Source organism: Brevibacterium sp. LS14 (genome assembly GCF_012027885.1).
Taxonomy (GTDB): domain Bacteria; phylum Actinomycetota; class Actinomycetes; order Actinomycetales; family Brevibacteriaceae; genus Brevibacterium; species Brevibacterium casei.
The window spans coordinates 57,672-173,014 of sequence record NZ_SJXG01000060.1 but is presented as its reverse complement, the minus strand read 5'-3'; the positions used below and the strand labels follow the sequence as shown (position 1 = coordinate 173,014).

Sequence of the window (115,343 nt, the reverse complement as noted above, 5' to 3'; positions counted from 1 at the left end):
GACCAGAACCTCATCGACAATTTCCACAAGGGCTCGCGTCGCGGCCGTGCCGCCGGCCTCAACATGGTGCTCACGGAAACCGGTGCGGCGAAGGCTGTCGCGAAGGCTCTCCCGGAGCTCAAGGGGAAGCTCTCGGGCAACGCGATCCGCGTGCCCACCCCGAACGTGTCGATGGCGATCCTCAACCTCAACCTCGAGACGCCGACGACCGTCGACGAGCTCAACGCGTTCCTCCGTGAGACGTCGATGAACTCGCCGCTGCGCAACCAGGTCGACTACGTCGCCTCCCCCGAGCTCGTCTCGACCGACCTCGTCGGCTCGAAGCGTGCGGGTGTCGTCGACGGTCTCGCCACGATCGTCGACGAGGATCGCGTCGTCGTCTACGTCTGGTACGACAACGAGTTCGGCTACAGCTGCCAGGTCATCCGCTGCGTGGCGGAGATGGCCGATGTCGACACCCCGGCCTTCCCCGTCGTGGAGCAGGCCGAGGCCGTCGTCGAGACCGAGCCCGAGGTCGCCCCGGTCTGATCCGTTCGGTCGGTCCGGACTGAGTCCGGGACTCCGATGAGGCGCCCACGTTGCGAACGTGGGCGTCTCTGTCGTCTTCGTCGGCGACGGCTGTCCGGATCTTCCTGACCGCCGCCGAGGTGGTCAGGCCCTGCCCTCGCCCCGGCGCTCCCGCTCGAGGGCGTCGTGGAGCCAGATCGGGGTGAACGTGGCGAAGCGCCGGGAGAGTTCGTCGTCGCCGTCGAGGATGAGCGCGAACCTGTCATCGGCAGTCGAGAGCTCGTGCGCCCAGATCGGTCCGAGGCAGGCGAGGAGCAGGCACGCAAGGACGACGGCGGCACCGAGGATCGGCGTCTGCGGCCACAGGAGGATCCCGAGGAGCACGCCGAGGACGGCGAAGCCGATCGCGATCGCCATGCCGCCGGAGCGGGTCCGCGGGACACGGGGCGTCGCCGGTCGTCTCGCCGCCACCGAATCGAGCGGGTCCCGACCGAGCCTGGTCCACGCGACGATCGCACCGAGGGCGCAGACGATGCCGATCATGATGAGGCTGAAGGCGGAGAAGAGGAGCACCGCATCGATCCTCTCCCCCTGTGCCTGCAGTGCGGCGCCGAGCCCGGCGACGAGCATGGCGACGGCGAGGACGAGCATGCTCAGCAGCCGCGCACGCCTGATCGCCGTGAGCTCGGCGAGAACCCGGGCGAGATAGCTGCGTTCGGCGTCGCCGTCGATCGCGCTCATCGGACGAACCCTGCCTTCTTGTCGACGGTGTGGGGAAACGGAGTGCCCTGCCGGTGGAGGGCGAAGAGCTCGAGGAACTGATCCTCCAACCGCTGGCGCCACCCGTGGGTGTCTCCGGACATGTGCGGGCTGATGACGACGTTCTCGCACTCCCACAGCGGGTGGTCGGCCGGCAGCGGTTCGACGTCGACGACATCGAGGGCGGCACCGGCGATCGATCCCGCAGCGAGAGCGTCGACGAGGGCGGCGGTGTCGACGGTCGCGCCGCGGCCGACGTTGACGAAGAATGCGTGGGGATCCATCGCTGCGAACACGGAGGCGTCGAAGAGGCGCTCGGTGCGTTCGGTGAGCGGGGCGATGTCGATGATCCAGTCGAAGCCGGACACGTGGGCGGCGAGCTCGCCCGAATCGATGATCGTGCCGAAGTCGGGGTCACCGCCTCGCGCGTGACTGCCGGCTCCCACGACCTCGACGTCGAGCGCGCGGAGCACGCGCGCGATCTCGCGTCCGATCGCCCCGGTCCCGACCACGAGTGCCCGGGTGCCTGAGAGGTCGGAGGTCGACTGCCGGTTCCACGCCCGACGACGCTGGTCGGCGAGGACGGCCGCCAGCGACTTCGCGTGGAGGAGCAGGAAGCCGAGGACGAACTCGGCGATCGGGCGATCGAAGACGCCGCGGGCGTTCGTGACGACGACGTCGGAGTCGACCAGGTCGTCGAAGAGCAGCGAGTCGACTCCGGCGGCGGCCACGTGGACCCAGGCGAGGTCGTCGGCACGGTGGAACTGTCCGGCCAGCGCCGTGGAGAAGTAGTCCCAGAGCAGGAGCACATCGGTGCCCGGCAGAGCGTCGCCGAGCTCATCGGCACAGGCGGCGACGCGGACCTCGACGTCGTCGAGGTCCCCGAGGTCACGCAGGCGGTCGGGAACCCCGTCCTGGGGTGTCGTGAGAATCGTCAGTGTCGTCATCCGCGGAAGCTTTCGTGATCGTCGGCAGACTCAGACTATCCGATGCCGGGGTCGCTGCGGCAACCTCGGCGCCCTCAGGGACGAGGACGTGCTCACGGCTCGTCGTGTCCTTCTTCAGCGTCTTCGCCAACGGCGTGTTCGGCAGGAAGAGGAGGATGACGAAGCCGGCGAAGGCAAGCGGAGCCACCCAGAGGAAGAGGGGCACGAGTGCGTCGTTGTACGAGGTGATGATGAGGGTGTGCAGGGGTTCGGGCATCTGCGAGACGATCTGCGGGGTCAGACCCGTCGAGGAGACCTGAGGCGGCTGCGCGTCCGGTGAGGCGGCGGCGAGGTCGGTCATTCCGGCCTTGATGTTCTCAAGCAGACGCTGGGTGAACACCGAGCCGATGAACGCCATGCCCAGGGTCGCTCCGACCTGGCGGAAGTAGTTGTTCGCCGCCGTCGCGGTGCCGACCATCTCGACGGGGAAGGCATTCTGGACGACGAGCACGAGGATCTGCATGCTCAGGCCGAGGCCGAGGCCGAGGAGCGCGAGGCCGACCATCGGCTCCCACGCGGGGCTGTCGGCCTTGAGCGTCGAGAGGAGGACGAGGGAGGCGCCGATGAGGAGGATGCCGATGAGCGGGTAGCGCTTGTACCTTCCGGTCCGTGCGACGACGAAGCCGATGAGGGTCGAGGAGAGGAGCATCGTGCCCATCATCGGGACCATCATCAGTCCGGCCACGGTCGCGTCGATGCCGTGGACCATCTGCAGGTAGGTCGGCATGTAGGAGAGAACGCCGAACATACTCACACCGATGAAGAGGCCGGCGATCGTTGAGAGCAGGAAGTCGCGGTTGACGAAGAGCCTCAGCGGGATGACCGGCTCGCTCACCTTGGATTCGACGATGACGAAGGCGACGATTGCGAGGGCACCGACGATGATGAGTCCATTGATCTGCCAGGAGCCCCACTCGTAGTCGTGGCCGCCCCACGCGGAGACGAGGACGATGCAGGAGGTGACGATCGAGATGAGGGCCATGCCACCGACGTCGATCTTCGGGCGGGGGCCGTGCGTGTGCTTGGGGATCTTGAGGAAGACCGCTGCGGCGATGAGCGCGACGGCTCCGAGCGGGAAGTTGATCGCGAACGCCCAGCGCCAGCCGGGCCCTTCGGTGAGCCACCCGCCGATGAGGGGGCCGGCGACCGAGGAGACGGCGAACGCGGAGCCCATGATGCCCATGTACTTCCCGCGCTCGCGGGCCGGCACCACAGAGGCGATGATCGACTGCGAAAGGATCATCATTCCGCCGCCGCCGATGCCCTGGAGGACACGGCCGAGGATGAGCGTCGACATCTCGTTCGCGACGAGGGCGAAGACCGATCCGGCGAGGAAGCAGCAGATCGCGAACATGAACAGCGGCTTGCGGCCGAAGAGGTCGCCGACCTTGCCGTAGATGGGCATCATGATCGTCGAGGCGAGCATGAAGGCCGTCGACACCCAGAGCATCTGGTCGACTCCGTCGAGTTCGCCGACGATCGTCGGCAGCGCCGTGGCGAGCACGGTCTGGTTGAGGGAGAACATGAACATCGCGATCATCAGTCCCACGAAGAGGAGGATGATCGCCGAGGTGGTCATCGGCTGCGTGTCGTTGCTGTGGTTGCCCGGTGAGGTCGTCATGTCCCCGGTCCTCAGGTCGTTGTTGCTTCTCATCTCAGCTTTCATCTCAGTCGCTCGAGCACCTTGAGGAAGAGCCCCAAGGAGTCGTCGTAGACGTTCTTCGTGCCGTCGGGGGCGGCGGCGAGGTCGGGCGTGCGCTTGACCACCCGCGCAGCGTGCTGGAGTGGGACCATGCACAGTTGGGTGAGCATCCGCGCGCTGCGCCAGGCGGAGTCCTCGGACGAGAACTCCTGGCCGAGGTGCTTCAGCCGTGCGAGCACGTGCTCGGAGACGAGTTCCTCGAGCGCCTCGACCTGTTCGAACCGCTTGGTCACGAGCTCCGGATAGGCGGCGAAGAGCTGCCGCCTGCGCACCGAGAGCCGCGGGTCCGTGCCGACGAGGAGCGCTTCGCGCACGAAGTTCGCCGTGTCCTCGGCCAGGGACTCGATGCCGGTGTCGGATTCGACATAGTCGCGCACCAGCTGGGTGTCGATGGTCGAGACGTCGAGGCCGACGATCGCGTCCTCCTTCGTCTGGAAGTAGTTGAAGAAGGTCCGCGGAGACACCCCCGCGTCGGCGGCGATCATCGCCACCGTCACCGAGTCGAGTCCCTCGTCGAGGACACGGGTGATCGCCGCTTCGTGGAGCGCGGTGCGGGTCGCTCGCGCCTTCTTCGTCCGCAGCGATTCGTGGTCAGTCATGCCCTCAATTTTGCACCATCTGCAACTTTTCATCAACTGCAAAATTGCAACTGTGCAGTATTTCACGCCCGAACGCCGACGGGACGTTCAGGATTCGAGGATTCGGGAGTTCGCGGGCGGCCGCGAACGCGCGCTGGGTCGCTGCTCGAGTGAGCGATCGCGGGGTCGGGCGATCGCGGGTGACGGCGCTGCGGAGTCCTCCGCGGGATGTCGGAGCCTGGTGAGAGAGTCCGAGTCAGGCCATGAGTTCGCGCAGGCGCACCCGGTGCTGCTCGAGCACCTGGAGCTGGCGCAGCAGCGCGGTCTGCGCCTCGGCGTCCGTGGCGGACTGCCGCTGGAGGCGCGAGTGGAGTTCCTTCGCGATCCTCTCGAGGTCGTAGTCGAAGAGCTTCGCGACGATGCCCTGGGCGAACTTCTCGGCGCCCATCCCCTCGGACACGGGCAGCGGGGTGACGAGGAGCTGGGCGATGCCGGGCTTGAGGTCCTCATCGCTGGCGTCCATGACGGTCTCCACCCACCGCCCGGGGTCGGCGGCTCCCGCGCGCAGTCCTCCCGCCGCGCTGAGCACGGCTTGGACCCGGCGGTACCCGGGATGCTCGAATGCGTGGGCAGAGAGCGAGTCGAAGAGCTTCGCGTTGACGAACTCCGGATGCTGGAGAGCGACCATGAGCGCGCCCTTCTCCGTCTTCAGGCGCGTCGGGGTGATCGGAGCGGAGAGGTTGGAGACGTCGGGGCGCTCGTCGTAGACGTATTCGATGCCGTCCTCGCCCGGCGCCCCCGGCCTACCACCGCCGCCCGCGGAATCCCCCGGACCGCCGGCCCCGTTCGCACCGGAAGCGCTGCTCGGACCCGGACGGCCGGCGGTCCGAGCGTTCTCGGATCCCGACTGCCGACCCCGGTCCGATGCGGAGGCACGCGGGTGTCGGCGGGCGGTCTTGACGGCAGCCTCCACCTCGGCGATGTCGACGCCGATGCGACCGGCGACGAAACGGTGGTAGTGGCTGAGGCTGTTTCGGTCGCGGATCCCGGCAAGCACCTCGGCGCTGGCCCGGACGGCGGCGATGCGGCCCTCGACGGTGTCGAGGTCGTACTGGGCGATCGCGGTGGTGATGACGAACTCGAAGAGGGGTCTGCGGCCCTCGATGAGCTCTCGGATCGCGGCATCGCCCTTCTCCAGGCGCAGGTCGTTGGGGTCGAGGCCCGAGGGTTCGACGGCGACGAAGGTCTGCGCGGTGAACTCGGATTCGAACTCGAAGGCCTTGAGCGCCGCCTTCTGTCCAGCCTCGTCGCCATCGAAGGTGAAGACGACCTGCGCACTCGGATCATCCCCGATGAGGCGGCGGACGATCTTGACGTGCTCGGCGCCGAAGGCCGTGCCGCACGTCGCGACGGCCTGGGTGACACCGGCGAGATGGGCGGCCATGACATCGGTGTAGCCCTCGACGATGACGACGCGCTTGGTCTTCGCGATGTCGCGCTTGGCGAGGTCGAGGCCGTAGAGGACCTGGTTCTTGTGGTAGAGCGCGGTCTCCGGGGTGTTGAGGTACTTCGGCCCCTGATCGTCGTCGAAGAGCCGCCTGGCGCCGAAGCCGATCGTCCGACCCGTCATGTCCTTGATCGGCCACATCACCCGCCCGCGGAACCGGTCGTAGATGCCCCGGCTGCCTTCGCTCGCGAGCCCGGCCGCGAGGATCTCCTCATCGCTGAAGCCGGCCCGGCGCAGGTGGGAGGTGAGCGCATCCCAGGACTTCGGGGCGAAGCCGATGCCGAAGTGGGCGTTCTCCCCGGGAGGGAAGCCCTTCTCGGCGAGGAAGTCGCGGGCGATCTGCCCGGCGTCCTCACCCAGAGCGGTGGCGAAGAAGCGCTCGGCGACCTCGTGCATCTCGAGCAGACGCTGGCGTCTGCTCGCCTGCTCCCGGTCGGGGCCCTTGCCGTCCTCGTAGCGCAGGTGCATCCCGATCCGCCCGGCGAGCATCTCGACGGCCTCGACGAAGCTGAGCTGCTCGACCTTCTGGAGGAAGGTGAAGACGTCCCCGGATTCCCCGCAGCCGAAGCAGTGGTACATCCCGACCTGAGGGCGGACGGTGAACGAGGGAGTCTTCTCGTCGTGGAAGGGGCACAGGCCTTTGAGCGAGCCGATGCCCGCGGTCTTGAGCGTGACGAACTCGCCGACGACCTCGTCGAGGCGCGTGCGCGAGCGCAGCTCGTCGATGTCCTCGCGCTTGATGAGTCCGGCCATGGTCTAGAGACGATCCCCCGCCCCGGCTTGGATCCGGTGGTAGAGCGTCCACGCCGAATGGTCGGTCAGGGACGCGATCTGGTCGGCGATGACGCGCAGTCGGGCCGCATCGTCGGCGGCCTCCGCATGGTCGGCGGCGAACATCGGATCGAGCCCTCTCGGGTGCGCGTCATACCATTCGGCGAGCGTGGTGATGACGGTGTCCTGGATGTCGTGGAGGCGCAGCCGGTCCTCCGCGACCATGACCGTGAGCGTGGCCATCCCCTTGAGCACGGCGATCTCCACGGCCGTGGACTCGGGGACGACGAGGGAGGCCTGGTAGCGGTTGAGCGGCTCCCACCCGTACTCCTCGCGGGTCGCGGCCTCCGCGGCGCCGACGAAGCGGCCGATGAGCTGGCTCGTCATGTGCTTGAGGGCGGCCTGGGCGCGGCGGGAGCCGTCGAATTCGGTCTCCGGCCAGTACGCGGCGGCCTGGAGGCGGGTGAGCGCCTTGTCCATCTCCGCATCGTCGGTCTCGGGCAGGTACCACTGCCGGGTGATCGCGAAGAGCTCCGCGCGTCGGGCCTCATCGGTGAACTCGCTCAGGCGCAGGTGCCCGGCGACGACGGCGTCCTCGACGTCGTGGACCGAGTAGGAGATGTCGTCGGCGAGATCCATCACCTGGGCCTCGAGGCAGCGGCGACCGTTGACGACACCGGCCCGGTAGAAGTCGAAGACGGCGATGTCGTCGTCGTAGACGCCGAACTTCCGCACTCCCGAATCGCGTCGACCGGCCGAGGCCTCGGCCCGCGGCCACGGGTACTTCGTCAGGGCGTCAAGGCTGGCCCGGGTGAGGTTGAGCCCGGCGGGTCGGCCATCGGGGGCAAGCACCTTGGGTTCGATGCGGGTGACGAGGCGCAGGGTCTGCGCGTTGCCCTCGAAGCCGCCGATGTCGGCGCACAGCCGGTCGAGGATCGTCTCCCCGTGGTGGCCGAAGGGCGGGTGCCCGAGGTCGTGGCTCAGGCATGCGGTGTCGACGATGTCGGGATCGCAGCCGAGGTAGCGGGCGAGTTCGCGGCCGACCTGCGCGACTTCGAGGGAGTGGGTGAGCCGGGTGCGGACGAAGTCGTCGGTGCCGGGCGAGACGACCTGCGTCTTCGCGCCGAGGCGGCGCAGCCCCGAGGAGTGGAGCACACGGGCGCGGTCGCGCTGGAAGGCCGAACGACGCGGGTTCTTCGCCGGTTCGATGACCCAGCGCTCCTCGTCGCGGGCGGTGTAGTCCGCGACGTGCCCGGAGGCCTGGGCGATGCGTGCGGAGGTCTCGGTCGGCACGCTCAGCCTCCCGAGATGTCGAGTTCGGCTTCGGCGAGCAGCGCGGTGCCGCTGGCATCGAAGACGCGGGAGTCGAGCCAGCCCTCGGGCAGGTGGGGCCGTTTGGGGCGGGTCGTGCGTCCGCGCGAGCCCTCGGCGGCCTCCCCCGGGTAGGGGGCGTCGTCGAGTTCGGCGAGGAGGGCGTCGAGTTCGGCCAGGGATGAGACCATCGCGAGTCGGCTGCGCAGATCGCCGCCGACGGGGTAGCCCTTGAAGTACCACGCGATGTGCTTGCGCAGGTCGCGGACTCCGTAGAACTCCTCGCCGTAGTAGTCGACGAGGTATTCGCCGTGGAGGCGGACGGCACGGGCCACCTCGGCCAGTCCGGGACGGTGGCGCTCATCGCTGCCGTTGAGTGCGTTCGCGAGATCCCCGAAGAGCCACGGCCGTCCCTGACAGCCGCGGCCGATGACGACGCCGTCGCAGCCGGTGCGCGCCATCATCTCCAGCGCGTCCTCGGCGGAGAAGATGTCGCCGTTGCCGAGCACCGGGACGCTGTCGCCGAGGTGATCCTTGAGCCGGGCGATCGACTCCCAGTCCGCGGTTCCGGAGTAGAGGTCGGCGGTCGTGCGCCCGTGGAGGGCGATCGCCGCGACCCCGGCGTTGCGGGCGGTCTCCCCCGCGTCGAGGTAGGTGTGATGGTCGGCGTCGATGCCCTTGCGCATCTTCACCGTCAGCGGGATCCCGCCGCGGTCGGCTTCGCGCACCGCGGTGGTGACGATCGCGGTGAAGAGGTCCTGCTTCCACGGCAGGGCCGAGCCGCCGCCCTTCCGGGTGACCTTGGGCACCGGGCAGCCGAAGTTGAGGTCGATGTGGTCGGCGCGGTCCTCCTCGACGAGCATGCGCACGGCCTGCCCGATCGTCACCGGGTCGACGCCGTAGAGCTGGACCGAGCGCGGGGTCTCATACGGTTCGTGGTGGATGATGCGCATGCTCTTGGGGCTGCGTTCGACGAGCGCGCGTGAGGTGACCATCTCGGTGACGTAGAGTCCGGCACCGTATTCGCGGCAGAGCCGGCGGAACGCGGTGTTCGTGATCCCGGCCATGGGGGCGAGCACGACCGGGGAGGACAGCTCGATGGGGCCGATGCGCAGAGGCGCGACGGCCGGGGACGTGGATTCGCTCATGACACTCACCCGTCCATTATCCCAAAGGCAGGCAAATCGGACACCGCCCGGTCCGTTCCCTTACTCACAGTCGTCGACCGGTCGCCCTCGGCGGGTGCCTCCCGCAGTTCGCGAACGTCCCATTCGGTGACCGCGCCCAGTTCCTCGCCGAGGCGGTCGTCGTGGGTGACGAGCAGCATCGCTCCCCCGAATCCCTCGAGCGCCGAGGTGAGCGCCCGCTGGGAGGCGACGTCGAGGTTGTTGCCGGGTTCGTCGAGGAGGAGCAGCTGCGGGGCGGGGTCGGCGAGCAGGGCGGCGGCGAGCGCGACGCGGAAGCGCTCCCCTCCCGAGAGCGTCCCGCACAGCTGCTCGGTGCGCCCGGCACGCAGACCCATCGCTGCGAGCACCTCGTGGACGCGATGCTTCTCCAGTCCCGGGTTCGGGTCCCGGACGGCATCCATGACGCTCGAGTGCTCGGGCAGCCGGTACTGCTGGTCGAGGTGGGCGATGGGCACGTGGACGGCTGTGCTCAGCCCGGGGAAGAGCTCGACGACCGGCGCGGTCGCCGACCCACCGCGCAGGGCGGCGAGCAGGCTCGACTTGCCCGCGCCATTGGGTCCCGTCAGGCGGATCCGCTCCGCTCCGACGATCGTCCACGGACGCTCGAGCCCTGCGCTGTCGATCTCGAGCACCCGCTTGCCGGCATGGACCTCGGTCTCGGGCAGGTGGAGGGTGATCCACGGGTCGCGGCGGAGGGCGTCCTTCGCCCTCTGCACGTCCACTTCGGCTCGGGCTTCGTCGGCGGCTTTGTCTCCGCGACGTTTGGCTGCCGACTTCTGGGCAAAGTCGCTCAGTCCGTTCATGACGATCTTCGGGCGGCGCTTGTTCGCCGTGTCCGTGGCCGCCTTCCGGTCGGCGCGCGCCAGCGTCGTCTCGAGCTCGATGCGCTGGCGCTTCTCGATCGTCAGCGTCTTCTTCGCATCGGTGAGCCGAGACCGCTTGGCCTCCTCCTCGGCGGCGACCATCTCCTCGTAGGCGCTGTAGCCGCCGCCGTAGACACGCAGTTCGTCAGTCATCTCGACGATCGCGTCCATCGTCTCGAGCAGGTCTCGGTCGTGGGAGATGATGAGGCTCGGGCCGCTCCGCCGGTCGAGGAGCTCGCCGAGGAGTCTGCGCCCTGCGGCATCGAGGTTGTTGCTCGGCTCGTCGAGGATGAGCCATGCGGATCCGGCGAGAGCCGCACGGGCGAGGCCGATGCGCATGGCCTCCCCACCGGAGAAGGTCCGCAGCCGGCGGTCGAGGTCACGGGACTCGAGACGCAGCCCCACCTCGGCGAGGGCGGACAGGGCCCGCTCCTCGATGTCCCAGTCGTCGCCGATGACGGCGAAGTCCTCGTCCTCCCCGTGCCCGGCGAGGGTGCGGTGGAGAGCTGAGCGGACGGTTCCGATGCCGAGGACGGTCTCGACGGGGACATCGGTGTGCGGGAGCAGCTGGTCGATGTGGACGGCGCCTGCGGAGCCGGTGACAGTGCCCGTCGTCGGGGTGAGTTCGCCGGTGAGGAGACGGGCGAGGGTGGACTTTCCGATCCCGTTGTCACCGACGAGGCCGACGCGTCCGGTCGGGATGGTCGCGGTGAGGGAGTCGAGGATCTCGGTGTCGTCGCCGAGGCGGTAGCCGAGTCCGGAGATGGAGATGGCAGCAGTCATCTGTGACCTCATTTCGTGCACACGGGTGTGGTGCGGGGCCGTTTCGCCCGCGGGTGCGGAAATGAGTGGTCACTTCACTGGGGGTGGCTGCCTTCCGACGGGAATGGGACCCGTCAAGGATGCCCGAGTCCGGTGGGGCCCGTCAAGGGCGGACCGCCTCGGCGGGGGCGGTCTCAGACGATGATGAGGATGAGTTCGGCCGGACGGTCGCTGGGGTTGGCGACCTGGTGCGGGACGTCGCCGGGGGCCTGCGCGCAGTCGCCGGCGCGGAGCACGGTGCGACGGTCGATCGTGACGATCTCGACGATCCCGGCGAGCACGTAGAAGGTCTCCCGGGATCCGGAGCGGTGGGCGGCGATGGCGGAGGTCTCGCCGCGCGGATCGAGGGTGTAGTGGATGACCTCCATGTTCTCCATCGGGGAGGGGAGGTCGCGGCGGTGCGTGCCCGGACCGTAGCTCGTGAGCGCGAGGATGGCTTCACTGGGGGTGATGACGACCTCGGGTTCGGCGAGCAGTTCGCCGACGTCGACGCCGAGGGCGCGCGAGAGGCCCATGGCATTCGAGACGGAGGTGTCCTGTTCGCCGCGCTCGATCTTCGACAGGGCGGCGCGGGAGATCCCAGCACGGGCGGCGAGCTCGTTGAGCGTGAGGTTGCTGTGCCGCCGGCGGGACCGCACCCGCGCGCCGAACACCCGCGCTCCCGTGTCCTCTGACTTCGCCATGATCCCATCCTAGTGTATTCTCAGATAGTAGATTTCGATCCATGATGAGCGAAAATGCCCGGTGTCCTTGCGCTCTCCCCTCTTGCCCTCGTGATCGTCCTCCTCGCCGTCCGGGTTCCGACATGGATCTCGGCGGCGGCAGGACTCCTCGGGTCGGTCGTCTGTGCGCTCCTCGCATTCCCCACACCGCTTGCCGTCTTCGCCGCCGCCGGCACGGAGTACTTCCCGCTCGTCGTCGAAGTCGCCCTCATCCTCCTCTTCGGCATGATGCTCGCCGCGATCCTCGAGGCCAGCGGGGCCATGCGCGCACTCTCCGGCTGGGTCGAGGCGACCGTGCCGAGTCGATCGATCGGCGTCGCCCTCGTCGTCTTCGGGATCGTCCCCTTCGCCGAGTCCGTCACCGGCTTCGGCATCGGTGTGACGATCGGCGTGCCGGTGCTGCGCCACCTCGGCTGCTCGATCCGCCATTCCGCGCTCTTCGGCCTCCTCGGGCTCGTCGCCGTCCCCTGGGGTGCGCTCGGCCCGGGCACGACCGTCGCTGCCGCGCTCGCCGACCTCGACGTCGACGCGCTTGGCCTGACGACGGCCTGGATCAATGCGATCCCCATCGCCGTCGTCCTCGTCGCGATCATCGTCCTCGCTCGCCCGAAGCCCCTCAGCGCCCTCGGCATGGCAACTGCCGCCGGACTGCTCTGGGCCGGCATCCTGGCTTCGAACGCCCTGCTCGGCATGGCCCCGGCCGGCATCGTCGGCTCGCTCCTCGTCATCGCCGGCATCGGCCTGCCCCTGTCGATCCGCAGCCGCTTCGCCGGGATGGACCGCAGGCTCGGCCGCGCGGTGCTGCCGTATGCGACACTCACGGTCGGCATCCTCCTCGCCCGGGAGCTCTACGCGCTCGCTCCGTCGCCCCTCACCGACATCGTCTCCTCTCCCCCGTTCTGGCTCGCGGTCGCCTGCCTCGTCGCCGTCCTCGTCGCCCGGGGCCGGGGGCGAGCGCGCGGGGCGAGCGCCGGGCCGGCGGACGATGCGGGATCGGACGACGAGGCCGAAACGACTGGGGCTGCCAGACCGACGGACGCCGAGGCCGGCGAAACGGCGGACGCAGGCGACTCCGGCACCGACCCTGACCCAGCCGCCGCCTCGGCGAAGGAATCCCTGCGCCCGGTCGCGGCGTCCGCGGTCCGCGCATGGGTCCCCATCGGGGCGGCGACGGCGGCGTTCATGGTCATGGGCTGGGTGATGACGACGAGCGGGATGAGCGACGCGATCGGCGCACTCGTCCCCGCCGGCCTCCTCCTCGTCACTCCGTGGCTGACCACGGTCGGGGCGGTCCTCACCGGGTCGAACACGGGCAGCAACGCGATGTTCTCGGGCACCCTCGCCTCGGCGGCCGACGCGGCAGGGGCCCCGGCGATGACGGTCGTCGCCGCCGGAAATGTCGCAGGCTCCTTCGCCGCCCTGGCCGCGCCCCCGCGCGTCGCGATGTCCGTCCAGCTCTCCGGCGGCACCGGCGCGGATCCCCGCGACGGATCGTGGGTGCTCGGCCGCGCGGCGCTCATCGTCGCGATCAACGCGCTCGCCGTCGGCCTCTGGCTGCAGTTCCTCGGCTGACTTCCTTCGACGACATCACGCCGCGTCACAGTTCGCCCCCGCAGGCGCACGCCCTACCCGAAGCGGCACCTCCACCCCGCAACCGCACGTCCTCCCCGTGACAACACCCCCTCGTCGTCGGTTCACAGACAACCCTCCGCTCGGCACGTCATCCCCTCAGCGACGAAACCTCCCCGTGCACGCGTAGGAAATACCGCTCCGGGTGCCGGGTGCGTGCATCCCCGCCGAGGTGGTCGTCCCGTCCGGCGCCACCAACCCGCCGAGGTGGTTCGACAGATCGTCGCCCTCGCCGGTCCCATGCCGGCTCAGAGCCGGATGAGTTCGCGCGGGAAGTCCGTGAAGGTGTCGACACCGGAGTCGGTGACGAGGATCGACTCGGAGAGTTCATAGCCGTAGCCGTTCATCCACATCCCGCAGATGAGGTGGAAGGTCATGCCCGCCTCGAGGATCTGGTCGTCCTCCGTCCGGATCGAGATCGTCCGCTCACCCCAGTCCGGCGGATAGCCGATGCCGATCGAGTACCCCAGCCGACTCGGCTTCTCGAGCCCGCCACGCGCAAGCACCCGATTCCACGTCCGGGCGAGCTCGGCGGTCGGAACGCCTGGGGCGGCGACGTCGAGCACGGCCGCGAGCGCCTCGGCGACGACCCCCTCGAGGCGGACGAGCTCCTGCTTCGGACGCCCCACCACGGCAGTGCGCGCCAAGGGGACATGGTAGCGGCGGTGGACGCCGGCGAGTTCGATGCTCACCGACTCATCGGCGGCGAAGGTCCGATCCGTCCAGCTCAGGTGCGGAGTGTCAGCGCTCTCACCGGTGGGCATGAGCGGGACGATCGCCGGATAATCACCCCACGACGGCCCGCTCCCCCGCGCCTGCGCGGCGGAGATCGCGGCGGCGACCTCGTGCTGGCCGACCCCCTGCCCGACCGTGCCGAGGGCTGCGTCCATCGCCGCGCTCGTCACTTCGGCGGCCCGGTGCATGAGGGCGAGCTCGTCAGCGGACTTGATCGCCCGGATCCAGTTGACGAGCTCGAACGAGTCGACGAGACGCCACTCGGGCACACCGTTGACGAGCGCCCGAAAGGCGCGCGGGGAGAAGAAGTGCGAATCCATCTCGACCCCGACCGGCGAGGACGAGGCCCGGGCGACCTCCCACCGCTGACGGAGCGCGAAGGCGACCCAGTCGAAGGGGTGGATGTGCGGGCGCTGAACGTAGCGCTCGGGGTAGCCGACGATGTCCTCGGGCGGCAGCCACGAGGTGTGGGAGGCCCCGCGGGCGTCCATGTCGCGCAGGAAGAGCGTGAGCGGACCCGAGGAGGGGACGAAGAGCAGCTGCGGTGTGTAGAACGACCACGCGTTGTAGCCGGTGAGGTAGTAGATGTTGGCCGGATCGGTGACGATGAGCGCCGAGAGTCCCTGATCGCTCATCCGTCCGCGCACCGCGGCGATCCGGGCGAGGTACTCCTCCGGGGAGAACCCGAGGTTCTGCGCCCCGATCGTGTCGACCTCCCCCGGCGTCGGCTGCGGGCGCGAGCGCACCGCCTGCCCCGCACCGCCCTGCTCGGATCCCGGCCGCATTCCCTGGACGTCGGGACGGTCCGCCTCGCCGCCGGTGAACAGCTCGCCTTCATTCATGCCCTCAGTGTGGTGATCGCGCTCACACGGTGTCAATGACGGTCCGCGAGCGTGTCGACGGGCACCGCCTGCACCTCGGATCGCCACGCATTGACGGATACAGAATGAAATTTCAACACAATCAACTGAATCCGCACAGCGGACTACGCATTCCGACTGATTCAATGGTAGATTGATCTGAGACTCACATCACGGAGGTGAAGAATGGCCCACTCGCTGCCGAGCGGAAGCAGTCACCGCCTGGGCAACCTCGACGAGAAGTCCAAGGCGATCATCGTCGAACTCCAGCATGACGGACGCAAGTCCTACTCTGCCATCGGGAAGTCCGTCGGACTCTCCGAGGCGGCCGTGCGACAGAGGGTGTCGAGGCTCATCGACTCCGGCGTGATGGAGATCGTGGCCGTGACCGACCCGCTCAGTCTCGGCTTCGCCCGACAGGCCATGGTGGGAGTGAAGGTCCGCGGAGACATCTCGAAGGTCGCCGACAGGCTGCACGGGTACGACGAGATCGACTACCTCGTCGTCACCGCGGGGTCGTTCGACCTCCTTGTGGAGATCGTCTGCGAATCGGACCGACACCTCATCGATTTCGTCAACAGGGAGCTCCGGTCGATCGACGCGGTCGTCGACACAGAGCTCTTCATGTACCTCTCACTCGAAAAGCAAAAATACAATTGGGGGACACGATGACAGACAATGTCACCAGAGCCGGCACTCCGTATCAGGAAGCCGTGCGCAACAACGTGTGGATGCATATGGCTCCGCACCAGGCCCTGTTCAACGGCGGACAGGCACCGATCATCACCCGCGGCGAAGGCCACTACATCTTCGACGATCAGGGCAAGCGCTACATCGACGGCCTCGCCGGTCTCTTCACCGTCCAGGTCGGACACGGTCGCGAGGAGATCGCGAAGGCGATGTACGACCAGACCATGAAGCTGCCCTTCATGCCGCTGTGGTCCTTCGCCCACCCGCAGGCCATCGAGCTCTCCGAGCGCCTCGCCTCCTACGCCCCCGGCGACCTCAACCGCGTCTTCCTCACCTCCGGCGGCGGCGACTCCGTCGAGTCCGCGATGAAGCTTGCGAAGAACTACTTCAAGCTCACCGGCAAGCCCGGCAAGCACAAGATCATCTCCCGTGCCACCGCCTACCACGGCACCCCGCACGGCGCCCTGTCCGTGACCTCCCTGCCGGGCCTGCGGGAGCAGTTCGCCCCGCTCGTCCCCGGTGCCCACAAGGTCCCGAACACGAACTTCTACCGCGCGCCCGAACCGTACGCGCACGATGAGAAGGCCTTCGGCCGCTGGGCCGCCGACCGCATCGCCGAGGCGATCGAATTCGAGGGTGCCGACTCCGTCGCCGCCGTCTTCCTCGAGCCCGTGCAGAACTCCGGCGGCTGCTTCCCGCCGCCTCCCGGATACTTCGAGCGCGTGCGCGAGATCTGCGACGAGAACGATGTCCTCCTCGTCTCCGATGAGACGATCTGCGCCTACGGTCGCATCGGCGACATGTTCGCGTGCAACGACTTCGGCTACGTCCCCGACATCATTACCAGCGCCAAGGGCATCACCTCGGGCTATGCTCCGCTCGGTGCGATGATCGCCTCGGACCGCCTCTTCGAGCCCTTCGGTCCCGGCGGCGACGCGACCTACTACCACGGCTACACCTTCGGCGGTCACCCCGTCGCCTGTGCCGCTGCGATGGCGAACTTCGACGTCTTCGAGAACGAGAAGCTCAACGACCACGTGCACGAGAACGCCGGTGCGTTCAAGTTCACGCTCGAGAAGCTCAAGGACCTCCCGATCGTCGGCGACGTCCGCGGTGAGGGCTTCTTCTACGGCATCGAACTCGTCAAGGACAAGGACACGAAGGAGTCCTTCACCGAAGAGGAGTCGGAGCGGATCCTCAAGAACTTCGTCTCGGCGAAGATGTACGAGAACGGCCTCTACTGCCGTGCCGACGACCGTGGCGACCCGGTCATCCAGCTCTCGCCCCCGCTGACCGTCGGTCAGAAGGAGTTCGACGAGATGGAGCAGATCATCCGCGGCGTCCTCCAGGAAGCCTGGACGATGTTCTGATCGTCACTCGCACGACGACGGCCTCGGCACCTTGTGAAAGGTGGCGAGGCCGTCGTCGTCGGTGCCGGGGCAGGGCCGCTGTCAGGTTCTCGCCCCGCCGAGGCGGTCGCACGGCTGCGGCGGACCCTCCGTGCCGTGCGACCGTGGAGCTCAGGCCCCGCCGAGGTGGTCGGCGAGGTAGGACTCGACCTGATCGAGGCTCACGCGCTCCTGGCTCATGTCGTCGCGCTTGCGGATCGTCACCGCACCGTCGTCGAGGGAGTCGAAGTCGTACGTGATGCACAGCGGGGTGCCGATCTCGTCCTGGCGGCGGTAGCGGCGACCGATCGCCCCGGCGTCGTCGAAGTCGATGTTCCAGCGACTGCGCAGGCGGGCGGCCAGAGCCTTCGCTTCGGGAGTGAGCTTCTCGTTGCGGCTGAGCGGAAGCACGGCCGCCTTGACCGGGGCGAGGCGCGGATCGAGCTTGAGCACGATGCGGGTGTCGGTGCCGCCCTTGGTGTTCGGCGCCTCGTCCTCGGTGTAGGCGTCGATGAGGAAGGCCATCATCGACCGGGTGAGGCCGAACGCGGGCTCGATGACGTAGGGCGTGTAGCGGTCGCCGCTGGCCTGGTCGAAGTACTGCAGCTTCGCCCCCGACGCCTCGGTGTGGGTGCTCAGGTCGTAGTCGGTGCGGTTGGCCACCCCCATGAGCTCACCCCACTCCGAGCCCTGGAATCCGAAGCGGTACTCGATGTCGATGGTGCCTGCCGAGTAGTGGGCGCGCTCGTCCTCGGGGACGTCGAAGCGGCGCATGTTCTCTTCGCTCAGGCCCAGGCCGAGGAACCAGTTCCAGCAGTCCTCGACCCATTCGTCGAAGAGGGCGGGAGCGTCGTCGGGGTGGACGAAGTACTCGAGCTCCATCTGCTCGAACTCACGGGTGCGGAAGATGAAGTTGCCGGGCGTGATCTCGTTGCGGAAGGACTTGCCGATCTGCCCGATTCCGAACGGCGGCTTCTTCCTTGATGCGGTGAGCACGTTGTTGAAGTTGACGAAGATGCCCTGCGCGGTCTCCGGACGCAGGTAGTGCAGTCCGGCCTCGGACTCGACGGGGCCGAGGAACGTCTTGACGAGTCCCGAGAACTGCTGCGGCTCGGTCCACTGGCCGCGGGTGCCGCAGTCGGGGCACACGACGTCGGCCATCCCGTTCTCCGGAGCCTTTCCGTGCTTGGCCTCATAGGCCTCGATGAGGTGGTCCTCGCGGTGACGGTGATGGCAGTGGAGGCATTCGACGAGTGGGTCGACGAAGGTCTCGACGTGACCGGAGGCCTCCCACACGCGCTTGGGCAGGATGATCGACGAGTCGAGGCCGACGACGTCCTCGCGTCCGCGGACGAAGGTCTGCCACCACTGGGACTTGATGTTGTCCTTGAGTTCGACGCCGAGCGGGCCGTAGTCCCACGCCGAGCGGGAACCACCGTAGATCTCCCCTGCCTGGAAGACGAATCCTCTGCGCTTGGCCAGGGCGATGACGGCATCGAGCTTGGACTGTGCCACGGTTGACTCTCCTTGGTATCCGTTGCCGCCACGGCCGGCTGCCGTGGCGCACAGACTCCAGCCTATCGGGTCACGGCCGCCTCCAGGTGAAGCGCGGCAGGCGATGGAACTCACACCTCTTACGCAGGGTCGGGGCCGCCTCGGCGAGGATCGGCACGGTAGACTGGTCCCACACCCAAACCTTTCTCCGTACCGATGACTGTGCCCGCGCGCAGTCGGAAGGAAGCGTACGGTTCCGGCCCGGATTGCCAGTCATGATCGCACAAGCGGCCGCAGGGTAGATCGCCACTACAGTCATCTGCGATCAAGTGTGTGCCGACGTGAGAGAGAACCACTCATGACCGAAGAATCCACTCAAGAGACCACGCCGACGTTCGCCGAGCTCGGCCTCCATCCCGAGGTCCTGCGCGCCGTCGAAGCCCTCGGCTACGAATCGCCGTCCCCGATCCAGGCCGCGACGATCCCTGCGCTCGTCGCCGGTCGCGACGTCATCGGACTCGCGCAGACGGGTACGGGCAAGACCGCGGCGTTCGCGCTGCCGATCCTCTCCCACCTCGCCGAGGCGGGACGGGCATCGGACGGACCGTTCGCCCTCGTGCTCACCCCCACCCGTGAGCTCGCGCTCCAGGTCGCCGAGGCGTTCACCTCGTATGCGACGAACCTTGAGGACTTCTCGGTGCTCCCGATCTACGGCGGCCAGTCCTACGGTCCGCAGCTCGCCGGCCTCAAGCGCGGTGCGCAGGTCGTCGTCGGCACCCCCGGTCGCGTCATCGACCACCTCAAGCGGGGCTCGCTCAAGCTCGAGAACCTCCAGCACCTCGTCCTCGACGAGGCCGATGAGATGCTCAAGATGGGCTTCGCCGAGGACATCGAGGAGATCTTCAACGCCACCGGCGACTCGCGTCAGGTCGCTCTGTTCTCGGCCACGATGCCGACCTCGATCCACCGCCTGACCGGCAAGTACCTCAACGATCCCGAAGAGGTCCGGGTCGCGGCGAAGTCGCAGACCGGGTCGAACATCCGTCAGCGCTACCTCATGGTCCAGCACTCCCACAAGCTCGACGCGCTCACGCGCATCCTCGAGGTCGAGGAGTACGACGGCATTATCATGTTCGTCCGCACCAAGCAGGCGACCGAGGAGCTCGCGGAGAAGCTTCGGGCGCGCGGTTTCAAGGCCTCGGCGATCAACGGCGACATCCCGCAGCAGGCCCGTGAGCGCACGGTCGAGATGCTGCGCGAGGGCAAGATCGACATCCTCGTCGCCACCGACGTCGCCGCCCGTGGTCTCGACGTCGAGCGCATCTCGCTCGTCGTCAACTACGACATCCCCCACGACACGGAGTCCTACGTCCACCGCATCGGCCGCACCGGTCGCGCGGGACGCTCCGGTGAGGCGATCCTCTTCATCACCCCGCGTGAGCAGCGCCTGCTCGGCTCGATCGAGCGCGCGACGAAGCAGAAGGTCGAACCGCTCACTCTGCCCAGCGTCGAGGAGCTGACGAACACGCGCGTGGAGAAGTTCACCAAGCGCATCGACGACGCGCTCGCGACGACGGAGCTGAGCGAGCTCGCCACCGTCATCGAGCAGTACGAGCTCAGCCGCAACGTCCCCGCCACGGACATCGCCGCGGCACTGGCGTCGATGGTCCTCGAGTCGAACTCCCTCAAGGCCGAGCCGATGCCCGAGCCGACCCGCGGCAAGCAGGGCCGCGACCGTGACGGCAAGCCCGGCCGTGAGCGCGGCGGTCGCAGCCGCGAGGGCATGGTCACCTATCGTCTGGCCGTCGGCCGCAACGAGCGGGTGCAGCCCGGTTCGATCGTCGGAGCGATTGCGAACGAGGGCGGCATCACCTCGAAGCAGATCGGGCACATCGACATCCGCTCGAACCACACCCTCGTCGACCTGCCCGCGGATCTCGATCCGGGTGTGCTCAAGAAGCTTGCGAACACGGAGATCCAGGGCCGCCCGATCGACATCCGTCCCGACTCCGGTCGTCCGGGACGCCCGTTCAAGAAGCGCAACTTCGACAAGCAGCCCGGCGACAACCGCAACTTCCGCGGCGACCGCCGAGGCGGCGGGAAGAAGTTCGGCGGCCGCGACCGGGACCGCTCGCGCGACCGGTACTGATCTCGCGTCAGTAGCCGGCGCTCTCCGCTTGACGGTCGGCGCCTGGTATTGAGTCGGTGTTCTCAGCGTCAGGGTCGGCGCCCGGTACTGAGCCGGCACACAGCCAGAAGGGGCCCGCAGCATTCGTGCTGTGGGCCCCTCGCGCTGTGCGGAACGGCCTCTTCTGCTGAAGTTCCGCCCAGGACGGGGGCCGCCTCAGCAGAGAGAGCACTCTCCCGATGTCCACGTTTCGACTCTGAGTCACTTTTCGCCCGATCGGTCGGGGCATGCCCCGACCGATCGGGCGAAAAGTGACTCACACCGGCGACGCTCGGGCAGAACCCGATCGTCCCGGCGGAAAGTGACTCAGCCTGCGGTCTCCCCCGGCCGGTCGACGGCCCCGCCGAAGCGCCGGTCGCGGCGCGCGTACTCCTCGATCGCCGCCCACAGCGTGCGCCGGTCGACGTCAGGCCAGAGCACGTCCTGGAAGACCATCTCCGCATACGCGGACTGCCAGAGGAGGAAGTTCGAGGTCCGCTGCTCGCCGGAGGACCGGAGGAAGAGGTCGACGTCGGGCACCTGCGGCGCGTAGAGGCGGGAGCGGATCGTCTTCTCGCTCACCTTCCCGGGCTTGAGCTTTCCCGTCGCCACCTCGGCGGTGATGGCGTTGACGGCGTCGACGATCTCCGACCGACCGCCGTAGTTGACGCAGAACTGCAGGGTCAGACCTGTGTTGTGCTTGGTCATCTCGGCCGCGGTCTCGAGTTCATCGATGACGGACCGCCACAGGCGACCTCGCCGGCCGGCCCAGACGATGCGCACCCCGAGCGCGTTGAGCTCGTCCCGGCGGCGGCGGATGACGTCGCGGTTGAAGCCCATGAGGAAGCGGACCTCCTCGGGTGAGCGCTTCCAGTTCTCCGTCGAGAACGCGTACGCCGAGAGATAGTCGACGCCGATCTCGATCGCCCCGTGGATGACGTCGAGCAGGGACGCCTCTCCGGCCTTGTGGCCTTCGGTGCGCGGCAGCCCGCGTTCGTTGGCCCAGCGCCCGTTGCCGTCCATGACGACGGCGACGTGGGAGGGCACGAACTTCGGGTCGAGGCGCGGAGGTCTCGCCCCGCTCGGATGGGCGGGAGGGGCAGGGTAGGTCACGTGCGCTCCAGGACAGACAGTGATCGGATGTTGCGTTCGAGGTGCCACGACACCCAGTCCGAGACGAGCTTGGAGCCGTCGATCTGGTCGTGGAGGTCCGAGGCTTCGGCACTCTCCCAGTCCCCGGTGAGCAGGGCGGCGAGGTGGTCGAGCGCGTCGGTGTCGGGCAGGGCGGCCCCGCTCGGGCGGCATGCCGAGCACACGGCGCCGCCGAGCGCGGCCGAGAACGCTCGGTGTGGTCCCGGCGCCCCGCATTGGGCGCAGTCGAGCAGGCTCGGTGCCCAGCCGGCGACCGACATCGCCCGCAGCAGGTACGCGTCGAGGGCCAGCCTCGGCGGGTGCTCGCCCTTGCACAGGGAGCGGATCGCGGAGACGAGGAGGAGGAACTGGGCCCGGGAGACGGGTTCGGCCTCGGTGATGCTGCGGGCAGTCTCCGCCATCACCGAGGCGGCCGAATAGGCGTCGAAGTCCGCGCCGATGCCGCGGGCGAAGGGTTCGATGAGCTCGACCTGGGTGACGATGTCGAGGTTGCGTCCGATGTGGCACTGGACGTCGACGAGCATAAACGGCTCGAGGCGGGAGCCGAACCGCGACTTCGTGCGCCGGACTCCCTTCGCGACGGCACGGACGAGTCCGTGGCTGCGGGTGAGGACGGTGACGATGCGGTCCGCTTCGCCGAGCTTGTGGCCCGCGAGGACGATGCCTTCATCACGATAGCTGTGCACCGATCCATTATCGCAGAGCGCGGCAGGGAATGCCCTGCCGCGCCCTGTGAGTGTCGCCGCCCGGCTCACTCCTCGCGGTCGCGCACCGCTCGGTTGACCGCGGAGATGACCGCCTTGAGCGAGGCCTTCGTGATGTTCGGGTGGAGGCCCGCACCCCAGCGCACCCGGTCGTCGATGGCGAGTTCGACGTAGGCCGCGGCCGTCGTGTCCGCTCCTGATCCGATCGCGTGCTCCGTGTAGTCCTGGAGGCGCATGTCGAGGTCGAAGTTGTCGTTGAGCACGCGCACGAGGGCGTCGATCGGGCCCTTGCCCCGGCCTTCGTACGTCCGCTCCTGGCCGTCGACGATGAGGTCGACCTCGATCCGCTCGGAGGAGGTCGTGTCGTCGACGGCCCCGGACTCGGTGCGCAGCCCCACGATCTGGAAGCGGCCCCAGGTCTGGTCGGGGTTGTCGCTGGGCAGGTACTCGTGGTTGAAGATGCGCCGGATCTCCTCGGCGGTGAGCTCGCCTCCGGCCTCAGTGTGCTGCTGGACGGCCTTGGAGAACTCGACCTGCATCCGGCGCGGCAGATCGAGACCGTACTCGCTCTTGAGCAGGTAGGTCACGCCGCCTTTTCCCGACTGCGAGTTCACGCGGATGATCGCCTCGTACGAGCGGCCGAGATCCTTCGGGTCGACGGGCAGGTAGGGCATGTCCCATTCCATGAGGTCGACAGGGACCCCGTCGGCCTTCGCATTGCGCTCACGGTCGGCGAAGGCCTTGTTGATCGCATCCTGGTGCGAGCCGGAGAACGAGGTGAAGACGAGGTCGCCGCCGTAGGGGTGACGTTCGTGGACGCCGATCTGGTTGCATTCGGTGACCGTGTGGATGACCTCGTCGATGTCGGAGAAGTCGAGTTCGGGGTCGACGCCCTGCGTGTAGAGGTTGAGCGCGACGGTGACGAGGTCGAGGTTGCCGGTCCGCTCTCCGTTGCCGAACAGGCAGCCTTCGATCCGATCGGCGCCGGCCATGATGCCGAGCTCGGCCGCAGCGACCCCGGTCCCGCGGTCGTTGTGCGGGTGGAGGGAGACGGCCACCTCGTCGCGGTAGGGCATGTTCCGGCAGAACCATTCGATCTGGTCGGCGTACGTGTTCGGGGTGCCGCGTTCGACGGTGGCGGGCAGGTTGACGACGGTCTCGCGTCCGGCGGCGGGCTGCCACATGTCGAGGACGGAGCCGACGATGTCGAGAGCGAACTCGGGTTCGGTGTCGACGAAGATCTCCGGCGAGTACTGGTAGCCGAAGTCCGCGTCGCCGAGCAGCGTCTCGGCGTGCTTCATCACCGCCTGGGTTCCCTGCAGCGCGATGTCGCGGGTCTGGTCGAAGCCGTCGCCGTCGAAGCCGAAGACGACCTTGCGGAAGACCGGGGCGGTCGCATTGTAGAGGTGGACGGTGGGCATCTTCGCCCCGACGAGCGATTCGACGGTGCGTTCGATGAGGTCCTCGCGCGCCTGGGTGAGGACGGAGATCCGCACGTCGTCGGGGATCGCATCATCGTCGATGATCGAGCGGACGAAGTCGAAGTCGACCTGACTCGCCGCGGGGAACCCGACCTCGATCTCCTTGAACCCGAGTTTGACGAGGAGATCGAACATCCTCCGCTTGCGATCGGGGGTCATCGGGTCGATGAGCGCCTGGTTGCCGTCGCGCAGGTCGGTGCTCAGCCAGCGCGGGGCCTTCCGGATGACCTGGTCGGGCCAGGTGCGGTCGCGCATGTCGAGCGCGATCCGGTCCTGGAACGACTTGTACTTCTGGTACGGCATGGGGGTCGGCTGCTGCAGATTCATCATTCCTCGTCATCTCTCGTCGTGCGGATCAGCATGGAGGACTCCGCGACGAGGGCGCTGTCCGTTCAGGACTCGTCGCGGCACGGAAGGAGGATGAACCTGTGAGCCACGCCTCCACGGTAGACCGCCGACCCGCCGGGGCGAGCGCACTGTCCACATCTCAAGACACATGGCTCGTGATCCGACACCGTCCCCTGCCGCCGAGGCGGTCGACGGTCCCCGGGACCACCGCAGTCCCCGACGCCGCCGGGGCGGCCCTCAGTCCCCGAGGAAGTCGACCGAGGCTCGGCGAACCGTGAAGCCGACGCCGGTGGAGTCGGATGTGCACGTCATGCCGTCCTCGGCGGACGTGCATGTCATCCCCGAGGCCGAGATCGACTCTCCGTATCCGAGGACGCGCGCCGGCCCCGCGTTCTCCGGGGCCTCGACGCACGAGAACCCTGCGCCTTCGCCGTTGGCGACGACGACCGAGCCCCAGTTCTCCATCTGGCAGTCCTCGGGCCGTTCCGGAGGCGTGTAGTCGAAGGAGCTGATGACACAGCGAGCCCGCTCGGAGTCGATCGTGCACTCGATGTTGCCCGACGGCGAGGCGAAGGTCTCGACCGCGGCCGGTGGGCTCGACTTCTCAGGTCCCTCGGTCGGTTCGAGACTCGGGGCGGGGCTCGGACTCACCGGCCCCGAGGCGACGTCGTCCCTGCCCTGCATCGAATCCCAGACGATGTAGCCGACGATGCCGAGGGCGAGGACGAGAGCGATGGCCGCGAGGACCCACAGCCACGCCGGCACGCGCTTCGTCTCCGGCTCGCGCCGGTAGGGTCCCCCCGGACCGCTGCCGCCGCCGGCCCCCGTCGGACCCCCCGGACCGTAGCCGTCACCGCCGTAGCCGGCGGCGTACCCGGCACCTGCCGGAGGGACGGGAGTGCCGCCGCCCTGACCCTGCGACCCGTACCCTGCCCGACCCGGAGCGGCTGCCGCGCCGGAGGCCGCTGCCATGCCGGAGACCGCGGCGCCGAAGCCCTCGCCGCCGCGACCCGGACCTTCAGCTCCCCCGTTGTGCGGGGTTCCCTGCGGGTTCCATTGGCGCGGCGCCGAGGCGGCCTGCGCCTCGGCAATGTCTGATGCACTCGCCTTCCTCGGGGACGGTCCGGACTCCTCGGACTCCGGTCCCCCGGATCCTGCGCCCTCGGCGGCGAGCTGACGGAGTTCATCGAGGCTGAGGACCTCGGTGGCCTCAGTGCCGTCGGCGGAGACCATCGACCGCAGCCGTTGGATCTCCTCGGCCGACAGCGCCTGCGTCGATCCGTCGGCGTCGGCGGGCCTGTCCTGGCCGATGAAGAGCTGCGTGGTGATCGAATCCGGAGTCTCCTCGGCCGGTTTCCGGCGCCCGGGGCGCGGAGGATGGTTCGGCACGGGTGGAATGCTCATGGGAGCCATTTTCTCACAGACACGCACCCCGCCCGGGTCGCGCCCGTGAGAGGATGGCGTCATGGTCAGTGCTCGCACCCGCCTGTGCGCGGGCGTCGTCGGGCTCGCGTTCGTGCTCTCCTCGTGCGGGCCCGACGAGGAGCCCCCCGACACCGACCGGGGTCTCGCGGCTCCCGCTCAGCAGATGCGGACCGGCGACTTCGCCGTCCCCGCCCAGCTCGACCCCGGCGGTCAGGAGTCCGCCTCGGCGGCAGGACCGACGGTCCCGGGGCTCGGCCCTGAGACCTCGGCGCAGATCCCGGCCGGCACGACCCAGGTCATCGTCGTCAGCAGCCCCGACGTGCAGTCGGAGTCCGGTGAGCTCGCCTTCTACGAGCGCACGGACGAGACGTGGACGAAGCGGAAGACCTTCCCCACCCACAACGGCTCCAACGGCTGGCTCGCCGACCGCCGGGAAGGCGACAAGACGACCCCGAGCGGTGTCTTCACCCTCACCGATGCAGGCGGATACCGGAAGAACCCGGGAACGAAGCTGGACTACACGCGCGATGCCGGACTGCCCGCCTCGGCGACCGTCGCCTACGGGGAGGAGTACTCCCGCGTGTTCGACTACATCATCGCCATCGACTACAACCGCAAGCGCGGCACTCCGCCGACCGACCGGACGCGGCCCCTGGGCACGGAGAAGGGCGGCGGCATCTGGCTCCACCTCGACCACGACTCGGGCACGAACGGGTGCGTCACCCTCAAGGAGAAGGACCTCCTGTGGATCATGCGGACGATCGACCCGGAGGCGGACCCGCGCATCGCCATGGGTCCCGTGAGCGAACTGAGGGAATGATGCGCCGGATCACCATCGCCCTCGTCCAGACGATCAACGGCGCCTACGCCCACGACGGCTGGTCGACGGGGGTCTCGACGCCGACGGACTTCCGCTACTTCGTCGGACTGCGCAGGCGGGCGGGAGCGATCATCATCGACCGCCGTACCGCGCTCAACCCCCGGCTGCCGATGATCAACGCCCCCGGCAAAGCCCTCGAACACACCCCCGTCCACGTCCTCACGGAGTCCGACCCCGCTGAGCTCGCCCGGCAGCTCGCCGATCGGGGACTCGACTACCGTGCCGTGGGCTTCACCCCGAACTCCCTCGCCGAGGTGGTCGCCGGGCTCGCGTCGGACAGCGACGAGATCATGTGCGAATCCGGGCCCAACCTCGCCTATCGGATCCTCGAGCACTATCCGCACACGGAGCTGCATCTGAGCATCTCGCCGCGCTACCTCCGGGACGGTCTCACCCACTTCTCGGGGCTCGAGGCCGACATCCCCCTGCACGTGCGTGGGATCGAGCAGCTCGACGATCAGGTCGTCATCCGCTATGCGAAGGCGAAGCCCCCTCCTCAGTGAGCAGCGCGTCGGTCGGGGCGAGGTGGGTGATGACCTCGTCCGTGCCTGCAATGAGGATGCGCTCGGCGGCGCCGACGACGACGTCGATGCCGATCGTCTCGACCCCGCACTCGGTGTCGTTGCGCTCATCACCGTGGAGCGGAGCGAGGATGGTGAGCTCCCGGAACCGCACGGACGGGGACTCGGCGTCGGCGACGCGGATGAGCATCTGCTGGGCGGCCCCGAAGACGCTGATCGCCCCCGAGCCCACGCAGGCCTCGATGCTCGCGACGCCGTTGAACGCGAGGTGGGTGCCCACCCCGAGGTCTGCGGCGACCGCGCACGCGGAGAAGTGCGCGCGCAGGTACGAGTCGAAGTCGGCGTCGAAGGCGTCGATGCCGCGGCCGAGCATCGGCCCGTCGACGTACCAGCCGCCGACCGCAGCGATCTGCGCGTCGATGCTCAGTCCCACCTCGGCGAGCGCCTCCGTGACGGCGTGCGGTCGCTCGACCCAGTCGGGGACGACGAGTGGGGTGAAGTCCGCCGAGGCGGTCGGCGGAGTGCGGACGACGCCGACGACGTCATGGTCGCCGGACAGGCGTCGGGCCAGGCGGGAGCCCACCCAGCCGGAGGCGCCGAAGAGAAGGATGCGCATCAGCCCAGTCTAGGGGGCGGGCTCCCCCGGCGGACCCTGCCTCGCCTCTGACAGGATGCTCACCCGGCGAAGACCTTGACGCCCTCGCTCGCCGTGTACGTCATGTATCCCTTCTCGAAGTTCTGTCGGGTCTTGCCGTTCGAGGTGTACTCGCCGCTCGTCGGCAGGCCGAGGCTGCTGCGCTCCCAGCCGAGCGACTTCCACTTGCCGAGGAAACCGCCGCTGAGCGGCTGGCCCTTCGTCGTCGACGAGTACGTGATGATGCCGCCCGCGAAGTTCTGGTAGACCGCGTTCGAGCGGTACTTGAAGGTCACTTCGTCGCTCGTGGGGAACCCGAGCCTGCCCTTCTCGTAGCCGATCGCGCCGTACGCGGTCCTGATTCCGCCCTTGTTGAGGTGCGCCCCGCTCGCGCTCGACCAGTAGACCGTGCCCTTCGTGAAGTGCTGGTAGGCGCCGTCGGGATTCGACAGCGACCTCTCGGTGCCCGTCGGCTCCCCGGTCTGCGCCCGATGCGCACGGTAGTACACGCCGATCGCCCCCTTGGTGACGTAGCCGAGCGAGGACTGGAGGTTCGCCGCCGCGGTGCGGATCGACCCGAGCCGGTTGTAGAACGCCGTGCCCGGGCAGTCCGTATAGCTCGTGTCCCGGTGGCCGGAGACGGTCTTGAGCGTGACCGACTTCCCCTCCGGATACTTCGAGGTGCTCCCGCCGCCGGAGGTGAGCGTCATCGACCCTGTCGGTGAGAACGCGAACATGTTCGCCTTCCACGCGACGACCCGTTCGACGGCGCGCTGGGCGGCCGAGCTCGGGGCCGATCCGCTGTACGTCCCGAGGACGGCCACCCCGATCGTCCCCGAGTTGAAGCCCGAGGCGTGTGCCCCGGTGATCGCCTTGTCGATGCTGCCGGCACGGCCTTCGTAGATCGTGCCGAACCGGTCGACGAGGAAGTTGTAGCCGATGTCGCACCAGCCCCGGGACTGCGTGTGGAACGTGAGGTAGCCGCGGATGATGCCCGGTGCCTGGGCCTGCGTGTACGAATTCGACCCGGCCGTGTGGTGGAGGAAGACGCCCTTCGCGCTCGACGTCTGGTCCGACTGGCAGCGCACGAGGCTCTCATCCGCGCCCCACTCCTTGCGGGTGACGATGTTCGCCTTGAGTCCTTGGTCGTAGATCTGCGGGGACAGTCCCTGTGTCGGGTCCGGGGCCGGCGGCGGGTCGATCGCCTCATCCGCAACGGTGACCGGGGTCGAGACCGTCGTGATCTCGAGGTCCGTGGTCGCGGCCGAACCGTCGACGCTGCGCACCTCGACTCTCGAGGAGTCGAGGACGGGCACGGCCTCGGACTCACCGGAGACCGCTGCCGCCTGCTGCGCCTCGGCCGAGCCGTCGTCCGGCCCGCCTTCGTCCTCGACGCGAAGCTCCTCCCAGTCCGACCATGTCCCGGACTGCTTGTAGCGGATCTCGAGGCCCGGGTCGTCGCCGTTCCACGTCGCACCGAGGATGGTCACCTCGTCGGCGTCGAGGTCGATGCCCGTGACAGCGCCGGCACGGGCCGAATGCGTGGCGATCGCGGTGTCGCCGAGGTTCTTCGTCGCCGGTGGGTCCGAGGCGGCGCCTGAGCCGGAGCCGGAATCGGTCGCCGGTGGATCCGTCGGTTCGGAGCTCTCGGTGGGATCGGGGGTCGTCGCGGGTGCGGAGGTTCCCGGCGTGTCCTCGGGGCTGCCGAGTTCGGCGGCGAGCGCGGTCGTGCCGAGGGAGGCGGTGAGGGCGAGTGCAGTGGCGGCGGAGATGGTCAGTGACAGCGCTCGTGTGCGCATGATGCTTCCTCGCAGGTCGGTGACACCTGCGATGCTACCCGAGCTGTGAGCAGCTTGTGAAGAACCTCACGGTGCCGGGGGTCCCGCCGAGGCGCACCTCTGGCCTGGAACGATGACGGTAGTCTTGAGGCCTCCGACCGACCGCCGAAGGACCCCGATGACCTCTGACCGCGAGCTCACGCGGCTCGAACTCCTCCTCGATCGCTTCGCCAACCGCTGGCTGACCCGGGTGCCCACCGGAGTCCGGGAGTTCCTCGTCTTCGGGATCAAGCAGGCGTGGGCGTGCCTGTTCGGGGCGCTCATGCTCGCGGCCATCGTCGCCACGGCGTGGTGGTATCCCGACGGGGCGGCGCTCGACCGCAACGACCTTCTCGTCATCATCGCCGTGCTCATCCAGATCGGCATGCTCGCCTTCCGCCTCGAGACGGGTCGGGAGTTCCTCGTCATCGTCGTCTTCCACATCGTCGGCACGGGGATGGAGATCTTCAAGACCGCCGTCGGGTCGTGGAACTACGCCCCCGGCGGCGTCCTCCACATCGGCGCGGTCCCCCTGTTCACGGGATTCATGTACGCCGCCGTCGGGTCCTACATCGTCCGCGTCTACCGCCTCTTCGACCTCCGCTTCAGCCATTACCCGCCGAGGTGGATCACAGCGATCATCGCCGCCGCCATCTACCTCAACTTCTTCACCCACCATTGGCTGCCCGACATCCGTCTCGTCCTCGTCGCGGCCACGGTCATCGTCTACTTCCGCTGCACGATGCACTTCCGCGTCCACACCCGCACCCTGCGCATGCCGATCCTCCTCGCCTTCGTCCTCGTCGCCTTCTTCATCTGGATCGCGGAAAACATCGGCACAGCCGCGGGAGCCTGGCTCTACCCGTCCCAGGCCGGCGGCTGGGAGCTCGTGCCCGTGACAAAGCTCGTCGCGTGGTTCCTGCTCATGATGATCTCCGTCGTCCTCGTCACCTTCGTCTACCCGCCGCGGCCCCCGGAGGACCCGTCGGCCGGCGTCGATCCCGCCCGTTCCCGCCGGTGAGCACCTATACTCTGAGGTGACGCCGTCGAAGGAGACCCATGGCTGCCGCGGATGCTGACGTGCCGAGCCCGCTGGAATCCGCCATGCGCCCGCCCGACGGGACCCACCTGTCCCTGAGCATGAAGGCCGTCCTCCGCGTCGTCGCGGCCCTCGTCGTCCTCCTTCTCATCGCCGTCCTCCTCGGCATCGGCGTCGTCCGCCGCTCCTTCCCCACCACCGACGGAACGCTGAGCATCCCCGGCCTCGACTCCCAGGTCGTCGTCACCCGCGATGCCTCCGGCATCCCCCGCATCGAAGCGGACACGGCCCGCGACCTCTTCCTCGCCCAGGGGTTCGTCCACGCCCAGGACCGGTTCTGGGAGATGGACTTCCGTCGGCATGTCACCGCAGGCCGTCTCTCCGAGCTCTTCGGCGCCTCCCAGTACCGCACGGACGCGTTCATCCGCACGCTGGGCTGGCGGAGGGTCGCCGAGGAGGAGGTCGCCCGCCTCGACGCGACGACGCTCTCCTACTACCAGGCCTACGCCGACGGGGTCAACGCCTACCTCGCCGACCGCTCCCCCACCGAGGTGTCCCTCGAGTACGGCATCCTCGGCCTCCAGACGGGGCCGGTGACGATCGAGGAGTGGACGCCGGCCGACAGCGTCGCCTGGCTCAAGGCGATGGCATGGGACCTGCGCTCGAACCTCGAGGACGAGATCGATCGCGCGATCTCCGCGGGGTCCCTTGACGAGTCGCAGATGGCCGACATCTACCCCGACTACCCCTATGACGACCGCCCGACGATCGTCGGGGGCACCCCGGAGGCCGAGCCGGCGGCGGAACCAGGAACCGCCTCGGCGGACCCCTCGACATCGGGAACCGCCTCGGCGGGGGACGACCCGAACGCCGGAGGCACCGTCACCGACCCCCGGCCGGAGGACGCCCTGCCGGGCGACCTCACCGAACTCGACGAGCAGATCCGCAGGCTACCGGCGCTGCTGGGGATGAGCAGCCACGACCTCGGGTCGAACTCGTGGGTCGTCTCCGGGGAGCTCACGGCCACCGGGGCCCCGCTGCTGGCCAACGACCCGCACCTGTCGCCGGCGATGCCCTCGGTCTGGTATCAGGTGGGTCTGCGCTGTCGCACGGTCTCCCCCGCATGCCCCTTCGACGTCTCCGGTTTCTCCTTCTCCGGCATGCCCGGGGTCGTCATCGGCCACAACCAGTCCATCGCGTGGGGGATGACGAACCTCGGCCCCGACGTCACCGACCTTGTCGTCGAGAAGATCCGGGACGCCGACGTCCTCTCCGACGCAGGCGATGAGAGGGTCGAGACCCGGCAGGAGACGATCGAGATCGCCAAGGAGGAGCCGCGGACGATGACGGTGTGGGAGACGAAGCACGGACCGATCGTCTCCGACCTCGACAAGACCTACCGTCGCGTCCTCGACACGACGACCGGGGAGAAGTCCGCCACGGAGGGATTGGGCGGAGTGCGCTACCGGCTCGCCCTCGAATGGACGGCCCTGCAGCCCGGGCGCACGGCCACGGCGATCTTCGCGCTCAACAGGGCGACGAACTGGGAGGAGTTCCGTGACGCCGCCGAGCTCTTCGACGTCCCCTCCCAGAACCTCGTCTACGCCGACACCGAGGGCAACATCGGCTACCAGGCGCCCGGGAAGATCCCCCGCCGCGGCACGGCCGACGGAATGATGCCCCGCCAGGGCTGGGAGCCGGCCCAGGACTGGCAGGGGTGGATCGGCTTCGATGAGCTGCCGTCGCTGTTCAACCCCGAACGCGGCTGGATCGTCACCGCGAACAACCCCGTCACGCGTCCCGGGCAGTCCGTGCGGCTGTCCGGCGACTTCGACAGAGGCGACCGGGCCGAGCGGATCACCGATCTGCTCACCGAGGCGATCGCCGCCGGTCCCGTCACCGCTGACGACTTCTCCCGCATCCAGGGCGACGACCTCAATCCCATGGCCGACACGCTCCTGCCCCGCCTCCTCGCCGTCGACGCCCAGGGGGATGCCGACATCGAGGCGGGTCAGGAGCTGCTGCGGACGTGGGACGGACGCGACGCGGCGAACAGCGCCGGTGCGGCGTACTTCAACGTCGTCGTCTCCACCGTCCTCGACGAGGTGTTCGCCCCGAAGCTGCCCAAAGGGGTGCGCCCGAGCGGCGGCAGCCACTGGTACCTCGTCATCGACAACCTCCTCACCCAACCCGACTCCCCGTGGTGGCAGGAGGGCGAGGTCGAGAACCGCGACGAGGCCCTCGCCCGGGCGCTCGGCTCCGCGTGGAACCGGACGGAGGACCTCCTCGGCCCGGAGCCGGTGACATGGCGGTGGGGCACCCTGCACGAGCTGACGATCCGCAACGCGAGCCTCGGCGAATCCGGGATCACCGCGGTCGAGCGGCTCTTCAACCGCGGACCCTACGAGGTCTCGGGCGGCTCGGGAGTCGTCAATGCCACCGGCTGGGACGCCTCCGAGGGCTTCGCGACGAACTGGGTGCCCTCGATGCGCCAGATCATCGACCTCGCCGATTTCGACGACTCCCGCTGGATCAACCTCACCGGTGCCTCGGGGCACGCGTTCCATCCGAACTATGCCGACCAGACCGAGGACTGGGCGGCGAATCGGACCCGCCCGTGGGCGTATTCGCCGCAGGCCGTGCGGGAGAGCACCGTCGACACGCTCGTCCTCACACCGTGATCGGGTGGGTCCGAGATCCCGCGCCGAGGCGGGGCTCAGTCGTGCAGTCGCGCCTCAGTCGTGAGGGAGGACCTTCGTCTCGAGGAAATTCGCGACATCGTCCTCCCAGCGGACGGGGTCGATGTTCCATTCCTTCGTGTGTCGGGCCCTCTCATAGGCCGGCATCGTCACGAGGTCGCGCCGGACGGAGGCGAGCGCATGGGACGGTGAGGAGGGGACGAACTCGTCGTCGTCGGAGTGGATGAGGAGCACGGGAACATCGAGTTCCGCCGCCCGCGTCACCCAGTCCATCCGGCTGAGGTCGAGGGGCGTCTCGAGCCCGGTGATCGGGCGCGCCCACGGCTGGGTGATCATCTCGAGTGTGAGCTTCGCGACCGGGGTGGGCAGCATGTTCTTCCGTGCCTGCCCGTCGAGGACGTTGATCCAGTCGACGACGGGCCCGTCGAGGACGAGGGCGGCGACGTGCTCGCGGTTGCGTCCGCGGGAGGCGGCCTGGAAGGCGATCGCCCCTCCCATCGACCAGCCGAAGAGGACGACGTTGCGCGCGCCGTGCGCGAGGGCATAGTCGATCGCGGCGTCGACGTCGATCCATTCGGTGTCGCCGAGGCCGTAGCGGGACGAGGACTCGACCCGCACCTCGGCGTCGTTGCGGTAGGACATGGCGATCGCCGGGACGCCGAGGGTATTGAGGACGGGGGCGGCGCGCAGGCCCTCGGCGCGGGTGCTCGCCCGGCCGTGGATGAGGATCGCCCAGGTGTCCGAGGGCTCGGGGTGATCGGTGGGCAGGTACCACGCGGGCAGAACTCCGGCGTCGGATTCGAGTTCGATGTCCTCGAACTTCACGCCCGCTGCCAGCGGGTCGGGGTAGACCACGCCGGTCCACCGACCGTGGCGGGCCCGGCGGATGTCGCCCTTGGTCACGGAGAGGATCTCCCGGGACACCGTCTGGGACCTGGGGTCGTATTCGACGATGTCGCCGATGACGGCATGACCGGTGCCCTGGCTGAAGTAGAGTCCGTACGTGCCCGGGACCGTCGTCTCCTCATCGGCGGGCAGGTGGATGCGCATGTTCGGGGAGAAGCCGTCGATGTGGAGGATGTCGAGCTCTTCGGGTGCGTTCTCGGGAACGACGATGCGGCGGGCGAAGTACGCGGCGAGTCCCGACGACGCCACCGAGATCACGGCGCCGACACCGGCACCGACGCCGACGGCGGCGAGCAGCAGACGCGTCGGGAACTGTGAGTCGCGGACCATGTGAACCTCCTGATCTCATTCTCTCCCACGGAATGAGATCTCTCCAAACGCTGTTGAGCTGGTGGGAGGGTCTGTCAGGACCACCCTGCGGCTGGGATGATGGATGCGACCAGTCCCGCACGAGAGAGACCGGAGGTCATGATGAGTGAGACGAACGCCCGCACCGCAGCAGACGGCGAGGAGGTCCGCTGGCAGGACGTGCTCAGCCCCGAGGAGTTCGCCGTCCTCCGGCAGGGCGGCACGGAGAGGCCCTTCACCGGCGAGTACGTCGACACGACGACGGCGGGGATGTACCAGTGTCGGGCGTGCGGCGCCGACCTCTTCCCCTCGGACACGAAGTTCGCCTCCCACTGCGGCTGGCCGTCCTTCTACGCCCCGCTCGCCGAGGACCGCGTCCGCTACATCCGCGACACGTCGATGGGCATGGAGCGCATCGAGGTCCGCTGCGCGAACTGCGACTCGCACCTCGGCCACGTCTTCGAGGGTGAGGGGTACGACACTCCGACCGACCAGCGCTACTGCATCAACTCGATCTCGCTGCGGCTCAACGAGGACGCCTGAATGTCCGATCTCGTGCTCAAGCGCTTCGCGGAGCTGACGACGACCGAGCTCTACGGCATCCTCCAGCTGCGCTCGCAGGTCTTCGTCGTCGAACAGGACTGCGTGTTCCTCGATCTCGACGGCGTCGACACCCTCGAGGGCACGCTGCATGCGTTCTTCCCGGGACAGGGGCGGACGATGGCCGATACGCACGGTGCGGAGCTCGGGAAGAGCCTCATGCCGCTCGCCTACGCACGGGTGCTCCCACCCGACTTCGCCGACGGTCCGGCGGCGGAACCCGGGGCGCGCAGCATCGGCCGCGTCGTCACCGACCCGGCCGTCCGCGGCGGAGGCTGGGGCAGGCGGCTCGTCGCCGACCTCGTCGAGGCCTTCCCCGGCGAGCCGCTCACCCTCAACGCCCAGTCGCACCTCGAGCGCTTCTACTCAGGCTTCGGCTTCTCCCCCAACGGTCCCCGCTTCGACGAGGACGGGATCGAGCACACGCCGATGTCGCGGCCGGCCTCCGCACTCGTCGGCGATGCCGCCGGGACGCTGTGAGTCCGACCGCGTCGGCGTCCCCGCCTGTCACCGGGGCAGCGTTCGTCACCCGGCGGCCTTCTCCTCGGCGGCGTTCGAGGCGTCGACGGCGGCGATGAGGTCGGTCATCGTCGCGTGGAGTGCGCGCAGACCGGCTTCGTCCATGCCGAGCTTCTCCATCATCGCCGGGGGGATCGCCTCCGCCTCCGTGCGCAGCGCGGCCCCGGTCGGCGTGAGGTCGACCTCGACGATGCGCTCGTCGGCGGCGCTGCGGGTGCGGGTGACGTAGTCGAGGGCCTCGAGGCGTTTGACGAGCGGCGACACGGTCGCCGGTTCGAGCCGGAGCATCTCCGCGATCCGGCGCACCGGCAGGCGACCGTGCTGCCAGAGCGCGAGCATGACGAGGTACTGCGGATGGGTGAGGTGGAGCGGGTCGAGCACCGAGCGGTACGCTCCGATGACGCTGCGCGAGGCCACCGCGAGGGCGAAGCAGATCTGGCTTTCGAGATCGAGTGGGTCATGGTCGGTCATCGTGTTGTTCCCCCAATTAGTTAGTGCACTAACATTAAGTGTACTATTGAAATGTCGGAGCGTCCGTGCACACCGGGATCCACCCGGTCGGAGAGCCCGAGGAGGACTGCCCCCATGACTGAGAACCACGATCCCCAGCGCCGCGTGAAGTGGCTCAACCAATTCTTCCGCAGGATCGTCGGCCCCGCCCAGGTCGACGGCACACGCCCCGGAGGCTACTTCGAAGACGCGAACCGCAGCACCGAACAGCTTGAGGCGCTCGGACTCGAGATGCGCACGGATGCCGCCGGACACTCCTACGTCGTCAGGCGCGAATCGCCTGGCGAGTGAGAGCGTACTGATCTGAAGCGCAGCAGCGAACCGAAGGGGGCCGACGCCATGATGGCGTCGGCCCCCTCGTCGTCTCTGCCGTCGGCGGCCGGCGGGTCCGCCGCCGTGGGTCGATGCCACGGCGGCGGAGCGCTCAGCGCCAGTCGGAGATGATGTCGACGAGCTCGCGGCGCGGGCCCGTGTAGAACGGGATCTCCTCGCGCACGTGCAGGCGGGCCTGCGTGTTGCGCAGATCGCGCATGAGGTCGACGATGCGGTGGAGCTCCTCGGCCTCGAAGGCGAGCAGCCATTCGTAGTCGCCGAGCGCGAACGCGGAGATCGTGTTCGCCTTGATGTCCTTGTACGGGGCGGCGGCGATGCCGTGGTCGCGCAGCATCGTCGAGCGCTCCTCCGGGTCGAGGACGTACCAGTCGTAGGAGCGGACGAACGGGTACACGCAGATGTAGGAGCCGGGCTCGTCGTCGGTGAGCAGCGCGGGCAGGTGAGCCTTGTTGAACTCGGCGGGGCGGTGGAGGCCGACGACCGACCACACGGGTTCGAGGACTCCCCCGAGCAGGGTCCTGCGGATCGCGGAGTACGCGGCCTGGACGAGTTCGATCGTCGGCGCGTGGTACCAGAACATCACGTCGGCGTCGGCGCGCAGGGCGGAGACGTCATAGATGCCGCGGACGACGAGACCCTTCTCCCGCAGCGGGGCGAGCGCCTCGTCGAGCTCGGTGGCGAGCTCGGCGCGGTCGGCGTCGCCGAGTTCGGCGGCAGCGGCGAAGACCGAGTACGCGATGTAACGGGTCTCCTGGTTGGCGCGTTCGATCTGCTCCTCGGTGGGCTGGGTGTAGTCGCTCATTGATTCTCCTTCGTCTCATCTGGACTGTCAGTGGTCATCAGTCGGTCCGCGACGGTGTGGGCACGTCCGATGCAGGCGGGGATGCCCACACCCGAGTAGGCGGATCCGACGAGTTCGAGTCCCTCGATGCCCGCGATCTCCTCATCGAGGTCGTCGACGGCGTCGAGGTGGCCGGGCACGTACTGCGGCAGCGCCCGGTCCCAGCGCCTGACCTCCGCGGTGAGGATCCGGTCGCCGCTGCGTCCGGTGATGGCCTGCCAGTCGGCGAAGGCGCGGGCAGTGAGCTCGGCGTCGTCGAGGTCCTGCCAGGTGCCGGGCGCGTCGCCGAAGCGTCCCACGCTCATCCGCACGAGCGCGGTGCCGGCGGGGATCCGTCGCCGCATCCACGGCCATTTGTTCGACGCGAACGTCGAGGCTTTGATGAAGGCGTCCGCGGTGGGTGGGACGAGGAACCCGGACCCTTCGAGATCGTCGTCGCCGAGGTCGACGAGGGCGAGGACGAGCGCGGTCGAGGCGTAGGGCACGGCCGCAAGCGTCGTCGCGGGTCCCGGGGCCGCCTCGGCGAGGAGATCGGCGGTGACATAGGCGGGGGTGGCGAGGATGACCGTGTCGGACTCGATCGCGCCGTCGGGGGTCGCGACGCTCCAGCCCCTTCCGGCCCGGCTCAGGCCGGTCACCGGGGAGCCGGTGCGGATCTCTCCTCCGGCTGCAATGATCGCCTCGGCGAGGGCGGGGATGAGGGCTCCGATGCCTCCGGGGAGGCTGAGGAAGACGGGTGCGGGTTCTCCGCCGGGATCGGTGTGTGCGGTCTCTGCGCGGGCGGCGAGCAGGGTGGCCGCCCGGTCGAGGACGGAGGTTCCGTCGAGGGCGGCGGGGAGGAGGGCCGGGACGGTCGCGGCGAGCGAGAGGTCGCGGCAGCGCCCGGCGTAGACGCCGGCGAGGAGGGGGTCGACGAGCGTGTCGACGAGGTCGTCGCCGAGGCGGGCGGCGAGGAACTCCCCCACCGAGGTGTCCGTGCCCGCGATCGGGGCCGTGACCTCCTCGGCGGCCACCCTCGCGGTCGCCTCGGGCCCGAGCAGATCTGCCACGGTGTCCGGGTCGGCGGGCACGCCCATGATCGTCTCGCGCGGGATCGGCCGCAGCCCTCCTCGACTGAGCACCTGCGAACCGTGCTCCCGCGAGGGGTGGACCGGGTCGAGTCCGAGTTCGGCGATGAGCTCGCGCGTCTCGGGGCGGCGGTGGAGGCTCGCCTCGGCGCCGAGATCGATCCCCTCAGCCACCGTTCCCGACAGGGTCGTCGAGTCGAGGCAGCCGCCGAGGTGGTCGGTCGCCTCGAGCACGATGACCTCGTGCTCGGACGCGAGGCGGTGAGCGGCGGCAAGCCCGGAGATCCCGCCGCCGACGATCGTGATCCGGCTCATCGGGTCGCCGCCGCCTCCCCGAGGATCTCCGCGGACACCCGATGGACCTCAGCGACGACGCGGCCCGGCACCTCGGGGTCGGTGTCGGGCAGGACACCGTGACCGAGGTTGAAGACGAAGCCGGCGTCGTGGCTGAGCCCGGCGCGGACGATCTCACCGATGCGCGGGGCCAGCGCCTCCCACGGGGCGAAGAGCAGCGCCGGGTCGAGGTTGCCCTGGAGGGCCTGCCCGGGCTGGATGCGGGTGGCGGCGTCGGTGAGTGCGACGCGGAAGTCGACGCCCATCGCGGTCGACCCGGCCCGGGACATCGAACCGAGCAGCTCCCCGGTCTGGACGCCGAAGTGGATGCTCGGCACGTCATGGCCGGCGAGTGCGTCGAAGACCGCGGTCGAGTGCTCGAGGACGTGGTCGTCGTAGTCGCGGCGGTTGAGGTAGCCGGCCCACGAGTCGAAGAGCTGGAACGCCGACGCGCCGGCGGAGAGCTGCACATCGATGAACGTCGCGGAGATGCGCGCGAGCTTGGACAGGAGGAGGGAGAAGGTCTCGGGGTCGGCGACCATGAGCGACTTCGTCTTCTCGTGGTTCTTGCTCGGTCCGCCTTCGATGAGGTAGCTCGCCAGGGTGAACGGGGCCCCGGCGAAGCCGATGAGCGGGGTGTCGGAGCCGAGCTCGGCGGTGATGCGCCCGACCGATTCGGCGATGTCGGGAATCTGGTCGGGTTCGAGCTCGGGCAGGGCCTCGACGTCGGCGCGGGTGCGGATCGGTGCGGCGAGGACCGGTCCGCGGCCGCCGACGATCTCGACCTCGACACCGGCCGCCTGGAGGGGGACGACGATGTCGGAGAAGAAGATCGCGGCGTCGACTCCGTGACGGCGCACGGGCTGGAGGGTGATCTCGGTGACGAGTTCGGGGTCCCGGCAGGAGTCGAGCATCGAGGTGCCCTCGCGCAGTCTGCGGTACTCGGGCAGGGAGCGACCGGCCTGCCTCATGAACCAGACGGGGGTGTGATCGATCGGCTCTCCCTGCAGAGCAGGCAGCAAAGTTGAAGTCATGAGCCCATCCTCCCATTCCAGAGGCCCTGCCGCCCAACCGCGCACGGTTTCAAGACGCTGCGTCTTGCGCCCGGATCAGCTGCGGGACCCGGACCTTGAGCGGGCAGGTTCCGTCGGTGGGAAGCGATTCTCTCGGGCCGCCTCGGCGTGGATGATTCCGCACCGGTGCACGCTGTTCTATCGTGTCGAGTGTGGTCAACACCTCGCCTCTCAACCGCATACCGGCGGAGTTCAGCGCCGTGACGTCGGTGCTCCGTGAAGCCCGGGACACGAACAACGTCTCGATCTCGGAGATCCCGGCTCCCGCGAAGCTCGCGCCCTACTCCTATGCCCTCGGTGCCGAGGTCACGGCCGACGAGAACTTCATCACCGCCAGCGGTGAGTCGATCGAGGAGCTCGCGACCGGACGCATCGTCGTCCTCTTCGACCCCGAGGCCCCCGAGGAGTGGGAGGGCTCGTTCCGGATCGTCTCCTACATCCGGGCCGAACTCGAACACGAGCTCGGCAACGAGACGATGCTCGGCCACGTCGCCTGGTCGTGGCTCGAGGATGCCCTCGAGGCCAATGACTGCGAACTCGTCGCAGCCGGCGGGACGACGACCCGAGTGCTCTCGGAGAGCTTCGGGACGCTGGCGACGAGACCGGCGACGATAGACTTGGAGCTGCGCGCCTCGTGGACGCCGATCATCACCGAACCGGAGATGATCGGCGATCATCTCGAGGCCTGGATCGATCTGCTGTGCACCGTCGCGGGCCTCCCGCCCCTGCCTGAAGGAGTATCAGCCCTGCCCGGGCGACGTCGATGACTACCGAACCACCGCTTCTCTCCGTGCCCGAACACGGCGTCCCACCCGTCGTCGACACCTCAGAGGCCTTCGCCGAGGTGCGCGCCGGTCTCGCCGCAGGCTCCGGTCCCATCGCGATCGACGCCGAACGCGCCTCGGGCATCCGCTACGGTCAGCGCGCCTTCCTCGTCCAGCTGCGCCGCGCCGGTGCGGGCACCGTCCTCCTCGACTCCGAGGAGCTCGGGGACCTGTCGGCGCTCAACGCAGCCCTCAGCGGCGGCGAGTGGGTCATCCACTCCGTCACCCAGGACCTGCCGTGCCTGCAGGATCGCGGCATGGTCCCCACTGCGCTCTTCGACACCGAACTCGCCGCCCGACTCCTCGGGTGGGAGAAGTTCGGCCTCGCCGCGGTCGCCGAACGCACGCTCGGCGTCCGTCTGGCCAAGGAGCATTCGGCCGTCGACTGGTCGACCCGTCCCCTGCCGGAGGAGTGGCTCAACTACGCCGCCCTCGACGTCGAGGTGCTCCTGCCGATCCGCGACGCCCTTGCCGCAGAGCTCGTCGCGGCCGGCAAGTGGGAGTTCGCGGAGCAGGAGTTCGCCCACCTCCTCGACTTCCGTCCGAAGGTCCATGCGGAGCCGTGGCGACGAACGAGCGGGCTCGCGAAGCTCACCTCGCGCGCCGAGCTCGCGAAGGTCCGCGAACTGTGGCTGACCAGGGACGCGATGGCCTCCGAGGTCGACATCGCACCCTCGAAGGTGCTGCGCGACCGTGAGCTCATCGACATGGCGCGGTCGCGGGCCCGCTCGAGCGATGACCTGCTCGGACGCTGGTCCCGGCTCTCCCGTGCCGACGCGGCGAGGCTCTTCCGGGCCCTGCGCAGGGCCGCTCGCCTCACTCCCGACGAACTGCCTCCCAAACGTGAGCCGAGCCGACTCCCCCGGTCCCCATTCAGCCACACGGAGATCAAGGAGCGCACCGCCGCGCTCAAGGCCGCAGTCGCCGAGGTGGCCGAGGAGCACACGATTCCCCACGATGTCCTCCTCCAGCCCGCTCTCGTCAAGTCGCTCGCCGCCTCCGGGCGCGAGGACGTCGAGGCCTTCCTCACCGAGCACGGGGGCAGGCCGTGGCAGGTCGCACTCACGGCCCCGCCGCTCTCAGCGGCGCTCGATGAACTTCCTCGCGCATGAGCGAGCACGGTGAGGGAACGCACTGGCCGGGTGCAGCCGGTCAGAGTGCGGCCCGACTCGTCCGCCCACCCGAGCTCATCCTCATGGTCGGCCTCGCCGGCGCCGGGAAGTCGACCCGCGCCGCAGAGCTCGCCGCCTCGCTGCCCGCCGTCCGGCTCTCCCCCGACGAATGGATGCGCCCGCTCTTCGGCGACCCCGATCCGGACGGTCAGCGCCCGGTCCTCGAGGGCAGGCTCATCGCCACCGCGCTCGAGATCCTCCGCGCCGGCACCTCGGTGATCCTCGACTTCGGACTCTGGAGGAAGCAGGAGCGCGTCGCCCTGAGCTGGCTCGCCGCCCGAGTCGGAGCGGTGGCACGCACAGAGTATCTCCCGATCAGCAGGGAGATGCAGGCCGAACGGATCGCCGAGCGCCACCGCCGGTCCCCGGAGACGGAATGGCCCGTCACCCAGGCCGAACTCGATGAGTGGCGGGAGATGCTCGATGAGCCGGATTCCGCCGAGGCGGTCGGCGACTTCGGGGCCCGCGCCGCCGAGGACTGGAGCGGGTGGATCGCCGAGAAGTGGCCGACGGCGTTCGCCGAGACCTGAGGCTCTGGTCTGAGGCTGAGGTCTGAGGCTCAGACGGCGCGACGGCTGCCGTGTTCGGCCCGTCCCCGCACATCCGCGGGCAGGGCGTTGACGATCTCGGAGACCATCGTCGGCACGTCGAGGCCGATGTACTCGAGGATCTCGTCGCGGGTGCCCTGCGGGAGGAACTCGTCCGGGGCACCGAGTTCGACGACGCCGATGCGGGAGTCGGCGGCCCGCAGGTCGCTGCGGATGCGCGAACCGATGCCGCCGAGGCGGACCCCGTCCTCGATGACGGCGACGAGGCTGTGCTCGCTCGCGAACTCGATGACGCTGTCGGGCACCGGCAGCACCCACCGGGGGTCGACGATCGTCGCAGACAGACCTTTCGCGGCCAGCGCCTCGGCGACGTCCTGGGCCCGGGCGGCGAACGGTCCGACGGAGACGATGAGGACGTCCTTGGCCTGACCGGCAGGGATCTCGCGGATGACGTCGACGCCGTCGGCGGTGCGCGTGAGAGCGGGCACGTCCGCGCCGACGCTGCCGCGCGGGAAGCGGATGACGGTGGGGGCGTCGGAGATCGCGACGGCTTCGCGCAGCTCCTCGGTCAGGCGTGCCCCGTCGCGGGGGGCGGCGAGCTTGAGGCCGGGGACGATGCGCAGCATCGCCATGTCCCAGACGCCGTGGTGGCTGGCCCCGTCGGGGCCGGTGATGCCGGCGCGGTCGAGGACGAAGGTCACGCCCTGCCCGTGGAGGGCGACGTCCATGAGGATCTGGTCGAAGGCCCGGTTGAGGAAGGTCGCGTAGATGCACACGATCGGATGGAGTCCGCCGTAGGCGAGGCCGGCGGCTGAGGCGACGGCGTGCTGTTCGGCGATGCCGACGTCGAAGACGCGCTCGGGGTAGGCCTCGGCGAACTTCGCGAGCCCCACGGGCAGGAGCATCGCTGCGGTCACGGCGACGACGTCGTCGCGGTCGCGAGCGATCTCGAGCACCTCGTCGCCGAAGACCGAGGTCCACGACGCCTGCTTCGACGGAGTCGAACGGCCGGTGACCGGGTCGATGACGCCGACGGAGTGGAACTGGTCGGCGTCGTCGTTGACGGCAGGGTCGTAGCCCTGCCCCTTCTGGGTGATCATGTGGACGATGACGGGTCCGCCCTCGTACTGCTTGGCCCGGGCCAGAGCCTTCTCGACGCTCTCGAGGTCGTGGCCGTCGACAGGGCCGAGGTATTTGATGCCGAGTTCGTCGAACATGCCGGTCTGCTCGGCGCTGACCATGTCCTTGAGCCCCTTCTTCACCCCGTGGATCGCGCTGTACGCGGCACGGCCGGGGGCACCGGACTGCCGGAGCGTCGACTTGCCCCACGAGAGGAGCTTCTCGTAGCCGGAGGTCGTCCGCAGCTCGTCAAGGTGGGCGGCGAACCCGCCGACGGTCGGGGCGTAGGAGCGGCCGTTGTCGTTGACGACGATGACGAGTTTGCGCGGCGGGGTCGAGGTGTCGGCGGCGATGGTGTTGAGCGCCTCCCAGGCCATGCCGCCGGTGAGCGCACCGTCGCCGATGACGGCGACGACATGACGGTCGCTCTCGCCCTTGAGCTGGTGGGCCTTGGCGATGCCGTCGGCCCACGACAGGGACGCCGAGGCGTGGGAGTTCTCGATGACGTCATGGTCGCTCTCGGCGCGGCTGGGGTAGCCGGAGAGGCCGTGGCGCTGGCGCAGAGTGCCGAACTCGGCCATCCGCCCGGTGAGCAGCTTGTGGACGTAGGTCTGGTGGCCGACGTCGAAGAGGATCGTGTCGTGTGGGGAGTCGAAGACCCGGTGCAGTCCCATCGTCAGCTCGACCACGCCGAGGTTGGGGCCGAGATGCCCGCCCGTGCCCGCGACCGTCGTGACGAGGTAGTCGCGGATCTCCTTCGCGAGCACTTCGCACTCGGCCGAGTCGAGTCCGCGCAGGTCCTCAGGCGACTCGATCGACTCAAGGAATGTCATGCGGCCTCGCTTCTCGGATGGGACGGCGATCGACGATCGGTCGATCGCGATGGTGCAGGTGGTACCACTCGGAACATTTTAGCGCGTCGGCTACACGCAACCCAGCTTGCCTCGAAGATTCGTGTCGCCGGTCACGCTCGGCACGTCGCCCACGGGGTACGTCTCCCCGTGCCTTGAACCCATGCCCGCACCTCGGCGAAGTCTCCCACCCCGCACCCAACACCCTTGGCCGCGCTCCGCACCCGACACTGCACACCACACCGTCAGCCGCACAACGCACCTGTGGCACGACAACCTCGGCGGAGCTCCGCATCCCGCACCCGGAGCGCGAAAAACAACCGTTGCAGAGGTTGTGTGTGCGGCTGAGGGTGCGGGGTCCGCAGGAGCCCCACCTCGCCGAGGCGGTCGACCCGGGCCGTCCCCGCCGAGGCGGACGCACGCACCCCATCCCGCCGAGGCGGCCGAACGCGAACGTCCCCCGCCCCGACCCCATGAGGGCCGGAACGGGGGACGTCGTCCGAGCGGATCAGGCAGTCGCGAGCTGACGGAGCACGTACTGGAGGATGCCGCCGTTGCGGTAGTAGTCGGCCTCACCCGGGGTGTCGATGCGCACCACGGCGTCGAAGTCGACGGTCGTGCCGTCGTCCTTGGTCGCTGAGACCTTGACGGTCTTCGGGGTCGTGCCCTCGTTGAGCTCGGTGACACCGGTGATCGAGAAGGTCTCGGTGCCGTCGAGTCCGAGCGACTCGGCCGATTCGCCGACGGGGAACTGCAGCGGCAGGACGCCCATGCCGATGAGGTTCGAACGGTGGATGCGCTCGAAGCTCTCAGCGATGACCGCGCGGACGCCGAGCAGCTTCGTGCCCTTGGCCGCCCAGTCGCGCGAGGATCCCGAACCGTACTCCTTGCCGCCGAGGACGACGAGCGGGATGCCCGCGGCCTGGTAGTTCACGGACGCGTCGTAGATCGTCGTCTGCGGCGCACCCTCCTGCGTGAAGTCGCGGGTGAACCCGCCCTGGACTCCGTCGAGGAGCTGATTGGCCAGACGGATGTTCGCGAACGTGCCGCGGATCATCACCTCGTGGTTGCCGCGACGCGAACCGTAGGAGTTGAAGTCCTTGCGCTCGACGCCGTGCTCGACGAGGTACTTGCCGGCCGGGGTGTCGGCCTTGAAGGAGCCCGCGGGCGAGATGTGGTCGGTCGTCACCGAGTCGCCGAGCTTCGCGAGCACGCGGGCGCCCTCGATGTCGGTGACCGGGACGGTCTCGAGCGTCATGCCGTCGAAGTAGTTCGGCTTGCGCACGTAGGTCGAGTTCTCGTCCCACTCGAAGATCGCGCCTTCGGGGGTCTGCAGCGCCTGCCAGCGCTCGTCACCGTCGAAGATCCGACCGTACTCGGTGTCGAACATGTCGGTGGAGATCGAGGAGTCGATGACCGACTGGACCTCCTCAGGCGAGGGCCAGAGGTCCTTGAGGTAGACGTCGACGCCTTCGGAGTCCTTGCCCAGCGGCTGGTTCTCGAAGTCGAAGTCCATCGTTCCCGCCAGCGCGTAGGCGATGACCAGCGGAGGCGAGGCGAGGTAGTTCATCTTCACGTCGGGGCTGATGCGGCCCTCGAAGTTGCGGTTGCCCGAGAGCACTGCGGTCACGGCGAGGTCGTTGTCCTGGATGGACTCGGAGATCTCGGCGTCGAGGGGACCCGAGTTGCCGATGCAGGTCGTGCAGCCGTAGCCGACGACGAAGAAGTTGAGCGCCTCGAGATCCTCGATGAGCCCGGCCTTCGTGTAGTAGTCGGTGACGACCTTCGACCCCGGTGCGATCGAGGTCTTCACCCACGGCTTCGAGTTGAGTCCGCGCTTGCGCGCGTTGCGGGCGAGCAGACCTGCGGCGAGCATGACAGAGGGGTTCGAGGTGTTCGTGCACGAGGTGATCGAGGCGATCGCCACGGCGCCGTTGGCCAGCTCGAAGTTCCGTCCGTCACCGGTCGACACGGGTGCCGACTTCGACTCCTCGCCGGGAGCGGCGTAGTTGTGGATGTCCTTGGCGAACTGGCTCTTGGCATCGGAGAGCTCGATGCGGTCCTGCGGACGCTTCGGTCCCGAGATCGAGGGCACGACCGTGGAGAGGTCGAGCTCGAGGTACTCGGAGTAGGCGACCTCGTTCGCCGGATCGTGCCACAGCCCCTGGGTCTTCGCGTAGTCCTCGACGAGCTGGATCTGCTCGGGCGAGCGGCCCGTGAGCTTGAGGTAGTCGATGGTGACGTCGTCGATCGGGAAGATCGCGGCGGTCGAGCCGAACTCTGGGCTCATGTTGCCGATCGTCGCACGGTTGGCCAGCGGCACCGAGGCCACGCCCTCACCGTAGAACTCGACGAACTTGCCGACGACGCCGTGCTGGCGGAGCATGTCGGTGATCGTGAGGACGACGTCGGTGGCGGTCACGCCCGAGGGGATCTCCCCGGTGAGCTTGAAGCCGACGACGCGCGGGATGAGCATCGAGACGGGCTGGCCGAGCATCGCGGCCTCGGCCTCGATGCCGCCCACACCCCAGCCGAGGACGCCGAGGCCGTTGACCATCGTCGTGTGCGAGTCGGTGCCGACGAGCGTGTCGGGGTAGGCGCGGAGCACTCCGTCGACCTCACGCGGCATGACGACGCGGGCGAGGTATTCGATGTTGACCTGGTGGACGATGCCCATGCCGGGAGGCACGACCTTGAAGTCGTCGAACGCGGTCTGGCCCCAGCGGAGGAACTGGTAGCGCTCGCCGTTGCGCTCGTACTCGATGTCCATGTTGCGCTCGATCGCGTCGGCCGTGCCGAAGGCGTCGATCTGGACGGAGTGGTCGATGACGAGCTCGGCCGGGGCGAGCGGGTTGACCTTGTCCGGATCGCCGCCGAGCTCCGCGACCTTCTCACGCATCGTGGCGAGGTCGACGATGCAGGGCACGCCGGTGAAGTCCTGCATGACCACACGGGCCGGGGTGAACTGGATCTCCGTGCTCGGGTCGGCGCTGGGATCCCAGTTCGCGAGGGCCTTGATGTGCTCCTCGGTGATGTTGGCACCGTCTTCGGTGCGCAGCAGGTTCTCCAGCAGCACCTTGAGGCTGAAGGGAAGCTTCTCCGCCCCGGGGACCGCGTCGAGGCGATAGATCTCGTAGTCCGTATCGCCCACGGTCAGGGTGCTCTTCGATTCGAACGTATCGACGTTGCTCATCGTGATTCTCCTGTTTCATTCGACACTCATCCAAGAAACCGGGCCAGGCCCTGCGCGCGCACCGATTTACGCGACACAATTGTTTCCAAAAGTATCTTGACGTCAAGATAAATTCTAGCGCATTCCCCTGCCGATGACCACCTCGGCGAGTCGCCATTCGGACAGGGCAGGCTCGGGTTTTCCTCCCCACCTCGTCCGGTTCGCACCACGGCGCCGGCGGCCCGCCCGGTCCTAGTCTGGAGCGAGAACACAGCACTGTCCGCTCCGTCGACGGACCCCTGAATGAGGAGAGACCATGGATCCGTTCACCCTCGGCGCCGGCTTCGGCTTCGGCGCCCTGCTCGTCGGCATCATCTTCGCCGTCGTCTGCCAGACCGTCGCCAAGGAGAAGGGGCGCTCGGGCGGCTGGTGGGGCCTGTGGGGATTCCTCACGACGTTCCTCGCCCTCATCGTCCTCGTCCTCCTCCCCCGCAGGTCCGGCGTCCACTGAGTCAGTCCCTCGCCGAGGCGGCCGTCCGGTCCTGCCGAACCGTCCGGGGGCGCTCCCGTCCCCGGCCGAGGTGCCGGCTCAGCGCCGGAGGACCGTGACCGTCTCGATGTGTGCGGTGAGTGGGAAGAGGTCGAAGCCCTCGAGGCTCTCGATCGCGTAGCCGCCGGCGGTGAGGGCGGCGAGGTCGCGGGCGAGCGTGCCCGCATCGCAGGAGACGTAGACGATCGAGTCCGGACCCGATTCGACGAGGCGGTCGGTCACAGCCTTCCCCGCTCCCGCGCGGGGCGGGTCGAGGATGACGACGTCGGAGTCAGGCAGTGTGGCGGTGTCGACCCGTCCGGCGACGAACTCGGCGTCGAGACCGGCGGCATTGGTCCGCGCGTGCTCGATCGCCGGTCCCACTCCTTCGACGCCGTAGAGGCGCGCGCCCGTGGCCGCGGCCGCGCCGATGCCGAGCAGCCCGACCCCGCAGTAGAGGTCGACGATCTCACGGGCGTCGTCGGGCAGGGCTGCGACGACGCGGTCGCTGAGCAGCGCTGCCGCCTGCTCGTGGACCTGCCAGAAGCCGTCGGCGGAGACCGTGAAGTCGCGACCAGCCACGGTCTCCGTGAGGGTCTCAGTGCCCCGGTGAACCTGCAGAGGCCCAGTGGGCTCCCCCGCCGCAGAGCCCCCGTGGGAGCGGTGCGCACTGCCGCGGTGCCGGCCGCGGGCGCGGCGATCGTGTCCGCGGCGTGCCGTCTGCCGCGGCGGCGCTGCCGGTCCGGTGAGCAGCGACCAGTCCTCGGGCAGGGCCTCGGCGAAGTCGCGCAGCGCCGTGTCCTCGACCGCCCCGCGGACGATGACGGCACCGGTCTGCCCCGTCGCGGCGAACTCGACGCGCTCGGCACCGGGCAGGCGCACGGTGCCGAGGTCCACCTCGGCGATGGAGGTCACGGCGAGCGGTGCGCGACCCACGGCGACGACGTCGTGGCTGCGGGACCTGACCATGCCGAGCTCGCCGTGCCGGTCGACGGCGAGCTGAACACGGGTGCGCCAGTCCGTGCCCGTCGTCTCCCCGGGTGCGGCGGACACGGTGACCTCCCGGTCGAGTCCCCCGAGGCGCCGCAGCTGGTCGGTGACGATCTCCGCTTTGAGGTCACGGCTGTGGGCGAGGTCGACGTGGGCGAACTCCATGCCCCCGAACAGACCGCCGGCGCCCCGGTCGTCGGGACCGGCCGCCTCGGCGAGGTAATCGATCCGACGGTCGGGGACGCGATGCTCGGAGGCCTCGAGGACCTCGGTGACCTCGGCACGGAGCACCTTCCCCGGTCCCGGCACGGTGCGGGCGCGGACGAGCTCGCCGGGCAGGGCCCCGGAGACGAAGACGACGCGGCCGTCGTCGCGGGCGACGAACGAGCCGCCGGCGGCGGGACCCTCGATGCGCAGGACGAGGTCCTCGCCGTTCGGGTGTGCGGAGGCGGGGGTGTGGGGGCTCACGATCTCAGGCCTGTCCGTAGAGGGGAAGTTCGGCGTCGGGACCGTCGCCGCGATGCTGACGCGAATAGGAGCGCAGCCGCCACGGGACGGAGACGACGACGACATTGGGGACGAGGAGGAGTCTCGTGCGCAGTTTGAGGGCGACCTGGTTGTGGAGGATGTGCTCCCACCAGCGGCCGACGATGTACTGCGGGATGTAGACGATGACGAGGTCGCGCGGGGAGCGCCTGCGGATCGCGAGCACATGGGCGAGCAGGGGGCGGACGAGCTCACGGTAGGGCGAGGCGAGCACCGTCAGAGGCACCGGCAGCTCCATCTCGTTCCACCGTCGCTGCAGCCTCTCCGCGGCCTCCTCGTCGACGGCGACGGTGACGGCCTCGAGCTGGCTCGACCGGGCCACCCGGGCGTAGGCGAGTGCCCGCAGGGTGGGCTTGTTGATGTCGTTGACGACGACGATCGCGTGCGTGTTCGACGGGATCGTGCGCGAGTCGACCTCGGCGTCGGGGGCGAGTTCGCTCGCCACCCGTGAGTAGTGGCGGTGGATGGCGCCCATGACGAGGTAGAGCACGGCCATCGCGGCCACGGCGATCCAGGCGCCGGCGAGGAACTTCGAGACGATGACGACGATGAGCACGCCGGCGGCGATGACGCAGCCGACCCCGTTGATGAGCCGGTTGATGCGCATCCGCATCCGCGCCTTCGGGTCGATGACCAGGCGCAGGCGCTTGTTCCAGTGGAGCACCATGCCGAGCTGCCCGACGACGAAGCTCGCGAACACGCCGACGAGGTAGAGCTGGATGAGCGTCGTCGCCGAGGCGTTCGTCGCCACCACGAGGATGATCGCTGCGACGGCGAGGAGGAGGATGCCGTTGGAGAAGGTGAGCCGGTCGCCCTTGCTCGCGAGCTGGCGGGGCAGGAAGGCGTCCCTGGCCAGCCGCGATGCCAGTCCGGGGAAGCCCTCGACGGCGGTGTTCGCGGCGACGATGAGGACGAGCGCGGCGACGAGGACGACGATGTAGAACATGATCGGGGTGTCGGCGAAGATCGTGTGCGCGAGCTGACCGAGGACCGGTTCCTGTTCGTACTCGGCCGAGACGGGACTGCCGTCGGCGCGGACGAGATAGAGGTGCGGATCGTCGACGTACTTCACCCCGGTCACCGAGGCGAGGTAGGTCAGCCCCGTGAGCATGATCGCGGCGAGGAACCCGGAGAGGACGAGGGTGTTGCCGGCGTTCTTCCCGCGCGGCTTCGCGAACGCGGGAACCGCGGTGGCCACGGTCTGGACGCCGGCGAGCGCCACCGAACCCGAGGAGAAGGCGCGGAGCACGATGAGGACCGTCGCGAGTCCCAGGCTCGCCTGGTCGGCCAGCTCGTCGTGGACGATCGTGTAGTCCGCCGTCTCCGCCTGCGGGACGTCGCCTTGGGCGACCATGAGCAGGCCGACGATCATCGTGAGGAAGACGGCGCCGAGGAAGAGGTAGGTGGGGATCGCGAGCAGCACGGGCCGTGCCCGTGATCCGCGGAGGCCGAGGAGGGAGATGACGACGATGCCGACGATCGCCACCGGCACCCGGTAGGGCGCGAGCAGAGGGAAGGCCGTGGTGATGTAGGCGGCGAAGACCGTCATCGACACCGCGAGCGTGAGCACGTAGTCGACGAGGAGGGCGGCGGCGACGATGAGACCGGCCTTGGGGCCGAGGTTCTTCGACGCGACCTCGTAGTCGCCGCCGCCTGACGGGTAGGCGCGGACGTTGAGCCGGTAGCAGGCGACGATGACGAGGATGACGGCGCCGACGGCGACGCCGATCCACGGGGCCACGGTGATCGAGACGAGCGTCGTCAGTGAGAGCGCGAGGAGGATCTCGTCGGGGGCGTATGCGACCGAGGAGAGCATGTCCGAGGCGAAGACGGGCATAGCGATGCGCTTCTTGAGCGCGGGTGCGCGCCTGTCCTCACTGCGGAACGGCCGTCCAACGAGTAGTCTTTTGACGGCATCAGAAAAACTGCTGGCCACGAGCACCAATGGTAGAGCACGTGCCGAGAAGGGATACCATGCACTTCGTCATCATGGGCTGCGGCCGAGTCGGGGCAACGCTGGCCAAAGCACTCGATGCGAATGGCCACTCGGTTGCCGTCGTCGATCGTGACCCCGACGCCTTCCTCAAGCTCGGACCCGACTTCAAGGGTGCGACGATCACCGGCTTCGGATTCGACCGGGAGACCCTCACCCAGGCCCGCACCGCCGACGCGTTCGCCTTCGCCGCCGTCTCGAGCGGAGACAATTCCAACATCCTCGCCGCGCGTGTCGCCCGGGAGACCTTCGGCGTCCCGAACGTCGCCGCCCGGATCTACGACCCCGACCGCGCGCAGGTCTTCGAACGCCTCGGCATCCCCACGGTTCCCACGGTGCGCTGGACGGCGGAGCAGGTGATGCGCAAACTCGTCCCGCAGGGCTCGATCACCGAGTTCCGGGAGCCCTCAGGCAACCTCGTCCTCGCCGAGGTCCACCTCGACCCCGGGTGGGTGGCCAGACCCATCGCGGAGATCGAGGAGGCCACCGGCGCGCGGGTCGCCTACGTCACCCGACTCTCCGAGGGCATCGTCGCCACCGACGAACTGCTCATCCAGGACGGCGACCTCGTCCACCTCATGTGTCCGGTCGGTCGCCTCAGCGAGATCGAGCGCATCCTCGACAAGCCCGTGACCGCCAGGGAGGAAGAAGAATGAGAGTCGTCATCGCCGGCGCCGGATCCGTCGGCCGCTCCGTGGCCAGGGAGCTGCTCGACAAGCACCACTCCGTCCTCCTCATCGATCAGAGCAAGGAGGCGCTCGGGCACGAGAAGATCCCCGGCGCCGAATGGCTGCTCTCCGATGCGTGCGAGCTCTCCGGTCTCGGCGAGGCCCACCTCGAGGAGGCCGACGTCGTCGTCGCCGCGACCGGTGACGACAAGACCAACCTCGTCCTCTCCCTGCTTGCGAAGACGGAGTTCGGGGTGCCCAGGACGGTGTCCCGGGTGAACAACCCGAAGAACGAATGGCTCTTCGACGACAACTGGGGCGTCGATGTCGCCGTGTCGACGCCGAGGCTGATGACCGCGCTCGTCGAGGAGGCCGTCGAGGTCGGCGGCCTCGTCCATCTCATGAGCTTCGAACGGGGGCAGGCGGGGCTCATGGAGTTCACCGTCAACGAGACCTCGGAACTCGTCGCCTCCAGGATCGGGAACATCAGCTTCCCCGTCGACACGGTCCTCGTCGCGATCATCCGCAACGCACGGGCGTTCGCGCCGAGCCCGGACGACGTCATCGAGGCAGGAGACGAACTCTTCTTCCTCTCCTCCCCCGATCAGCAGGGGGCGCTGCTCAGCCTGCTCCAGGCCACAGCGAAGTGAGCGGACGCGAGCGCTGAGCACCCGTCGGAGGGTGCTCAGTCGTCGCGGGAGGCGACGAGCTCGTAGACGGGGTTGTGGGCGCGCAGGAGACCGTCGCGGTCGCAGAAGCGGCCTTCGAGGACGATGAGCGCACCGGGCCTGATGCCGCTGATCTCCCGGCGGCCGAGGAACTGTGCCTCGACTTCGCCGGTGCCGTCGGAGACGGTGATCGTCAGCCGCGGATTGTCACTGTTCGTCGACCGGGTCAGGGAGCTGACGACGCCGGCCACGCGCACCGTCGACCGGGACGGGACGGTGTCGATGCACGAGACGCCGGGGATCCGGCTGGCCAGCCGCAGGTCCTCGCGCGCGTCGTCGTCGCGAGACCCGAAGCCGTGGCTGAGGCGGGAGATGAGTCCGCGCATGGGATCAGCGGACCTCGGTGATCTCGGGTCCGCGGGCGAACGGGTTGATGTCCTCGGTCTCGTCCGTCTCCTCCTCGGCGGCCTCGACCTCGGGGGCGGTGAGCACGATGAGCTCTCGGGGAGCCATCGCCTCCTGCCCGCGGTCGACGACGACGCCGCGGACGAGGGCGCTGAGCTCGGCCCTCACCTCGGTGTCGGTGACGGCCTTGCCGGAGAACACGGCGCGGATGAACCAGCGGGGGCCGTCGATGCCGGCGAAGCGCATCGCGCGCCTGCTCGGGCGCCCGTCTTCGGACTTCGCGGGAACCTCGACGGCGAGCTCACGACCGAGGCCGGTGTGGAGTTCGGTGCACTCGCCGCCCTGCGCTTCGACGCTCGTCGCGAGCTGGCGGCGCACGGTGTTCCACAGGCCTTCGGAGCGCGGGGTCGCGAATGCCTGGAGCTGCACACCGCCGCCGTCGTGGATGAGGGTGACGGCGAGCACGCGCTCGGTCTCGTCGTCGGTGTCGAGTCGGATCTGCATGCCGTCGACGACGGGGACCTTGAGCGCCCCGAGGTCGAGGCGGTTGAGCTCGGGGTAGTCCTCGGCCGCGTCGAAAGGACCCTTCTCGGAGCGGTCGAAGGGAGCGGACTTCTCGAGCATCGCATCCTCGTCGAGGTCCTCGGTCTCCGCCTCCGTCTCGACGACGTCGTCGGAGGCGGATTCGTCGGAGGTGGACTCGTCGGAGGCATCCGCCTCGGCGACCTCCGTCTCGGAGTCCACGGCTGAGTCGGTCTCGTCCCGGTCGACGACCTCGGTGTCCGGGGTCTCGTCAGTCTCCGGTGACGACTTCTTGGAGAAACGTGAAAACAGTCCCATGATCCTTCACTCCACTGTATTGCCGAGGCCGGTGACGACTCCGCCGGTGGAGCCGAATCCGCCGGCGCCGCGGTCGCTGTCGTCGAGGCTGTCGACGACGCGGAAGTCGGCCTGCCGGACCTCTTGGATGATGAGCTGGGCGATGCGGTCTCCGCGGGAGATCCGCATCGGCACCTTCGGGTCGAGGTTGATGAGCGGCACCTTCACCTCACCGCGGTACCCGGAGTCGATCGTCCCGGGTGCGTTGACCACGGTCACCCCGTGCCGGCTCGAGAGTCCCGAGCGGGGATGGACGAAACCGGCGTGGCCGGCGGGGAGCGCGATCGCGATGCCCGTGGGCACCACTCTGCGCTCGAAGGGTTCGAGGGTGAAGTCGATCGCCGAGCACAGATCCGCGCCGGCGTCGGACGCGTGTGCGTAGGTCGGCGGGGCCATTCCCTCGTCGACGAGCGTGATGTCGATCTGCAAGCCTTCTGTCACAAGGAAGCACTCTAGTCCTCCAGGCTGAGCGCTTCAAAAACGTCCGCTGTGGGACAATGGGGGACATGGCTCAGACTCATACCGAACCGCACGTCGCCTTTCGGGAGAAGGTGCGCCCCTCGCCTGCGATGTGGGTGCTCTCCGCGATCGGCGCGGGCTCGACGGCGCTCATGGTCCTCCCCGTGTGGGCGCTCGGCGCCTTCGTCCTGCCCGTGATCACCTTCGCTCTCCTCGCCCTGTGGCTGCGTTCGCTGACCGTGACGATCATCGTCACCGACCAGAGGCTCTACGTCGGTGAAGCCCACATCGAACGGATCTTCATCTCTCGCGCCGAGGCGCTCGACGAGACCGCGACCGGCACCGCCCGCGGCGTCGGACTCGACGCGCGCGCCTTCCTCGTCACCCGCCCGTGGGTGAAGACCGCGGTGCGCGTCGACATCGACGACGCGGCCGACCCCACACCGTACTGGCTCGTCTCGACGCGCCGACCCCGCGAGCTCGCCGCCGCTCTCAACGGCTGAGCCCGCCCGGCAGAGCCGCACGGCACGGCTGAGCCCGGCCCGGCAGAGCCGCACGGCCCGGCTGTGCCCGGCGGCACTGCCGCTGAGCCCGCCCGGCTCGGCTGCGTCCCGGGAAAACGAAAACGCGCCCCGAATGGGGGCGCGTTGACGACGTCGACGAGGTGAGGCTCAGCCTGCGCAGTCCGTGCAGATGAGGATTCCGCCCTCATCGCTGGCCAGCTGCGAGCGGTGACGGACGAGGAAGCACTCCATGCACGTGAATTCGTCGTTCTGCTTCGGAAGCACGCGGACGGAGAGCTCTTCGTTCGACAGGTCGGCTCCCGGGAGTTCGAACCCTTCGGCGGCCGCCGTCTCGTCCTCGTCGATCTTGCTCGCCTGGGCCTGCGAGCGCTGCGCCTTGAGCTGCTCGATCGAGTCGCTCTTGATTTCGTCGTCGTGCTTGCGAGGTGCGTCGTAATCGGTTGCCATATGGCCTCATCGCTCTCTGTCGGGTGTGCTGAAATGGAGTTTCAGCCCCTGTCGCCTATCGTGTCCCCAGCATTGTGCACTGCATGGCACCCATTGGCAAGAGCAGATGATAACCTGTCACGGTGATTCTCGTCACCTTATGACGCTCACACATACGACTCTCGAAAAGCTCTGTCAGAATGCAGAGGACGATGCCGTGCGCGTGCGCCGGATTTCGACGAGCACCGAACACACGTCGGCGATGACTCCGCTCATCCCCGACCGACTATTCCCGGAAGGACGGATGCACGATGAGTGAATTCGCAGAGCAGCTGGACAGCAGGATCGACGATGTTCGTCACCGCTTGCAGGATGCCCGATCAGCCGGAGACGACTACCTCGTCGAGAACCTCATCGACGACCTCGAGAACCTCCTCGAACTCGCCGACCGCAACGACGTCGACACCGGGCCCATCGTCGAGGTCATCAAGGCCGAGACCGGTGCGCTGCCGGTGATCCCGGAGCCTGAAGAGCAGAGCTGAGTCCCACCACCGAGGCGGTGGAACGACGGAAGGCGGGTGCCCGAGGGCACCCGCCTTCCTGCGTACGCGCTGTCCGTGCGCATGCTCTGTCGAGCGCGAACCCGCGCTCGCTCAAGCCCGCCGTCACTTTTCGGACGTTCCTCGCCTCGCAAAGCGACGGCCGGCGTGAATGAGAGAGATCTCACCCGGCAGCAGGCGCCCAGTTCGGCAGCGTGGGCTTGTCGGCGCGGCCGCGGCAGCACGCGATGCTGCACGCGCCGCTGCCGGGGGACAGCGGCGTCGTGCCCGGCAGCGCGGGCGTCTCGACGGACTCCCCGCGCAGCTGTGCGAGCCGCTCCTCGACGAGGTCGACGAGCCCGGAGACGAAGCGCGGGTGGGTCCCGACGGTGGCGACGCGGGTGAACGCGAGCCCGAGGTCGGCGGCCGTCGCCTTCGCCTCGGTGTCGAGGTCGAAGGCGACCTCCATGTGGTCGGAGATGAACCCGATGGGCACGAGGACGACGCCGGTGACGCCCTCCGCGGCGAGTTCGGTCATCCGGTCGTTGACGTCGGGCTCGAGCCACGGCATCGAAGGCGGTCCCGACCGCGAGCAGTAGACGAGTTCGGCGGGCAGGCGCTGACCGGCCTCGAGCCCGTCGAGCAGCCACGCCATGAGCTCTTCGTGCTCAGCCCGGTAGCCGACGGTTTCGACCTCCGAGGCGGCCTGCATGACGTCGGGGATCGAATGCGTGACGAAGAGGATGCGGTGCCGCTGCGGGTCGAGCTCCCCGACCTGTCCGGCGAAGTCGGTCAGCCCCTCCCCGAGGAGCTCGGCGCAGGCCTCGGCGTAGCCGGGGTGGTTGTAGAACTGGCGGATCTTGTCGAAGCTCACCTCGACGCCCTCCGCGGCCAGCGTATCCACGGTGCCGGCGAAGTCCTCGCGGTACTGGCGGCACGAGGAGTAGGAGGAGTACGCCGAGGTGTCGATCGCGAGGAAGCGGCTGCGACCGGCCTTCGCCTCGTCGCGGGCGACGTCGGTGAGGTAGGGCGTCCAGTTCCGGTTGCCCCACACGATGGGAAGGTCGAGGTGACGGCGCCCGATCTCGTCCCGCAGCGCCGCGAGCAGCGCCTTGTTCTGGTCGTTGATCGGGGACTTCCCCCCGAATCCGTAGTAGTGCTCCCCCACCTCCTCGAGCCGCTCGTCGGGGATGCCGCGGCCTGCGGTGACGTTCTTGAGGAAGGGAACCACCTCCTCGGGAGCTTCCGGTCCGCCGAAGGACATGAGGACGATGGTGTCGATGGGAGCTGTCGTATTCACGACTGCGATTTTACAGGCTGCAGTCCTCCGCCGCCCGCTGTCCGCACCCTGAGCGGATCCGACTCACGAGGGCGCCGGATTTCGCGACTCGCGCGGAAATCTGCGGGCTTCGAGGGCTCGGACGTGACACGATGCAGGGTGAGAAGCGATGACAAGGAGCGAAGGCGAATGCGTGAACTGATCTTGCACGGGGTCGACGCCGACGGCACACATCTGCTCCTCGGCGATGACTCCGGGGCGCAGTACAGACTGGCACTCGACGAGTCGCTCTATGCGGCTGTGCGCAAGGACAGGGCCGTGGTGCGCTCCGATGCGCCCGTGCGCCCCCGCGACATCCAGGCGATGATCCGCGGCGGCATGAGCGCCGAGGAGGTCATCTCCGCCACCGGCGCCGATCCCGACCAGGTCCGCACGTACGAACGTCCGGCGCTCGCCGAACGCGCGCACATGGCGCACACCGCGAGCCGGCATCCCATCTACTCCGACCACGATCCCAACGGCGATCCGACCCCCCTCGTCGAGCTCGCCCAGACCCGCCTGGCGATGCGCGACGTCGACATCGAGACGATGGACTGGGACGCCTGGAAGCAGCAGGACGGCAACTGGTACGTCGAGCTCAGCTTCACCGCCGCCGACCGCAAGCGGACCGCCGGATGGAACTACTACCGGGGTTCGCTCACCGCCCTCGACGACGAGGCGAAGTGGCTCGCCGACTCCGGACCCACCGACACCGGACCGATCCCCGGCTACAGCTCGAACGGGGAGCGCCGCCGCACCACCGAGGAGATCGAGACTCCCCCCGCCGAGGCGGAGGTGGCATCACGCTCCCAGGAGCGTCCGGCCACACTGAGCGACCATCAGGCCGAGACGGGTCGGATCCTGGAGAACCTCCGCCGTCGCCGGACCCGGCATGACGACGACGAGGAGCCTCGGGGCCGTCTGCGCGCGGTGACCGAGGATCCCGAGACCCATCCGCAGGGCGCTCACACCGCCCCCGGCCGTCCCGCCGATGCCACCGATGACGAGGTCCTCGCGTTCGAGTCCCGCTCCCCCGCCGAGGCGGATCACGTCTCCGGTGAGGACGAGCAGGAGCCGACCCAGGAGGTCGGGACCTTCGACGACGACAATCAGCTCTCCCTGCTCAACGAGCCCGGTGTCAGCGACGGCGTGCCCTCCCCCAAGGAGCCCGAGTCCAAGGAGTCCGAGTCGCGGGCGAAGAAGAAGAGCAGCCGCGCCTCGATCCCCAGCTGGGACGAGATCATGTTCGGATCGAAGCGGGACTGACCTCCGTCCCCAGCTGCTCCACCCGGTCGCCCGCGGCCACCAGGCTGTGATCATGGGTGACCATGATGACCGTGTGATCGCTCAGGCTGGTACGCAGGTCGTCGATGAGGCGGTGCGCGGTTCCCTCGTCGAGGTGGGCCGTCGGTTCGTCGAGGACGATGACCTCGGCCCCGGTGAGCAGGGTGCGGGCGATCGCCAGCCGCTGCCGCTCGCCGCCGGAGATCTCTCCACCGTGGTCACCGACCCACCGGTCGAGACCGGCCGGGGTCGCCCAATGCCCGAGGCCTGCCGCACGCAGGGCTGAGAACATCGCCTCATCGTCGGGGACCCGTCGCGAGGCCAGGGCGAGGTTGCCGCGCACCGTCGACCTGAAGACGTGCGCCTCCTGCGGACACCACGCGATGCGCCCGGCGAGCTCCTCGGGACCGAGGGCGAGGACATCGATGCGCCCGCCGTCCCCCTCTTCGGCCGAGTAGGTGCCCGACCAGGGGTCGAGGAAGCGCAGGAGCACGCTCACCGTCGTCGTCTTCCCGCTGCCGCTCTCCCCGCACACGACGGTCCACGCGGTGGCATCTGCCGTGAGAGCGAGGTCCTCGAGCACGGGCACGCCGTCCCAGCCCACCGAGACGTCGGCGAGCTCGAGCTCGGTCAGGGGCGCACGATCCGGCTCCCAGGCCTCGGACTCTGTCCGGGCCGCCTCGGCGGGGTGGGCCTCGGTCTCCTCGGACTCGGCCGGATCCGCCTCGGCGAGCTCGGACTCAGCGGCGGCGGTGACGGGCGGGAGCCGGTCGAGGGCGATGCCGAGAGCGGGCATCTGCCGCCACGCCCCCAGGGCGGAGGCGAAGACGTCGGCGAGGCCGAAGGTGCTGAGGACGACGACGGCGAGGATCTCCGTGGGAGCGCCCGAGGTCAGTGCGATGACGATCGCCGCGAGCACGGTCGAGGCCTCGATCCACAGTTGAGCGGCGCCGAGGTGGCGCGCCGACCGCTTCTGCGCGGACTCGAGGTCGTCCTCGGCCTCGGCGAGTCGGTCGAGCACTGAGTCCTCAGCGCCGTTGGCTCGCAGGTCGGCCTTCGCACCGAGGGCACGGGTGAGGAGCGAGAGGACCATGGCCCGACCGACGTGGATGCGGTTCGCGAGCACGCCCTCGGCCCGGACGAAGACGAGTGGGACGACGATGACGTTGATGATGCCGAGGACGACGATGACGGGCACGGAGGCCGGGTCGAGGATCGCTGCGGCGATGATCACGGCGGTGACGACGAGGGCTGTGACGACGGGCGGGAAGAGCGTGCGGGGCACGAGGTCGCGGACTTCGTCGGCGTCGGCGACCATCGTCGCCAGCGCCGTGTCCGAGGAGAGCATCTTCCGGTCGCTCATCCCGGCCTGTGTGAAGTGCGTCCACAGCACCGAGCGCAGCCGTCCGAGCGCACCGAAGACCGCCGAGTGGAGGTGGAGCCGGCTCACGTAGAGCAGGACGGAGCGGCACAGACCGAAGAAGCGCACGCCGACGATCGCGACGAGCAGCGTCATGATCGGAGGACCGTACGAGGCCTCGACGATGAGCCACGCGGACACGGCGGTGAGCGAGATCGCCGCGAGGCTCGCCGCGCACGCGGTGAGCAGGGCGATGGCCATGGTGCCGGTGAACAGCGGCAGGGTCGCCCGCAGCGTCCTCCAGCGGGCGCGGAGGGTGCCGGGTCCTCCGTGGGTCCGCGACGACGCGTCGATCCGAGCCTGCGCGCTGCGCTGTGCCGTGCGCTCGGTGTCGGTCGCAGGCCCCGCCGGGCCGGCACCCGAGGGAGGCGGGCTCGCGACATCCGCTGACGTTCCGGTGTTCGGGCCGGCGGTGTGCGATGAGGCGGTCTTCGCTGCCCCCGAGGCGCTCGGGACTCCCGTGCGCCCCCTGTCCCCATCGGTCGCCGGTGCCGTCTCCGCCCGGCCGAGGACCGGGGTGATCGTGTCCGTGGCGAGGGCGAGGACCCGCGGGTCATGGCTGGCGAGGACGACCCGGGTGTGCTCGGCCGCCTCGGCGATCATGGCGATGATGATCTCCGCATTGTCGTCGTCGAGGTGGGCCGTGGGTTCGTCGAGGACGAGCAGATCGGCGTCCTCCCGCATCCGGGCGCGGAGGCGGACGAGGGCGAGCCGGCGCAGCTGACCGGGGCTGAGCGCCCCCGTCGCCTGGTCGCGGTCGACGGGCAGGCCCGCCTCTCGCAGGGCAGCGGTCGCGTCGTCACCTGAGAGCCCGAAGGTTGCGAGCTCCTCGCCGACGGTCGTGCCGAAGGTCCGCGGGCTCTGCGGAACGAGGGCGGCCGGCTGGGAGGCGATCGTCGTCTCCGCACCTTCGGGAAGGCTGCCCGTCAGCGCTGAGAGCACCGTCGTCTTCCCCGCCCCCGAGGGACCGAGCACGGCAGTGATCCCGGGTTCCGTCGGCATCGTGTCCGCCCAGGTGATCGTCGTGCCGTCGGCGTAGACGGCCCGGTGGCCGCCTCCCGTCGCCGAGGCGCCGGCGCGGTCGCCGGGGACGGCGTCCTCCCCCCTGCGGTCGGGGTCGTCGAGCAGGGTGTGGGCCCGGTCGAAGGCGTCCCGACCGTTCTCACTGGCGTGGAAGCCGGCCCCGAGGGCCCGCAGCGGCATGAAGCACTCGGGGGCGAGGAGGAGTGCGAGGAGTCCGTCACTGAGCTCCATCGACCCGGACACGAGTCGGACGCCGATGACGACGGCGACGAGGGCGACGGAGATCGTCGCGATGAGTTCGAGGGCGAGGCTGGAGAGGAAGGCGACGCGCAGCGTCGTCAGACTCGCCGCATGGTAGTCGTCGCTGAGACGTCGCAGGGTGCGCGCGTGCTCGCGGGAGCGGCCGAGGCCGATGAGGACGGGCAGTCCCTCGGCGAGCTCGGCGAGGTGGTCCGAGAGCCGTTCGAGGGCGCGGAGGCTCTGCTTCGTCGTCTCCTCGGTGTAGCGGCCGATGAGGATCATGAAGAACGGCACGAGCGGGAGGCAGAGGACGATGATGATCGCCGAGAGCACATCGGCGAAGACGATCCGCACGAGGAGGACGGCCGGGACGATCGCGGCCTGCGCGAGGGCGGGGACGACGGTGGTGAAGTAGTCGTCGAGGTCGTCGATGCCGCGGGTGACGGTGACCGCGGCCTTCGCGCGGGGCTGGCCGGGGCGGCGCAGCAGAGTCCCGAGGATCCGGGAGCGCAGCCCCCGCTTGGCAGCGGCGGACTGCGCGGTTCCCAGGCTGTGGTCGGCCCACAGGCTCGCCCCGCGCAGGGCCGCCCCGAGCACGCCGAGGACGACCCAGAGCGGGACGGGCCCGAGGTCGAGGATCGTGCGCACGAGCGCCTCGGCGATGAAGACGATGCCGACCGCGCGGACGGCGGCCGAGGTGAGAGCGAGGACGAGGGACCTCCTGCCCCCGGGCAGGGACAGGAGGATCCCGATCGGTGAGCTCACGAGCGGATCGCCGCCGGCACCCGGTGGGCGTCGGGGATGTGCGATTCGGCGATCCGGTTGAGGAAGTGCCGGTAGCTGTAGATCTGGTAGCCGATGACGATCGGCAGGAAGATCGCGGTGACGATGAGCATGACGCCGAGGGTGTAGTCCGACGACGAGGCAGTGCCCACGGTCAGCGAGAACGCCGGATCGAGCGTCGAGGGCAGGACGTTCGGGTAGACGCCGGTGAAGACGGCGGCCATGCCCGCGAGGAGGAAGAGCCCATGGAGGAAGAACGCCTTCTTCTCCGCCCCCGCGCGGATCGCAACGTATGCTGCGATGATCGCGACGACGGCGATGCCGACGGGCACGACGAGCCACGTGCGGTTGAGGATCGCGAGGACGAACCAGATGAGCATCGGCACGGAGCACACGAGCATCGACTTCGTCGCCCAGCGCCGGGCCTTCGCCCGCAGTTCGCCCTCGGTCTTGAGCGTGAGGAAGAGGAGGCCGTGGACGAAGCAGAAGGTCACCCCGGCGAGACCGCCGAGGACGGCAGGCCAGCCGAACCACGCGAAGGCTCCGCCGACGAGGTCGCCGTTCTCATTGAGCGGCAGACCTGTCGTCGTGGTCACGAGGAGGGCGCCGATGAGGAAGGCGGTGACCGTCGAGCCGATCGCCATCGCCCAGGTCCAGAACGTCAGCCACCGCTGGGTGTGGCCCTTGCCGCGGTACTCGATGGCCACGGCACGGAAGATCAGCCCGAGCAGGCAGAGCGTGAGCGGGATGTAGAGGGCGCTGAAGAGCGAGGCGTACCAATGCGGGAACGCCGCGAACATCGCCCCGCCGGCGGTGATCAGCCACACCTCGTTGCCGTCCCAGACGGGACCGATCGAATTGAGCAGGACGCGCTTGCCGCGCTCGTCCTTGGTGAAGATCGGCATGAGCATGCCGACGCCGAGATCGAACCCGTCGAGGAAGAGGTATCCGATCCACAGGACTGCGATGAGGACGAACCAGATCGTCGCAAGAATCTCCATCGGTCTTCTCCTCCTCAGTAGGCGAACGACAGAACGTCGTCGTCTTTGCCGGTGATGGTCGGTTTGTGATTGGACTCGGCGAGTTCGGGCATCGCCGAGGCGACCCCTCCCCTGATGTACTTCGTGAGCAGTTTGAGCTCGACGACCATCAGTCCGCCGTAGACGAGGGTGAGGCTGATCAGCGAGAACAGCAGCATCGCCGGCGTCACCTGGGGCGAGAGCGCGGCCTGGGTGAACATGTACACCCCGTCGAGCTGCGCCGGGTTCGGAGCGACGACGAAGGGCTGACGGCCCATCTCGGTGAAGATCCACCCGGCCGAGTTCGCGATGAACGGCGCGGCGATCGCCAGCAGCGCCCCGCGCATCAGCCAGGTCGAGGTCGGCACCGTCCCCTTGCGAGTCAGCCACAGTCCGACGACGCAGACACCGGCGGCGATGATGCCGAAGCCGATCATGGCGCGGAAGCCCCAGTACGTGACGATCATGATGGGCTGGTAGTTGATCGGCTCGCCCGCATGCTCGCCGTAGCGCGGATCGTCGGGGATCGTCGTGCCGTAGCGCTCCTGGTACTCCGGCAGCAGCGTCGTGACACCGTGGACGGGAGTCTCGAAGTCGCCATTGGCGAGGAACGAGAGCAGACCCGGGATCTCGAGGACGTTCTGGACCTCGGAGCACTTGTTCGAGGCGGGGTCGCCGATCGTGAGCACAGAGAACTCGGTGCCGTCGTGGCAGGCGCCCTCGGCCGAGGCCATCTTCATCGGCTGCTGCTCGAACATGAGCTTGGCCTGGATGTCGCCGGTGATCGAGACGCCGGCGAAGGCGATGATGCCGGTGATCGCTCCGATCCGCAGAGAGGTGATCCACACCTTGTAGTCGATCTTGTCGCGTCCGGGAACGTCCGCAGCGCTGCCGACGATGACCTTGCCGTCGGCTCCGACGGAGTCGATGCCGTCCTTGCGCCGACGGTAGAGGTGGTACCACGAGATGCCGACGAGGAAGCTGCCGCCGACGGCGAGGGCGCCGAAGAGGGTGTGGGTGTAGGCCGCGATCGCGGTGTTGTTGCCGAGCACCGCCCAGACATCGGTCATCACGGGCTTGCCGTCGACGAGTTCGACGCCGACGGGGTGCTGCATCCACGAGTTCGCGACGATGATGAAGAACGCTGAGATCCACGAGCCGATGACCGCGCACCACAGCGCGGTCAGGTGGAGCCAGCGCGGCAGTCGTCCCCAGCCGAAGATCCACATGCCGAGGAACGTCGATTCGAGGAAGAAGGCGAGCAGAGCCTCCATCGCCAGCGGGGCACCGAAGACGTCGCCGACGAAGCGGGAGTATTCGCTCCAGGCCATGCCGAACTGGAATTCCTGGACGAGACCGGTGGCCACGCCCATGATGAAGTTGATGAGGAAGAGCTTGCCGAAGAACTTCGTCGCCCGCAGGTAGACCTCGTTGCCCGTGCGGTGGTAGATGGTCTGGAGGATCGCGACGAGCATGCCGAGCCCGAGGGTGAGCGGAACCATCCAGAAGTGGTAGACCGTGGTGATGCCGAACTGCCAACGGCCGATGAGCACCGGATCCAGTTCCATGGGCTTCTCCAATCCTGTCGTCGAGGGAATCTTTCTACAACACGTAGAATTCTACGCCCGGTAGAAGTCGGTTGGACAACGTCTCACAGTGCGACTCATCACGTCCCGGAAACCGCATCGGCGTCGCGGCAGATTCCGCGGCACCAGGTCGAACCCACCGCGCACAGAGGCCGGCCTCACATGGAATTCGACATTGCGTAGAGGTAGAATGAGCGGACAAGGCGAATGGACTTCTCGAAGGACAAGGGAATCGTGGGAACACTGGGCGAACTCGAACGCAGCGTCATGGACGCCATCTGGGTCCACGACGACGGACTGAGCGCAGCCGAGCTGCGCGACGCCCTCGCTGATCGGGATCTCGCTCTGACGACGATCCACACCGTTCTCACCCGGCTGGAGAAGAAGGGTTTCGTCACCCGCGACCGCAGCGTCCGCCCGCACCGCTACATCGCGGTGTCGACGCGTGAGGACCACGTCGCCGAACTCATGACCGAGGTGCTCTCCCAGGCCCCGGATCGCCAGGCTGTCCTCGCCCGCTTCCTCGGCACCGTGACCGAGGCCGACGAGAACACCCTGCGCAACCTGCTCGGACGCAACCACTCCTCGCGTTCCTGACGGCCGGCCGAGTTCCACCATGATCCTCGTGGGATGCCTTCTGGCGATCCTCGCATTCCTGCTGGCGTGGCCCGTGCCTGCGCTGCTGCGGCGATTCCGCAGCGATCCGATCTCCGAGGTCATCCTCTGGCAGGCGGTCGGCCTCTCCGGCGGCCTCTCCCTCATCGGAGCGGCACTCGCCTTCGCCGTCGACCCTGCGTCCACCAGTCTGCCCCACGGCCTCTGGGATCTCGTGCGCGGCGAATCCCACGCGAAGCTCTCGATCTTCGCGTGGACGTTCCTCATCATCGCGCTCGTGCTGATCGGGCGCCTCCTCGGCTGCCTGGCGCTGACGTTCTACTCAGCGCGGAGGACTCGACTGCGTCATGCCGAGATATTACACCTGCTCAGCGAACCATCCCAGAACTATCCCGACACGCGCATCATCTCCTCCGACGAGGCCGTGGCGTACTGCCTTCCGCAGGGCCCGCGCAAGGGCACAGCCGTGCTCTCAACAGGGCTCCTTGAGGTCCTCAGCGAAGACGAGCGATCCGCGGTCATCGCCCACGAAAAGGCGCACCTCGATTTTCGTCACGATATCCTTGTCATTCCCTTCGCCGCCTGGCACCGGGCGCTGCCGTTCTTCTCGGCCACCGCGATCGGACTGAATTCGGTCAACCGGCTCATCGAGTTCATGGCCGACGACCAGGCCCGTGAGCGCATCGATCCGGCCGTGCTCGCCCGAGCCGTGTCGGCGGCGGCCCGCATCAGTCCCGAGCATCGGGAAGAGCTGAGCGCCGAGCGCATCGAGCGGCTCTGCCAACCCCGGCACCCGGCCCGGGCGATGGTGCGGCTGGTCTCGTGTCTGGCCGCCGCCGGTCTGCTGCTCATCCCGACGGTGCTCCTCTTCGTTCCCGTCCCCGCCCTCACCTGAGATCCGGGTCGGCTCCCCCGACGACGAGCCGACCGCGCCAGCCGCTCAGCTGTCGATGCGTTCGGCGTCGAGGATCGCGGCGCCGGAGACGATGAACTCCTTGCGGGGGCCCACCGACGAGCCCATGAGGAGCTCGAAGGTCCGCTCCGCCGCCTCGGCGTCGGCCATCGTCACCCGCCGCAGGGTGCGGTCGGCGGGGTCCATGGTCGTCTCCGCGAGCTGGTCGGCGTCCATCTCTCCGAGGCCCTTGTACCGCTGGATCGGCTCCTTGTACGTCTTCTTCGACTTGTCGAGCTTCTTGAGCAGCGCGTGGAGTTCGGCCTCGGAATACGTGTAGACGATCTCGTTGGGGGTGCCGCGCTTCGTGACGATCTCCACCCGGTGCAGCGGCGGAACGGCGGCGAAGACCCGACCCTCCTCGACGAGCGGCTTCATGTACCGGAAGAAGAGCGTGAGCAGCAGCGTCCTGATGTGGGCGCCGTCGACGTCGGCATCGGTCATGATGATGACCCGACCGTACCGAGCCGATTCGAGGTCGAAGCTGCGGCCCGAGCCGGCCCCGATGACCTGGATGAGTGCGGCGCACTCGACGTTGGCGAGCATATCGGACAGCGACGCCTTCTGAACGTTGAGGATCTTGCCGCGGATCGGGAAGAGCGCCTGGTAGTCGGAGTTGCGGGCGGCCTTCGCCGTGCCCATCGCCGAGTCGCCCTCGACGATGAAGAGCTCGGTGGTCTCGACTCCGCTGTCGCGGCAGTCGTAGAGCTTCGCCGGCAGCGATGAGGCCTCGAGCGCGGTCTTACGGCGCTGGTTCTCCTTGTGGGTGCGCGCGGAGATCCGCGACTTGAGCTCGGCGACGACCTTCTCCATGAGGACAGCGGCCTGCTGCTTCTCCGCACGCTTCGTCGAGGAGAGTACGGCTCCGAGCTGGGCTTCGACGGTCTTCGCGACGATCTGGCGGACCGCGGCGGTGCCGAGGACCTCCTTCGTCTGCCCCTCGAACTGGGGTTCGGCGAGCTGGACGGTGACGACGGCGGTGAGCCCGGCGAGGACGTCGTCCTTCTCCAGCCTGTCCTTGCCGAGCTTGAGCTTGCGGGCGTTGGCCTCGACCGCTTTGCGCATCGCCTTGAGCGTGGCCTGTTCGAAGCCGGCGAGGTGGGTGCCGCCGTGCGGAGTGGCGACGACGTTGACGAAGCTCTTGATCTTCGTGTCGTAGCCGGTTCCCCAGCGCAGCGCCACGTCGACGCCGACCTCACGTTCGACCTCCTTCGACACGAGGTGGCCGGAGGAGTCGAGGACCGGCACGGTCTCCTTGAACGATCCCGTCGACTGCATCCGCCACGTGTCGGTGATCGGGGGGTCGATCGAGAGGTGGTCGACGAATTCGGTGATCCCGCCGTCGAAGCGGAAGTCCTCGACGCGTTCGGCGATGACCTCACCGGTCTCGTCACGGGCGACACCCCGGCGGTCGACGATCGTGAGCTCGAGGCCGGGGACGAGGAACGCCGTCTGGCGGGCGCGTTCGACGAGGTGCTGGTAGTCGAACTGGGCGCTGCCGAGGAAGATCTGCGGATCGGCCCAGTAGTGGACCTTCGTGCCGGTGACCCCGCGCTTGGCCTTGCCGACGATCTCGAGGCCGGTCGCCTCGTGGAACTCCTCGAAGGGGCTGTCCGGGCTCGGGGCGCCCCCCGAGTCGTCGAAACGACCGGGGACGCCTCGGCGGAACGACATCTTGTGGACCTTCGACCCGCGGGTGACCTCGACGTCGAGACGCGAGGACAGGGCGTTGACGACGGAGGCGCCGACACCGTGGAGACCGCCCGAGGCGGCGTAGGAGGAGCCGCCGAACTTGCCGCCGGCGTGGAGTTTGGTCATGACGACCTCGACCCCGGTCAGCCCCGTCTTCGGTTCGATGTCGACGGGAATGCCGCGACCGTGGTCGGTCACCGCGACGGAGCCGTCGGGTTCGAGCTCGATGAGGATGGACGAACCGAACCCGCCGAGGGCTTCGTCGACGGCGTTGTCGATGATCTCCCACAAGCAGTGCATGAGCCCGCGGGAGTCGGTCGTTCCGATGTACATGCCCGGTCGCTTCCGCACGGCCTCGAGGCCGGACAGCACGGACAGATGGCGGGCGCCGTAGCTTTCCTCTTCCACACTCTTCCTCTCGTTCGATTGAATTCTAATCGTCCGACTCCCGGGCGGCGGGCTGCGGGGGCACCGTGTCGGCTCCGAATGCTGGGACAATGGACTCATGACAACTCTGCGCCGCACCTCGCACCCGCCCCGCGGCACGCTCGCCTGGGCGAGCACCCTCGTCGCGGCGGCGATGCTCACCGGCTGCGCGCAGGGACCCTCTCCCGCCGCCGACCCGCCCTCGGTCGCTCCGGAGCCGTTGGCCACATCCGCCTCGGCGGCGGAGACTCCTGCGGCCGACGAGCTGACGGGGCGGACCATCGCGCTCGACCCCGGGCACAACGGCGGCAATGCCGCGAACCCCGATGAGATCGCGCGGCGGGTCCCCGACGGTCGCGGCGGGACGAAGGCGTGCAACACGACGGGCACCGCCACCGACGACGGATACGCGGAATCCGCTTTCGCGTGGGCAGTGGCCCAGCTGCTCGCCGACGACCTCGAGGCCAAGGGAGCGAGAGTGATCATGAGCCGCGAGAACGATGACGGGGTCGGTCCGTGCGTCGACGAGCGCGGCACCTTCGCCGACGATGCCGACGTGCTCGTGAGCATCCACGCCAACGGCAGCGAGTCGACGAGGACGAAGGGCTACCACGTCATCGTCGCCGACCCCGGGACGAGTCCCGAACTCGAGGAGCAGTCGAGCGCGCTCGCGTTGTCCGTGAGCACGGCGATGGCCGAGTCGTTCACCCCGAATCAGGCCTACGGAGAGGATGCGATCAGTCCGCGCCCCGACCTCGCCGGGCTCAACAACGCCTCGGTGCCCGCGGTCATCGTCGAATGCGGGGAGATGCGCAACCCCGACGAGGCCGAGGTGATGGAATCCGAGGACGGGCGGCGGCGCTACGCCGAGGCGATCGCTGCGGGCATCGTCGACTGGCTCTGAGTCCCCCGTCCGCCGCGCAGGGACCCCTGGAGACGCGACGACGTCGGGCACGGCACCAGAAAGTGCCGTGCCCGACGTCGTCGCAGCTGTGACCGCGATCAGTCCAGGTAGTCGCGCAGGACCTGCGAGCGCGACGGATGGCGCAGCTTCGCCATCGTCTTCGATTCGATCTGGCGGATCCGCTCACGGGTGACCCCGTAGACCTTGCCGATCTCGTCGAGGGTCTTCGGCTGCCCGTCGTTGAGGCCGAAGCGCATCGAGACGACGCCGGCCTCACGCTCGGAGAGCGTGTCGAGGACCGAGTGGAGCTGCTCCTGGAGCAGGGTGAAGCTCACGGAGTCCGAGGGCACGACGGCCTCTGAGTCCTCGATGAGGTCACCGAACTCGGAGTCGCCGTCCTCGCCGAGGGGCGTGTGCAGGGAGATCGGCTCGCGGCCGTACTTCTGCACTTCGACGACGCGCTCGGGCGTCATGTCGAGCTCCTTCGCGAGCTCTTCGGTGCTCGGTTCGCGGCCGAGGTCCTGGAGCATCTGGCGCTGGACGCGGGCGAGCTTGTTGATGACCTCGACCATGTGGACCGGAATGCGGATCGTGCGCGCCTGGTCGGCCATGGCGCGGGTGATCGCCTGCCGGATCCACCACGTCGCGTACGTCGAGAACTTGAAGCCCTTCGTGTAGTCGAACTTCTCCACGGCGCGGATGAGACCGAGGTTGCCCTCCTGGATGAGGTCGAGGAAGAGCATGCCGCGGCCCGTGTAGCGCTTGGCGAGGGAGACGACGAGACGGAGGTTCGCTTCGAGGAGGTGGTTCTTCGCGATCCGCCCGTCGTGGATGATCCACTTGTAGTCCATCGTCAGGCGCGGGTCGCTCACCTCGCCCTCCTCGAGGAGGTGCTCGGCGTACATTCCGGCCTCGATGCGCTTGGCGAGGTCGACCTCCTCAGCGGCGTTGAGCAGCGCGACCTTGCCGATCTGCTTGAGGTAGTCCTTGACCGGGTCGGCGGTCGCACCGGCGGAGACGACCTGCTGGGCAGGGGCGTCGTCCTCGTCGGCGTCGGAGACGATGAAGCCGCCGGCCTCGGTGACCGCGGCGTTCTTCTCCTTCTCCTCGGAGTTCTTCGTCTCCGTCGACTCGGAGGGGCTGAGCTCGGTGGCGAGCGCATCCGCGGTCGGCTCGACCTCGTCGGTCGACTCGAGGTCCGCGTCGGACTTCTTCTTCGTGGTCGTCTCTTCGCTCGGCTCAGTGGACTTCTTCGCGGCCGTCGTCTTCTTCGCCGTTGCGGTCTTCTTCGCGGCGGTCTTCTTCGCCGGTGCCTTCTTCGTCGCCTCGGTCGTCGCCGAATCGGTGTCGCCGGCGGGGGCCTTCTCCGCCGCCTTCTTGGCCGTGGTCCTCTTCGCCGTCGTCGACTTCGCGGTCGTCTTCTTCTCGGCCGTCGACTTCTTCGCCGCCGTCGTCTTCGCTCGCGTGGTCGTCGACGTCTTCGTCGCCTTCTTCCCCTTCGCCGCTGTGGTCGTGGAGCCGCCCGTGGACGCCGTCGCGGACGTGGCCTCGGACTCCTCAGTCACCGTTTTCCTGTCGACTGTCGGCACGTGTACACCTTTCGCGAGCGTTCATACTTCCCGATTGCACCAGGACACTACTAAGACCCTTGTCAAGAGGGCGCAGAGTTCGTGCCCGCGGGGACGATCGCAGAACTGTCCCACTATGCAATGACAGGGTCAACGCACAATCCTCGCACGTTATTCCGTGTCCTGTCCATTCCGCGGCCGGTTCCTGCCGGCGCGGCGTCCCGCCGCGTCAGAGGTCGCGTGCTCCCCGCGGTTCGGGCATGAGCCACTGCGGGAGGAACCCCTGACCGATCGCCGAGACGAGGAGTTCGGCCAGCGAATGGTGCGGGTCGTGGTCGAGCGCGGCGAACGCGTACTGCTCGGCCAGGGTCGATCCGCCGAGCGACCAGTGGAACCACGCGATCACTCCGTAGGCGGTCGCGAGCGTCTCGGGACCGGACCAGTGGACGTACGCCTCGCACAGGTCGATGGCGAGCAGGATGTCGCGGGGCTGCGGGGCGCGCGCGGACAGGCCGATCATCTGCTCGGCGGCCAGCCGCGAGGCCCCGGCGCGGCGGGCCGCGCGGGCGAGCTCGGCCGGGGCGAGGCGGCACATCCGCTTGGGGAGGAAGTCGGGGTGGTCGAAGCTGAGGATCATCTCGAGGGCGTCGCGCGACCACTTCGCCGCGAGCAGGCGGTCGAAGGCGCAGACCACGTCGGGGGTCATGAGCGCCTCGAGTCGCTCCCGGTCGAAGGCCTCGGTCCCCGCCCGCATCTCGAGCAGGGTCGGATAGATCTCGCCGAGGCGGCCGAAGCTCTCCTCGACGCTCGGGCGGGGATCGGCGGCGCCGCTGCGGTACTCGGCAGCCGCCTCGGCGTCCACCGGTCGGACGACGAGGTCCGCGGGCCCGGCGGCCGGGGCGGATCCGGTCGAGACGAGCTCGGTCGCGCACGCCGAGGACTGGGCGAGGGCGATGTCGGTGCCGGGATCCTCGCCGTCGTCGATGCGACCGAAGCGTCCGCCGCTCACCCACCACGCGCTCAGGGTCGCGATGCCCGCATCGCCGAGCGCCGTCGCCATCTCATCGGTCGCGGCGCGCACGAGTCCGCGGTGCAGTCCCGCATAGTCCTCATCGAACCAGTCCTCGTCGGCATCGTCGTCGCAGACGCTGTCCCCGCCGGCACCGTCCCCGAACCCGACACGATCGCCGACCCCGTCCCCGTGCCCACGGGTCGGCCCGAAGCGCTCGGGGACGGCACCGGCGGGGATGTAGTCGTCGTCGTAGAGGATGAGGAAGACCCCGCTCGGCGCACACGCCCGGCACACGAGATCGCGCAACCACTCACCTCCCTCCGCGAGCGTCATCGCAGCCGTCTCGAGGTCGAAGTCGACGCGCATCGTCGTCCCGCACGACTGCACGCCGTCGCCGTCGGTGACGACGAGGATGGCGACGAGGCTGCTCGCCGGGGTGTATCCAAGGGTGTGCGGCACGATCCCGATGAGATCCTCGGCCGTCTTCGCTGGCGTGTCCATGCCCACAGTCGACTCCCCCGTCCCGGCCGTGCGCCAGAGCCGCGGTCCCGGCTGTGGACGGAGCCTGGCCGTGCACAGGCCGAGCGCACACGAGTCGGCGTCGCCGTCCACACGCGCCCGGGCGGCGAATTGCCCTCGGCGGCGAACTGGCATAGAAGTGAGGGGTGGCGAAGAGACGGATATTCACAGCCCCGAGCACACAGGTCGTTCCGATCGCAACCGGGGAGGCCCGGCTGGAGAAGGTCGACGGAGAACCCGACAGCTACGTCCTCCACGTCAACGGCGTGCCGTCGTCGTCGATCACGCTCAGCGATCCCGCCAGGCTCGACTTCGAATACCTCGACTGGATGTCACGGATCATCGAGGCCGCCCTTCCCGACGGCTCGCTGCGGGCGATCCACCTCGGTGCCGCAGGCTGCGCGCTGGCCCGCGCGCTCGATGCCCGCCGACCCGGCTCACGACAGACGGCGATCGACATCGACCCCGTGCTCATCGAGCATGTCCGGACCTGGTTCGCCCTTCCCCGCTCCCCCGCCCTGGCGCTGCGCGCCGGGGACGCCGCCGAGGAGATCGCGGCCTTCCGCGACGACACCGCCGACGTCATCGTCCGTGACGCGTTCTCCCACGACTCCGTTCCCGAGAGCCTGCAGACCCCGGGGTTCTATGCCGAATGCGCTCGCGTCCTGCGCCCCGCAGGCCTCTTCCTCGCCAATGTTCCCGATTCCGGCGACCATCGGGTGCTGCGGGCCGAGCTCGAAGCCGCCGGCTCGGCGTTCTCCCATGTCGCCGCCGCCTCCGAGTCCGGGGTCCTCAAAGGCAGGCGCCGCGGCAACGTCGTCGTCGCCGCGGCACAGGAGCCGTTGCCGGATTCGGCGCTCGACCGTTCGCTGCGCACGGCGGCGACGATGGCGCGGTGGCTGAGCGCAGAGGAGCTGCGCGCCCGATTCGGCAGGTGAGCACCTCAGTGACGGCGAACACACCGTCCAGGTGACGGCCCGACTACTCCCGTCGCCCAAAGTTCGGCATAATTGAATGCCGATTGGAAGGTGAGATGAGCGAGACTTCAGAAATCCGCGTCGAACAGAGCAAGCTCGACGAACTCTACGCACGACTCGACGAGCTGCGCGATGAGACCACCGCCCGTCTGGGGACCGTCCGGATCTCCGAGGTCGGGGGAAACCACCAGCACCGCAGCGAACGCGACGCCTTCGCCACCCTGTACGAGGACCAGCTCATCCGCCTCAACAGCGCTGAGGACGGACTGTGCTTCGGTCGCCTCGACTTCAGGGACTCGGACGAACCGAGCTACATCGGGCGCATCGGACTCACCGACGCCGACCGCAAGCAGATCCTCATCGACTGGCGCGCTCCCGCATCCGAGCCCTTCTACCAGTCGACCGCGGCGAACCCGGAAGGCGTCGTGCGCCGCCGCCACCTCGTGACGAAGAACCGCCGGGTCACCGATGTCGAGGACGACGTCCTCGACATCGACGCGCTCGACGACTCCCAGCGCTCGGCGCTCCAGGGTGAGGGCGCCCTCATCGCCGCACTCACCACGCATCGGACGGGCCGGATGGGTGACATCGTCGCGACCATCCAGGCCGAGCAGGATGCGATCATCCGCCAGCCCCTCCAGGGCGTCCTCGTCGTCCAGGGAGGACCGGGCACCGGCAAGACCGCCGTCGCCCTCCACCGCGCCGCGTACCTCCTCTATCGGCACCGCGAGCGGATCGCGAAGTCCGGCGTCCTCCTCGTCGGCCCCTCTCCGGTGTTCCTCAAGTACATCGAGAAGGTCCTGCCCAGCCTCGGCGAGACCGGTGCGCTGCTGCTCACCCCCGGACAGCTCTACCCGGGTCTCGACACCGAGATCTCCGACGATCCCGTCGTCGCCGAGATCAAGGGACGCTCCGCGATGGCGAGAGTGCTCGCCCACCACATCGCCAACTACGAGCGGGTGCCCGAGCACGACGAACGGCTCCGGGTGGGAGCCCACACGGTGCTCCTGCGCCGCAAGGACGTGCGCTCGGCCAGGGAGCGCGCCCGCCGCAGCGGGGACCCCCACAACGCAGCGCGCACCGGCTTCGTCTCGGGCCTGCTCAAGACCCTCGCCGAGGACCTCGCCGTGCAGATGGGACTCGACGGCGCGGGCGAGCGGCTGCCGGAGCTCCTCGACGAGCTGCGCTCCGCCGTCGACGTCCGCCGCGCGCTCAATCTCGCGTGGTTCCCCATCAGCCCCGGCGATGCCCTCCGCGCGCTGCTGACCAAACCCCACAAACTCGAGGCTGCTGCGGCAGGCGTGCTCACCCCGGACGAGCAGGCAGAGCTCATCCGCCCGGTCGACGCGCCGCTGACGATCGAGGACGCTCCCCTCCTCGACGAGCTCGCGGAGCTGCTCGGCTCGACCCCGCAGCAGACCGCGGCCCGGGACGAATCCGCCCGGGAGTACGCCGAGGCCGTCGTCGACATGACCGAGACCTCGTCGATCGTCAGCGCCGAGACCCTCGCCGCGCGGTGGGCCGAGGAGGGACCGGCGACGACGCTCGCCGAACGCGCGATCGAGGACCGGGAATGGACGTACGGCCACCTCGTCGTCGACGAGGCCCAGGAGCTCTCGCCGATGCAGTGGCGGGTCCTCTTCCGCCGCGTGCCCTCGAAGTCGGCGACCCTCGTCGGCGACCTCGCGCAGGCCTCGCACAGCGACAGCTCCCGGACCTGGGGATCGATCCTCTCCGAGTTCGTCGGCGACCGCTTCGCCCTCGAGGTCCTCACCGTCTCCTACCGCACCCCGCAGGCGGTGATGGATCTCGCCAACTCCTACCTCCACCGCCACTTCCCGCAGCTCGAGCTCGTCGAGTCCGTGCGTCAGGGCGGGCACCCGCCGAGGCTGGTGTCCTATCCCGACACCGCGGCCGTCATCGCGGGCCTCCCCGAGGCGACCGCGGAGGAGGTCGATGCCGTCGCGGGTGGGAAGATCGCCGTCATCGCCCCCGAGGTCCTTCTCGATTCCGTCGCCGAGGTGCTCGCGGGCTTCGACGTCGGGCGCTCGGCGGCCGGGCTCGACCATCAGATCGCGGTGATCACCCCGCAGCAGGCCAAGGGCCTCGAGTTCGATTCGGTGCTCATCGTCGAGCCGGGGCTCATCGCGCCCGTGGGCGGCGACGAGGGTGTCGGCGCGCTCTACGTCGCGCTCACCCGCACGACGGACCGCCTCGGCGTGCTCGCCGCCGCACCGACGGAGCTCGCCGAACTCGGTCTCGACTGACACGAAGTCCCCACGCGACGACCATGGTCGTTGCGTGGGGACTTCTTCTGCTCTCACCAGCACGAACGGCCGGAATCGCCGCTCACTGCCCGGGAACGTAGAAGGCCGCTTGACGGTTCGGCTTCCCCTCCGAACCGCAAGCGGCCACGCACCATAGGCGCGCACTGACAATGGTACACAACTATGGACGTGATCGCGGAATCCCGGGCGAGATTTTCCGAAGAATCTTCAGTCCTCGAAGTCCTCGGGCACCGCTTGACGTGAATCGCCGGAGCGCAGGGCCGCATCGGCGCGCAGCGAATCGATCGCCGCTTCGAAGTCCTCGAGCGAATCGAAGCCCTGATAGACGCTCGCGAAGCGCAGGTAGGCGACCTGGTCGAGTTCGCGCAGCGGTTCGAGGATGCTCAGCCCGACCTCGTCCGCGTCGATCTCCGCGATCCCCTTCGAGCGGATGTCCTCCTCGACCTTCTGGGCGAGCTTCGCAAGGTCGTCGTCGCCGACCGGGCGGCCCTGGCAGGCCTTGCGGACGCCGGACATGATCTTCTGGCGGGAGAACTCCTCGGTCACGCCGGAGCGCTTGATCACCGACAGGCTCGTCGCCTCCATCGTCGTGAAGCGGCGTCCGCAATGGCGGCACTGCCTCCGACGGCGGATCGCCGCCCCGTCCTCGCTCGTCCGCGAATCGACCACCCGGGAATCGGACTCCCGGCAGAATGGACAGCGCATATCACTCCTCGAAGCGGATGGCCACGGCACGTCCGTGGGCCGGAAGGTTCTCGGTCCGCGCGAGCGCCACGACATGGTCCCTGACCTCGCCGAGCGCCGGACGCGAATAGTCGATGACCTGGCTGACCTTGAGGAACGAATGGACGCCGAGACCCGAACCGTGGGCGGCGGTGCCCATGGTCGGGAGCACGTGGTTCGATCCTGCACAGTAGTCGCCGAGCGAGACCGGAGCGTACGGGCCGACGAAGACCGCTCCCCCGTTGACGATCCGTGCGGCCACGGCGCGGTCGTCGGCGGTGTGGATCTCGACGTGCTCACCGGCGTAGGCGTTGACGACGGTGATCGCGTCGTCGAGGTCGTCGACGAGGACGAGGGCGGACTGGCTGCCGGCCAGGGCCGTGCGGATCCGCTCGGCATGGGCGGCCTCCGGGACCTGCCGCTCGAGCTCGGCCTCCACCGCCTCGAGCAGGGGCTGCGAGTCGGTGACGAGCACGGAAGCGGCGAGTTCGTCGTGCTCGGCCTGGCTGATGAGGTCGGCTGCGACGAAGGCCGGATCGGCCGTGGCATCGGCGAGGACGATGATCTCGGTCGGCCCGGCCACGGCGTCGATGCCCACGTGCGAGCGTACGAGCGACTTCGCCGCGGCGACGTAGGCGTTGCCGGGGCCGGTGATGAGGTCGACCGGTTCGAGCACCTCGGCGTCGTCGAAGCCGTAGGCCAGCGCCCCGATCGCCTGCGCTCCGCCCATCGCCCACACCTCGTCGACGCCGAGCATGTGGGCGGTGGCGAGGACCACCGGGTGCGGGAGGCCGTCGGCCTGGGGAGGGCTGGCGATCGCCAGCGACTGGGCACCTGCGGCCTGCGCGGGGACGACGTTCATGACGACCGTCGACGGGTAGACGGCGAGTCCGCCGGGGACATAGAGGCCGACGCGTTCGATGGGCAGGCTGCGGGTGGTCACCTCGGCTCCGGGACCGAGTTCGGTCCGGACGTCGGTGGGCACCTGGTCGGCAGCGACGCGGCGGGTGCGCTCGATCGTCTCCTCAAGCGCGGCCCTGACCTCGGGGTCGAGGTCGGCCGCCGCCTGCGCGAGCGCCTCGGCGGGCACCCGCAGCGTCTCCGGACGGACTCCGTCGAAGCGTTCGGTGAGGTCGGCGACGACACTCGAGCCGCCGACTGCGACGGAGTCGAGGAGCTCGGCGACCCGCCGTTCGACGTCGGCATGGGTCTCCGCCGCCCGAGGCAGTCGCTGCCGGAGGAATCGTCGGCTCAGGGTCTCACCGCGGAAGTCGAGAATGTTCACCAGACCATTCTAGTCCCGCGGTCGCGGGCTCCCGACGCCGCATCAGGCGCTGAGGCAGCGGGAGCCGAGGAGTGCCTTGAGGTCGCCGTAGAGGCTCGGGTTCGGGTCGACGCGGATCGACCGGTCGAGACGCATGACGGTCTGCCGGCCGGGCTGGGTGAGGACGAGGTGGACGTCCGTGTGGCCCTTGTTCGCTTCGAGGATGCGCCGCAGCTTCTCGGCCATCTCCTCGGTCGCCTTCTCCATCGGCACGATGAGGTTGAGCGGCCGGTCGCCGGGATCCGTGATGTCGGGGATCGTCATCGACATCGCCATGAGCGAGGTCGGCCGGTCGTCGGACTGACGGATCCGCCCGGTCAGGGAGATGACGAGGTCGGTGGCGAGCAGGCTCGCGACCGGTTCGTACGTGTCTCCGAAGAACATCACCTCGACCTCGGCGTCGAGGTCCTCGAGCGTGACGATCGCGTACGGCTTGCCGGAGTTCTTCGACACCTTCCTCGTGACCTGGGTGATCATCCCGCAGACCTTGATCTGCGAACCGTCGGGGCGGTGCGATTCGGGGTCGACCACCTCGGCGATGGAGGCATCGGACTCTGCGGCGAGCACCCCTTCGAGGCCGTTGAGGGGATGGTCGGAGACGTAGAGGCCGATCATGTCGCGTTCGAACGCGAGCTTCTCCTTCTTCTCCCACTCGGGGCGGTCGGGGATCGCGACGGAGAAGCTCGGCCCGTCGTCGCCGCCGTCGAGGCCGGCGAAGAGGTCGAACTCGCCGATCGCCTCCTTGCGCTTGACGCCGATGACCGAGTCGACGGCCTCCTCATGGACCTCGACGAGGGAGCGGCGGGTGTGTCCGAGCGAATCGAAGCCTCCGGCCTTGATGAGCGATTCGATCGTGCGCTTGTTGCACACGTGGCTCGGGACCTTGTCGAGGAAGTCGGTGAACGAGGTGTACGAGCCCTTCTCCTCACGCGCGGCGACGATGCCGTCGACGACGTTGCCGCCGACGTTGCGCACCGCGCCCATGCCGAAGCGGATGTCCTCGCCGACCGGGGTGAAGTGGAGTGCGGACTCGTTGACATCGGGCGGGAGCACCGTGATCCCGAGGCGGCGGCACTCGTTGAGGTAGATCGCGAGCTTGTCCTTGTTGTCGCCCACCGAGGTGAGCAGGGCCGCCATGTATTCGGCCGTGTAGTGCGCCTTGAGGTAGGCCGTCCAGTAGGAGACGACTCCGTAGGCCGCGGAGTGGGCCTTGTTGAACGCGTAGTCGGAGAAGGGCAGGAGGATGTCCCAGAGCGCCTGCGCGGCGGCCTCGGAGTATCCGCGCTCCTTCATGCCCCCGAAGAAGCCGACCTGCTGCTTGTCGAGCTCGGCCTTCTTCTTCTTGCCCATCGCGCGCCGGAGGATGTCGGCCTGACCGAGCGAGTAGCCGGCGACCTTCTGCGCGATCGCCATCACCTGCTCCTGGTAGATGATGAGGCCGAAGGTCGTGTCGAGGATCTCCTTGAGCGGTTCGGCGAGCTCCGGATGGATCGGGGTGACCTCCTGGAGGCCGTTCTTGCGCAGGGCGTAGTTCGTGTGCGAGTCCGCACCCATCGGGCCTGGACGGTAGAGGGCCAGCGTCGCCGAGATGTCCTCGAAGTTGTCGGGCTTCATCATCCGCAGCAGCGCGCGCAGGCCGCCGCCGTCGAGCTGGAAGACGCCGAGCGTGTCCCCGCGGGTGAGGAGTTCGTAGGCGCCCCGGTCGTCGAGCTCCAGGTGTTCGAGATCGAGGTCGAAGTCCCGGTTGGCTTTGATGTTCTCGACGGCGTCGGAGATGATCGTGAGGTTCCGCAGACCGAGGAAGTCCATCTTGATCAGCCCGAGGCCCTCTGAGGTCGGGTAGTCGAACTGGGTGATGACCTGGCCGTCCTGGAAGCGGCGCATGATCGGGATGACGTCGATGATCGGGTCCGAGGACATGATGACGCCGGCCGCGTGGACGCCCCACTGGCGCTTGAGTCCCTCGAGGCCCTTCGCCGTCTCGAACGTCTCCTTCGCCTCGGGGTCGGTGGCGACGAATTCGCGGAACTCCCCGGCCTCCTTGTACCGCTTCGACTCGGGGTTCTCGATGTCGGCGAGCGGAATGTCCTTGGCCATCTCCGCCGGCGGCAGGGCCTTCGTCAGCCTCTCGCCGAGGGAGAACGGCTTGCCGAGCACCCGGGCGGAGTCCTTGAGCGCCTGCTTCGTCTTGATCGTGCCGTAGGTGACGATCATCGCCACCCTCTCGTCGCCGTACTTCCGGGTGACGTACTCGATGACCTCCCCGCGGCGACGATCGTCGAAGTCGACGTCGAAGTCGGGCATGGACACACGGTCCGGGTTGAGGAAGCGCTCGAAGAAGAGTCCGTGCTGGAGCGGGTCGAGATCGGTGATGCGCATCGCGTAGGCGACCATCGATCCGGCACCCGAGCCACGGCCTGGCCCGACCCGGATGCCGTTGTCCTTCGACCAGTTGATGAAGTCGGCGACGACGAGGAAGTAGCCGGGGAAGCCCATCGAGATGATGATGTCGAGCTCGTAGTCCGCCTGCTTGCGCACGTCGTCGGGGATGCCGTCGGGGTACCGGTATTCGAGGCCCTTCTCGACCTCCTTGATCAGCCACGACGTCTCGTCCTCGCCGGGAGGGCACGGGAACTTCGGCATGTAGTTCGCCGAGGTGTCGAAGGAGACCTCGCACTTCTCCGCGATCTCCAGGGTGTTGTCGCAGGCTTCGGGCATCTCGCGGAAGAGCGCCCGCATCTCCGCCGGCGTCTTGAGGTAGTAGCCGGAACCGGAGAAGGCGAAGCGGGACCCGCCCTGGTCGTAGGTGGGTTCGATGAGCTTCGAACCCGACTGGATGGCGAGCAGCGCCTCGTGCGCCTTCGCATCGGATTCGTGGGTGTAGTGGAGGTCGTTCGTGGCCACGAGCGGGATGTCCATCTCTCCGGCAAGGCGGAGCAGATCCTTGGTCACCCGCTTCTCGATCGAGAGCCCGTGGTCCATGAGTTCGCAGTAGTAGTTCTCGGCCCCGAAGATCTCCCGGTACTTGCCCGCCGCGGCCTTCGCCTCGTCGTACTGGCCCAGGCGCAGTCGGGTCTGGATCTCGCCCGAGGGGCAGCCGGTGGTGGCGATGAGGCCCTGGGAGTAGTTCTGCAGGAGGTCGAGGTCGAGACGGGGCCATTTCGCGGTGACGGAGTCGAGGGAGGCATGCGAGGAGGCCTTGAAGAGGTTGCGCATGCCCGTGTTGTCCTTCGACAGCAGGGTCATGTGCGTGTAGAGGCCGCCGCCGGAGAGGTCGTCGGACTTCTGCGATTCGTCGGTGCGCCACTTCACCCGGGTCTTGTCGGTCCGGTCGGTGCCGGGAGTGACGTAGGCTTCGACGCCGATGATCGGCTTGATGTCGGCCTTGGTCGCCTGCGACCAGAAGTCGAAGGCTCCGAAGAGGTAGCCGTGGTCGGTCGTCGCGATGGCCGACATCCCCGAGGCCTTCGTCGCCGCCATGAGGTCGCCGAGGCGGGCCGCCCCGTCGAGCATCGAGTACTCGGTGTGGACGTGGAGATGGACGAAATCGTCGTTCGGCACGGGCTGCCTTCCCTCGGATGCGGGCCTGTCTGCCCACCCAGCTTAGACCATGCCGGGGACACGGCTGAGGTGATCTCGGCGACCCCGAAGGACACCGGTCGGGGCCCCGTCCGGGCGTGTCTCAGCCCTGGCGGATCGTGTCGAGAGCGTGCTGGAGATCGTCGGGGTATTCGCTCTCGAATTCGACCCACTCCCCCGACTCCGGGTGGTGGAAGCCGAGGCCCACGGCGTGCAGCCACTGCCGCTGCAGCCCGAGGTCCTTCGCGAGCACGGGATCGGCCCCGTAGGGCAGGTCCCCGGCGCACGGGTGCTTGAGAGCGGAGAAGTGGACGCGGATCTGGTGCGTCCGCCCGGTCTCGAGGTGGATCTCGAGGAGTGCCGCCCGCCGGTGGGCTTCGATGACCTCGTAGTGGGTGATCGCGTGCTTGCCCTCGCTGTGGACCGCGTAGAGCCCGTCGTGGCGCGGATGTCGGGCGATGGGGGCGTCGATGGTTCCGAGCACGGGGTCGGGCAGGCCTTGGACGAGCGCGTGGTAGGTCTTCGACACGGTCCGATCCTTGAAGGCGCGTTTGAGCACGCTGTAGGCGTATTCGCTCTTCGCGACGACCATGAGTCCCGAGGTGCCGACGTCGAGGCGCTGGACGATGCCCTGCCTCTCCGATGCGCCGGAGGTCGCGATCCTGAAGCCGGCCGCCGCGAGGCCGCCGACGACCGTGGGCCCGGTCCACCCGATCGCGGGATGGGCGGCGACCCCGACCGGCTTGTCGACGACGACGAACGAGTCGTCGTCGTGGACGATGCGCATCCCCGGCACGGGGTCGGCGACGACCTCGAGCGGGCGCTTGGGTTCGGGCAGCGTGACGTCGAGGCGGGCGCCGGAGGTGACACGGTCGGACTTGCCGACGGGACTCCCGTCGAGTTCGACCCCGCCGTCGGCGCAGATGTCGGCGGCGGCCGTGCGGGAGAGTCCCAGCAGCTTCGACAGGGCCGAGTCGACCCGCTGCCCGTCGAGGCCCTCGGGGACGAGGATCGAGCGCTCAGTCATGGAGGTCCTCCTTGGTCCTCTCCTCGCTGCGCCGATGCGAGCCGTCGAGTTCGATCCCGCGGATGCTCGCGATGACGAGGGTGACCGCTGCCGCGGAGATCGCGATGTCGGCGAAGTTGCAGATGAAGAGCGAGAGGTCGATGTAGTCGACGACGGCGCCGCGGAGGAAGCCGGGCTGACGGAAGAGCCGGTCGACGAGGTTGCCGAAGAGTCCGCCGAGCAGCATCCCCAGACCGATCGCCCAGACGCGGGAGCCGAGCTTGCGCGACATCACGAGGATCGCAGCGAAGACGGCGATGGCGATGAGCGGGAAGATCCACGTCACTCCGGAGCCGAGTCCGAGTGCGGCGCCGGGATTGCGGTAGAAGGTGAATCCGGCGAGTGAGCCGATGACGGGGATCGGCGGCTGGCCCTCGAGGAAGGTCACGGCGAGGAATTTGAGCACCTGGTCGATGACGAGGATTCCCGCGGCCAGGCCGAAGAGGATGACGAGCAGCCGCCGTCGCGGCTCCGGGCGGTGATCGTTCATTCGGATCATTCTAGCCGACCCGACCGACCGGAATGTGCCGCCGCGGCACCGGACGAATGTGCACCGGCTGAGAGTTCCGCGGACTCCCTGAGACCGCGGTCTGCGCGGAGACGACGCTGGGGCCGGACGACATCGGTCGTCCGGCCCCAGCGAGGCGCTCGGAGATCAGAGCTTGTGGTTCGAGGAACCGAACGAGTTGCCGTCGAGGGTCTCGGGAGCGAGGCTCGTCGAGTTCTCGAGGTCACGCAGCTGATCGTTGAGGTAGCTCTTCAGACGCGTGCGGTACTGGCGCTCGAAGTTCGACAGCTGGTCGATCGAACGCTCGAGCTGGGACTTCTGCGTCTCGAGGCTCGACAGGGTCTCGTCGCGCTTCGCCTCGGCCTTGCCGACGATGTCCTGTGCTTCCTTCTCCGCACCCTTGATGAGTTCGGCGCGCTTGCGCTCACCTTCGGCGACGTGCTCGTCGTGGACCCGCTGGGCCAGCGCGATGAGTCCGTGCGAGTCGTTGCCGCCCGCGGCGGCGGCACCGGCACCGGCGCCCGCTGCACCAGCGGCGGCGGCCGGGGCCGCGGCGGAGACGGCGGGAGCGGAGTCGTTCGTCTTCGGAGCCGGGGCGGCTTCCTTGACGACCGGGGCCTTGGGTTCGTCGGCGGCGGGAGCAGACGGAGCCTCGGGAGCCTTCTCGGCCTTCGGGGCGGGAGCGTCCTTGGACGAGTCCGGCGCAGGAACGGCGGCGGGCATGGCCTGAGTGGCGTCGATGTCACCCGCGGGCGCGGCCTTGGCGGAGCCGCCACCGGCTTCGAGCTCCTTGACGCGCTGTTCGGCGGCCGAGAGCTTCTGACGCAGTTCGTCGTTCTCCTGGTAGAGACGGCGGAGCTCGACGACGACCTCGTCGAGGAAATCGTCGACCTCGTCCTGGTCGTATCCGTCGCGGAACTTCACATGCTGGAACCGCTTGTTTACTACGTCTTCAGGCGTGAGCGCCATGAGGTCACCTTTGGTCGATCTGCATTCATTTCACTGCCGCCCACATGGGACGGCTTCAACGTCACATTAGCGTAACACCTGCCGCTTTGTCGTGCAGAAATGCTCCGCCACGCCGAACTGGGCGAACTTCTCCGCCCGTCAGGTCCCCTGCCGCAGTCTCACACGCCCGAGCGCGAGAGCCCGAAGAGGAACGAGGCGATGATCTGGATGCCGATGAGGAGGACGATGAACCCGAGATCGAGCGAGATCTGCCCCAGGCGCAGCGGAGGGATGACCTTCCGCAGGAGCTTGAGCGGCGGATCCGTGAGCGTGTAGACGATCTCGGCGAGGACGAGGAAGAAGCCCTGCGGCTTCCAGTCGCGGGAGAAGACCTGCACGAGATCGAGCACGACTCGGGCGAGCAGCACGTACACGTAGAGGCTGAGTGCCGTGCCGAGGATGTAGAAGATGATGGCCACGTGGGATCCTCGTGCCTTTCGTCGGTGCGGATCTGTCGTCGACCAGACTATACGGTCGACCTGAGGATCTGCTCAGACCGGCTCAGCTCTGGTTGAAGAAGCTCGCCTGCGTGTCCGCGTCGGATTCGCTCTCTCCGCTGACCTCGATGTTCTCCGGGGTGAGGAGGAACACCTTGTTCGTCACCCTCTCGATCGAGCCGTGGAGGCCGAAGATGAGGCCGGCGGAGAAGTCGACGAGGCGCTTCGAGTTGTTCTCGTCCATCTCCGAGAGGTTCATGATCACCGGGGTGCCGTCGCGGAAGGCCGCGCCGATGACCATGGCGTCGTTGTAGCTGCGGGGATGGATGGTCTTGATGCGATTCATGGAGGTTCCTGGCGCCGGAGTGTCAACGGGACGAATCGGTGTCGGGTGGATCGGCGTCACCTGCGCGGGCGGACGCTCGTCGACCGGGGCGGGCTCCTTCGCACGCTCGGGCTCGTCGTAGCTCTCGACGACCTCGCGGTTCCGTCGCTCGGGAGTCTGGGTCTCGTCGTCCTCTTCGACGAATCCCAGGTACTCGAGAGTCTTCTTGATTGCTGACATACCTAACGCTCCTCTGGCCTGCGGCACTTCGACATCTGCGGCCAAACTATCGCACTCTCCGCTTCCGCAGGCGGTGCCGTCGCGGTGTGTCGTGCGGAAAAATCCTCACATCCCTCGAGGCGACGGGGTCACTGCAGCCAAACGACGCCGGCGAAGCGGCCCGTCCGCCGGCTGCGACGGTACGAGTAGAGGTCCTCGGACTCGCGCGAGCACGTGCGGGAGAAGTGGTCGATGACCGCACCCTCGCGGCGCAGCTGCTCGGCCACGGCCCCGGCGACGTCGAGGGCGGGGGTGCCGGAGACCGAGACCGAGGCGGCGACGGGTTCGACCGCGGCGACCTCGTCGCGCAGGGACGCCGGGACCTCGTAGCAGCGCGGACACACGGAGGGGCCGATCACGGCATGGATCTCACGAGCCCCGAGGTCGCGCATGGCCGCCAGGGTCTCGGGGACGATGCCTGCGGCCATTCCCGGCCGCCCGGCGTGGACGGCACCGATGACTCCCGCCTCGGTGTCGGCGAGGAGGATCGGCGTGCAGTCGGCGACCATGATCACCAGGCCGACCCCGGCAAGCGCACTCACCTGGGCGTCGGCTTCGGCGCCGGCACGGACGTCGGCGGTGTCGGTGACGTGGTGGACGGCCGTGCCGTGGACCTGGGAGACGAAGCTGAGACGCTCCGCACTCAGCCCGAGGACCTGGGCGAGGGCGGAGCGGTTGGCGGCGACGAGCTCCTCATCGTCGCCGACGTGGCGGGCGAGGTTGAACGAGGAGAAGTCGCCGCTCGAGTACCCGCCGTGCCGGTCGGTGAACGCGACGTGCGCGGTCGACCGACCGGGGACGACGAATCTCGAGTGCAGCATGGTGCCGGATGCTACTTGAGGAAGTCGGGGATGTCGAGATCGTTGTCGAGGCTCGACGTGCTCCGCTCATTGGGCAGCGAGGTCGGGATCTGGTGCTCCTCACGGCGCGGCTCCGGTTCGGAGGTCTCGGGCTCGGAGCTCTCATAGGTCTCGGCCTCCGATTCGACGACGGCGGGACCCGACGATGCGCCGACGCCAGCCGGCACGGCCTCGACGACGTTCGACTCCTGTCCGGCGACGGTGCTGTCGAATCCGGCGGCGATGACGGTGACCCGGCATTCGTCACCGATGTTGTCGTCGATGACGGCGCCGAAGATGATGTTCGCCTCTGGGTGGGCGGCCTCCTGGACGAGGCGGGCGGCTTCGTTGACCTCGAAGAGGCCGAGGTCGGCCCCGCCCTGGATGCAGAAGAGCACTCCGTGGGCGCCGTCGATGCTCGCTTCGAGCAGCGGGGAGGCGATCGCGGACTCCGCGGCCTGGACGGCGCGGTCGTCGCCGGTGGCCGCGCCGATGCCCATGAGCGCGGTGCCTGCGTCCTGCATGACGGACTTGACGTCGGCGAAGTCGAGGTTGATCAGGCCCGGCACGGAGATGAGGTCCGTGATGCCCTGGACGCCGGAGCGCAGCACCTCATCGGCCGAGCGGAACGCCTCGACGACGGAGACGCTGCGATCGGAGATCGAGAGCAGGCGGTCGTTGGGGATGACGATGAGGGTGTCGACCTCTTCGCGCAGCGCGGCGATGCCGGCTTCGGCCTGCGCCGAACGGCGGCGGCCCTCGAACGTGAAGGGGCGGGTGACGACTCCGATCGTCAGGGCGCCGAGCGACCGGGCGACGCGGGCGACGACGGGTGCCGCACCGGTGCCGGTGCCGCCGCCCTCGCCGGCGGTGACGAAGACCATGTCCGCGCCTTCGAGGGCGTCGCGGATGGCGTCCTCGCTCGACTCGGCGGCCTTGCGGCCGATCTCCGGGTCGGCGCCGGCGCCGAGGCCGCGCGTCTGGTCGCGGCCGATCTCGAGCTTGACGTCGGCGTCGGAGAGCACGAGCGCCTGCGCGTCGGTGTTGATGGCGATGAACTCCACGCCCCGCAGGCCGACGTCGATCATCCTCTGCACAGCGTTGACACCACCGCCGCCGGTACCGGCAACCTTGATATCCGCTCCGGATTGTGGGAATTCAGCCAAGTCGGTTCCTCGTCTCACGTGCATCGTCCACGCTGTCTCAAGCGTGCATTGTTCGAAGTCTCTGCCCTGAGGCTATTGGCCTGGGCGATACCACTGCAACCATTCTCCCCGGAGTGTCGGACATCGGCCAGTCTCAGCCTCGGTGTGTCGGAGCCAATCGCGGCACGTCGTCCGGGTCGGGTCAGCCTGTGACGGGCACCGAGGGCACGGACACGTCGATCTCCGTGCGGGCGTCCGCGGCGAGCTGGAGTGCCGTCTGCATCTTCTGGCTCGCGTTCTCCGCGTCGCCGAAGACCACGGAGGCCGTCGTCTCCCCCGTCACGATCGTGCCGGCCAGTCCCTCGCTGCCCTTCGCCTCGACCGTGCTCAGCTGCGACCGCAGCTCGGGGCTGAGCGAGGACATGAAGCGGATGACCGCGGCGATCGTCTCCTCGTTCGGCGAGGCCGACTCGAGGACCGTGAGCCCCTGCGGCGCCTTGTCGACGGTGCCGAGGTCGACCGCCTCGGCGTCGTAGAGGGTGAAGCCGCTGCCGGCGGCGATCGCGATGACCGGGGTGCGGTCGGTGATGGCGATCGAGATCGAGCGCGGGCCCGAGTAGCGGACGTCGGCCGCCTCGGCGCGGGGGAACCGCTCGAGGACCTCGGCTTCGATCCGGGACATCCGCAGCTGCGGCAGCGGGGTGCCGCCGTGCTCCGCCTCGACGAAGTCGGCGACCTTGCCGCCGGCCACGAGCCGGGATCCGTCGACGGAGACCGACCCGAGGGCGAGCAGCGGGGAGAACCAGGCGACGGCCGCGAGCGCGAGGACGGCAGCGATGCTGCCGAGGACGGTCAGCCGCTTGGCCCAGATCTCGCGGCGGCGGGCCCGGATGATCCCGGTGAGGTCCGCCGTCGACTCGTCGCCGACGCGTGGGGGCTGCAGGGGCACCAGTCTCACTTCTCCAGGGCGGCGAGGATCTCCGGACCGAGGATCGTCACGTCGCCGGCGCCGATGGTGAGGACGAGGTCGCCGGGGCGCACGCGCTCGGCGACGTACGGCACGGCATCGCCGAACGAGGAGAGGAACGTCACGTGGGAGTGCGGTACGCGTTCGGCGATGAGGTTGCCGGTGACCCCGGGAACGGGATCCTCGCGGGCCGGGAAGACGTCGAGGACGACGACCTCGTCGGCGAGTCCGAGGGCCTGACCGAACTCCGCCTTGAACTCCGCCGTCCGCGAGTAGAGGTGCGGCTGGAAGATCGCCCACACGCGGCCTTCGTCGGCGACGACGCCGCGGGCGGCGGAGAGGACCGCGCGGACCTCGGTGGGGTGGTGGGCGTAGTCGTCGATGACGCGCACGCCTGCGGCGAGACCGCGTTCCTCGAAGCGCCGCCGCGTCCCCCCGTACCCGGCGAGACCGGCAGCCGCCCGTTCGACGTCGGCGCCGAGGCTGTGGGCGACCGCGATCGCAGCCGTGGCGTTGCGGGCGTTGTGGGCTCCGGGCTGGCGCAGCGCCACCGGCAGCGGTGCGCTGCGTCCGGGCACGAGGAGGGAGAACTCCGAGCCGAGGCCGGAGACGAGGTCGAGGATCCGGATGTCGGCGTCCTCGGCGGTGCCGTAGAGGAGGACTGTCGTCCCGGTCTCGCGCGCATGCTCGGCGACGTCCCGGGAGCCGGGGTCGTCGGCGCAGGCGATGACCGTGCCGCCGCGCCGGCCGATCCCGTCGCAGAAGTCGATGAAGGCCTGCCGGACGTTCTCCGCGGTCCCGTAGTGGTCGAGGTGGTCGGCTTCGACGTTGGTGAGGATGCCGATCGCGGGCTCGTAGAGGAGGAAGGAGCCGTCGGACTCGTCCGCCTCGGCGACGAAGACGTCCCCGGTGCCGAGGTGGGCGTTCGTTCCCGTCGTCGAGAGCACCCCGCCGATGACGAACGAGGGGTCGAGTCCGCAGGCCTGGAGCGCGACCGTCGTCATCGACGTCGTCGTCGTCTTCCCGTGGGTGCCTGCCACGGCGACGGCCCTCGAGTCGGCCATGAGCGAGGCGAGTGCCCCGGAGCGGTGGAGGATCCGCAGCCCCTTCGCGCGCGCGGCGACGAGTTCCGGGTTGTCCTCGCGGATCGCCGAGGAGACGACGAGGGTGTCGGCCTCGCCGAGGTGGTCGGCGGAGTGGCCGATCTCCACGCGGGCGCCGAGCGCCCGGAGGATGTCGACGACGGCGGACTCCTTCGCGTCCGATCCCGACACGCTCACCCCGTTCATCGCCATGATCCGGGCGATCCCGGACATGCCCGAGCCCCCGATGCCGATGAAGTGGACGGCTCCGAGTTCGGTGACGGGGACGATCTCAGCTGTGCTCATGGTCAACCTCTCAGAGCGGAAGTGGTGATCTGGGCCATCGTGGCCGCCGCATCGGTCGGGTAGTCGAGCGCGCGGGCGGCCCTGCTCATCCCCCGCAGGCGGTCGGGGTCGGCGAGCAGGGGCAGGACGACGTCGGTGACGGTCGCCTCGGTGAACGCCTGGTTGTCGATGATCTGCGATGCCCCGGCCTCGGCGCTGCCGGCGGCGTTGAGACGCTGCTCGCCGTTGCCGATCGGCAGAGGGACGTAGATCGCGGGCACCCCGGCGACGGTGGTCTCGGCGACGGTGGCGGCCCCGGACCTCGCGACGAGGAGGTCGGCGGCCGCGTAGACCCGGTCCATCCCGTCGACGTAGTCGACGACATGGTAGTCGGGAAGCTCGGCGGTCGTCTGCCGCAGGGCCTCGCCCTTGCCGGCACCAGTGAGGTGGAGGACCTGGACGCCCGCGGCCTGGCACGCGGCGGCGGCGCCTTCGAAGGCCTCGTTGATCCGCTGCGCGCCGGAGGATCCGCCGGTGACGACGAGGACGGGCCGGGAATCGGTGAGCCCGAGGGCGGCCCGGGCGGCCGCGCGCACGGACGGGTCGTCACGGTCGAGGTCGGTGATCGCGGCGGGCATCGGCATCCCGACGAGCTCAGCACCGCGCAGCTTCGTCCCCGGGAAGGTCACTCCGACCCGTCCGGGACGGGTGAGGGCCGCACCGAGGCGGTTGGCCATGCCCGGCTTCGCATTCGCCTCGTGGATGACGATGGGGATCCTCGCCTGCTTCGCGGCGAGGTAGGCGGGCGGGCAGACGTATCCCCCGACGCCGACGACGGCCGCGACGTCCCGGTCGGCGATGATCGCCCGGACCGCTGCGATGTTGTCGGAGAAGCGCTTCGGGAACCTCAGCAGCCCGGCCGAGAGCGACCGCGGCATGGGGACCTTCTCGATCGTCAGCAGCTCGAAGCCGGCCGCCGGCACGACCCTGGTCTCGAGGCCGTCGTCGGTTCCGAGCGCGAAGACGTCGGCCTCGGGCAGGGACTCCCGCAGCTGCCGTCCGATCGCCAGCATCGGCGAGATGTGCCCGGTGGTGCCGCCACCGGCCAGGAGAATGCTCGTCACGTCATTTCCTCACTTTCTTCGCGAGTACGCCGAAGGAGGACCGCACACGGTCCTTGTGGGCACGGATCGCCTCGGCGGCTCCCTCTTCGGTGCGGGCGAAGGAGAGGAGGACGCCGACGGCGAGCAGGGAGGCGATGATCGACGATCCACCGTAGGAGACGAAGGGCAGCGGGAGGCCGATGACGGGCAGGAGGCCGGCGACGACGCCGATGTTGATGGCCGCCTGGCCGATGAGCCATGCGAAGAGGCCCGCGGTGGTGATCGTGACGAACAGGCTCGTCGAGCGCACCATCACCCGGATGAGTCCGAAGGCGAGCATCGCGAAGACGAGGATGACGGCGAGCGTTCCGGCCAGACCGAGCTCCTCGCCGATGATGGCGAAGATGAAGTCGTTGTGCGCCTCCGGCAGCCACGACCACTTCTCGCGACTCGCTCCGAGCCCGACGCCGAACCATCCTCCCGAGGCCAGGGAGAAGAGTCCGTGGTTGGACTGCCAGGCCTGACCGGTGACGTCGATCGCCGACTGGTCGGAGTGACCGGTGATCACCGTGGTCAGCCGGTTGAGACGGTTCTCGCTGCTGAAGACGAAGAAGGCAGTGACCGCGCCGAGTCCGAGGGCGAGCAGGGCGAAGTACTTCCCGGGGAAGGCGCCGATGAAGAGGCAGGCCAGGGCCATCGCCATGAGGACGAGCGCGGTGCCCAGGTCGTTGCCCGCGACGACGAGGCCGACGGCGGCGCCGATGCCGGGCACGACGGGGATCATCGCATGGCTGAAGGTCGTCATCTTCCCGAACTTGTTCGCGAGCACGCAGCCGAGCCACACCGCGAGGGCGATCTTGAGGAACTCCGAGGGCTGGAGCTGGAAGCCGCCGATCTGGATCCAGTTCGCATTGCCCTTCGTCGCCTTGCCGAGCCCGGGGACGAAGACGGCGGCCTGCATGAGAACACCGAGGCCCATCGCCCACCACGCCAGGCGCTTCCACATGGTCAGTGGGACGAAAGAGGCGGCGATGAGGAGCGCGAAGCCGACGCCGGCGAAGCCCGCCTGCTTGTTGAAGTAGGCGAACGAGGAGCCCTCTCCCCCGTCGTACGAGGTGATCGAGGACGCCGAGAGCACCATGACGAGGCCGAGGCAGGTGAGGGCGACGACGGAGATGAGGATGATGTAGTAGGTCGTGAGCGGGTGGGCCGACACCCGGGAGTACTCGGCGCCGATCGCCCGCAGCAGTCCGCGACCGGGGAAGGGCCTGCGAGTCCGGCCAGCCGTCGCTGTCGCCGAAGCGGTCCTCGCCGAGGCGGTCGCCGGCTTCGTGCGCTTCGGTTTCGCGGACTTCGCCGGCTTCGGCTTCGCCTTCGCTGTTCCTGCCGCCTTCGCGGGCGCTGCCGCCTTCGCGGGCGCTGCCGCGGAGCTCGTCGGTCGGCGTGCTCCCGGTTTCGCGGTGCTCTGCCGTCCCATGTCAGGCCTCCGTGCGGGCGTGGACGGCGCGGGCGAAGAGGTCGCCCCGGGTGGTGTAGTCGAGGAACTGGTCCATGCTCGCGGCGGCCGGGGCGAGGAGCACGGTGTCCCCGGCCGAGGCGATGTCGACTGCCGCGGCGACCGCGGCGTCCATGACCGCAGCTCCCCGCTCACGGGGGGCGACGGTGGGATCGTTCGGGTCGTCGGCGAGATTCGGGTCGATGCGCACGATCTCGAGGTCGGGGACCGCCGCGATCGCCGCCTGGCGCAGCGCGGTGTCGTCGGCGCCGATGAGGACGAGGGACTTGAGCCGCTGGCCGTGCCGGGAGAGCAGATCGGTGAAGTCGGCGCCCTTCGGCAGGCCGCCGGCGATCCAGACGATCGACTCGAGGCTGGACAGCGAGGCGTCGGCGGCGTGGGTGTTCGTCGCCTTCGAGTCGTCGACCCAGCTCACCCCGTCGGCCTCCGCGACGGTGACCATCCGGTGGGCGCCCGGGGCGTGATCGCGCAGCCCCTGCGCGATCGCCTGACCGGGCACGTCGATGCTGCGGGCAAGGGCCGCTGCGGCCAGGGCGTTGGCGATCTGGTGATCGGCGGGTCGTCTGCCCGGGGTGCCGGCGGCCTGCGCGACGTCGCTGAGCGAGGCGAGTTCGGCCGCGGCGGTGTAGCGCTGCGGGATGAAGGCCCGGTCGACGAGGAGCTCGTCGACGACGCCGAGCTCACCGGCGCGGGGGATCTCCGTGGTGAAGCCGATCGCCCGGGCCCCGGCGACGACGTCGGCGTCCTCGACCATGCGCAGGGTCGCCTCGTCGGCGACGTTGTAGACGCACGCGGTGGACACGTCGTGGTAGATCTTCGCCTTGTCGGCGGCGTACGCCTCGGCGCTGCCGTGCCAGTCGATGTGGTCGGGGGCGAGGTTGAGGACGACGGCGGAGGTCGCCGACATCGAGAACTCCCAGTGGAGCTGGAAGCTCGAGAGTTCGATCGCGAGCACCTCGAGTCCGGGTTCGAGGACGGCTTCGAGCAGCGGCGTGCCGATGTTGCCGCAGGCCCGGGCGCGCAGCCCGGCGGCGAGCAGCATCGATTCGAGCATCGTCGTCGTGGTCGTCTTGCCGTTCGTGCCGGTGATCGCGAGCCATTTCGCGTCGTTGGTCCCGCGGATGCGCCAGGCGAGCTCGACCTCACCGATGACGGGGATCCCTGCGGCGATCGCCGCGGCGAGCACGGGCTGCTCGGGCTTCCAGCCCGGTGAGGTGACGACGAGGTCGAACCGTCCCTCGGGCAGGTCCGCCACTGCCGCCGGTCCGCGTCGGATGTCGACGTCGAAGACCTCGAGGATCTCGGTCTTCTCGCTGAGGTCGCGGGTCGTGTCGCCGTCGATGACGACGACCTCGGCACCGCGTTCGCCGAGGTGGACGGCGGCGGGAAAGCCGGTGACGCCGAGTCCGGTGACGAGGATCCGCAGTCCGGCCAGGGACGAACTCGGTCCGGACAGGGCCGCGGGGACCCGGTCGGCGAGCGGATAGTTCAGGTCGGGGTCAGTGGCCAACGCGGGCGACCCATTCGGCGTAGAAGAGGCAGATGCCGGCGATGACGAAGAGTGCGGCGATGATCCAGAAGCGGACGACGATCGTCACCTCGGCCCAGCCCTTGAGTTCGAAGTGGTGCTGCAGCGGGGCCATCCGGAAGACGCGCTTGCCTGTCGTCTTGAACGAGGCGACCTGGATGATCACCGAGAGCGTGATGATGACGAAGAGTCCGCCGATGACGAGGAGGAGCAGCTCGGTGCGCGACATGATCGCCAGACCCGCGATCGCGCCGCCGATCGCCAGCGATCCGGTGTCGCCCATGAAGATCTTCGCCGGTGAGGTGTTCCACCACAGGAAGCCGAAGCACGCGGCGGCCATGGCGCCGGCGACCATGGCGAGGTCGCGGGGGTCGCGCATGTAGTAGCACGCGTTCGTCGCCTCGGACATGAGGTTGCAGTTCTGCGTCGACTGCCACGTGCCGATGACGACGTAGGCGGCGAAGACGACCGCCGAGGCGCCCGCGGCGAGACCGTCGAGTCCGTCGGTGAGGTTGACGGCGTTCGAGACGGCCGTGACGATGAGGTTCGCCCAGATGACGAAGAGGATGAGGCCGAGGACGCCGCCGGCGAAGGCGAGGTCGAGGTTGGTGTCGCGGATGAAGGAGATCTTCGTCGACGCCGGGGTCTCTTCGAAGGCGTTGGGGAACTGGAGGGCGAGGACGGCGAAGGAGATGCCGACGAAGGCCTGCCCGAGCAGCTTCGGCACCGGCCGCAGACCGAGCGAGCGCTGCTTCTTGATCTTGATGAAGTCGTCGAGGAAGCCGACGACGCCGAGGCCCGCGGCGAGCCAGAGGACGAGGAGTCCCGAGGCGGTGGGCACCGAGCCGGTGAGGAGGTGGCCGAGCAGGTAGGCGATGATCGCGGCGCCGATGATGACGACGCCGCCCATCGTCGGGGTGCCGCGCTTCGTCGCATGCGTGGTCGGACCGTCATCGCGGACGAACTGCCCGTAGCCGCGCTTGACGAGGACCCGGATGAACAGCGGGGTGCCGACGAGCGCGAGGAAGAGGCTGACACAGGCTGCGAGCAGAACCGCGATCATTGGGCCCCCGAGACGCCGGCGATGTCGTCCCCGAGGTACCGCAGACCGGCGTCGCGGGAGGACTTGAACAGGACGATGTCACCAGGGGCGAGTTCGGCGCCGAGCAGGTCCTTGGCCTCGGCGACGGTGGCGACCCAGGTCGCCTCGTTGCCCCACGAGCCTTCGAGGTTGGCGGCGTTGAAGATCGGCTTCGCCCCCTCGCCGACGACGATGGTGCGGGTGATGTTGAGCCGGACGACGAGTTCGCCGATGTCGGAGTGCGCGGACACGCTCTCGTCGCCGAGTTCGAGCATCTCGCCGAGCACGGCGAAGGTCCGGCGGGGGCGGCTGTCCTCGTCGCCGCGGCCCATCGCCGCGAGCGTCTTGAGCGAGGCGCGCATCGACTCCGGGTTGGCGTTGTAGGCGTCGTTGAGCACGGTCACGCCCGAGGGCGAGTCGATGAGCTCCATCCGCCAGCGGCTCGCCGCCGAGGAGGTCGCGAGCGTGGTGACGATCGACTTCACCCCGACTCCGCAGGCGAAGGCCACGGCGGCCGCGGCCAGGGCGTTGCCGACGTGGTGCTCGCCGACGAGCGCGAGACGCACCTCCTGCGGCTCCTCGCCGGGCAGATGGAGGGCGAACGAGGGGTGGCCGGAGGAGTCGGTGGAGATCCCGGTCGCGCGGACGATGCGGTCGTCGGCACCGACCCATTCGGGCAGGGATTCCCGCTGGGAGAACCACAGCGTCTCGACGTCTGCGGCGAGCACCTCGCGCATCGCCGCGACGCGGGAGTCGTCGGCGTTGAGCACCGCCGTCGAGCCCGCGACGAGCGATTCGACGAGTTCGGCCTTCGCCCGGGCCGTGTTGTCGATCGAACCGAACACGCCCGAGTGGGCGGTGCCCACGGCGAGTTCGACGGCGATGTCGGGCCGGATGAGGCTCGTGAGGTAGGCGAGGTTGCCGATCGAGCGAGCGCCCATCTCGAGGACGAGGAACTGCGTCTCCTCGTCGGCGCGCAACGCGGTGAGCGGGACGCCGACCTCGTTGTTGTACGAGTTCGGGGGCCACACCGTCGGGCCGGCACCGGCGAGGAGATCGGCGGTGAGGTCCTTGACGGTGGTCTTGCCGACCGAGCCGGTGATGGCGATGACGCGCAGCTCCCCGGTCTCACGCAGCGCTTCGACGCTGCGGCGGGCGAGCTGCCCGAGCGCCTCGGTGGCGTCGGCGACGAGGACCGTCGGCAGCGGGCTGTCGTCGACGGTGGGGACGGATTCGCCGATGACGAGCGCGGCACCGGCCTCCACGGCGGCGGCGGCGAACTCGATGCCGTCGAAGTTCTCTCCGCGGCGGGCGACGTAGATGTCACCGGGGCCGACTTCGCGGGAGTCGGTGACGACTCCGGCGCTCAACAGGGATTCGGGGTCGATGCCGTACAACTCGCCGTTGACGGCGGTTGCGATCTCGGCTGCACTCAGTCGCTTCATATCAACTGTGAACTTTACCTGTTTCGGGGCGCCCGAGTCGCGCGGTCAGCGCTGAGCGTGTCCTCGAGCGGTCGTCGAATTCGGTGACGACGCCGCCCGCCGACTGGCCCGTCTCATGGCCCTTGCCCGCGATGAGCACTGTGGTCGCGGGGCTCGCGGAGGCGATCGCCTTGTCGATGGCCTCGCCGCGATCGCCGATTTCGATGACCTTCTTCACACGCGCGCCTCCCGCAGCGATCTCGGCATCGATTCCCGCCCTGACGGCGGCCCGGATGGCCGCGGGGTCCTCGCTGCGCGGGTTGTCGTCGGTGAGAACGATCACATCGGCCCCGCGTGCCGCGGCCGCACCCATTCCGTGGCGCTTGCCGGGGTCGCGATCGCCGCCGGCGCCGACGACGATGACGAGCTCGTCGCTGTCGGCGTCGAGCGAGGCGAGGGCCTTCGCGATCGCATCGGGCGTGTGGGAGTAGTCGACGATCGCCCGCGGAAGCTCGTGCGCTGCGTCCTCGGCGATGCCGATGACCTCCATGCGTCCGGGGACGGCGGCGGTGAACGTCCGCCCGATCGCGCTCAGCTCGGTCGCCGGGATCCCGGATTCGACGAGCATCGCGGCCGCGAGTGCGGTGTTCGTGACGTTGAAGTCCCCCGGCAGCGGTGAGCGCAGCGGAATGGTCTCTCCCTCGCCGAGGCGGAGGCTGAAGTCGGATTCGCCGGGTGTGTGGTCGATCCGCAGCCGGCTGCGGTCGTCGCGGCCGAGGGTGGTCACGGGGATCTGCGCGGCCGCGGCCATCCGCTCGCCCCATTCGTCCTCGATGACGATGACGGCCCGGTCGGCGAAGGCGCGGGTGAAGAGCGCGGCCTTGGCCGCGAAGTACTCGTCCATCGAATGGTGGAAGTCGAGGTGGTCCTGGGAGAGGTTCGTGAACCCGGCGACGGCGAAGTGGGCGCCGTCGACGCGGTGCTGGCTCAGCGCGTGCGAGGAGACCTCCATCGCGCACGTGTCGACGTCGGCGGCGCGCATCTTCGCGAACAGGGCGTGGAGCTCAGGTGCCTCGGGAGTGGTGCGCACGGCCGGCACGGCGGTGCCGTCGATGAGGGTCGCCACGGTGCCGATGACGCCGGTGCGCCGTCCGAGGGCCTCGAGCATGCCCGCGAGCAGGTAGGTCGTCGTCGTCTTCCCGTTGGTCCCGGTGACGCCGAGGAGCTCGGGGCGGACGTCGGTGCCGTAGACGGCGGCGGAGACGAAGCCGAGCACGGCCCGGGGGTCGTCGACGACGAGGCCGGTGACCGCGGCGAGGGCGTCCGGGTCGACCGCCTCGGCGATGAGCCGCCAGCCGACCGGATCGGTGAGGATCGCGCTCACGCCTGCGGCGATGAGGTCGGGGGCGAAGCGGGCGCCGTGGACGTTCGACCCCGGCAGGGCGGCGTAGAGCTGCCCCGGGGCGACCGTGCGCGAGTCGTGGGAGACGCCCGAGACCTCACGGTCGGGGTCTCCGTGGATCGTGCCGGGGGCCGCGGGGAGCAGCTGGGAGATGCGCATCATTTCCATTCTCGAGCAGGCAGGTTCGGGTCCGTCGACGACGGGGGGATCTTGTAGTGCCGCATCACGAAGCCGGCGACATCGGAGAACACGGGCGCGGCGGCGGTACCACCGTAGTAGCCCTTCCGCGGGCGCTGCAACGTCACGGAGATCGCGAACTGGGGGTCCTCGGCGGGGATGACTCCGACGAAGGACGCGGTGTAGCCGTCGTAGCCGCCGCCTTCGGCGGACGGGGCCTGCGCGGTGCCCGTCTTGCCGGCGACGCGGTAGCCGGAGACCTGCGCGGACTGTCCGGTGCCCTCGGCGACGACGCCCTCGAGCATCGCCAGCGTCTGGTCGGCGGCCTTCTCACTGACCACCCGTCTCGGTTCGTCGGCGGGGAGAGGGATCGTCCTGCCCGATGGAGAGATCGTGCCGTCGACGAGGCGGGAGGGCACGTCGACTCCTCCGTTGGCGATCGTCGCGATGACATCGGTGGTCTGGATCGCGTTCGCCGCCATGCCCTGTCCGAACATCACCGTGTACTTCGTCCGCCCGTCCCAGTCCTGATAGGGGTGGAGGATGCCGCCGGTCTCGGCAGGGAAGCCGATGCCCGATGCCGATCCGAAGCCGAAGCGCTTCATGTACTCATACCGCTGCGCCTCGGTGAGCGCCTGACCGGCGAGGATCGTTCCGGTGTTCGAGGATTCGGCGAGGATGCCGGCGAACGTGAGCTTCTGGTCGGGGTGGGGTGAGGAATCGCGGAACTCCTCGCCGTTGGGTGCCTTCCACGTGTCGGGGACCGTGAACTCCTGGTCCGGGGTGACGAGGCCCTGGTCGAGCAGCGCTGCGGCGGTGACCATCTTCGCCGTCGACCCGGGCTCGAAGACGTCGGTGAAGATGCGCGACCCGCGGTCGGCGCCGTCGACCTTGCCCGGATTGTTCGGGTCGACGCTCGGGGCATCGGCGGCGGTGAGGATCTTGCCGGTCTTGATCTCCTTGATGACGACCGATCCCGACTCGGCCTTGTGCTTCTTCACCTGTTCGGCGATCGCCTGCTGCGCGTAGTACTGGACGGACGGGTTGATCGTCGTGCGGATGCCGTCGCCGTCCTTGGCCGCGCGGATGTTGTTGTCGCCGAGGGGGATGATGTCCCCGCGCGCGCCGCGTTCGTACTGCTGCTGCCCGTCACGGCCCGAGAGCTGCTCGTCGTAGGCGAGTTCGAGGCCGGCCTGGGCCGGGCCGTCGGAGCTGAGGAAGCCGACGAGGTTGCCGGCGACCCCGCCGGAGGGATAGGAGCGGACCGCGTACTCCTCGGCGGAGATGCCGAGGATGTCAAGGGCCTCGATCTCCCGCCAGGTCTCCGAGGTCAGGCCCTTGGCCACCGGGTTCCACCGCTTGTCGCCGACGAGTTCGGGGTAGAGCAGGCCCGGGTCGGTGTTGAGCGGTCCGGCGAGCGCCTCGGCGGCCCCCCACGCTCCGAGCAGCTTGCCGTCCCGTTTGTACTGGGCGACGTTCTTCTGGTCGACGACGAGCTGATAGCGGGAGACGCTGTCGGCGAGCACCGTGCCGTCGGCGGCGACGATCTGTCCCCGGTCGGCGGGCAGGGTGCGGGTGACGAGGCGGTTGGCCAGTGCCTTCTCCGCGAGCTTCATCGAGTCCATGCCCTGGATGGAGACGAGGCGGACGCCGGTGACGACGAGGACGATCACGGAGAGGATCGCGACGACGGCGATCCGACGGCGCAGGTTGGGTGCCTTCGCCTTGCGCGCTCGTGGGGCCATGCCTCGTCCTTACCTCGTGGCTCGTCTCTGTCTCCGGGCGCCGGCCCGGCTGCGGGGCTCCCCCGCCCCGAGCGGGCGAGGATCAGTTCGGGGACTTCTGTGCGGGGGGTGCGATGTCCTTGCCCGGGCTTCCGCCGACGACGGGAAGCTTCTCATCCGATCGTAGATTGGGTCGGAGGTCCTCCCTGGTATCGGCGCGCGGGCCGGGGACGACTGTCGGCTTCTTCTCACCGGACTCGTCGATCGGCGGGGCGTCGATGACCTTGCCCGTCTTCGCGTCGAGGAACTCCGGGGAGGTGTCGCGGACGAGGCCGAGCTCCTCGGCGGCCTTGGCGATGTTCTGCGGGGACTCGCGGTAGGAGTTGTCCTCGACGAGGCGGTCCTTCTCCTCGGCGAGTTTCTCCTTCTCCGCTCCCAGCCGCTCGATCTCATACGAGGTGTTCGAGATGAAGATGTTGAGGAGGAGGACGGCGACGAGGGTGGCGACGAGGATCCCGATGCAGAGCAGCGAGAACGGCAGCTTCGACTTCGGCAGCTCGAACTTGAGCAGGCGCAGCCGCGGAGACGATGCGGGGGTCTCCTGCCTGCGGCGCTGAGGTGCTCCGGCGACGGCGTGTGCGTGGCTCACTGCTGGTCCTCCCTGATCTTGACAACGGCGCGCAGCCTCACGCTCTTCGCGCGAGGGTTGGTCTCGGCTTCCTCGTCGTCGGCGACTTCGGCTCCGCGCACGATCTCGCGCAGCCACGGCTGCAGGTGCTCGGGCACAACGGGCAGGTCCGGCGGCGCCTGGCTGACGGTGCCGGCTCGGAAGATCCGCTTGACGATCGTGTCCTCGAGCGACTGATAGGACTCGATGACGGCCACTCCCCCGACGTGGAGCGCTTCCAGCGCGGCCGGCAGGGCAGTGCGGAGCACGCCGAGTTCGTCATTGACCTCGATCCGCAGCGCCTGGAACGTCCGCTTCGCCGGGTGGGAGCGCTTCTTGCCCTCGGGCAGGACGCGGGCGAGCATCGCCGCGAGCTGATCGGAGGTCTCCCACGGGGTCGTCTCACGGTCGGTGACGATGATCTTCGCGATCTTCCCGGCCATCTTCTCCTCGCCGTACTCGCGCAGGATGCGCCGCAGTTCGGCTTCGGGATAGGTCGCGAGCACCTCGGCGGCGGTCCTCCCCCGGCTCTGGTCCATGCGCATGTCCAGCGGGGCGGGACGGGAGTAGGAGAAGCCGCGGTCGTCCTCGTCGAGCTGGAGGGAGGAGACGCCGAGGTCGAGGAGGATGCCGCTGATCGCCTCGATGCCGAGGTCGGCGAGGACGCGCGGCAGTTCGTCGTCGACGGCGTGGACGATGTCGGTGCGCTCGGCGAAGGGGGCCAGCCGCTTCGTCGCGATGGCGATGGCCTCGAGGTCGCGGTCGATGCCGACGAGGTGGACGTCGGGGAAGGCCCGGAGCACCGCCTCGGCGTGGCCGCCCATGCCCAGGGTGCCGTCGACGATGACGGGGGTGCGCCCCTGGTCGCGGGCGGCGGCGACGCCGACGCCGAGGAGCTCGACCACGCGCTCGAGGAGCACTGGCACATGCTGTGCGTTCATGGTGGAGTCCTTCGTGCGTGGTCGTCTCTGGTCTCGGTGCCCTGCTGGAGTCGGAACCTTGTCCGCCGCGGCCCTGGCACCGGGGAAGTGTGTCAGGACGGGTGAGCTTCGGAACCGGGGAAGTGCCCCGAATCTCAGCACACGGCGGGCAAGGATCGAACCCGAGCAGGATCAGATCACTCCGGGGATCACCTCGTTCTCGCGTTCGGCGAAGGCCTGCTGCGCTCCCACGAGGTACTCCTCCCACGTCGGTGCGTCCCAGATCTCGACTCGGTTGCCCATGCCGATCACTGCGACCTCCCGATCGAGCGATGCGTACTGCCGCAGTATGTGCGGGACGGTGATGCGCCCCTGCTTGTCCGGCTGATCCGCAAAGGCCGCCGACAGGAACACGCGCTGGTAGTCGCGTGCCTCCTTGTTCGTCTTCGGCGCGTTCTGGATCCGCTCGTGCTCGGCCTCGAACTCCGTGGTGGGGAACAGGGTGAGGCAGTTCTCCTGGCCACGGGTGAGAACGAGTCCTGGCGAGAGCTCGTCACGGAACTTTGCGGGCAGGATGAGGCGACCCTTGTCGTCGAGCTTCTGCATATGAGTGCCCAAGAACATGTCGTCTCACCCCTTTCGAAACCAATCGGCTCCGATAGCAACCACCCTACTCCACTTCCCTCCACATCATCCAGCACATTCCCCCCACTTCCTCTCCAGAGCCAATGAAATCCCAGGTCAGACCGGTGGAGGAAAGTGGAGAAAATTTCCCATCGGCGCGTTCGACGGTGCTCGTCTCCCGGTGGGATGGGCCGCCTCGGCGGGGGTGTCAGGGTCCGTGATCCCCGGATTTCCGGGGTTGACCGCCGAGGTGGAGGGCAGTGGGGAGGAAAGTGGGGCGGTCGGTGGAGCGAAGTGGGGCGGGCGGTAGAGGAAGGTGGGGAGGGAAGTGGAGACCCGCCGGGAGGCGTGTGGGCAGGGCCGGGGAGCGGAGTGGGGCGAGGTCGACGGCGACCGCAGAGTTCCTGAGAGGCGCCCGAATGGATGCCGGGGGCGGGATAGGGAAGAATGGACGCATGTCGACCAGCCAGGAAGCCACGCAGACCAACTCCGTCATCGGCACCGAGCACATCGAATGGGTTCAGCAGCTGACGTCCCGCGCCCGCACGGCGATGAACTCCGTGCTCGAGGGCAAGGACGAAGCCGTCGGCCTCTCCCTCATCGCCCTCCTCGCCGGCGGCCATGTCCTCCTCGAGGACGTGCCCGGCGTCGGCAAGACGCTCCTGGCCCGTGCGATGGGCAAGGTCGTCGACGGTTCGGTCCGCCGCATCCAGTTCACGCCCGACCTTCTGCCCACCGACGTCGTCGGGGTCAACCTGTTCAATCAGGAGACCCGCCACTTCGAGTTCCGGCGCGGCCCGGTCTTCGCGAACATCGTCATCGCCGACGAGATCAACCGCGCCTCCCCCAAGACCCAGTCGGCGATGCTCGAGTGCATGGCCGAGGGTCAGGCGACGATCGACGGGGAGACGCACAGGATGCCGTCGCCGTTCATCGTCGTCGCCACGCAGAACCCCATCGACATGGAGGGCACCTACGCCCTGCCCGAGGCCCAGCGCGACCGCTTCATGACCCGACTCTCGCTCGGCTACCCGGCGACGGCCGACGAGGTCGATCTGCTCGACAATCAGATCGAGCACGACCCGCTCGCCGCGGCACAGGCGGTCACGAGCCTCGAACAGGTCGGACAGGCCCGCGACATCGTCCGTCACGTCGGTGCCAGCCGCGAGCTGCGCGAGTACATCGTCGCGATCCTCCAGGCCAGCCGCAACGACCAGGCGATCCTGCTCGGCTCATCGCCCCGCGGCGGCGTCCACCTGCTCCGTGCGGCGAAGGCGCGCGCAGCACTGTCGGGCCGCACCTTCGTCACCCCCGACGACATCCAGGCACTCGCGCCGTACATCCTCGCCCACCGCATCATCCCCCGCGACGGCGACGACTCCGAGCTCGCGGCCGAGCTCATCGGCCGTGTCCTCCAGCGGGTCCCCGTCTCTGCGAATCAGTGACGGCATGCGACTGAGCACCTCGGGAATCATCTTCATCATCGCCGGTGCCGCGCTCATCGTCGGCGCCTACCGGTTCGCCCTGCCCGGTCTGCTCCCCGCCGGCCTGCTCCTCCTCGCCCTCGTGCTCCTCTCCGCGGCGCTCATCGGGTGGGGCACCCGGCGGATCTCGGTGAGCCTGCGCACCCCCCTGCCCGAGGTCCGGCTCCGGCCCGGCGGCGACCGGTACCCCCTGGCGCCCGAAGGCAAGGAGGTCGAACTCGACGCGGTGGTGACGAACACCGGCCACCTCGCGGTGCCGTCCTCGACGATCGACTTCATCGCCGCCGACGGATTCGGCGATTCCACCGTCGGGGAGGTCCCGCCGCTGGCCGGCGGTCGCTCGCAGACCGTGCTCACCTCCTTCACCCCCGGACGACGCGGGGTCAGCGGCATCGAGTCGGTGCTCATCACCGTCGCCGGGCCCTTCGGGCTCGTCACGGCGAAGAAGAAGGTCCTCGGGTCGTTCCCCATCGCCGTGGCTGTGCCGACGCTCGGCGCGCGCATCCCCCGCGAATCGGCGAACCGGCCCGCCCGCCTCGACGAGGGGAAGATCCGCTCCGGGCACACCACCCGCGACTTCCACACCCGGGAGTACGTGCCCGGCGACGACCTCCGGCACGTGCACTGGCCGACGACCGCGAAGTCCGGGGAGCTCATGGTCCGCCACGAGGCCGAGGAGGAGACGCTCCACGCGCTCATCGTCATCGACCTCGATCGTCCGGAGCAGGCGCCCGACGAGCTCGAGACCGAGTTCCTCATCGCCGCCGCGGCAGCCGCCGGGGTCGCCTTCCTCCGCGCCGACTACGAGGTCTGCGTCGTCGCTCCGGGACACGAGATCAGGTTCCGCGGGCAGAAGGACGTCGACCGACTGCGCCTGCTCACCGCGCTCATCGAACCCGGGCGGGCCGAGCTGCCCGCCCATGACGATCCCAACCACGTCGTCATCTGCGCCGCCGACGACTCCCGCGCCGAGGCGATGGCCGCGCACTTCTCCCGGCGGATCCCCATCACGGTCCGCAGCCTCTCCGAGATCGACGACATGACGATGCTCGGCCTCAGCGAGGACCTTCCGGAATCGTGGACGACCTTCGAGACGAAACGGGTGATCCGATGACCGCCGACCTCGCCCAGACCACCGAGGCGAAGTCCTCGACCTGGTTCGAGTCCCTCGCCGTGTTCGTCGCCATGGTGCTCACGGCGATCGGTCTCTCCGCGGTCTTCTCCGACCTGGGCTGGCTGCCGCCGGTCCTCGTCGCCGTCGCCCTCATCGTCGCCGTCGGCGCGATCTTCCGCAGCATCGCCGGACTGCGGGCCACCGGCACCGCCGTCATCGCCCAGTGCGTCGCCGGCGTCTACGCCGTCCTCATCCTCTGCGTGCCCGACACGATGCTCTTCGGGGTCATCCCCACCGGTGATTCGTTCGTCGCCGTCATCGACCTGCTCTCCTCCGGGGTGAGCGACCTCTACGCCTCGACGCCGCCGGCGGCGAGCACACCCGGCTTCACCGCGATGCTCACGATCGCCTTCACACTCATCACGATCCTCATCGACGGCCTCGTCTCCGACCTGCGCGCGCCCAAGGTCTCCGGTGTGCTCCTGCTCGTGCTGTGGATGATCCCCGTCTTCTTCGCCCCCGCCGAGGTCCGCTGGTGGCACATCGCCGCAGTGCTCGCGGCCTTCCTCCTCCTCATCCTCAGTCCGTACTTCCCGGCGGCGAAGTGGCGGGGCGGACTCACCGCGCTCGTCGCCGGAGCGGTCGCCGTCATCCTCGGCATCGGTCTGCCCACGATCCTGCCGACGGTCCCCACCCTGCCGGACCGGGCCTCGAACAACCAGGGCGACCTCACGGTGACGAATCCGTTCCTCGACCTGCGCTCCGACCTCGGTGACCGGGACGACTCGACGCTGTTCTCCTACACGACGACGGCGGAGGAGCCGGAGCCGATCCGGCTGACCTCGGTCAACTCGTTCGACGGACAGACGTGGGCCCCGACGCCGTTCGGCCTCGACCAGTTCGCGATCGCCTCGGAAGGGCTGCCGTGGCCGGAGGGGCTGCCGCGCAACAACGGCTACACCGAAGAGCGCATCGACGTCACGATCGGCGACTACGACCAGCAGTACCTGCCGACTCCCTATGCGCCGCAGCAGCCCCAGGGACTCAACCGCCGGTGGATCTACGACGAGGAGTCGCTGACGATCGTCGGCAACGGTGAGCGCTCAGCAGGTCAGCAGTACTCGATGGAGTACCTCTCGATCACCCCCAACGTCGAGGATCTGAGGACGGCGACTCCGGTGAACTCGAGCCAGTTCGAGACCGAGCTCGAAGTGCCCGCGAGCCTGCCCCCGAGCGTGCAGCAGACCGCGGAGGACGTCACAGCCGGGGCGAGCAACCAGTGGGAGGCGGCTGTGCTCCTCCAGGCGTACTTCCGCAGCGGTGAGTTCGAGTACTCGCTCGACGCTCCCGAACAGGCCAGCGGCGATGCGATCTCCGACTTCCTCACCGAGAAGAAGGGCTACTGCGTCCAGTTCTCCTCGGCGATGACGATCATGGCGCGGACCATGGGGATCCCCGCCCGGATCGGCGTCGGCTTCGCCGGAGGCACCGAATCCGGCGACGGGTACGAAGTGTCCATGCAGGATTCGCACGCGTGGCCCGAGCTCTACTTCGAGGGCGCCGGCTGGGTCCGCTTCGAACCGACGCCCGGCGGACCGGCCGGCGCCCCGCCGGCGTGGACGCTCGCCGACGGCAGCAGTGAGAGCACCGACGAGGAGACCGAGGAGTCGGCCTCGCCGACAGAGGAGCCGACGGAGTCGGCTGCCGAGACGGCTCCGGCCGAGACCGAGGAGCCGACGACCGAGGAGACCGACGCGGCCGCCCAGCCGGCGTCGGCGGACTACTCGACGATCGTCTGGGCCCTGGTCATCGCCGCGCTCGTCCTCCTCCTGCTCGCGATCCCCGCGATCTGGCGGATGCTTCTGCGCAGCCGCCGCACCGGCTCACCCGTCGACGTCGAACGGGTGTGGACGGAGATCAGGGCACTGGCCACCGACTACGGGCAGAGCCTCGACCCGAGCCGCACCCTGCGCCACGACGAGCTCGTCCTCGCCGGAGGTCCGGCAGTCGCCGGCGCCGCTCCGGGGGATGCCGGGCCAACCGCCGGGGACCCGGCGACGGGCGGGCCTGGGCCCGGCCCCGGACCCGACGGTGCGACTGCCGGACCCGACAGCGCGACCGCGCGCCCCGACGGCAGACTCGCCCCTGCGGGCGGACTCGACGCCCTGCGCCGACCGGTGCCCTCGGGCCCTGACGGAGGCCGCCGCGACACCGCGCTGGCCGGGTTCATCGACGCCCTCGAGGCCAAGCGCTACGGTGCGCAGCCGGTCGACGTCTCTGACGCCGAGGCCCGTGCGGTCGTCGACGAGGTGCAGACCGACCTGTCCGAGCATGCGACGCCGGGCGCACGGATCCGGGCGAAGATCTGGCCGGCGAGCATCTTCAGCCCGCCGAAGTGAGCCTCCGGAGGCTCCGGCGTCCGAGGACCGCTTCGACGGGTTTGACCCACCACAGCTCCCCGAGGCGGTAGTCGCCGCCGCGGACGAGGCGCTCGGCGAGGTCGGGGCGCAGCCGCCGCAGGCAGATCCGTGCCTTGAGGGCATGGTGGGACGTCGAGACGACGGCGATGCTCGTCGCCTCCTCGAGGAGCGGGATCGCCTGCTCGATGTTCTCCTTCGTGCTCGTGCTTGCCGTCTCGAGGCGGATGGCACCGGTGAAGCCGAGCTCGTCGCGGGCGTACCGGCGCATGAGTTCGGCTTCGGGGAGCGCTCCTGCGACCGCGCCGCCGGAGAGCACGAGCGCGGACTCCGCGGCTTCCGGATCGACCGAGCGCACGCCTGCGCGCACCCGGAAGCGGTTGATCGCGTTCGCCCGTGGACCCGGGTTGCGGTACCCGAGGACGAGGACGGCGTGCGACGCCGACGGATCGGTGGCGCCTTCCGACGTCTCCGACCCGCTCCGCGGGAACCCTCGCCGGCTGGCGGCCCAGCTGGAGAGCTCACCGAAGGCGACGACGCCGATCGCGGCGATCACCCCGGCCGAGGTCAGTGCTGCGGCTGTGCGCACGAGTCGTTCCTCCCCCGGGAGGATCCGGCAGGGACAGCAGAAATGCGCCCCCGGCTGGGAGCGCATTCGGTTGGCATTCGGTGTCTCAGCGGTCGGTCATTCGCCGCGCTGGCGCTTCTCCCACCGGTCCTCGATCCGGCTCATGAAGCCGCCGGAGGAGCCCTTCGCGTTCGACTTCGGCGCCGCCGCACCCGTGGAGCCCTTCGCCCCGCCTCCGATGCGACCGGGACGGCTGAACGCCCAGTACATGCCGGCGACCATGAGGCCGAAGCCGACCACGCCGAGGGCGATCCAGGCGACGGCCTGGTTGACCATCGAGATCGCGAAGATCGTTGCGGCGAGACCGAGGAGCGCGACGAGGATGCCCACGACGAAGCGCTTCGCCGAGAACCCGGGACCGCTGACAGCGGCCTGGGTCTCCGAGATGTTGCGTGCGAACCGGGGGTCTTCGCTGCGCAGCTGCTTCTCCAACTGATCGAGAAGCTGCTGTTCGTGATCGGAGAGTGGCATGTCGAACCCCCGTTTCCTTACTCTGGCCTGTGCCTCAATCATAGTCTCTGAACACTGAAAAAACATCTCGGGAACGGGGGCGACGGCGGTATTCCCATCCCGTCCACAGACTCGTCCGCACGCCCGTCTCCGCAGGGCTGCAGACCGGCGCTGCGGCCCCGGTGCCGCGGCCGGGTCGAGGGGCCTCGACGTTCTCCCAGGCCAGCCGCCGTACTCGGTTCCCGCCCCGTCCTCAGCGCGGCCTGGGGTGCCTACGCAGCAGTGAGGCCTGGGAGATCGCATCGGTCCCGAAGCGCCGGCGCACGTCGTCGAGCGCCATCTCCGCCTCCCTCCCCGCATGCTCGGGTTCGTCCAAGCGGGCTTGTCGTCCGCTGACCGCGAAGTCCATGAGCCCGGCGGCCCTGACCCCGAGCAGCCTAACCCCCCGCTGACGCTGCTCGCGCAGCCCGGTGAGCGCCGGCCGCAGCGCCTCGTACATCTCCCGGGCGAGGTCCGTGGGCGCCTCGAGCGTGATCGACCGCGACAGGGTCGTGAAGTCGTCGAGACGGTATTTGAGCCCGAGGGTCGTCGCGACCTTCTCCTCGGCCCGCACCCGGTGGGCGACCTTGTCGCAGAGGCGCAGGAGCTCGTGCTCGAGTTCGGAGACGTCCCAGATGTCGGCGCCGAAGGTGTGCTCGGCGCTGATCGAGCGGTCCTTGACCTGCCGGTCCATGCCGTGCGAGTCGAGTCCGTGGGCGCTGCGCCACAGGTGGTGTCCGTGCGCCCCGAACACCCGCCCGACCCAGGCCTCGTCCATGGCCGCGAGGTCGCCGATGAGCCGGATCCCGTATTTTGCGAACCCGATGCGGGTCTTCTCCCCCACCCCCGGCAGCGCTTCGATCGGCATCGGGTCGAGGAACGTCTGCGTCGCGGCGAGCGGGACGAGGAGCTGGCCGTGCGGCTTCGCCCGCGCCGAGGCGAGCTTCGCGACCACCCGGGAGCCGGCGATGCCGACGGAGGCGCTCAGGCCCGTGCGCGCTTCGATCTCCGCGCGCAGCGCCGAGGTGATCGCCACCGGGGAGCCGAGGCGCCGCACCGCCCCGGAGACGTCGATGTAGGCCTCGTCGACGCTGACCTGGTGGCAGTCGGGGGTGACCTGGGCGACGAGCTCGAAGACCTGCTTCGAGTACGCGGAGTAGAGGCCGTGGGAGGGCGGGATCACCTCGGCGACGGGGCACAGGCCCATCGCCCGGGACATCGGCATCGCGGCGTGGACGCCGAACTCCCTGGCCTCGTAGCTCGCGGAGACGACGACGCCGCGGCCGGCCCGCCCGCCGACGATGACGGGACGGCCGACGAGTTCGGGACGGGTGAGGAGTTCGACGGAGACGAAGAACGAGTCCATGTCGAGGTGGAGCATCGTCGCACCGGTGTCGTCCGTGCCGAGATGCTCGAGGTCACCGCCGGAGCGGGCCAGCTGTTTGCGGCTCATGTCCCACCCATGGCTCGATCGCGGTCCGAACCGGCGGGTTCGGCTCCTGCGGGGTCTGCGGGTAATCTGTCAGACATGGTATCGCGCAGGACTGTCACGACGCTGACTCTCGCCTTGGGCCTCGCTCTCACCGGCTGCACCGGCCAGTCCGGGTCGACGCCGGACGCCTCGCCGAGCGAGGCATCGACCACCCCGGCGGGCACGCAGTCCGCCGACCCCACCGGGTCTCCGGCCCCGACGGAGACGGCTGCGGAGGAGGAGGTCGAGCTCCCCGACTTCATGGAGCCCTACCCCGACGCCGAGGTGATCTCGAGCTCGCGCGCGGCCGCCGAATCGGGCGAACTCGACGCCGTGAGCCTCGTCATGCGCGCGCAGGCCGAACCGAAGGACATCATCTCCTTCTACACCGACCGGCTCGAGAAGGCCGGCTTCGAGACCTTCGGCAAGGAGTCGATGACGAAGTCCGCGCAGGTCGTCAACTTCCGGCACAAGGACAACGACGGCGTCCTCGTCATCACCGTCAGCGACGACCCGGACGATCCCAAGGCCTCGATCGTCTCCCTCGGCGGGAACATCGCTCCGTGATCTCAGCCGACCGCGTCGAGTCCCTCGACGCTCCCGCTGACATCGCCGCCGAGGCGGCCGCCGGAATCGAAGGCTTCCTCCGAGCGAAGGCCGCCGAGTTCGCGGCCATCTCCCCGGACACCGCCGAGATCGGCGACTCGCTCATCGCCTACACCCGCGGCGGCAAGCGGATCCGACCCGTCCTCCTGTGGTGGGGCTTCCAGCTGGCCGCCGGCAGCGAGCTGACCCCGGGGTCCCAGGCGCGCACCGGGCTCGCCGAGGCAGCCGCTTCCCTCGAGCTTCTCCACGCCGCGGCCCTCATCCACGACGACGTCATCGATCATTCGGACACCCGCCGCGGGGCTCCGGCCCTGCACCGGCAGTTCGAGTCCCTCCATGCCTCGCTCGGCTACGAGGGCGACGGCGAGGCCTTCGGGGTCTCGGCCGCGATCGTCATCGGCGACATCTGTCTGGCGTTGAGCGAGGAGCTCTTCGAGTCCGCGCAGGACCGCCTCGGCGCCTCCGTCCCCGCGCAGCGTCTGCGCGCGCAGATGCGCCGGGACGTCATGGTCGGGCAGTTCCTCGACGTCCGCGCCGAGGTTATCCCCCTCGACGACGCCCGCATCGGCGAGCGGGCGTGGGAGGTGCTCAGCTTCAAATCGGCGAAGTACTCCGTCGAGCAGCCGCTGCTCCTCGGGGCCGCGCTCGGCGGGGCCGACGACGCGCAGCTCGCCGCGCTCTCCCGCTTCGGCCTGCCGCTCGGGCAGGCGTTCCAGCTGCGCGACGACGTCCTCGGCGTCGTCGGCGACCCGAGCGCGACAGGCAAACCCGCAGGCGACGACATCCGCGAGGGCAAGCGGACGGTCCTCATCGCAGAGAGCCTGCGCCGGATGGACAGGGAGCAGGCGGACCTGCTCGCCTCCCGCCTCGGCGATCCGACGCTGAGCGCGGAGACGGTGGCGGAGACAGTCGCGATGCTCCGGGAGGTCGGCGGACTCGACGCCCTCGAGGAGATCATCGCCGACCGGCACGCTGCGGCGCTGAGCGAGCTCAGCGCCTGGTCAGGCGGCAACGGGGCGGCGTTCGACCTCGGCGAGGGGGCACGGACGCGGCTGACGTCCTTCGCGGAGACGCTGAGCTACCGGCAGCGCTGAGCCGCTGAGAGCTCTGCGCCGAGGCGCAGGCGGGGGCTCAGAAGGCCAAGGCCTGGGCCCGCCGGCGGACCTCCTTGCGGTTGCCGGCGCGCAGCAGGTCGATGGGACGACCCGGCAGGGAGTCGTCGGGGGTGAAGAGCCACCTGATCGACTCCTCGTCGTCGAATCCGGCGTCCTTGAGCGTGCTCAGCGTCCCCTTGAGCGGGGTGAGGACCTCGCCGTCGACGAAGAAGGCCGTCGGCACGCGCAGCACCTTGGGGTCTCCGTGCTTGTATCCGCAGATGGCGCCGTCCTCGAGGAGTCGGCGCACCTGTGTGATGCCCAGTCCGGTGGTCTCCGCGATGTCGGGAAGGGTGGCCCAGTCCTCGACGAGTTCTTCGGTGTTCACGCCCCCAGCGTAGCAATTCCTCGGAAGAAACACGCCGCCATGCCCGCCGCAATCCCGGGCTCGGAGCGGCCCAGTCGATACGCTGGTGGGTGGAACTTCCCCACACGATATGCAGCCGAACAGGTGACAGATGACACGCTCGCGACGGACTTCTCCGATGCCGATCACCGCCGCCCCTGACATCCGTGCGGCCTCCCGGGTGAACTCGACCGGTCCCGTCCCCCGTCCCGAGGGGTCCGGCGATGCCCCCGCCGAGGCGGCTCCCGAGTCGACCCCTGCCGCCGACACCGCGCCGTCGTCTGCGGCCCCTGACCGTGCCGCGACCCCGCAGTGGCTGACGGGCACGAAGAGCGAGACCGTCCCCGTCACGCACGGTGGCCGGACGTACAAGGTCAAGCAGGGCGACACCCTCTACGCCGTCGCCAGCCGCCACGGCGTCTCCGTGCCCGCGCTCGCCGAGCTCAACCGGATCTCGCCGCGCCAGAACCTCGTCCAGGGCCAGGTGCTCTCCCTGCCGGAGAAGAACGACCTGCCCGAGACCGATCCCTCGCACATTGTCGCCCCCGGAGAGACGCTCTTCGGCATCGCCGCCTCCCACGGGGTCTCCCCCGGCACGCTGCGGCGGGCGAACGGGATGGGCGAGGACTCCCACATCCGCGTCGGAGAACTGCTCATGCTCCGCGACACCGGCACCCGCCCCCGCCGGCAGGCCCCCGAACCTCCGGCCCCGCTGCCCCAGGTCGCCGCCGGCGGCTGGGGTGAAGAGCTGCGGGAGAGCGTCGTCCAGGCGGCCCGCCTGAACAAGGCCACGCTGCTCGGCCGCTCGCACCCGAACCCTGAGCAGGCGCGGCTCCTCGTCGCCTCGATCGCCGAGGAGCTCGGCGCCGAGCCCGCGCTCATGCAGGCCGTCGCCGCCCAGGAGTCCGGCTTCCAGCACGCGACCGTCTCGGCGGGCAACGCGATCGGCATCATGCAGGTCACCCCCCGCTCGGCCAGATGGGCCAGCGACATCGTCGGACGCGGACTCGACGTCCTCGACATCGCCGACAACATCGTCGCCGGCACCGTCATCCTCGGGTGGCTCATCGAGTCCACCGACTCCGAGGACGAGGCGCTGGCCGGCTACTACCAGGATCTGCGCTCGGTCCGCGCCGACGGACCGCTCCCGGAGACGAAGGCCTTCGTCCGCGGCGTGCAGCTCCAGCGGAAGCGGCTGGAGGAGGCCCGATGAACTCGCTGCCCGACCCGCTCATCGGGGTCGTCCTCAACGACCGGTACCGGATCGGCGCGAAGATCGCCCGCGGCGGCATGGCGATGGTCTACCGGGGCACCGACCTGCGTCTCGACCGCGAGATCGCGATCAAGGTCATGCACGAACACCTCATCTCCGATGACACCTTCGTCGAGCGCTTCCGCCGTGAGGCCATCAACGCCGGTCGCCTCACCCACCCCAACCTCGTCGCCATCCATGATCAGGCGCGTGACGGAGACGTCGTCTACCTCGTCATGGAGCACCTGCCGTCGGTGACCCTGCGCCGCGAACTCAAGCACCGCGGCACCTTCACCCCCCGGCAGGCGATCGTCGTCCTCGACGCGATCCTCGCCGCTCTCGAGGCCGTCCACTCGACGGGCATCATCCACCGCGACCTCAAGCCCGACAACGTCCTGCTCGGCACCGACGGTCAGGTCAAGCTCGCCGACTTCGGGCTCGCCCGCGCCGTCACCTCGGCGACGACGACGAAGACGCTCATCGGCACCGTCGGCTACGTCGCCCCCGAGCTCGTCACCCGGGCCGGCGCGGATGCCCGCACGGACCTCTACACGGTCGGCATCATGTTCTACGAGATGCTCACCGGCTCGCAGCCCTACACCGACGACGTCCCCATCCAGGTCGCCTACCGGCACGTCCACGACACGGTCCCCCCGCCCTCGGAGCGCACCGACGGCATCAGCCCGCTCCTCGACGCGCTCGTCCTCTGGGCGACATCGAAGGATCCCGAGGACCGACCTGAGGATGCCGGGGAGTTCCGCCGGGCCCTCGCCGAGGCGCGGGCGCAGATGTCCGATGCCGAACTCGACTACGGCGATCCCGACGCCGTGGCCGGTGAGCACTCTCCCGCACTCACCGCGAGCATCGACCTCGGCGAGGAGGTCCCGAAGGAGCGGAAGTCCCGCACCGACGAGATCCCCTACCTCGCCGAGGAGGATGCCGACGGCGAGGGCACCGCTGCCGCCGATGATGCCGCCAATGCCGCGGCCAACGGCGATGAGGACTCGGCGTCCGTCCCTCTCGCCGGTACCGCTGCCGCGGTGGCCGCCGGTGGCACGGCCGCGGCGATCGCCACGGCTCCCCGAGCGGAACCCGCCGAGGACACGGACGATCCTCGGGACGCGAGCGACGACGATGCCGCAGCCGACGGCGCGACCGCCTCGGCGGGCGACGTTGACACGGCCGACGATGCGACCGCCTCGGAGGATGCCGCCGACACAGGGAAGGACGGCAAATCCACCCGCGCGGGCAAGCGCACCCGCACGAAGGCGGCGGCGATGTCCGCAGCGGCCGCCGCCGGCTCCGGCAGCGGAGGCTCCGGCTCCGCTGGCTCTGGCAGCGGCGGCTCAGGCACCGGCGGCGGGAGCCGCGGTGCGGGCGATGACGACCCGGCCCCGGTGGCGGCCGGTGCCGCGCACACCCGACGGCGCAGGCGTCGGCGTCTGGCGACGACGGTCGGCGCAGGACTCGTCGTCCTCGTGCTCCTCGCGTGGCTGATCATCGCCAACCTGCCTGCCCCCACCTCCATCGTCCCCGGTCAGCTGGCCGGGAAGGAGTTCTCCGAGGCGACCGAGGTCGTCGAGAGCAGCGGTCTCAACCCGGAGAAGCAGGAGGTCTTCGACGATTCGATCCCTGCAGGCACCGTCATCGGCTCGGAGCCGGTCGGCGGCACGGAGCTCTCCCCCGATTCGACGGTGACGCTCGTCGTCTCGAAGGGGGTCGAGACGTTCGCCGTGCCCGAACTCGAAGGACTGAGCGCCGAGAAGGCGAAGGCCGCGCTCGACGACGCGGGCCTCGGGGTGGGCAAAGTCGACGAGAAGTACGACGAGAACGTCGCCAAGGGCATCGTCATCAGCGCCTCGGAGAAGGAAGGCGAGGAACTCGTCCACGATGCGAAGGTCGACCTCGTCGTCTCCAAGGGCGACGCCCCGGTCGAGGTCCCGGACGTCGAGGGCCTCACCTACGACGCGGCGTTCGCCACCCTGACGAAGCGCGGCTTCCGCGTCGGCAAGGAGGAGGTCTTCTCCGACACGGTGCCCAAGGGCAAGGTCGTCTTCCAGTGGCCCAAGAGCACCGAGGCGAAGCCGTACAACTCCCTCGTCATCGTCCGGGTCTCCAAGGGCAAAGAGGAGAAGAAGGACGACAAGCCCAAGGACGAGAAGCCGAAGGACGAGAAGAAGGACGAGGGCAAGTAGGACCGGCCTCGCGTCCTGAAATCTCGCTCGTCGAGATCTCGACCCTGATATGACGAAGCGCCGGCGGATCACCGCCGGCGCTTCGTCGTCTCAGTGCTGGGCTCGCTCAGCCCCTCCGGGTGAGGTACTCGGCGACCTGGAAGGCCATCTCGAGCGACTGGTCGTGGTTGAGGCGCGGGTCGACGAGCGTCTCGTAGCGACGGCGCAGCCCCTCGTCGTCGATTTCGGTGGCGCCTCCCATGATCTCGGTGACGTCGTCGCCGGTGAGTTCGATATGGAGGCCGCCGGGGATCGTCCCGGCCTCCTGGTGGGCTGAGAAGAAGCCCTCGACCTCGGCCATGACGTCTTCGAAGCGGCGGGTCTTGTAGCCCGTGCTCGAGGTGATCGTGTTGCCGTGCATGGGGTCGCTCATCCACGTCACCTGCGGGAGTCGGTCTCCGATGCCGGCGAGCAGCTTCGGCAGGACGTCGTTGATCTTCCCCGCACCCATCCGGGTGACGAAGGTCAGGCGCCCGGGTTCGGCGTTCGGGTCGAGCTTCTCGGCCAGCGCCAGGGCGTCCTCGGCGGTCGCGGTGGGACCGAGCTTGACGCCGATGGGGTTCTGGACC

General features: G+C 69.0%; 97 protein-coding genes (2 of these 97 cut by a window edge). 33 read left to right on the top strand and 64 right to left on the bottom strand.

Annotated elements, in window-relative coordinates:
* Positions 1-528 carry the 3' end of a glyceraldehyde-3-phosphate dehydrogenase gene (locus EZE58_RS15250; protein ID WP_063250142.1) on the top strand. 957 nt of this gene lie to the left of the window's left edge, so the window shows 528 of its 1,485 coding nt (coding positions 958-1,485); its start codon lies beyond the left edge, outside the window; the stop codon is at positions 526-528.
* A 123-nt stretch (positions 529-651) separates the two neighbouring features.
* Here the strand turns inward: EZE58_RS15250 and EZE58_RS15245 are convergent, their stop codons facing one another.
* The 9 genes from EZE58_RS15245 to EZE58_RS15205 all read right to left on the bottom strand — a co-directional run bounded on the left by EZE58_RS15245 (position 652) and on the right by EZE58_RS15205 (position 11,676).
* Positions 652-1,248: a hypothetical protein gene (locus EZE58_RS15245; protein WP_167560874.1), complete on the bottom strand. Its 597-nt coding sequence runs from the start codon at positions 1,246-1,248 to the stop codon at positions 652-654.
* Positions 1,245-2,213, bottom strand: a complete 969-nt coding sequence (locus tag EZE58_RS15240; RefSeq protein ID WP_205772307.1) for a D-2-hydroxyacid dehydrogenase — start codon at positions 2,211-2,213, stop codon at positions 1,245-1,247. Before EZE58_RS15240 ends, EZE58_RS15245 begins: the two co-directional genes overlap by 4 nt.
* Positions 2,155-3,873 carry an MDR family MFS transporter gene (locus EZE58_RS15235; RefSeq protein ID WP_100227424.1) on the bottom strand — a complete coding sequence of 573 codons (1,719 nt, stop codon included), beginning with the start codon at positions 3,871-3,873 and terminating at the stop codon, positions 2,155-2,157. The genes EZE58_RS15240 and EZE58_RS15235 overlap by 59 nt, the downstream gene beginning before the upstream one ends.
* Before the next feature lie 41 nt (positions 3,874-3,914).
* A complete protein-coding gene (locus EZE58_RS15230) occupies positions 3,915-4,553 on the bottom strand; it encodes a TetR/AcrR family transcriptional regulator (protein ID WP_167560872.1) in 639 nt (212 codons plus the stop codon).
* 235 nt (positions 4,554-4,788) lie between these two features.
* Positions 4,789-6,792, bottom strand: a complete 2,004-nt coding sequence (gene dnaG / locus EZE58_RS15225; RefSeq protein WP_095375489.1) for a DNA primase — start codon at positions 6,790-6,792, stop codon at positions 4,789-4,791.
* 3 nt (positions 6,793-6,795) lie between these two features.
* Positions 6,796-8,079 carry a deoxyguanosinetriphosphate triphosphohydrolase gene (locus EZE58_RS15220; RefSeq protein ID WP_167560980.1) on the bottom strand — a complete coding sequence of 428 codons (1,284 nt, stop codon included), beginning with the start codon at positions 8,077-8,079 and terminating at the stop codon, positions 6,796-6,798.
* Between the two features lie 26 nt (positions 8,080-8,105).
* Positions 8,106-9,269 (bottom strand): tRNA dihydrouridine synthase DusB, encoded by a 1,164-nt coding sequence (gene dusB / locus EZE58_RS15215; protein ID WP_063250146.1) that lies wholly within the window; start codon positions 9,267-9,269, stop codon positions 8,106-8,108.
* 5 nt (positions 9,270-9,274) lie between these two features.
* Positions 9,275-10,954: an ATP-binding cassette domain-containing protein gene (locus tag EZE58_RS15210; protein WP_167560870.1), complete on the bottom strand. Its 1,680-nt coding sequence runs from the start codon at positions 10,952-10,954 to the stop codon at positions 9,275-9,277.
* A gap of 173 nt (positions 10,955-11,127) precedes the next feature.
* On the bottom strand, positions 11,128-11,676 hold the full coding sequence (locus EZE58_RS15205) for an XRE family transcriptional regulator (RefSeq protein WP_167560868.1): 549 nt from the start codon (positions 11,674-11,676) through the stop codon (positions 11,128-11,130).
* Positions 11,677-11,730: 54 nt separating this feature from the next.
* Between EZE58_RS15205 and EZE58_RS15200 the strand changes: the two genes are divergently transcribed.
* Positions 11,731-13,287 (top strand): L-lactate permease, encoded by a 1,557-nt coding sequence (locus EZE58_RS15200; protein WP_167560866.1) that lies wholly within the window; start codon positions 11,731-11,733, stop codon positions 13,285-13,287.
* 305 nt (positions 13,288-13,592) lie between these two features.
* Here EZE58_RS15200 and EZE58_RS15195 read toward each other — a convergent pair whose 3' ends face one another.
* Positions 13,593-14,921: a M24 family metallopeptidase gene (locus EZE58_RS15195; RefSeq protein ID WP_095375487.1), complete on the bottom strand. Its 1,329-nt coding sequence runs from the start codon at positions 14,919-14,921 to the stop codon at positions 13,593-13,595.
* 204 nt (positions 14,922-15,125) lie between these two features.
* Here EZE58_RS15195 and EZE58_RS15190 point away from each other — a divergent pair, with 204 nt between their 5' ends.
* Together EZE58_RS15190 and EZE58_RS15185 are read left to right on the top strand one after the other, a co-directional pair.
* Positions 15,126-15,611 carry an Lrp/AsnC family transcriptional regulator gene (locus EZE58_RS15190; protein WP_095375486.1) on the top strand — a complete coding sequence of 162 codons (486 nt, stop codon included), beginning with the start codon at positions 15,126-15,128 and terminating at the stop codon, positions 15,609-15,611.
* Complete coding sequence (locus EZE58_RS15185) at positions 15,608-16,999, top strand: aspartate aminotransferase family protein (protein ID WP_051995511.1); 1,392 nt, start codon at positions 15,608-15,610, stop codon at positions 16,997-16,999. Before EZE58_RS15190 ends, EZE58_RS15185 begins: the two co-directional genes overlap by 4 nt.
* Before the next feature lie 150 nt (positions 17,000-17,149).
* On the opposite strand, the gene EZE58_RS15180 is transcribed toward EZE58_RS15185, so the two are convergent.
* Positions 17,150-18,532: a glycine--tRNA ligase gene (locus EZE58_RS15180; RefSeq protein ID WP_063250150.1), complete on the bottom strand. Its 1,383-nt coding sequence runs from the start codon at positions 18,530-18,532 to the stop codon at positions 17,150-17,152.
* A 337-nt stretch (positions 18,533-18,869) separates the two neighbouring features.
* On the opposite strand from EZE58_RS15180, the gene EZE58_RS15175 reads away from it, so the two are divergent.
* Positions 18,870-20,660, top strand: coding sequence for a DEAD/DEAH box helicase (locus EZE58_RS15175; RefSeq protein ID WP_095375485.1), 1,791 nt, complete (start codon positions 18,870-18,872; stop codon positions 20,658-20,660).
* Between the two features lie 345 nt (positions 20,661-21,005).
* Here the strand turns inward: EZE58_RS15175 and EZE58_RS15170 are convergent, their stop codons facing one another.
* The 4 genes from EZE58_RS15170 to EZE58_RS15155 form a co-directional block, all read right to left on the bottom strand.
* Positions 21,006-21,791: an isoprenyl transferase gene (locus tag EZE58_RS15170; RefSeq protein WP_009377064.1), complete on the bottom strand. Its 786-nt coding sequence runs from the start codon at positions 21,789-21,791 to the stop codon at positions 21,006-21,008.
* Positions 21,788-22,516, bottom strand: coding sequence for a DNA repair protein RecO (recO, locus tag EZE58_RS15165; RefSeq protein WP_009377063.1), 729 nt, complete (start codon positions 22,514-22,516; stop codon positions 21,788-21,790). The genes EZE58_RS15170 and recO overlap by 4 nt, the downstream gene beginning before the upstream one ends.
* A gap of 65 nt (positions 22,517-22,581) precedes the next feature.
* Positions 22,582-24,345, bottom strand: a complete 1,764-nt coding sequence (gene leuA, locus EZE58_RS15160; RefSeq protein WP_009377062.1) for a 2-isopropylmalate synthase — start codon at positions 24,343-24,345, stop codon at positions 22,582-22,584.
* A gap of 255 nt (positions 24,346-24,600) precedes the next feature.
* Complete coding sequence (locus tag EZE58_RS15155; protein WP_164672034.1) at positions 24,601-25,767, bottom strand: DUF6636 domain-containing protein; 1,167 nt, start codon at positions 25,765-25,767, stop codon at positions 24,601-24,603.
* Positions 25,768-25,828: 61 nt separating this feature from the next.
* Here EZE58_RS15155 and EZE58_RS15150 point away from each other — a divergent pair, with 61 nt between their 5' ends.
* Both EZE58_RS15150 and EZE58_RS15145 read left to right on the top strand, forming a co-directional pair.
* The gene (locus EZE58_RS15150) at positions 25,829-26,608 is read left to right on the top strand and encodes a L,D-transpeptidase family protein (RefSeq protein WP_009377058.1); all 780 of its coding nucleotides are present in this window, start codon (positions 25,829-25,831) and stop codon (positions 26,606-26,608) included.
* Positions 26,608-27,171 (top strand): hypothetical protein, encoded by a 564-nt coding sequence (locus tag EZE58_RS15145; RefSeq protein WP_119296331.1) that lies wholly within the window; start codon positions 26,608-26,610, stop codon positions 27,169-27,171. The genes EZE58_RS15150 and EZE58_RS15145 overlap by 1 nt, the downstream gene beginning before the upstream one ends.
* On the opposite strand, the gene EZE58_RS15140 is transcribed toward EZE58_RS15145, so the two are convergent.
* Together EZE58_RS15140 and EZE58_RS15135 are read right to left on the bottom strand one after the other, a co-directional pair.
* On the bottom strand, positions 27,134-27,805 hold the full coding sequence (locus tag EZE58_RS15140; RefSeq protein WP_131247789.1) for an NAD(P)-dependent oxidoreductase: 672 nt from the start codon (positions 27,803-27,805) through the stop codon (positions 27,134-27,136). The genes EZE58_RS15145 and EZE58_RS15140 overlap by 38 nt on opposite strands.
* Before the next feature lie 59 nt (positions 27,806-27,864).
* A complete protein-coding gene (locus tag EZE58_RS15135) occupies positions 27,865-29,622 on the bottom strand; it encodes an N-acetylmuramoyl-L-alanine amidase (RefSeq protein WP_167560863.1) in 1,758 nt (585 codons plus the stop codon).
* 157 nt (positions 29,623-29,779) lie between these two features.
* Between EZE58_RS15135 and EZE58_RS15130 the strand changes: the two genes are divergently transcribed.
* Both EZE58_RS15130 and EZE58_RS15125 read left to right on the top strand, forming a co-directional pair.
* Positions 29,780-30,661, top strand: coding sequence for a DUF817 domain-containing protein (locus tag EZE58_RS15130; protein WP_009377045.1), 882 nt, complete (start codon positions 29,780-29,782; stop codon positions 30,659-30,661).
* Between the two features lie 38 nt (positions 30,662-30,699).
* Positions 30,700-33,360 carry a penicillin acylase family protein gene (locus EZE58_RS15125; RefSeq protein ID WP_167560860.1) on the top strand — a complete coding sequence of 887 codons (2,661 nt, stop codon included), beginning with the start codon at positions 30,700-30,702 and terminating at the stop codon, positions 33,358-33,360.
* Between the two features lie 54 nt (positions 33,361-33,414).
* On the opposite strand, the gene EZE58_RS15120 is transcribed toward EZE58_RS15125, so the two are convergent.
* Positions 33,415-34,614 carry an alpha/beta fold hydrolase gene (locus EZE58_RS15120; RefSeq protein WP_167560857.1) on the bottom strand — a complete coding sequence of 400 codons (1,200 nt, stop codon included), beginning with the start codon at positions 34,612-34,614 and terminating at the stop codon, positions 33,415-33,417.
* Between the two features lie 141 nt (positions 34,615-34,755).
* Here EZE58_RS15120 and msrB point away from each other — a divergent pair, with 141 nt between their 5' ends.
* Positions 34,756-35,175, top strand: a complete 420-nt coding sequence (gene msrB / locus EZE58_RS15115) for a peptide-methionine (R)-S-oxide reductase MsrB (RefSeq protein WP_063250188.1) — start codon at positions 34,756-34,758, stop codon at positions 35,173-35,175.
* Positions 35,176-35,712 carry a GNAT family N-acetyltransferase gene (locus EZE58_RS15110; protein ID WP_009377037.1) on the top strand — a complete coding sequence of 179 codons (537 nt, stop codon included), beginning with the start codon at positions 35,176-35,178 and terminating at the stop codon, positions 35,710-35,712.
* Between the two features lie 45 nt (positions 35,713-35,757).
* Here EZE58_RS15110 and EZE58_RS15105 read toward each other — a convergent pair whose 3' ends face one another.
* Positions 35,758-36,222 carry a MarR family transcriptional regulator gene (locus EZE58_RS15105; protein WP_009377035.1) on the bottom strand — a complete coding sequence of 155 codons (465 nt, stop codon included), beginning with the start codon at positions 36,220-36,222 and terminating at the stop codon, positions 35,758-35,760.
* 114 nt (positions 36,223-36,336) lie between these two features.
* Between EZE58_RS15105 and EZE58_RS15100 the strand changes: the two genes are divergently transcribed.
* Positions 36,337-36,552 (top strand): hypothetical protein, encoded by a 216-nt coding sequence (locus EZE58_RS15100; RefSeq protein WP_009377033.1) that lies wholly within the window; start codon positions 36,337-36,339, stop codon positions 36,550-36,552.
* Positions 36,553-36,685: 133 nt separating this feature from the next.
* Here EZE58_RS15100 and hemQ read toward each other — a convergent pair whose 3' ends face one another.
* Genes hemQ through hemE form a run of 3 tightly spaced genes read right to left on the bottom strand, consistent with a single transcriptional unit; the run spans position 36,686 to position 39,869 of the window.
* Positions 36,686-37,396, bottom strand: coding sequence for a hydrogen peroxide-dependent heme synthase (gene hemQ / locus EZE58_RS15095; RefSeq protein WP_009377031.1), 711 nt, complete (start codon positions 37,394-37,396; stop codon positions 36,686-36,688).
* Positions 37,393-38,817 (bottom strand): protoporphyrinogen oxidase, encoded by a 1,425-nt coding sequence (gene hemG, locus EZE58_RS15090; RefSeq protein WP_167560855.1) that lies wholly within the window; start codon positions 38,815-38,817, stop codon positions 37,393-37,395. Before hemG ends, hemQ begins: the two co-directional genes overlap by 4 nt.
* On the bottom strand, positions 38,814-39,869 hold the full coding sequence (gene hemE, locus EZE58_RS15085) for a uroporphyrinogen decarboxylase (protein ID WP_101623700.1): 1,056 nt from the start codon (positions 39,867-39,869) through the stop codon (positions 38,814-38,816). Before hemE ends, hemG begins: the two co-directional genes overlap by 4 nt.
* 191 nt (positions 39,870-40,060) lie before the next feature.
* On the opposite strand from hemE, the gene EZE58_RS15080 reads away from it, so the two are divergent.
* From EZE58_RS15080 to EZE58_RS15070, 3 genes are read left to right on the top strand one after another with little or no spacing between them, the layout of a single operon-like run.
* Positions 40,061-40,675, top strand: a complete 615-nt coding sequence (locus EZE58_RS15080; RefSeq protein ID WP_119296329.1) for a DUF3000 domain-containing protein — start codon at positions 40,061-40,063, stop codon at positions 40,673-40,675.
* The gene (locus EZE58_RS15075) at positions 40,672-41,844 is read left to right on the top strand and encodes an HRDC domain-containing protein (RefSeq protein ID WP_063250161.1); all 1,173 of its coding nucleotides are present in this window, start codon (positions 40,672-40,674) and stop codon (positions 41,842-41,844) included. The genes EZE58_RS15080 and EZE58_RS15075 overlap by 4 nt, the downstream gene beginning before the upstream one ends.
* Positions 41,841-42,434, top strand: a complete 594-nt coding sequence (locus EZE58_RS15070; RefSeq protein WP_119296187.1) for an ATP-binding protein — start codon at positions 41,841-41,843, stop codon at positions 42,432-42,434. Before EZE58_RS15075 ends, EZE58_RS15070 begins: the two co-directional genes overlap by 4 nt.
* Before the next feature lie 29 nt (positions 42,435-42,463).
* Here the strand turns inward: EZE58_RS15070 and dxs are convergent, their stop codons facing one another.
* Together dxs and acnA are read right to left on the bottom strand one after the other, a co-directional pair.
* Positions 42,464-44,404, bottom strand: a complete 1,941-nt coding sequence (dxs, locus tag EZE58_RS15065) for a 1-deoxy-D-xylulose-5-phosphate synthase (RefSeq protein ID WP_119296186.1) — start codon at positions 44,402-44,404, stop codon at positions 42,464-42,466.
* A gap of 526 nt (positions 44,405-44,930) precedes the next feature.
* Positions 44,931-47,615 (bottom strand): aconitate hydratase AcnA, encoded by a 2,685-nt coding sequence (acnA, locus tag EZE58_RS15060; protein WP_063250163.1) that lies wholly within the window; start codon positions 47,613-47,615, stop codon positions 44,931-44,933.
* Positions 47,616-47,910: 295 nt separating this feature from the next.
* On the opposite strand from acnA, the gene EZE58_RS15055 reads away from it, so the two are divergent.
* A complete protein-coding gene (locus EZE58_RS15055; RefSeq protein WP_009377015.1) occupies positions 47,911-48,105 on the top strand; it encodes a hypothetical protein in 195 nt (64 codons plus the stop codon).
* Positions 48,106-48,183: 78 nt separating this feature from the next.
* Here EZE58_RS15055 and EZE58_RS15050 read toward each other — a convergent pair whose 3' ends face one another.
* Together EZE58_RS15050 and EZE58_RS15045 are read right to left on the bottom strand one after the other, a co-directional pair.
* Positions 48,184-49,581, bottom strand: a complete 1,398-nt coding sequence (locus EZE58_RS15050) for a methyltransferase (RefSeq protein ID WP_063250164.1) — start codon at positions 49,579-49,581, stop codon at positions 48,184-48,186.
* Between the two features lie 4 nt (positions 49,582-49,585).
* Entirely contained in the window at positions 49,586-51,496 is a 1,911-nt protein-coding gene (locus EZE58_RS15045; RefSeq protein WP_063250165.1) for an APC family permease, read from the bottom strand.
* 137 nt (positions 51,497-51,633) lie between these two features.
* On the opposite strand from EZE58_RS15045, the gene EZE58_RS15040 reads away from it, so the two are divergent.
* Both EZE58_RS15040 and EZE58_RS15035 read left to right on the top strand, forming a co-directional pair.
* Positions 51,634-52,308 (top strand): TrkA family potassium uptake protein, encoded by a 675-nt coding sequence (locus EZE58_RS15040; protein WP_167560852.1) that lies wholly within the window; start codon positions 51,634-51,636, stop codon positions 52,306-52,308.
* The gene (locus tag EZE58_RS15035) at positions 52,305-52,970 is read left to right on the top strand and encodes a TrkA family potassium uptake protein (RefSeq protein ID WP_009377006.1); all 666 of its coding nucleotides are present in this window, start codon (positions 52,305-52,307) and stop codon (positions 52,968-52,970) included. Before EZE58_RS15040 ends, EZE58_RS15035 begins: the two co-directional genes overlap by 4 nt.
* Before the next feature lie 35 nt (positions 52,971-53,005).
* Here EZE58_RS15035 and EZE58_RS15030 read toward each other — a convergent pair whose 3' ends face one another.
* Genes EZE58_RS15030 through dut form a run of 3 tightly spaced genes read right to left on the bottom strand, consistent with a single transcriptional unit; the run spans position 53,006 to position 54,713 of the window.
* Positions 53,006-53,374 carry an OB-fold nucleic acid binding domain-containing protein gene (locus EZE58_RS15030; RefSeq protein WP_009377004.1) on the bottom strand — a complete coding sequence of 123 codons (369 nt, stop codon included), beginning with the start codon at positions 53,372-53,374 and terminating at the stop codon, positions 53,006-53,008.
* Positions 53,375-53,378: 4 nt separating this feature from the next.
* On the bottom strand, positions 53,379-54,233 hold the full coding sequence (locus tag EZE58_RS15025) for a DUF3710 domain-containing protein (RefSeq protein WP_063250166.1): 855 nt from the start codon (positions 54,231-54,233) through the stop codon (positions 53,379-53,381).
* A 6-nt stretch (positions 54,234-54,239) separates the two neighbouring features.
* Positions 54,240-54,713, bottom strand: a complete 474-nt coding sequence (gene dut, locus EZE58_RS15020; RefSeq protein WP_009376998.1) for a dUTP diphosphatase — start codon at positions 54,711-54,713, stop codon at positions 54,240-54,242.
* Positions 54,714-54,778: 65 nt separating this feature from the next.
* On the opposite strand from dut, the gene EZE58_RS15015 reads away from it, so the two are divergent.
* A complete protein-coding gene (locus tag EZE58_RS15015; protein ID WP_040341470.1) occupies positions 54,779-55,234 on the top strand; it encodes a DUF3093 domain-containing protein in 456 nt (151 codons plus the stop codon).
* Between the two features lie 168 nt (positions 55,235-55,402).
* On the opposite strand, the gene EZE58_RS15010 is transcribed toward EZE58_RS15015, so the two are convergent.
* Positions 55,403-55,702: a DUF4193 domain-containing protein gene (locus EZE58_RS15010; RefSeq protein WP_009376994.1), complete on the bottom strand. Its 300-nt coding sequence runs from the start codon at positions 55,700-55,702 to the stop codon at positions 55,403-55,405.
* A 290-nt stretch (positions 55,703-55,992) separates the two neighbouring features.
* On the opposite strand from EZE58_RS15010, the gene EZE58_RS15005 reads away from it, so the two are divergent.
* Positions 55,993-56,223, top strand: a complete 231-nt coding sequence (locus EZE58_RS15005; RefSeq protein WP_009376992.1) for a hypothetical protein — start codon at positions 55,993-55,995, stop codon at positions 56,221-56,223.
* A gap of 181 nt (positions 56,224-56,404) precedes the next feature.
* On the opposite strand, the gene EZE58_RS15000 is transcribed toward EZE58_RS15005, so the two are convergent.
* A complete protein-coding gene (locus EZE58_RS15000; RefSeq protein WP_082834947.1) occupies positions 56,405-57,520 on the bottom strand; it encodes a ferrochelatase in 1,116 nt (371 codons plus the stop codon).
* A 168-nt stretch (positions 57,521-57,688) separates the two neighbouring features.
* Between EZE58_RS15000 and sepH the strand changes: the two genes are divergently transcribed.
* Positions 57,689-58,804: a septation protein SepH gene (gene sepH, locus EZE58_RS14995; protein WP_063250167.1), complete on the top strand. Its 1,116-nt coding sequence runs from the start codon at positions 57,689-57,691 to the stop codon at positions 58,802-58,804.
* Here sepH and cydC read toward each other — a convergent pair.
* Genes cydC through EZE58_RS14980 form a run of 3 tightly spaced genes read right to left on the bottom strand, consistent with a single transcriptional unit; the run spans position 58,779 to position 64,869 of the window.
* A complete protein-coding gene (gene cydC / locus EZE58_RS14990; protein WP_167560849.1) occupies positions 58,779-62,270 on the bottom strand; it encodes a thiol reductant ABC exporter subunit CydC in 3,492 nt (1,163 codons plus the stop codon). The two genes, sepH and cydC, sit on opposite strands and share 26 nt — an antisense overlap.
* A complete protein-coding gene (gene cydB, locus EZE58_RS14985; protein ID WP_009376984.1) occupies positions 62,267-63,289 on the bottom strand; it encodes a cytochrome d ubiquinol oxidase subunit II in 1,023 nt (340 codons plus the stop codon). Before cydB ends, cydC begins: the two co-directional genes overlap by 4 nt.
* Positions 63,290-63,303: 14 nt before the next feature.
* Complete coding sequence (locus tag EZE58_RS14980) at positions 63,304-64,869, bottom strand: cytochrome ubiquinol oxidase subunit I (RefSeq protein ID WP_040341502.1); 1,566 nt, start codon at positions 64,867-64,869, stop codon at positions 63,304-63,306.
* Between the two features lie 258 nt (positions 64,870-65,127).
* Here EZE58_RS14980 and EZE58_RS14975 point away from each other — a divergent pair, with 258 nt between their 5' ends.
* The gene (locus EZE58_RS14975) at positions 65,128-65,490 is read left to right on the top strand and encodes a BlaI/MecI/CopY family transcriptional regulator (protein WP_040341501.1); all 363 of its coding nucleotides are present in this window, start codon (positions 65,128-65,130) and stop codon (positions 65,488-65,490) included.
* 19 nt (positions 65,491-65,509) lie between these two features.
* Positions 65,510-66,403, top strand: a complete 894-nt coding sequence (locus EZE58_RS14970) for a M56 family metallopeptidase (protein ID WP_009376978.1) — start codon at positions 65,510-65,512, stop codon at positions 66,401-66,403.
* Positions 66,404-66,448: 45 nt separating this feature from the next.
* Here EZE58_RS14970 and EZE58_RS14965 read toward each other — a convergent pair whose 3' ends face one another.
* Complete coding sequence (locus tag EZE58_RS14965; protein ID WP_063250170.1) at positions 66,449-68,560, bottom strand: DNA topoisomerase IV subunit B; 2,112 nt, start codon at positions 68,558-68,560, stop codon at positions 66,449-66,451.
* 97 nt (positions 68,561-68,657) lie between these two features.
* Here EZE58_RS14965 and EZE58_RS14960 point away from each other — a divergent pair, with 97 nt between their 5' ends.
* Entirely contained in the window at positions 68,658-69,482 is an 825-nt protein-coding gene (locus EZE58_RS14960; RefSeq protein WP_167560845.1) for an N-acetylmuramoyl-L-alanine amidase, read from the top strand.
* A 98-nt stretch (positions 69,483-69,580) separates the two neighbouring features.
* Here EZE58_RS14960 and EZE58_RS14955 read toward each other — a convergent pair whose 3' ends face one another.
* Positions 69,581-71,047 carry an RNA polymerase sigma factor gene (locus EZE58_RS14955; RefSeq protein ID WP_167560978.1) on the bottom strand — a complete coding sequence of 489 codons (1,467 nt, stop codon included), beginning with the start codon at positions 71,045-71,047 and terminating at the stop codon, positions 69,581-69,583.
* A 232-nt stretch (positions 71,048-71,279) separates the two neighbouring features.
* Positions 71,280-72,563 carry a DUF4192 family protein gene (locus EZE58_RS14950; RefSeq protein WP_167560842.1) on the bottom strand — a complete coding sequence of 428 codons (1,284 nt, stop codon included), beginning with the start codon at positions 72,561-72,563 and terminating at the stop codon, positions 71,280-71,282.
* Positions 72,564-72,727: 164 nt separating this feature from the next.
* On the opposite strand from EZE58_RS14950, the gene EZE58_RS14945 reads away from it, so the two are divergent.
* Together EZE58_RS14945 and EZE58_RS14940 are read left to right on the top strand one after the other, a co-directional pair.
* Positions 72,728-73,519, top strand: a complete 792-nt coding sequence (locus tag EZE58_RS14945) for a fused MFS/spermidine synthase (RefSeq protein WP_095376561.1) — start codon at positions 72,728-72,730, stop codon at positions 73,517-73,519.
* Positions 73,520-73,614: 95 nt separating this feature from the next.
* A complete protein-coding gene (locus EZE58_RS14940; protein WP_095376589.1) occupies positions 73,615-75,825 on the top strand; it encodes a UvrD-helicase domain-containing protein in 2,211 nt (736 codons plus the stop codon).
* Positions 75,826-76,053: 228 nt separating this feature from the next.
* On the opposite strand, the gene nrdR is transcribed toward EZE58_RS14940, so the two are convergent.
* The 22 genes from nrdR to mraZ all read right to left on the bottom strand — a co-directional run bounded on the left by nrdR (position 76,054) and on the right by mraZ (position 101,579).
* Positions 76,054-76,551, bottom strand: coding sequence for a transcriptional regulator NrdR (gene nrdR / locus EZE58_RS14935; protein ID WP_063250176.1), 498 nt, complete (start codon positions 76,549-76,551; stop codon positions 76,054-76,056).
* 1 nt (position 76,552) lies between these two features.
* Entirely contained in the window at positions 76,553-77,857 is a 1,305-nt protein-coding gene (gene hisD / locus EZE58_RS14930) for a histidinol dehydrogenase (protein ID WP_100227506.1), read from the bottom strand.
* Positions 77,858-77,896: 39 nt separating this feature from the next.
* Positions 77,897-81,454, bottom strand: coding sequence for a DNA polymerase III subunit alpha (gene dnaE, locus EZE58_RS14925; protein ID WP_167560841.1), 3,558 nt, complete (start codon positions 81,452-81,454; stop codon positions 77,897-77,899).
* 121 nt (positions 81,455-81,575) lie between these two features.
* Complete coding sequence (locus EZE58_RS14920) at positions 81,576-82,499, bottom strand: RluA family pseudouridine synthase (RefSeq protein ID WP_063250178.1); 924 nt, start codon at positions 82,497-82,499, stop codon at positions 81,576-81,578.
* Positions 82,492-83,028 (bottom strand): signal peptidase II, encoded by a 537-nt coding sequence (locus EZE58_RS14915; RefSeq protein WP_009379916.1) that lies wholly within the window; start codon positions 83,026-83,028, stop codon positions 82,492-82,494. The genes EZE58_RS14920 and EZE58_RS14915 overlap by 8 nt, the downstream gene beginning before the upstream one ends.
* Before the next feature lie 165 nt (positions 83,029-83,193).
* Positions 83,194-84,015, bottom strand: coding sequence for a DivIVA domain-containing protein (locus EZE58_RS14910; RefSeq protein ID WP_063250180.1), 822 nt, complete (start codon positions 84,013-84,015; stop codon positions 83,194-83,196).
* A 158-nt stretch (positions 84,016-84,173) separates the two neighbouring features.
* The gene (locus EZE58_RS14905) at positions 84,174-84,473 is read right to left on the bottom strand and encodes a YggT family protein (protein ID WP_009379920.1); all 300 of its coding nucleotides are present in this window, start codon (positions 84,471-84,473) and stop codon (positions 84,174-84,176) included.
* 82 nt (positions 84,474-84,555) lie between these two features.
* Positions 84,556-85,056: a cell division protein SepF gene (sepF, locus tag EZE58_RS14900; RefSeq protein WP_063250181.1), complete on the bottom strand. Its 501-nt coding sequence runs from the start codon at positions 85,054-85,056 to the stop codon at positions 84,556-84,558.
* A gap of 128 nt (positions 85,057-85,184) precedes the next feature.
* Complete coding sequence (gene pgeF / locus EZE58_RS14895; RefSeq protein WP_131247801.1) at positions 85,185-85,916, bottom strand: peptidoglycan editing factor PgeF; 732 nt, start codon at positions 85,914-85,916, stop codon at positions 85,185-85,187.
* 11 nt (positions 85,917-85,927) lie between these two features.
* Complete coding sequence (gene ftsZ, locus EZE58_RS14890) at positions 85,928-87,100, bottom strand: cell division protein FtsZ (protein WP_063250870.1); 1,173 nt, start codon at positions 87,098-87,100, stop codon at positions 85,928-85,930.
* A 181-nt stretch (positions 87,101-87,281) separates the two neighbouring features.
* Entirely contained in the window at positions 87,282-88,028 is a 747-nt protein-coding gene (locus EZE58_RS14885; protein ID WP_167560839.1) for a cell division protein FtsQ, read from the bottom strand.
* A gap of 5 nt (positions 88,029-88,033) precedes the next feature.
* Positions 88,034-89,434, bottom strand: a complete 1,401-nt coding sequence (gene murC / locus EZE58_RS14880) for a UDP-N-acetylmuramate--L-alanine ligase (RefSeq protein WP_063250872.1) — start codon at positions 89,432-89,434, stop codon at positions 88,034-88,036.
* Positions 89,435-89,436: 2 nt separating this feature from the next.
* Positions 89,437-90,537, bottom strand: coding sequence for a UDP-N-acetylglucosamine--N-acetylmuramyl-(pentapeptide) pyrophosphoryl-undecaprenol N-acetylglucosamine transferase (locus EZE58_RS14875; RefSeq protein WP_167560837.1), 1,101 nt, complete (start codon positions 90,535-90,537; stop codon positions 89,437-89,439).
* Between the two features lies 1 nt (position 90,538).
* Entirely contained in the window at positions 90,539-91,993 is a 1,455-nt protein-coding gene (gene ftsW, locus EZE58_RS14870) for a putative lipid II flippase FtsW (RefSeq protein WP_063250874.1), read from the bottom strand.
* Position 91,994: 1 nt separating this feature from the next.
* On the bottom strand, positions 91,995-93,542 hold the full coding sequence (gene murD, locus EZE58_RS14865) for a UDP-N-acetylmuramoyl-L-alanine--D-glutamate ligase (RefSeq protein ID WP_095376571.1): 1,548 nt from the start codon (positions 93,540-93,542) through the stop codon (positions 91,995-91,997).
* The gene (gene mraY / locus EZE58_RS14860) at positions 93,532-94,623 is read right to left on the bottom strand and encodes a phospho-N-acetylmuramoyl-pentapeptide-transferase (protein ID WP_009379937.1); all 1,092 of its coding nucleotides are present in this window, start codon (positions 94,621-94,623) and stop codon (positions 93,532-93,534) included. The genes murD and mraY overlap by 11 nt, the downstream gene beginning before the upstream one ends.
* A complete protein-coding gene (murF, locus tag EZE58_RS14855; protein WP_063250875.1) occupies positions 94,620-96,086 on the bottom strand; it encodes a UDP-N-acetylmuramoyl-tripeptide--D-alanyl-D-alanine ligase in 1,467 nt (488 codons plus the stop codon). The genes mraY and murF overlap by 4 nt, the downstream gene beginning before the upstream one ends.
* A gap of 1 nt (position 96,087) precedes the next feature.
* Positions 96,088-97,626 carry a UDP-N-acetylmuramoyl-L-alanyl-D-glutamate--2,6-diaminopimelate ligase gene (locus EZE58_RS14850; RefSeq protein ID WP_306460277.1) on the bottom strand — a complete coding sequence of 513 codons (1,539 nt, stop codon included), beginning with the start codon at positions 97,624-97,626 and terminating at the stop codon, positions 96,088-96,090.
* The gene (locus tag EZE58_RS14845; protein WP_063250877.1) at positions 97,626-99,389 is read right to left on the bottom strand and encodes a penicillin-binding protein 2; all 1,764 of its coding nucleotides are present in this window, start codon (positions 99,387-99,389) and stop codon (positions 97,626-97,628) included. The genes EZE58_RS14850 and EZE58_RS14845 overlap by 1 nt, the downstream gene beginning before the upstream one ends.
* 82 nt (positions 99,390-99,471) lie before the next feature.
* Positions 99,472-100,017, bottom strand: coding sequence for a hypothetical protein (locus tag EZE58_RS14840; RefSeq protein ID WP_101623679.1), 546 nt, complete (start codon positions 100,015-100,017; stop codon positions 99,472-99,474).
* Positions 100,014-100,976 (bottom strand): 16S rRNA (cytosine(1402)-N(4))-methyltransferase RsmH, encoded by a 963-nt coding sequence (rsmH, locus tag EZE58_RS14835; protein ID WP_063250878.1) that lies wholly within the window; start codon positions 100,974-100,976, stop codon positions 100,014-100,016. The genes EZE58_RS14840 and rsmH overlap by 4 nt, the downstream gene beginning before the upstream one ends.
* Before the next feature lie 171 nt (positions 100,977-101,147).
* Positions 101,148-101,579, bottom strand: coding sequence for a division/cell wall cluster transcriptional repressor MraZ (gene mraZ / locus EZE58_RS14830; protein ID WP_040342214.1), 432 nt, complete (start codon positions 101,577-101,579; stop codon positions 101,148-101,150).
* Positions 101,580-102,034: 455 nt separating this feature from the next.
* On the opposite strand from mraZ, the gene EZE58_RS14825 reads away from it, so the two are divergent.
* From EZE58_RS14825 to EZE58_RS14815, 3 genes are read left to right on the top strand one after another with little or no spacing between them, the layout of a single operon-like run.
* On the top strand, positions 102,035-103,024 hold the full coding sequence (locus tag EZE58_RS14825) for an AAA family ATPase (RefSeq protein WP_063250842.1): 990 nt from the start codon (positions 102,035-102,037) through the stop codon (positions 103,022-103,024).
* A gap of 4 nt (positions 103,025-103,028) precedes the next feature.
* A complete protein-coding gene (locus tag EZE58_RS14820) occupies positions 103,029-104,177 on the top strand; it encodes a DUF58 domain-containing protein (protein WP_009379962.1) in 1,149 nt (382 codons plus the stop codon).
* Entirely contained in the window at positions 104,141-106,576 is a 2,436-nt protein-coding gene (locus EZE58_RS14815; RefSeq protein WP_238614755.1) for a DUF3488 and transglutaminase-like domain-containing protein, read from the top strand. The genes EZE58_RS14820 and EZE58_RS14815 overlap by 37 nt, the downstream gene beginning before the upstream one ends.
* Here EZE58_RS14815 and EZE58_RS14810 read toward each other — a convergent pair.
* The 3 genes from EZE58_RS14810 to dinB all read right to left on the bottom strand — a co-directional run bounded on the left by EZE58_RS14810 (position 106,560) and on the right by dinB (position 109,164).
* The gene (locus tag EZE58_RS14810; RefSeq protein ID WP_009379964.1) at positions 106,560-107,183 is read right to left on the bottom strand and encodes a YdcF family protein; all 624 of its coding nucleotides are present in this window, start codon (positions 107,181-107,183) and stop codon (positions 106,560-106,562) included. The genes EZE58_RS14815 and EZE58_RS14810 overlap by 17 nt on opposite strands.
* A 96-nt stretch (positions 107,184-107,279) precedes the next feature.
* A complete protein-coding gene (locus EZE58_RS14805; RefSeq protein WP_009379965.1) occupies positions 107,280-107,693 on the bottom strand; it encodes a DUF3040 domain-containing protein in 414 nt (137 codons plus the stop codon).
* A 232-nt stretch (positions 107,694-107,925) separates the two neighbouring features.
* Positions 107,926-109,164, bottom strand: coding sequence for a DNA polymerase IV (gene dinB, locus EZE58_RS14800; protein WP_009379966.1), 1,239 nt, complete (start codon positions 109,162-109,164; stop codon positions 107,926-107,928).
* A 75-nt stretch (positions 109,165-109,239) separates the two neighbouring features.
* Between dinB and EZE58_RS14795 the strand changes: the two genes are divergently transcribed.
* Entirely contained in the window at positions 109,240-109,749 is a 510-nt protein-coding gene (locus tag EZE58_RS14795) for a hypothetical protein (RefSeq protein WP_081591034.1), read from the top strand.
* Positions 109,746-110,882 carry a polyprenyl synthetase family protein gene (locus EZE58_RS14790; protein WP_009379968.1) on the top strand — a complete coding sequence of 379 codons (1,137 nt, stop codon included), beginning with the start codon at positions 109,746-109,748 and terminating at the stop codon, positions 110,880-110,882. Before EZE58_RS14795 ends, EZE58_RS14790 begins: the two co-directional genes overlap by 4 nt.
* A gap of 37 nt (positions 110,883-110,919) precedes the next feature.
* Here EZE58_RS14790 and EZE58_RS14785 read toward each other — a convergent pair whose 3' ends face one another.
* Positions 110,920-111,270 carry an Rv2175c family DNA-binding protein gene (locus tag EZE58_RS14785; RefSeq protein WP_009379969.1) on the bottom strand — a complete coding sequence of 117 codons (351 nt, stop codon included), beginning with the start codon at positions 111,268-111,270 and terminating at the stop codon, positions 110,920-110,922.
* Between the two features lie 157 nt (positions 111,271-111,427).
* On the opposite strand from EZE58_RS14785, the gene EZE58_RS14780 reads away from it, so the two are divergent.
* On the top strand, positions 111,428-112,501 hold the full coding sequence (locus tag EZE58_RS14780) for a LysM peptidoglycan-binding domain-containing protein (RefSeq protein WP_009379970.1): 1,074 nt from the start codon (positions 111,428-111,430) through the stop codon (positions 112,499-112,501).
* Positions 112,498-114,735, top strand: a complete 2,238-nt coding sequence (locus tag EZE58_RS14775; RefSeq protein WP_167560835.1) for a PASTA domain-containing protein — start codon at positions 112,498-112,500, stop codon at positions 114,733-114,735. Before EZE58_RS14780 ends, EZE58_RS14775 begins: the two co-directional genes overlap by 4 nt.
* Before the next feature lie 106 nt (positions 114,736-114,841).
* Here the strand turns inward: EZE58_RS14775 and EZE58_RS14770 are convergent, their stop codons facing one another.
* Positions 114,842-115,343: the 3' end of a 3-deoxy-7-phosphoheptulonate synthase class II gene (locus EZE58_RS14770; RefSeq protein WP_040342221.1), read on the bottom strand. 854 nt of this gene lie beyond the right edge of the window; only the last 502 of its 1,356 coding nucleotides appear in the window; the start codon falls outside the window, past its right edge; its stop codon occupies positions 114,842-114,844.

Coding starts and splice junctions, on each gene's coding strand:
- EZE58_RS15245 (WP_167560874.1), bottom strand. CDS start 1,248: ATGAGCGCGATCGACGGCGACGCCGAACGCAGCTATCTCGCCCGGGTT.
- EZE58_RS15240 (WP_205772307.1), bottom strand. CDS start 2,213: ATGACGACACTGACGATTCTCACGACACCCCAGGACGGGGTTCCCGAC.
- EZE58_RS15235 (WP_100227424.1), bottom strand. CDS start 3,873: ATGACGACCTCACCGGGCAACCACAGCAACGACACGCAGCCGATGACC.
- EZE58_RS15230 (WP_167560872.1), bottom strand. CDS start 4,553: ATGACTGACCACGAATCGCTGCGGACGAAGAAGGCGCGAGCGACCCGC.
- dnaG (WP_095375489.1), bottom strand. CDS start 6,792: ATGGCCGGACTCATCAAGCGCGAGGACATCGACGAGCTGCGCTCGCGC.
- dusB (WP_063250146.1), bottom strand. CDS start 9,269: ATGAGCGAATCCACGTCCCCGGCCGTCGCGCCTCTGCGCATCGGCCCC.
- EZE58_RS15210 (WP_167560870.1), bottom strand. CDS start 10,954: ATGACTGCTGCCATCTCCATCTCCGGACTCGGCTACCGCCTCGGCGAC.
- EZE58_RS15205 (WP_167560868.1), bottom strand. CDS start 11,676: ATGGCGAAGTCAGAGGACACGGGAGCGCGGGTGTTCGGCGCGCGGGTG.
- EZE58_RS15200 (WP_167560866.1), top strand. CDS start 11,731: ATGCCCGGTGTCCTTGCGCTCTCCCCTCTTGCCCTCGTGATCGTCCTC.
- EZE58_RS15195 (WP_095375487.1), bottom strand. CDS start 14,921: ATGAATGAAGGCGAGCTGTTCACCGGCGGCGAGGCGGACCGTCCCGAC.
- EZE58_RS15190 (WP_095375486.1), top strand. CDS start 15,126: ATGGCCCACTCGCTGCCGAGCGGAAGCAGTCACCGCCTGGGCAACCTC.
- EZE58_RS15185 (WP_051995511.1), top strand. CDS start 15,608: ATGACAGACAATGTCACCAGAGCCGGCACTCCGTATCAGGAAGCCGTG.
- EZE58_RS15175 (WP_095375485.1), top strand. CDS start 18,870: ATGACCGAAGAATCCACTCAAGAGACCACGCCGACGTTCGCCGAGCTC.
- leuA (WP_009377062.1), bottom strand. CDS start 24,345: ATGATGAATCTGCAGCAGCCGACCCCCATGCCGTACCAGAAGTACAAG.
- EZE58_RS15155 (WP_164672034.1), bottom strand. CDS start 25,767: ATGAGCATTCCACCCGTGCCGAACCATCCTCCGCGCCCCGGGCGCCGG.
- EZE58_RS15150 (WP_009377058.1), top strand. CDS start 25,829: ATGGTCAGTGCTCGCACCCGCCTGTGCGCGGGCGTCGTCGGGCTCGCG.
- EZE58_RS15145 (WP_119296331.1), top strand. CDS start 26,608: ATGCGCCGGATCACCATCGCCCTCGTCCAGACGATCAACGGCGCCTAC.
- EZE58_RS15140 (WP_131247789.1), bottom strand. CDS start 27,805: ATGCGCATCCTTCTCTTCGGCGCCTCCGGCTGGGTGGGCTCCCGCCTG.
- EZE58_RS15135 (WP_167560863.1), bottom strand. CDS start 29,622: ATGCGCACACGAGCGCTGTCACTGACCATCTCCGCCGCCACTGCACTC.
- EZE58_RS15130 (WP_009377045.1), top strand. CDS start 29,780: ATGACCTCTGACCGCGAGCTCACGCGGCTCGAACTCCTCCTCGATCGC.
- EZE58_RS15125 (WP_167560860.1), top strand. CDS start 30,700: ATGGCTGCCGCGGATGCTGACGTGCCGAGCCCGCTGGAATCCGCCATG.
- EZE58_RS15120 (WP_167560857.1), bottom strand. CDS start 34,614: ATGGTCCGCGACTCACAGTTCCCGACGCGTCTGCTGCTCGCCGCCGTC.
- msrB (WP_063250188.1), top strand. CDS start 34,756: ATGAGTGAGACGAACGCCCGCACCGCAGCAGACGGCGAGGAGGTCCGC.
- EZE58_RS15110 (WP_009377037.1), top strand. CDS start 35,176: ATGTCCGATCTCGTGCTCAAGCGCTTCGCGGAGCTGACGACGACCGAG.
- EZE58_RS15105 (WP_009377035.1), bottom strand. CDS start 36,222: ATGACCGACCATGACCCACTCGATCTCGAAAGCCAGATCTGCTTCGCC.
- EZE58_RS15100 (WP_009377033.1), top strand. CDS start 36,337: ATGACTGAGAACCACGATCCCCAGCGCCGCGTGAAGTGGCTCAACCAA.
- hemQ (WP_009377031.1), bottom strand. CDS start 37,396: ATGAGCGACTACACCCAGCCCACCGAGGAGCAGATCGAACGCGCCAAC.
- hemG (WP_167560855.1), bottom strand. CDS start 38,817: ATGAGCCGGATCACGATCGTCGGCGGCGGGATCTCCGGGCTTGCCGCC.
- hemE (WP_101623700.1), bottom strand. CDS start 39,869: ATGACTTCAACTTTGCTGCCTGCTCTGCAGGGAGAGCCGATCGATCAC.
- EZE58_RS15075 (WP_063250161.1), top strand. CDS start 40,672: ATGACTACCGAACCACCGCTTCTCTCCGTGCCCGAACACGGCGTCCCA.
- EZE58_RS15070 (WP_119296187.1), top strand. CDS start 41,841: ATGAGCGAGCACGGTGAGGGAACGCACTGGCCGGGTGCAGCCGGTCAG.
- dxs (WP_119296186.1), bottom strand. CDS start 44,404: ATGACATTCCTTGAGTCGATCGAGTCGCCTGAGGACCTGCGCGGACTC.
- acnA (WP_063250163.1), bottom strand. CDS start 47,615: ATGAGCAACGTCGATACGTTCGAATCGAAGAGCACCCTGACCGTGGGC.
- EZE58_RS15055 (WP_009377015.1), top strand. CDS start 47,911: ATGGATCCGTTCACCCTCGGCGCCGGCTTCGGCTTCGGCGCCCTGCTC.
- EZE58_RS15045 (WP_063250165.1), bottom strand. CDS start 51,496: ATGCCCGTCTTCGCCTCGGACATGCTCTCCTCGGTCGCATACGCCCCC.
- EZE58_RS15040 (WP_167560852.1), top strand. CDS start 51,634: ATGCACTTCGTCATCATGGGCTGCGGCCGAGTCGGGGCAACGCTGGCC.
- EZE58_RS15035 (WP_009377006.1), top strand. CDS start 52,305: ATGAGAGTCGTCATCGCCGGCGCCGGATCCGTCGGCCGCTCCGTGGCC.
- EZE58_RS15030 (WP_009377004.1), bottom strand. CDS start 53,374: ATGCGCGGACTCATCTCCCGCCTCAGCCACGGCTTCGGGTCTCGCGAC.
- EZE58_RS15025 (WP_063250166.1), bottom strand. CDS start 54,233: ATGGGACTGTTTTCACGTTTCTCCAAGAAGTCGTCACCGGAGACTGAC.
- EZE58_RS15015 (WP_040341470.1), top strand. CDS start 54,779: ATGGCTCAGACTCATACCGAACCGCACGTCGCCTTTCGGGAGAAGGTG.
- EZE58_RS15010 (WP_009376994.1), bottom strand. CDS start 55,702: ATGGCAACCGATTACGACGCACCTCGCAAGCACGACGACGAAATCAAG.
- EZE58_RS15005 (WP_009376992.1), top strand. CDS start 55,993: ATGAGTGAATTCGCAGAGCAGCTGGACAGCAGGATCGACGATGTTCGT.
- sepH (WP_063250167.1), top strand. CDS start 57,689: ATGCGTGAACTGATCTTGCACGGGGTCGACGCCGACGGCACACATCTG.
- cydB (WP_009376984.1), bottom strand. CDS start 63,289: ATGGAGATTCTTGCGACGATCTGGTTCGTCCTCATCGCAGTCCTGTGG.
- EZE58_RS14970 (WP_009376978.1), top strand. CDS start 65,510: ATGATCCTCGTGGGATGCCTTCTGGCGATCCTCGCATTCCTGCTGGCG.
- EZE58_RS14960 (WP_167560845.1), top strand. CDS start 68,658: ATGACAACTCTGCGCCGCACCTCGCACCCGCCCCGCGGCACGCTCGCC.
- EZE58_RS14950 (WP_167560842.1), bottom strand. CDS start 72,563: ATGGACACGCCAGCGAAGACGGCCGAGGATCTCATCGGGATCGTGCCG.
- EZE58_RS14940 (WP_095376589.1), top strand. CDS start 73,615: ATGAGCGAGACTTCAGAAATCCGCGTCGAACAGAGCAAGCTCGACGAA.
- nrdR (WP_063250176.1), bottom strand. CDS start 76,551: ATGCGCTGTCCATTCTGCCGGGAGTCCGATTCCCGGGTGGTCGATTCG.
- EZE58_RS14920 (WP_063250178.1), bottom strand. CDS start 82,499: ATGACTGAGCGCTCGATCCTCGTCCCCGAGGGCCTCGACGGGCAGCGG.
- EZE58_RS14915 (WP_009379916.1), bottom strand. CDS start 83,028: ATGAACGATCACCGCCCGGAGCCGCGACGGCGGCTGCTCGTCATCCTC.
- EZE58_RS14910 (WP_063250180.1), bottom strand. CDS start 84,015: ATGGCGCTCACGCCTGAAGACGTAGTAAACAAGCGGTTCCAGCATGTG.
- sepF (WP_063250181.1), bottom strand. CDS start 85,056: ATGTCAGCAATCAAGAAGACTCTCGAGTACCTGGGATTCGTCGAAGAG.
- pgeF (WP_131247801.1), bottom strand. CDS start 85,916: ATGCTGCACTCGAGATTCGTCGTCCCCGGTCGGTCGACCGCGCACGTC.
- murC (WP_063250872.1), bottom strand. CDS start 89,434: ATGAGCACAGCTGAGATCGTCCCCGTCACCGAACTCGGAGCCGTCCAC.
- ftsW (WP_063250874.1), bottom strand. CDS start 91,993: ATGGGACGGCAGAGCACCGCGAAACCGGGAGCACGCCGACCGACGAGC.
- mraY (WP_009379937.1), bottom strand. CDS start 94,623: ATGATCGCGGTTCTGCTCGCAGCCTGTGTCAGCCTCTTCCTCGCGCTC.
- murF (WP_063250875.1), bottom strand. CDS start 96,086: ATGAAGCGACTGAGTGCAGCCGAGATCGCAACCGCCGTCAACGGCGAG.
- EZE58_RS14850 (WP_306460277.1), bottom strand. CDS start 97,626: ATGCGCATCTCCCAGCTGCTCCCCGCGGCCCCCGGCACGATCCACGGA.
- EZE58_RS14845 (WP_063250877.1), bottom strand. CDS start 99,389: ATGGCCCCACGAGCGCGCAAGGCGAAGGCACCCAACCTGCGCCGTCGG.
- rsmH (WP_063250878.1), bottom strand. CDS start 100,976: ATGAACGCACAGCATGTGCCAGTGCTCCTCGAGCGCGTGGTCGAGCTC.
- mraZ (WP_040342214.1), bottom strand. CDS start 101,579: ATGTTCTTGGGCACTCATATGCAGAAGCTCGACGACAAGGGTCGCCTC.
- EZE58_RS14825 (WP_063250842.1), top strand. CDS start 102,035: ATGTCGACCAGCCAGGAAGCCACGCAGACCAACTCCGTCATCGGCACC.
- EZE58_RS14820 (WP_009379962.1), top strand. CDS start 103,029: ATGCGACTGAGCACCTCGGGAATCATCTTCATCATCGCCGGTGCCGCG.
- EZE58_RS14805 (WP_009379965.1), bottom strand. CDS start 107,693: ATGCCACTCTCCGATCACGAACAGCAGCTTCTCGATCAGTTGGAGAAG.
- dinB (WP_009379966.1), bottom strand. CDS start 109,164: ATGAGCCGCAAACAGCTGGCCCGCTCCGGCGGTGACCTCGAGCATCTC.
- EZE58_RS14795 (WP_081591034.1), top strand. CDS start 109,240: ATGGTATCGCGCAGGACTGTCACGACGCTGACTCTCGCCTTGGGCCTC.
- EZE58_RS14780 (WP_009379970.1), top strand. CDS start 111,428: ATGCCGATCACCGCCGCCCCTGACATCCGTGCGGCCTCCCGGGTGAAC.
- EZE58_RS14775 (WP_167560835.1), top strand. CDS start 112,498: ATGAACTCGCTGCCCGACCCGCTCATCGGGGTCGTCCTCAACGACCGG.